This is a genomic window from Cupriavidus pinatubonensis (assembly GCF_019602855.1).
In the GTDB taxonomy this organism is placed as follows: Bacteria; Pseudomonadota; Gammaproteobacteria; order Burkholderiales; family Burkholderiaceae; genus Cupriavidus; species Cupriavidus pinatubonensis.
Window position 1 is genome coordinate 1,078,904 of record NZ_CP080766.1, and the last position, 112,819, is coordinate 1,191,722.

Here is a 112,819-nt window from a genome sequence, read left to right on the forward strand (position 1 = left end):
CGGTCCTTCAAGGCCGCAGTGGTGATCTGCCGTGAAGGCGGACGTCCCGAAGGCGAGCAGGCACGCACCTTTCGTCTCAACGCAACGCCCTGGGACAATGTGGGCGAAGCACGGCGCGCCGTGCTTCGCTACGCCGAGGACATCATCAACGGACTGGTCGCGGGCGAATCCGTGGTTTTGCTCTAGCACCATATGCTCGTATCCGGGCGGACCATCATCTGTAGCTTGCTAGGGGTTCAGGCATGAGCAGCGTCGACGCGTCATCCAGTTTCCTGTGCACGCTGCCCGGCGTAGACAAGGGGATTGCCTACCATGTTGCCGTCCTCTTTGTCGATGCGGCCCACCCGAAGGGCGTCAGGTTCACCAGCTTTGTCGGCGGCGGCAGGCGTTCATTCGAGGTACTGACCGAGGTAGCTTCGCTTCAGGGTGCGATTGCCTCAAGCTGTGAGGGACTGTGTCGCCTTGCGATCGGGCAGGCGATCCGGGACCACCTCTACGAGAAAACCAGAGAAGGCGACTATTTGCTGGATCCGGATGCCGCACCCTGGGAGGGCGAACTCAGACCGGTCGGAGTGGGAGCCACGCCACGCCGACCACGACAGCACTTCCCAGGCTGAGTCCATGCTCTGCCGTAGCTATTGCGGCACGGCGTGGAGAGGGCGAGTGCGAGTTGCCCAAGAGATCATGTTGACCGACGAGGAGCGAACCAGGTTGACGAAGCTGGTTCGGTCGAAGCTCACGAGCGTGAGGCGGGCGCAGCGTGTGCGTATCGTGCTGCTGGCCGGTATCGAACGCGACTTGCCGCGCGGTGCGCCGCCGTTGAAGGTGGACACGGCGCGGCTGGTGGAGCTGACCACGCAAGGCAAGCCCGTTGCGGCCACGCACTGGAGCACGCGCAAGCTCGCCGCCGAGTTGGGCGTGAGCGCCAACACCGTCATGCGCCCATTGGCACGCCCATCCACCCAAGCCGCTCGGCATGGTGTTGTCGGTATTTGCGCTGGTATTGGTGTCGATGGCCAGCCACGAGTTCATCTGGAAGGGTGCGCTTCTGAACGGCGTGGAGCCCGTGCGGATCAGCACGGGCTCCCTTCGTCTACGGCATCAATCTTCAGATGCCGGTTTGGCCGGCCTTTATCGCAGGCTAAGGAGACCGCCACATGGAACTGCTATCCAACCTGGGCTTAGGCTTCGCGACTGCCCTGTCCTTCCAGAACCTGGCTTATGCCTTCCTCGGCTGCGTGCTCGGCACGCTGATCGGCGTGCTGCCGGGTATTGGGCCGCTGGCCACCATCGCCATGCTGTTGCCGGTGACCTACACGCTGCCGCCGGTGGCCGCACTGATCATGCTGGCCGGTATCTACTACGGCGCGCAGTACGGCGGCTCGACCACCGCGATTCTGGTGAACCTGCCGGGCGAATCGTCCTCGGTGGTGACCACCATCGACGGCTACCAGATGGCGCGGCGCGGCCGCGCCGGAGTGGCGCTGGCCACCGCCGGCCTGGGCTCCTTCTTCGCCGGCTGCGTGTCCACGCTGATTCTGGCCGCCTTCGCCGGGCCGCTGTCGGAACTAGCATTCAAGTTCGGTCCCGCCGAGTACTTCTCGCTGATGTGCCTAGGCCTGATCGGCGCCGTGGTGCTGGCCTCGGGGTCCTTGATCAAAGCCATTGCCATGATCGTGCTGGGCCTGCTGCTGGGCCTGGTCGGCACCGACGTGAACTCGGGCGCCGCGCGCTTCTCCTTCGATGTGCCTGAGCTGACCGACGGCCTGAACTTCGTCTCGGTGGCCATGGGCGTGTTCGGCTTTGCTGAAATCATCGCCAACCTGGAGCAAAAGGAACATCGCGAGACCTTCACTGACCACATCACGAGCCTGTGGCCGAGCAAGGCGGACTTCAAGCGCATGGCCCCGGCCGTGCTGCGCGGCACGATATTGGGTTCGGCGCTGGGCATCCTGCCGGGCGGCGGTGCTGCACTGGCGTCGTTCGCGGCCTATTCGCTGGAAAAGAAGACCTCCAAGTACTCGCATGAGTTCGGCAAGGGCGCCATCGAGGGCGTGGCGGGTCCGGAGTCGGCCAACAACGCGGCGGCGCAGACCTCCTTCATTCCGCTCCTGACGCTGGGCATCCCGCCCAATGCGGTGATGGCGCTGATGGTGGGTGCGATGACCATTCACAACATCCAGCCCGGCCCGCAGGTGATGACCAGCAACCCGGCGCTGTTCTGGGGCCTGATCGCGTCTATGTGGATCGGCAACCTGATGCTGATCATCCTGAACCTGCCGCTAATCGGGGTGTGGGTGAAGCTGCTCAAGGTGCCCTACCGTTACCTGTTCCCGGCCATCCTGGTGTTCTGCTGCATCGGCGTGTACTCGGTGGGCAATACCACATTCGACGTGTTTCAGACCGCCGTCTTCGGTGCGATCGGCTACCTCTTCATCAAGATCAAGTGCGAACCGGCGCCGCTGCTGCTGGGGTTCGTGCTGGGGCCGATGATGGAGGAAAACTTCCGCCGTGCCCTGTTGCTCTCGCGTGGTAACTTCAGCGTGTTCGTGACCCGTCCGCTGTCGCTGGGCCTGCTGATTGCCGCGGCAGCACTAGTGCTGATCGTGGCGATGCCGACGATTAAGAACAAGCGCGAGGAAGCGTTCCAGGAAGAATAAGCAAAACAAGAGCGCCGGCCGCAGGGCGGCCGCGCAACGCCAGTTCATAGGGGCAGCCGGCACCCTTTTTTACGGTTGACATCGACAACGCCCCGCAGACGCCGACGGAAATCGAATGGCTGACGGATAATGGCACAAGGTGCTTGCCGGTTGAGGTGCACGAGAGCGAGGCGGACCCACTCGAGCATTATTGAGCGGGGCGTCAGCCCCCCCCCCCCGCAGAGGATCCAGTGACCGGCGGCGAGCGGTCATTCAAGCGAAGGTCCGCGGTCCGTGGTCGGCCATAGCAGTCCTACGATTTCCGTGATCGCTTTAACCGCCTGGATAATCAGTGCTTGTGCAGGTCGGTGTACGGCAGCAGCGCGAGGAAACGCGCGCGCTTGATGGCCGTATTGAGCTGACGCTGATAGTGCGCCTTGGTGCCGGTCAGGCGAGCCGGCGTGATCTTGCCGTTGTCGCCGATGAAGTCCTTCAGGGTGTCCAGATCCTTGTAGTCGATCTGTTCTACACCAGCCACGGTGAAGCGGCAATAGCGCTTGCGCTTGAAAAGAGAGCTTTCCTTTTTGAAAGGCTTCTTCTTTTTGTCGCTACGTTTGATGAATGCCATGATTCGATCCCTTGCGGATACAGTGGGGATAGCGTATTTGCATGGAGCCTCCTGCCAGAGTCAACAGTATCGGCAGCAGCCCTCGTCGTCGAAATTTTCTGTGCTCAGGGGTCGCTACCCCCGCGGTCACAATTCTGGGTGCTCGCAGGGTTGCGGATCCAGGGCCTCTGCGCACCAAGAGCGAGCCGACGCCCTTACCGATGCCACACGCCATCTCATACGGCGCTCACGATCCTCGGCGGATAGCGGCATCGGAGGGCGCACGGGACACCGTCCATCCCCCCAGCCGGCGTTGCGAAGCCGCCGGGATGATCGCCCGGCCCACCTATCCTTGTTACGTGACTACTGATGCCACGAAAGGAGCGAGCCGTGACGACCATCTGGACGCTAGCCGCAGATGGCACCCATGCGCGGATCTTCCAGATGCACGGGATGGAAAGGAATATGGAAGAGATCCAGGACGTTGTCAATCCGGTTGGTCGGGCCAAGGATGGCGAACTGCGCGACGACGCGCAGGAGCGCTTTGCCGGCAAGGGCGAGCCCATGCCGCGGCGATGGAGGGATACCATCGTTCAACGTACGACCGGAGCTGGTCATTGAGCACGGCCGTGGAAGCCCAGTATTCACATTCCGCGCGCGGCGTGCCGGTTGATGCTGGAAGTGGCCGACGTAAGCGTGGAGCGGCTGCAGGTCATCAGCGAGGCTGATGTTCAGGCGGAAAGCGCTATTTGTCGGCCTTTGCCTCCGATGAGGTTCAACTTGCACGGTTGCGATCCAGACGATGCATCCATGCGCTCCCGTTACATCCACTTGTGGACTCATCAACGGCGCCGATTCATGGAAGGCCAACCCGTGGGTGTGGGTGGTGGAGTTCCGAAGGGTTCAGCGTTGATCCTCGACCCACGCTTTCGCCCATGCGATGCCTGCCGCGACGGCAAGGTCGAACGTTGGGTAGTAGCCCAAAGGCTCAGACGCCTCCAGAACGAGATGGTCCTTTTGCACGGTGCCAAAGGCTTCGAACGAACCATCGCCCATTTGCTTCGCAAAGCCACGAACTGTGTAGTCCTGGTAGCTCTCAATGCCCATGGTGGTACCTCCCTGTTTTGGAGGATCGTAGCATGACCAAAGAACACGCTATCCTCTTCAGTGGTGCCATGGTGCGCGCCATCCTGGACGGCGGGAAGTCATCGACTCAGCGCCTGGGACGCCTGCAAAACAGCCGAGAGTCATGTTCATCAGCGCAGGAGAAACGATACCGCCTTGCGGTGTACCAGCCTGCGTTGAGTGAAGAACACGGTTATGAAGGTAGCCTGCCTTCAACCATTTTTGCAGTATCGCATTGTCCGTAGGGATGTTGGCGACAAGCCAGTCGTGCGAAATTTCGTCAAAACAGCTGCGGATATCAGCCTCAAGCATAGCGCATGCTCGCACTAGGACTCCGCAAAACAGGAAGCAGATCAGGAACAAGGCCGGGCCCCAAAATAAAAAAAAAGCCCGCGCGGCGTAAACCGGGCGGGCTTTCGAATCTGGTTGCGGGGGCAGGACTTGAACCTGCGACCTTCGGGTTATGAGCCCGACGAGCTGCCAACTGCTCCACCCCGCGGGCCGCACTATACGCGGATTGGCAAAACATTGATACAGCTAAATGCAGAAAGCCCCGCCGGCGTGATCCGGGCGGGGCTTGGCTGAGCCTTGGTGAAATCGCACGCTGTATTGGGGGGCGGCAACGCCGTGGCCTCGTTTTGTCCGGGCTTCGTGGAACGCATTGTCTACCTGCTGGTGGAGAAAGTCGTGCGCGGCCAGTACTGCCGCAGCGCGGCCGGCGGCGACCCGATGCCTGGATACGTGAGCGAGCCAGGCATCCGAGAGCGCGCCAAAGCGGGGGCTGATAATGCGGCAAGGCGGCGATCTTCATCTCACAGCGACGGAGGGATACCATCGTTCAACGTACGACTGGAGCTGGTCATTGAGCAAGGCGGTCCGGATTTGTAGGAGGTTGTGCGCATGCCGGGGCCGCCAGGCCATCTGCTGCGCTTGACGAACCGCTTGCTGACCACCTGGTTGACGGCTGACTCGACGAACCCTGATGCAATGGGCTCCCCATGTCGATAGCTGTCACCGTTCACGATGCAGCTCCCAGTTGTTGTCCAGGTAGACGATGAACGCTTCGAGTTTGCCGAGCACCGGCACTCTGCCTGCGCCATCGTGTCGTATGGACGGGAGGATCAGATCGAGCGCGGCTCAATAGATCGCCGGTTCCCCCGAGGGCCGATTCTTGAACCGGCGATGCACCCAATAGTACTGCTCGGGAATTCGCAGGATTTGCGCTTCGAGAAACGCGTTCATCTGTGCCGCGTCTGCCGTTACGCAGGCCGACGGAAAGCCTGGTAGCGGCTTGAACACCCGGAGTTGGTAGCCGCGATAGTCGGGCAAAACCTCGGTTGTAAAAGGCACGACCTGGGCACCTGTGAGCCTGGCGAGGCGGGACACGGAGATCAGTGTGCAGGCCGCGACGCCGAAGAACGGAACGAATACGGAGTCTTTCAGGCCGAAGTCCATGTCGGCGGCAAGCATGACCGGTACACCCTTGCGCAATGACTGAATGACCTGCCTTGCGCTTTCGTTACGCGGCACCATGATCGCGCCAAATCGCTCGCGCTGCGTTCTGGCAATGGTTTCGAGCGCCCGGTTCGACATTCTGGTGTAAAGCGACGTTACCGGGCTGCCGGCCATCGAATAGAACATGCAGCCGGCTTCGATGGCGACGAAGTGGAAGCCGAGAAAAATCGTCGGAGTACGCGAGCACGACGACAGGTCTATCTCGGATTCCAATCGCAGCAGGCCATTGAGGCGATCGCGGTCGCCGAACCATTGCACGCCTCGCTCGACGTAGCTGCGCATGACGTGGCGAAAATGCAGCCGTGCCAGGTCGCGCCGTGCAGCATCGGACAGATCGGGGAAACACAGCGACAGGTTGGTATGGACAATGTTCCGCCTGCGACTCGGGATGCTGTAAAGCAGCGCGCCAAGTGCTGCGCCAATGTGGGCGGACCATCGATACGGCAGCGCGGCGAAGGCCTTGAGCAGCAGGGTGAGCAGTGCCGCGATGAGGCTGTCGATCATGTGGGGGGGATAGCGGAAGTCGCTGGCACATTGGCCCGACGACTAGCATTGATGTACCTGCACTGTAGCACGCCGGCCCGATTCCCTGCGGCGGGACATAGGCGAAGCCGGCACCAAACTCAAGCAGGATACTCATGATGTGATTGACCAGTGCTACCTCCAGGTCCTGCTCACTCGACCACTGCCCAATTCCAGCTGTCAACGGCGTGCGCTTCGGCACTTGGGGATTGAGCTAACCTCCCCAGGATTCATTTGCAACATTGAGTCTCCAAACTCAGTTCTTCAATAAGGGCCGGCCGGGATACGCCCCCTCGAGCAGGCTACCATTTGCCGTCGTGATCGAGCATTCCCAAGTATTCGCATGCTGGCATCGATGCCAAGCTCTCAAATGAACAAGGGCCCCCGAAGGAGCCCTTGTCAGTAACTTTTCTGTTTCGAGGTCAGTTACAACCCAAGGCGGCTGTTAGGCGGCCAATGCGAACTTTTCGTCGTTAGCATTTACTTCGATTTAGTTTTAACGTCTTCTCTGACGAGTTGCCTCACGACCCTATCTCCCCCTGTCGAAACCAGGTCAGGCCCATCAGAAGTGCACTGCCCGTGCAATGTGCTTCTGGTGGACCTGGGCGGAATCGAACCGCCGTCCAGAAGGCCTTCAAGAAGAAGGTTCACAACCATTATCGGGAACCTTGCAGCCCCCGACGGTCCAGATTCTACGCGTCCTGCCGGCAGCGTCAAGGCAGTTTGCGTGGGGCTTTACAAGGACCCGACCCGGTAAAACTCCACGCTCTGCCCCGCATTGACTGCCCGCTTGAGCCACGACGGCATCTCGCCCTGCCCGTCCCAGGTCAGCCCGTCCGCGTTGCGGTAGCAGAACTACCAGCGGGGGTAGGGGCCTTCCAGTCGATGACCCCATTCAGCGCTTTCCCGTAATGCCTTTCCCCAAGTGCTACTGATTGCAGTTGTACCCATACTGGGGACTCGCCTTTTCGCGTGGCGATCACTTTTACCCATGGAATCTGCCGCCATGCTTGCAATTGTTGCCTGGATCACCTGCTCCTTCGCGGTTGGCCTTTTCGCCAACGCCCTGGAACGCTCCGGCGCCACATGGATTATCTTCTCATTGATCCTGAGCCCGTCGCTTGGGCTGATGGTCGTCGCCGTGCTCGAGAAGATGTGGACCAGGTCAGCTCGCGTGGTGACTGCCATTGCACCTGCAGCGGTGTCAGTGCCCGTATAGTCGGCCGACAGGACCTTTTCGGGATCATCGCTGACCCTACACTCCGGAAAATGTAGGGTTCGTCAGAATCTGAAGATCCACCTAAAGCGGGCCTTCGGCGTGTGGTGCGGCCGCTGGAAGCCGCCCGCCCTTACATCAGCGTCTTCAACCGGTTGTTCGCCGCATGCCCGCCTTCGGTAACGGGATACTTGGCCACGACCTGTTCCAGCGTTTTGCGTGCGGCCGCCTTCTGGCCGGACTCGAGCTGATTATTGGCAACCGCGATCATGGCGTCCGGCACCTCAAGCGCGTGGCTCGCCTGATGCGTGAAGCGGGCCTGCGCGGCGTAAGCCGGCGCCGCTGGGTAAAGACCACGCGGCGAGCACCTGGCGCACGACCGGCTCCGGATCTGGTGCAGCGCCACTTCCAAGCTGACGCACCGAACCGTCTGTGGGTCGCCGATGCGACCTACATTCCAACCGCAGCGGGCTTCTTCTACCTCGCGGTGGTGTTGGATGTGTTCAGCCGCCGGATTGTTGGCTGGGCCATGGGCAGCCATCTGCGTACCGAGTTGATGCTGCAGGCGCTGGATATGGCGCTCGCACAGCGCAACAGCTTCTTCAAGACCGTCTCACATCCAGTGACCGTAAGCGTGCTATAGGCGACATCTCCCAAGGTATTCGCGAGCTGCTGCCAAGGGTCGGGTAGCGCCGACCGGCGCCCTCCCCCCGGACACCTGAAGTCAGCATCGACCACTGACCAGCGCATTCAAGATGGATGCGCGATTACCGGCCCGCACCTTCAAGCGCATGATCAGCATGCCGGCGGCCCAGGTCAGCGTCCTGCGCAACTCGTCGTTATTCAGCCGATTCGTTCAAGCTTCCAGCAATCAGCGGCCCTACACTGGCGTCTCGTTTCAACCGAAAGGAGAGCCACCATGAATACCGCCACCCAATCTACGTGCAACTGTGTTGTTTGCCCCGGTGCAGGCTGTGCCTGCGGCTGCCAGGGAACTGCGGAGCAAAGAGCGTGTGCCTGTGGCCCGCAATGCCCCTATGGACCGCGATGCGCCTGCGGGCCACAATGCCAGTGCGGCGCTGAATCCACCTGACATAGAAAAACGGCAGGAACAAAGTCGATGGGGTCTCGAGCAAAAAAGAACGCCGGCCACTCTAAGAATGGAGGCAGCTTGCGGACAGTCGAATACCACTTTTCGACCATTTGGCGCATCGATGCGCCAGTGCAGGAAGTATGGGCAGCAATCCAGGATTCGGCGCGCTGGCCCGAGTGGTGGATTAACGTCGAGCGAGTGGACCAGCTAGAGGCCGGTTCCGATCAGGGCGTGGGCGCCATACAACGCTATACGTGGAAAGGCTGGTTGCCCTATCGACTCGTGTTCGATATGCGGGTAACGCGCATCGATCCGTTGGTCGCGCTGGAGGGGGAAGCTAGTGGCGACGTCGAAGGCGCCGGTCGATGGAGCTTTTCGAGCGACGGACGCAACCTTACCGTGGTCCGCTATGACTGGTGCGTGCATACGAACCGCGGATGGATGAATGCATTGGCGCCGTTGTTGCGACCGGTTTTTCAGTGGAACCACGATGCAGTGATGCGCGAAGGTGGCGCGGCGCTAGCGCGGCGGCTAGACGCGCGCCTGCTCGGCATCGAGCATGGATGAAGCGTACCCGGCAACGGATTGAACGCTCTGCAACGTCTCCCCCTTTACCTCGGTTGTTTCTCTTGGCATCGAGGCAGGTGATGGGCATGAGATGGTGGAGCACACTGAAGTCGGGTTCCACCGGATGGCGATCCATCATTCGTCCCTGAGCGGCCAGAAGCAGACTATCGACCACGGTATCAAGCTAATATGTGGACGACGCAACTACATCAATACCGGCCATTTGGAACTCACTCGTCTCCCTCGACGTGGGAGAGGATTCGATGCGGTAGTCGTAAGTGCCGCCGATCAATCAAAGCGTTTTCAACGCCTCGCCAGACCTGAAACATTGACGCTTGAGAACTTACTAACAATCTCCCTCGCCCATGTGAACTTTTCCTTATGGGGCATAAAGTGTTTGCCATGCTTTTGCACGGCGTCTTCAATATCGAAGAGGAGGACCGCAGTGGATTGGGCAAGGCCGTATGCATTTTTGTTGATCTTCTGAGGTGCCCTGGTTGCCTGGCAGCCAGCACTACTGCTTCCTTCAACTCTGATCACATCGACCGCGGGAATCCCCAGCTATTCATTCAACAGCCTTGACCATGTCCTCGACCACCTTCTTGGCGTCGCCGAACACCATCATGGTCTTGTCCATGTAGAACAGCTCGTTGTCGAGGCCGGCGTAGCCGGCCGCCATCGAACGCTTGTTCACGATGATGGTCTTGGCCTTGTACGCCTCCAGGATCGGCATGCCGGCGATCGGTGATTTCGGATCGGTCTTGGCCGACGGGTTCACCACGTCGTTCGCGCCGAGCACCAGCACCACGTCGGCCTGGCCGAACTCGCTGTTGATGTCTTCCATCTCGAAGACCTGGTCGTAGGGCACCTCGGCCTCGGCCAGCAGCACGTTCATGTGGCCCGGCATGCGGCCCGCCACCGGGTGGATCGCGTACTTCACGGTCACGCCCTTCTCGGTCAGCTTTTCGGTCAGTTCCTTGAGTGCGTGCTGGGCGCGCGCCACTGCCAGGCCGTAACCCGGCACGATGATCACGGTCTCGGCATTGCCCATCAGGAACGAGGCGTCATCGGCGGAGCCCGACTTTACGTTGCGCTGCACTTGCGAACCGCCTGCTGCGCTCGCTCCCGCATCGCTGCCGAAGCCGCCGAGGATCACGTTGAAGAACGAACGGTTCATCGCCTTGCACATGATGTACGAGAGGATGGCACCGGACGAACCCACCAGCGAACCGGCAATGATCAGCATCGGGTTGTTCAGCGAGAAGCCGATACCGGCGGCCGCCCAGCCCGAGTACGAGTTCAGCATCGACACCACCACCGGCATGTCGGCGCCGCCGATCGGGATGATGATCAGCACGCCGAGCACGAAGGCGATGGCCAGCATGACGAGGAACGGCGTCCACTCCTGCGTCATGAAGAACGCAATGCCGAAGCCGACCATGGCGACGGCCAGCGCCAGGTTCAGCATGTGCTGGCCCGCGAACACAACGGGGGCACCCTGGAACAGGCGGAACTTGTAGCGACCTGCCAGCTTGCCGAAGGCGATCACGGAACCGGAGAACGTGATGGCACCGACGAAGCAGCCGATGAACAGTTCGATGCGGTTGCCCATCGGAATCTCATGCGAGCCCGCCGGCGCAATACCAAAGGCGGAAGGTTCCGCCACCGCGGCCACCGCAATGCACACCGCCGCGAGACCGATCAGCGAGTGCATCGCCGCGACCAGTTCGGGCATCTTGGTCATCTCGACCTTCTTTGCCACGTAGGCGCCGATGCCGCCGCCGACGACCAGGCCAGCCAGGATCAGCGCAAGGCCAGACCCGGCTGTCGTGCCGCTACCGGCAGCGAGGAACTCGTTCTTGAGCTTGAGGATCAGCGCCACCGTGGTGAGTGCCGCCACCGCCATGCCGATCATGCCGAAGGCATTGCCCTTGCGGGCCGAAGCCGGGTGCGAAAGCCCTTTGAGGGCCTGGATAAAGCAGACCGACGCGCCCAGGTAGAACAGCGTCACGGTATTCATGGACAGTCCGTTCATCGCGGCATCTCCACCAGTTCTCCGCCGGCGTGCGCGGGCGTCTTTGCGGGCTGCGCCTCGGCCTTCACCTTCGGCGCCTTCTTGCGGAACATCTCTAGCATGCGTTGCGTGACGAGGAAGCCGCCGAACACGTTGACCGCAGCCAGTGCCACCGCAAGCGTGCCCATCGCGCGGCCCACGCCGCCTTCAGTCAGGCCAGCGGCCAGCATCGCACCGACGATGATGATGGCCGAGATCGCATTGGTTACCGCCATCAGCGGCGTGTGCAGCGCGGGCGTGACCGTCCACACCACGTGGTAGCCCACGTAGATCGCCAGCACGAAGATGATCAGGTTGATCACCGTGTGGTTCACCATTTCCATGGTTGTCTCCTTAACCGGCCAGCGCCGCTTCTTCGCGCCGCGTCATCAGGCAAGCCGCGACGATGTCATCTTCGAGGTTCAGCGTGAACTGGCCCTCCTTGTCGATGACCAGCTTGAGAAAGTCCAGCACGTTGCGGGCATAGAGCGCCGAGGCGTCGGCCGCGACCATGCTGGCCAGGTTGGTGTGACCGACGAAGGTCACCCCATGGCGCTCGACCACTTCATCGGCCACGGTCAGCGGGCAGTTGCCGCCTTGCGCGGCCGCGAGATCCACCACCACCGAGCCCGGTTTCATCTCCCGCACGGTCGCTTCCTGCAGCAGCACGGGTGCCTGGCGACCGGGGATCAGCGCGGTGGTGATGATGATGTCGGCCTGCCTGGCGCGCTCGTGCACCAATTCGGCCTGGCGGCGCATCCAGTCCGGCGGCATCGGCCGGGCATAGCCGCCCACGCCCTGCGCGATTTCGCGCTCTTCATCGGTGATGAACGGCACGTCCAGGAACTTGCCGCCGAGCGATTCGATCTGCTCCTTCACCGCCGGGCGCACGTCGGACGCCTCGATCACCGCGCCCAGGCGTTTGGCCGTGGCGATCGCCTGCAAGCCCGCCACGCCGGCGCCGAGGATCAGCACGCGCGCCGCCTTGACGGTGCCCGCGGCGGTCATCAGCATCGGCATGAAGCGCTGGTAGTAGTGCGCGGCCACAAGCACGGCCTTGTAGCCGGCGATGTTCGCCTGCGAGGACAGCACGTCCATGCTCTGCGCACGCGTGGTGCGCGGTGCCGCTTCGAGCGCGAAGGCGGTGATGCCGGCGGCGGTCATGCGCGCGTTGTTCTCGGTATCGAACGGGTTGAGCATGCCCACCAGCACGGCGCCGGACTTCATCTGCGCCAGTTCGGCGCTCTCAGGTGCGCGCACCTTGAGCACGAGCGGCGCGCCGAGCGCGTCGGCGGCGGTGCCGATCGTCGCACCGGCCGCCTCATAGGCGCTATCGGGCTGGCTGGCACGCAAGCCCGCGCCTGCCTGCACCACGACCTTGTGGCCTTGTGCGACGTATTTCTTGACTGTCTCCGGCGTAGCGGCGACGCGTGATTCGCACGCATGCGTTTCTACGGGCACTCCGATATTCATTTGCGCTTAATTCTTGAAGTTGTTCATGGTCGTCGTGACTCCCTGACAGCGCGGCGCTTACTTAGCATCACGGCCTCACCCGCGCAACAGCGGACCTTTTCGCCGCCTCAGATTGTCAGGCCACCGTCGACTACAATGCATTCGCCATTGGTATAGCTCGAAGCATCCGACACAAGATAGAGCACCGTGCCGGCCATTTCGCGGGGCTCCGCGTGACGACGCAGCGGGATCTCGGCGAGCCATCGCTCATAGATTGCCGGGTCCTCGAACAGCGCACCCGAAAATTTTGTCCTTGTGAGGCCAGGAAGCAGCGCGTTCACCCTGATGCCGAGCGGCCCGCACTCCTTCGCGAACGCCTTCGTCATGTTGACGACCGCGGCCTTCGTGATTGAGTAGATGCCCTGCTTTTCGCCTGGCTGCAGCGCGTTCACCGACGCGGTATTGACGATCGCGCCGCCGCCTTGCGCCTTCATCATCCTGCCGGCTTCGACTGACATGAAGAAGTAGCCGCGCACGTTCACTTCGACCGTCTTCTCGTAGGCGCCAAGATCGGTGTCGAGGATGTGGCCAAAATAGGGATTCGCCGCCGCGTTGTTAACGAGGATGTCGAGACGGTCGTGCTTGCTGCGGATATGCTCGAACACCGCGGCAACATCCTCCATCCGCCCGACATGGCACGCCAACGCCTCCGCCTGGCCGCCCGCCTTGACAATCTCGTCGGCGACAGCCTGACAGTCATCAAGCTTTCGGCTCGACACGATCACGTACGCGCCCTGCTCAGCGAGCAGCTTCGCAATTTCCTCGCCTATGCCTCGGCTCGCGCCGGTCACGAGGGCGGTCTTTCCGGTCAAGTCGAACAGATTCGTTGCCATAAATTGTTCCTCCAATTGGTTCGAGATTCGATGAACTGCGTCGATACCGATCGCGGAGGTCGTGAGCGACCTGCATGTCAGCCTCGCGCATCGATCACGCGCACGGCCTCTTCGGCCAGCATGCCCGCCATTTCACCGACTTGCAGGGCAGCCGTGCTGGACGCATTGCCCTTCAGCGCGCGAGCCTTCACACCCTGCGCGATCGCAGCGAGCCTGAAAAAGCTGAACGCAATATAGAAATGCCAGTCGCGGATTGGTTCGATGCCGCGCAGCTCGCAATAGCGCGCGACAATTTGCGTTTCCTGCGGCACGCCGAGCTCAACGCGATCCCTACCCGCAAGTCCGGGGACGCGGCCGTCGGACGGCAGCCGCAGGCACATGCAGAAGTACGCGAGATCGGCGAGCGGATTGCCCAGCGTCGACAGTTCCCAGTCGAGGACCGCCTTCACGCGGTAGCTATCGCGCTCGAACATTACGTTATCCATCCGGTAGTCGCCATGCACAAGCGTCGGCGGACCAGCGTCTTCGGGGCACGCACTTGGCAGCCAGTCGATTAGGGTTTCCATCGCGTCGAGCCGCTCGGTCTCTGCCGCTCGGTACTGTTTCGTCCAGACGCCGATCTGGCGCTCGAAGTAATTGCCATGCCGTCCGAAGTCAGCAAGTCCGACGGCTTCAATGTCGATGTCATGGAGCACGGCCATTGTTCGCAAAACTGCGTCGTAGCAGGCGGCGCGATCCTGCTGCGGCAACTCAGGCAGGGACGGATTCCAGAAGATCCGCCCATCCTCGAAGCTCATCACATAGAACATGCTGCCAATTACGTCGCAGTCCACGCAAAGGTGATACGGGTGCGCGACAGGGACCTTGGTCCTGGACAGGGCGGTCAGGACTCGAAACTCACGATCGACAGCGTGGGCGGACTTCAGCAGTTCGCCAGGAGGCTGCCGCCTGAGCACATATCGACCGCTGCGCGCTTGCAGCAGAAAGGTAGGATTCGACTGGCCGCCGGCGAACTTCTCAGCGTGCACAGGTCCGTCGAAACCAGGCAGGTGGTCTTCGAGATAGCGCGCCAGAATTGCGGTATCGAGTGGATCGGAGATCTTCTTCATCGTTTCTTTCCATTTTCCATGCCGTAGCGCTGCCGCGAATGGTAGTCAGTATGACAAACGCGCACCTTTGGGCTGAGCAGTCATTGCCAAGAGTGGTGGATCAACGTGGTGCCAAAGGGCGACTCGGCAATGATCACCTGACGATCTCCGGTGGCTCGAAGCAGGTTGTCGTCGGTAGAACCCCGGCATAGCGCTCGATCTGGACAAGGCATGAATTCGCTGCGCTGCCCTGCGCGATTTCCGATGTGCCAACATCGCGCGTCAACACATTGGGGTTGCCATGCTTATCCAAAGGTGGACCATCTCCATCACCAAAGGCCAGGTCCAGCCAAGCGCCTGTGGCCATTTGCACCACCCCAGGAATCACGTCATCGGACACCACCACACCCGCGAGACAACTGCCTCGCGCATTGAATACGCGAACGATCATTCCGTGTTCAATGTTTCGGCTCGATGCATCGATTGGGTGAATGCGTATTGGCTCCCTGTCAGAGATCTTCAATTTCCTGCTGTGCGGCGCATGGTCATATTGGCTGTGCAGCTTGGATGCTGGCTGGTTCGAGAGTAGATGCAAAGGAAACTCGAGCACCTTAGGAGACCCCAGCCACTCCTCGGGCTCGATCCACACCGGATGCCCGGGCTGGGCCTTGATCCCGAAGTCGTGAATGGTCTGTGAAAAGATCTCAATTCGACCAGACGGCGTCTGCAAGGGCTCTCCCACCGGATCACGGATGAACTCCGAGAAAACGGTGTGGGATTCTCTCGTCGGAGCCTCAATCATTCCCTTCGCCCAGAATTCATCGAAGTGCGGGAAGCTCAGGCCCTGTTCGTCGCCCTGCTCTTTGATCCGTGCATAGAAAGATCGCAGCCAATCCTCCTCGCTCTTTCCTTCCGTGAACTTCTTCACAAATCCAAGTCGGGCGGCGAGCTCGGAAAAAACCTCATAATCATTACGCGCGTTGGCATGCGGTTTCACATGTGCTGCTGACGCGATAATGAAAGGGTCTGTACTGGTGCCAGCGATATCGTTTCGCTCGTAAGCGACTGTCGTAGGGAACACGATGTCCGCGTGCTTTGCGGTTGCTGTCCACCAGGGCTCATTGACGATGATGGTTTCTGGCACCGCCCATGCCTTTCGGAGTCGGTTCAGATCTTGATGGTGATGAAACGGGTTGCCCCCGGCCCAATAGATGAGCCGTATGTCGGGATAGGTCAGGGTCTCGCCGTTGTAACGGTAGGATTGCCCCTTGTTGAGTAGCATGTCCGAAATGCGCGCCACGGGAATAAACGAATCCACATGGTTCTTGCCCTGCGGCAGCGCGGGGATCTTCACCGTGATAGAGTCAAGCCCGATACCGTTGATGGCGGCATAGCCGAACCCAAATCCGCCGCCATCCAGGCCAATCTGGCCGATCATCGATGCAAGGGCCACTGTCATCCAATACGGTTGCTCGCCATTCTCGGCCCGCTGCAGCGACCATGACATGGTGATCATGGTCCGTTGCTGTGCCATATCACGCGCGAGATGCGTGATGCCCTGTGCGGAAATGCGGCATATGGACGATGCCCACTGCGGCGTCTTTGGCACACCGTCGGACTCGCCCAACAGGTAATGCCGGAAGCGGTCGTATCCGACCGTGTAGCGGTCCAGGAAGGCGCGGTTGACCAGGTTCTCGGCTTCCAGAACATAGGCCAGGCCAAGCATGAGGGCTACATCAGTCTGCGGACGTATGGGAATCCATTCGCATGGTGCGCTGGTGTCATCCTGGATCGGGCTGATAGATACCAGGCGCACTCCTGCCTGTGCGAGTTGCCCGAGTGTGTCGCGGTAGTGATGGCGTGTCACGCCACCGGAATTCATCTGAGCATTCTTTTCCGGCAATCCCCCAAACGCCACCAACAGTCGAGTACTTCGAACCATGGATTTCAGCGAGGTGTGCCTGTCCGCCAAGCTATGCATGGAGCCCACCACTCGGGGAATGATCACCTCCCCTGCGCCATAGCTATATGAATTGACCGACCGCGTATAGCCGCCCAGAAGGTTCAGAAAGCGGTGAATCTGGCTTTGCGCGTGATTGAATCGCCCGGCGCTCGCCCATCCATAAGAGCCACCGAAAATCGCCGAGTTACCGTACGATGAGCAGACTCGCTGTAACTGCCCGGCGGCCATATCAAGGGCGGTATTCCAATCCACCTCGACAAATGGCTCGCGCCCTCGGCCCTCACCACTTGCCCGATGCTGCTTGTCGAGAAACGACTTTCGTATGGCAGGTGAGGCAACCCTCAACTTGGTGTGAGATCCATCGAGCTGCTCCCAGATGGGGGCCGGAGCAGGGTCGCCAGGCCAGGATCGAATGTTGGACACACGGCCTTGGTCCACGGTGACGTTGTAGGTGCCCCAATGCGTGGAGACCCACCGATTTTCTTGAACGGGCAACATGGAAGACTCCTTACTGCAGGGCAGGTGAAAGCTGATTCATGCGGCAGCGTGCGCGCCTGACTTGGTGGGGTCGCCTGACGTCCCAAGGCCCAATTCTTCGTCGGCTACTGCTTCCAGCGAACGGTTGGTGGTGCGCGGGCCGAAGATAAGCACGGGGATGGCGAAGGCGATGTAGATGGCGGCGGCGGTCCACGTTACGTACTTCAGGCCACCCGCAGTGACCAGCGCCGCGCCCATCACGCCGGACACCACGCCGCCGACCCGCGCACCCGACATCACGATGCCATTGCCCAAGGCACGCAACTGCGTTGGCATTGTCTCGGGGATATATGTGTAGTAGGCGTTGAGTACGAAGCCACTGAAGATGGCGAGCGCCCCGCCGATAACGGCCACGGCCCAATAGCTGGTTGAGAGGCCCAGCACAACCAACGCGAGCGCGCAGAACACCGACATGCAGAGGATGGTGTTCTTGCGTTCCCACCGATCCAGCAGTCGCATGGCAATGAAAGGCATTACACCGTAGACCACGACCCAGATGAACATGATGAAATATGCGTCCTTCTGGGGGTATTTGAGACCATACACCAGCGCGTAGATGCTCCAGTTGATCCAAGTGTAGTACGCCAGGTACACCCCGAAATAGGACACAAACAGAACGATCAGGTTGCGCAAGACCCCCTTGTTCCGCAGCAGGTCCCGCAAGGTGGCATTCGCTGCGCCGCCTTGCGCTGCCAGCGGATTGGGGTCGTCGAGCGGCCCCTTGCGCGACGCGCGCGCTTCCAGGCTGGCGACAATCTGCGCTGCGTGCTCGAGCTTCCCGCGAGAGACGCACCAGCGCACTGACTCCGGCAGATAAAAATACACGAGGGGCGCAATCAGCAAGCCGATGCCGCCGGCCAAGAACAGGTACCGCCAGGTGTTCGGTCCGCCCGTAGGCAGGTAAAACATGGCCAATGCCGCCGCAATCACTGCCGAGGCTGTGTAGCCCATCGTCACGAGCGAGAGAAAACGTCCGCGTGCATGGCGTGGGAACATCTCGGCGACGTAGACGAGCAGCACCGACGTGGCCGCCTGCACGCCCAGTCCAGTCACGAAGCGGGAGGTCAGGATCATCTCGTACCCTGGGACGAACGCCGTCACGATCACGCCGAGCGAGTACATGACCGTGCCCCACACCAGCACTGGACGACGCCCCACCCTGTCGGAGAGCCAACCGCCGGCCAGCGCGCCAATCACCATCCCCACGTAGAGGGCGCTGCTGATAACCCCGATCTGCTCGGTACTCATGCCCGTGTGCGCCTTGATGGTCGGCGCAGCGTACGAAAAGATGGCGTTGTCGTAATACTCCAGCATCAAGTTGATTGCCAGCAATGCCGCCCAGGCGTAATGCGTGCTCATGGTTGGCAAGCGGTCGAACCGCGCCAACAGATGGGAGGAGCGGGAGTTACTGTCTGAGAATGACTTCGTTCCGTCGATGTGACTCACGGTGTGTCTCCGGTTGGCGCTGTCGCCGTTATTGGTCTTCGGTACTTCAGTGATGCGGCCACCTCCACGCGGAATGCGGACACAACCGCCCTCCTCCCATCAAACGATCCTGGTATCAACGCAGTTGTGTGCACCATGCGGCGCGAAACGGCTCACCTGGCATCAGCGAGGGATCATTGAGCGCGCTGATGTCGTAGGGGTAGTTGCAGCCCCCGGTCGGCAGCGGCCGGTAGAAGAGCTTGTCGCCGAAGAACCGGTAGACGAGTGTGTGGCGATCGGGGCAGTCCGCGCTGACGGGGGCGCCGCCGTGCAGCGCACCGGAGTGGAATACCAATGCGTCGCCCAATTCCAGGTCCCATGAAAGAACATCCCACGAGTTCGGATCTTTCGCCCGTTCCGCCTCGATATCCGGAAGATCCGGCCAGTCGGTGTTGAGCCACAACGGCTTAGTGGGCTTTCCCGGGTCTGTATAAGAGTTGCCGTTGTACTGAATGCCGAGATGCGAGCCGCGCACGACTTCGAGCGCGTTCTTGCGAGGTATCCGTTCAAAACAGGTCCAGATGTTGAGCATCTGCGGCCCGCTTACTGGTGTGTACGAGTTGTCCTGATGCCACGGCGATCGCCCGGCCTTCCCGCCCTTTTTTATGAAGATCTCCTCGCCTTTGAACCATACATGCTGGGAGTCCCATAGCGACGCCACGAATTCATCAAGCACCAGTGCCTTGATCGTCGCGATATGCACATCGCGGTTGGCAATGTTGCCGTAGTCGTTGAAATGCTCGTCCGGCGTGCCTTTGAAGATGTAGCCGTGCTGCGGACTCGGGTGTTCAATCCCATAATCGAAAGCCTCGCGCATCCGCTTGAGCCCTTCAGGAGAAAACAAGCCTCGTGCAACGAAGGCGCCGTCCCGTGCCAGGTCCAGCTTCATTTGTTCAGTCACCTGCATGTGAGCCTCCCCAGTCAATCGGCACCGCAGCCGGCCACCGCGACGGCGCGAACTTCGACAAGAAACGCCGGATTCGCCAGTTGGGTCACGCCTACCGCAGTCCAGGAGGGGTAGCGCTCAGGCAGGAACTCGTCCTTCGCCCTCACGAACGCTTGAATGTCCGGGCCATGCAGGTCGATGTGGAAAGTCACGATCTCGACGATGTCCGCCATCGTCGCACCCGCCTCCTCCAGCACGCACTTCAGGTTGTTGAAGGCCAGTCGAGCCTGCTCGGCCATGCCCTCGCCCGGCTTGCCAGTGGCCACATCAAGGCCCACCTGACCCGACACCCAGATCATGTCGCCGACACGGGTGGCGGACGAGAAATGCAGTTGGTCGTAATGCCGCTCCTTGAATGGCGCGGGGCTAATCATTTTTCGCTTCACGATGTTGGTACTCCGTAGTGATATCAGACCCCGGCAACCTGGCGGAAGACCGGCGAGCGGAACGCATCGCCCTGATTGAGCTTGGCCATTTCTTTCTGGAAGAGCGGGCCGTTGCGGGCGTACTTGGGGTTGCAGGTGGGCAACTCGCGAAAGGTGGCGTCGTCACCGAAGAAGCGCAGCACCAGTGTGTGGCGGGTCGGGCAGTCGGCATCGACCTGTGCACCGCCATGCAGAGAGCGCGGGTGCAGCAAGACGATGTCGCCAGGATTGATGTCAAAGGAGACGATGTCCCAGGAATTGGGATCCCGAGCAAGCTCGTTGTCGATGTGCGGGAGACGAGGATAGGTGCCATCGCCATAGAGCGGATCGGTCGGATCCTCGGCACTATCAAAGCTAGCGCCGTCGTACTGGATACCCAGATGTGAACCGCGCACGATCTCCAGCGAATTCTTCTTGGGCAGCTTCTGGAAACTGATCCAGGCATTGCCCCAATGGCGGCCGGCCCACGGCAGGTTCGCTGTGTCCTGGTGCCAGGGGCCTCGGCCGCTTTTTCCCCCTTCCTTGGCGAAGATCTCCTCAGCGAAGTACCAGACGTTTTTCGAGCCCCACAATTCCTGGAAGATCTGGCCGAAAGGCAATGCGGCCGCCAGGTCATCCAGCTCGGACTTGGCTTCGGGGTTAGCAATGTCGATGTGGGTGTGCAACGTGGTGCCGATGAGGCCGCCCTTGTAGACGTGCGGGCCGGGGTTAGCCATGTCCCACTTGAAGCCGTCGTAGCACCGGGCCAGTTGCGCTTCGTTGAGGCAGTTCCTGAAGATAGTGACACCGTCGTTGCGGAACTGCTCGCGCATCTCGGGGGTGGTCAGCATAGTGAAGCTCCTTGGTGGCTTGGACGGCACACACTCCCGTCTCTAAGATGATTCACTTTAGTCCTCGCCCGAGGTTAACACAACAGCCGTTTTGTAAATACATTCCCATATTTGCACAACATACGTTTTGTGATATCGATTGTCATTGAGCGGCGGGCTAATGGGAAGTACTGGGCGCGTGCGGGAAGCCGCGTTTGCAACATCGCGCACTGCCATGCTGACGAAGAGCCTCCGCAGGGAATACCCTCATTCTTCGTTAAACATAACGACTGTTATTCTAAATTAGCGTTCGCTTCCGGACTACCTGTCAGGGGACGTCGACAGGGATGCGGCCGTGCGGGAGTGCTGTGACGGCTACGCAACTGCCCGGATCAGAGGATCAACCGTGCATGAGTGCAAGCGCGAAGCTTTTCCCGCGGATCGAGAACCTGTCATTGACGACTGTCTCAACCAAGGAAGCGCTGGCGCTGTGCAAAGTGGCGGCGTTCAGTCCAGGTATCGAAGTTCGTGCAGTGGCGGCGGCCGGCTTCGGCAAGACCGTCGAGTAAAGGCAGTCTCGGTTCACATGACGCTATGTGCGCGCGACGGAGGCTCTTGCGCGCACCGGGCCCAATCCTATTTGAACGGAACATCGAGCATGAAGAAGAAATGGCTGATCGCGCTAACCACACTTGGCACCGTAGCAGGCGTAGCCCAAGCTCAGTCCAGCGTCACGTTGTACGGCGTGCTGGACACGAACGTCGAAGTCGCCACGAATATGAAGGCGCCGAGCGGTGGCTCGGGTACCCGCTACGCGCTGAATGGCGGCGGCCTGTCCAGTTCGCGCTGGGGGCTGCGTGGGAACGAAGACCTGGGCGGCGGTCTGAGCGGTATCTTTGTTCTGGAAAGCGGCTTCAGCGCGGACGACGGCAAATCTCTGCAAGGCGGTCGTCTGTTCGGCCGTCAGGCATTCGTCGGCCTGCAGAACGCAACCTTTGGCAAGGTCACCTTCGGCCGCCAGTACACGTCGATGCTGGATGCATTGGCCCCCTTTTCGCCCGCTGCGCTGGCAGTCTTGTATGAGCCAGTCATCGCCCTGTTTGGCGCCGCCTACCGGCAAGACAATACGGTCAAGTACACCGGAACATTTGGGCCGCTTATGGTAGGTGCCCACTGGTCATTCGGTATTGGGCCCACCTTCAGCAGCCCGGGCGGCGTCAACATCAGTGGCAGCGGGGAGGTTCCGGGCCAGATTCGCCGCGATAGCGGCTTCGGTGGCCAGACAACTTATCGTGCGGGCTCGTTCGGCGCCACGTTGTCCTATGATCAGGTCAATCCGAGCATTACCCGTAACGGTGCGCTCCTTGATATCGCCACCAGCAAAAAGGCTGCCGCCGCGGCCAGCTACGCCCTTGGCCCTATCCAAATCATGGGCGGCTATCGTTGGGGCAAAGCAGTCGCGTCCGGGCAGACGCTGGTGCGTGACGACTTGTATTGGGCAGGGGTTTCCTATGAGGCGGCACGTTCTCTCAGCTTGACGCTGGATTACTACTACCAAGCTTTCCACTCTTCGACAACGCCCGCATTGAAGCCGCCAGGCAACCCTTGGCAAGTCGCGTTCATCGTCGACTATAACTTGTCCAAGCGTACGGACCTATACTGGACCACGGTGTACGCCAAGAATTCCGGCCTGTGCCTGGATACCGCCTCCATTGGTTACGCTAATGGGTATCAGCCGGGAGGCACCAGGAACAATATGTTGGGGGCTGCTGTGGGCCTCCGCCATAAGTTCTGAAAATAACTGAAGCACGGATGCCATCTTACTCGGGCACGTATGTGCCCTTTTCTTACAAGCAGCAGAGGTCCCCTTATCGCAGATCCGTTGCTCGGCCACTGCGACTTGGCAATCGCGTAGGCTCCGCTACATTGCACCGATCGCTGCGGGAGTTCCAGTTTGCGAGGGACCCTTTTCCCATTGGAGGCTGGTTCATGGCAAAATTGACCGTCTGCCACAAGGCCGTGCTGATATCTCCTGTGCCATGCATCTGCAAACGCCTATCGACTCATTGTCGATGACATGTCTTGTCGCTCTAGAGTCGGCGCAGTCCTTTCCTCAGTGCCCCATTGACGTGCCGGCTTTCCCGCAATGCGCGCAATGACGGCGTATTGATGAAACGAATGGTCAGAAGGAATGAGTACGCACGCGCCCCGTTGTTTGTGGATTCCCGACAGATGCCAGAGAGAAAAATCAAGCCAAAACACGACGATAGTCGGACCGATCAAGTCACGACCCGTGGCCGCCCTGCCGGTGACCGTGAAGCGAAGCGCCAGGAACTGCTGAAAGCCGCAGCATTGGTGATAGCGCGGGAGGGGTATGCAAAAGGATCATTGCGCTCAGTGGCACAACAAGCGGGTCATACGACCGGCGCCGTGACGTACTATTTTGCAAATAAGGAAGAACTCGTCGTTGCTCTACTAGAAAGCGCATTTGATCGCTACGATGCCATGCTCGAATCCGTTCGGCAAAGCGGCGATATTCATTCGCTTCTGGGTTGCTGGCTGCGACTGAATCAGCGCAGCGAAAGTTTCTTGCCTGAACTCTCCGAGTTGCTTGCGCAAGGCCGGTATGAGCCCGTCTTTGCTGACGTCATTGCCAGACGCTACGCGCACTATCGACGAGTCTACGCGTCGATCCTCAAGACCGCACAGGAGCAAGGGACCGTTCGCCGCGATATTTCGGCTGACGTGCTGGCCGATCAACTGTGCGCCATGGGTGATGGCTGGATCCTAATGTACCCGGTCGAGCCAAAGCGATTCACACCCAAGCGTATCCAAGCGTTGATCGAAGCCTTAGGTGCCCTGATCGCCCCCCCTTTCGCTCACCAGCCTCCCGCGAATGGCAGCTAGTCAGCGAGGTACTTAGATCAGCACTATATCGGCGCAAGTAGTCGAACTGCCTGGGCTGTACGGTGACGGTCGTTCCAGCGCGAAGGAACTACGCCAGCCGTCGGCTTCCAAGGCGATGCAAACCTGTAAGGCCTTCTCGTCTGATAACCGGATCGAAGAATTGCCAGCGCGCTGGGGGTTATGTTTGATGGGTACGCAGCATTGTCCGCATCAAGTAGCGCTGCGCGCACCGGGGTATGTGGATGTGCAACGAGGGCAACGGCGCCCACAACGCCCGACCTGGATGCTCTGTGCGGAATGCATTCCGAGCTATGCAGGTTTCCGAGTCCGCATTCGTTCCAAGGCAAAGGCATAGATCGCCCAATGAAGGTTGCAGGCACGCACGCTCCTTCGCGGGCGGAGTGCTATCTGAACGTCCAAAACGGACTAGGGGCCAGCTTACCCACTCGGCGTGCCCTCCTACCCCAACCAGCCGCCCGCGTCACCAGCAATCGGCCAACAGGAGCCACGTGGGAGCGGCCCTCGCTCCGGCGAACGGCCGCGGGGATGCACCCGACTTGGCGCGGTACCGAAACGTCACGGCCTCGCAAGTCGTACGACGCACTTCTGCAAAGTGGCCGCGCTATACTTCGCAGCGATGCGTCCAGCGCACCCCCACCCCGCACCGCGAGAACCCACCCCATGACCGAAGCCACCGCCCTGACGCCCGGCGAACTCCAGGAGCTTGACGATCTGCTGGACGACCTGCGCCAGCGCACTGAGGAAATCCCGCAATGGGAGTTCTGCGACGGCTTTCTCACGGCCCTGGTCTGCACGCGCCGCCGCATCCCGGCTGCCGACTACCTGCCCATGCTACTGGGCGACGGCGCGGCGCTCGACGTGGCCGAGGGCAGCCCGCTGCCGTTGCTGCCCGCGTTCCATGAAGCGGCCCAGCAGACCCGCTTCATGGAGCTGTGGCAGCGTCGATGGAACGAGGTGGAGCATCAGCTCGACCAGCCCGTGGAGACGCTGGAGGACGAACGCACCTTCCATCCCGAAGCCATGGACATGCGCGGCGCCATCTTGAGCCTGCCCGAGGAAGAGCGCGCGGAGATTGACGGGCGGGAAATCCCGTCGTTTGGCCAGGTGTGGGCGCTGGGCTTCATGTTCGCGGTAGAGAACTGGCCCGAGGAATGGGCCTCCCCACGCGACAAGGAAGCCGCCCAGTGGCTGGACGACGCGCTCGACGCCATTGTCGCCCTGACCGAGGACGACACCGGCCAGCCCGAGGTCTGCATGTACAGCGAGGATGGCCCGCCCAGCACCAGCCAGGCGCGCGTGGAAACCTTCGGCGAGGCGATCTGGGCTGTCTACGACCTGCGCCAGATCTGGAAGAGCCTGGGCCCGCGCGTGGAGGCCGTGGTGAGGGGCGACCAGCCCGGTCGCAACGACCCGTGCCCTTGCGGCAGCGGCAAGAAGTTCAAGAAGTGCCACGGGAGATAAGGGATTCAGCCAGAATTGGCCGATTGTCTGCCCGAATTTCTCAGGCGAGTCGACATGAGGGTGGCTGGTCGCCGCCGCCCAAAGTCGAGCAGCCGGCGACTTGCTCGCAGGGGCCGTGTCCGGCCCAGAAGGAGACGTTGAACTGACCCGTCCAAATCGACGGCAATCGCGCCTCCGCAGACTCGCCCAAGCTCGCCCGCTTTGACGTCTCACCTGGCATACGCCGGGGGCCGCCTTAAATCCACTGGTCGTTCTCAACAGTACGCTCGCCCGTCGCGCCGTCGCCCGTGTTCACCACGCCTCGCGGCTCGATCAGCAGCAGCTTCACTTCTGCGCTTGCACAGGGCTTGTGCTCGACGCCCTTCGGTACCACCGCCATCTGACCGGCACGCAGCATGATCGAACCGTCGCCGGAAGGCCCCGCGCGAAAATCGATACGCAACTCGCCTTCGAGCACGATGAATGTTTCGTCGGTACCGGCATGTCGGTGCCACTGGAACTCGCCTTCGACCTTTACGACCTTAAACTGATAATCGTTCATTTCAGCGACAACGCGCGGTTGCCAGTGACCGTCGATCTGCGCGATCTTGCCGGCCAGGTCGATGGCCTGGCACTGGCCGCGCTCGGCCGGCGCGATGGTGTGGTTCGAGGATTGAGACATCGTTCTCTCCGTTCAAAGGTCAATGCGTCGAGGATACGCACGCGCCCTGCGGCCGTATTGAACGATCGTGGGAGTTTCAGCCGCGCTGGGAGCGGTTCGCGACCTGGAGCCAGCGCCCCGGCGTCAGCCCGAATGTCCCTGAAAAGTGGCGCGTCATGTGACTCTGATCAACAAAACCCGCGGCGGTAGCGGCGTGAGCGAGCGAGGTGCCAGTGAGCAGCATGCGGCGCACCGCATCGAGGCGCCGCATCAACCCTTGCCGACTCGACATTCCCGGCTGCATCGCTAAGAAAGACAGCGGCCGACCATCGGCCGGCAGCCAGTCCGAAGCTGGCGGGCCATGCCAGTGCGGCGGTCGGCCGCATCAATTTCGGAACCAAGTCATCCGGTGAAGCCGGCCCCGCTTGGGCTCTCGATCTTGTTATCGATCTTCCTCTCCAGTTTCAGGTACGCATCGGCCGCGACCAAGCCAAACACCACATGTGCCAGGAAGCTCAGCGCGCCTCGCGCTTCGACAAACCACGGGAAGACCTGGGTCATGCCATAGAAGTTGATCCAATACACGGCGACGCCGAACACAGCGCCGGCAAGCGATGCCATCCCCACACTCGAATCGAAGCTAAACGGTGCCATGATCACCGCCAGGATCAAGCCGAGCACGATGGACAGCGCGAAATGCACGACCAGCCCGACAAGCATGATGCCAGCGCCCGGCGCGGCTTGAGACACCACGCTTGGCCCCATGACGATTGCGCCGATCATCCGCGGCAGCCCCCAGGGGCTCTCGCCCATCAGCCACAGTACGACCATTTCGACCACCAGAAAGACCACTCCGGCGGCAAAGCCGGCCATCGCGGCGGCACGCCAGTCAGGCATTCGCCGCGTAAAGTGGTGCGAGTGCATATGAAGTTCCATAGTGCCCTCCTGTAGATGCGGCCTGATTGGGCCGCTTCCGAGAAACATTTTAGGAAATGTGCCACCAGGTGCAACCCGGCCCCGACTCGCTGAGGCAGCCAAGGTTGCAACGTAACATGGCTGTTCACGCGGAAGCAGGGACATGAGCCGGCTCATGCACATGGGAGCGGCCTCTGACACTCTTGGCTGTGGGACTTCGTCGCGATACTTTAGACAACCCGTGAGGAAGGCCGCGCCGGCCCTCGATGGTGTGATCCTCCGGTTTGCGTAGACGAGTTCGATCGCTCGTTGTATCTCGTCGCGCGCATCCACATCCGGCGGCGCGTTCACCTGTGCATCGACCGGTTGAATCCGCAGTCGACCAGCGACGGCCGCAGCTTGGCGGTGGGCAGTCGGCAGAGACCGGCCATGAAGCGACTTTCGCCCCATACGTCGGCGAGGCATTCAAATGGCAACTTCACTCTGTAAGGAGTCGTTCGCCGAAAAGCGGCGTCGCGTTACGGCACCCCCCGTCGAAACTGCTCGTAAGATGTCACCTCTCGCGACCGCCGGACTTCGGCAACCAGCCGCATTCGGGAATGCCTCGAGCGAGTCTCCAATGCTCTTCCCTCCCAAAACGTCGCCATGACCGTCGAACTCGAAGTGAAAAATGCGGGAGCTACGTTGACATACGTAGATTGAGCTATAAAGAAGATTGCAACGCCTCTACAAATACTCGCACAGCTATCGTCTGTTCACGACCTTTTAGCAACGCCAGCGAGAATTCGGCGCTATGGCTTAGAAACGCGGGATGTATCGCTCGCATCAGGTCTTGCTTGACCCACTGCAAGGCATAATGCTCCGGAAGGAACCCGATAAAGTTGCCTGACAAAACGAGGGTCGCGACCGCTTCCATGTGATGGACGGTGGCCGCTACTTTAAAGTTGCTAGCGTCGCTCAGCTCCCTGGATTCGCGCATATAACCCCGCGCAACGTAATCCAGCTTCTGCAAATCCTCTGTGTTGATGTCATTCGGAGCCGAATTGAAAAGAGGGTGGAGGTGGCTGCAGTAAAGACGTAGATTCTCTGTATAAAGTGGCAGGTACTTCAAACCTGGATGCATAATTCGGAAGGGTCCAATGCCAACATGTATTCTCCGCTCAAGCACCGCAGCCTCGATCTCGTCTGGGGATTTGATTTCCATTTTCAAAAAGAGATCACCCCCTTTTTTCTTGACGGCGCGGATCGCATCCGTAATTTTGGCCTGCACGTCGGTGATGGTGTTATCTACAACGCCAATTGCCAACTCGCCGCTAATCTCATGACGTATGGCCCCGATGTCCGCCCGGAATTCTTCCACTGAGTTCAGCAAGCTCTCGGCCGCCTGATAAACAGAATAGCCCTCTTCGGTCAGATGGAAGCCCCGCCGACCGCGCTCGCATAGCCTTAGGCCCAGTCGCTTTTCGAGATCCGTCATGTGGGAGCTTATGGTGGACAGATTCATATTGAGCGCAGATTCCGCTGCTGAAAGACCTTTCAAGTCAGCAACCGTTTTGAATATGCGCAACAACCGTAGATCGACGTCGGTCATTCTGATCATACTGATACTCCTCCATCCGCTGTCCGTGGGCTTGCACTAGTGGCTCCTACAGCTTACGTCGCATCGCCCCATGGACAGCCTAGCACGGCCGCCGACGTTGAATGGCAGATTGGAAAGGTTCGAGGAATCCAAAACTAAAGTTCGAGAAGTTCTGATTCAACATGTGTCACTCGCGTGCAAGACTAAATGGACGCCTATGGCGGATGGCCGGACCACAGCATCGGAGCGCCGGTTCCAATCGGACTAACTGCGAGGACCTTACTCATGGAAGAAAAAATGTTTGCGCCGGTCACCGGTACAGTGACGCCACGTTATGCCGGTTTGGCTACATTGATGCGGCTGCCGCACATCGAACTGATGAGCGAGAACATTCCAGATGTGGATATCGGGTTGATTGGGGTGCCATGGGATGGTGGCACCACCAATCGTCCGGGCGCCCGACATGGCCCTCGTCAGGTGCGTGATATCTCGACGATGGTGCGCAATGTCAACCGAAGCAGCGGTATCAAACCATTTGAGATCTGCAATTGCGCGGACCTAGGGGATACGCCTGTCAATCCGGTGGATTTGATCGATTCGATGAATCGCATCACCGCGTTCTACGACGCAGTGTGCAGGGCTAATATAGCGCCACTATCGGTGGGTGGAGATCACCTGGTAACGTTGCCGATCTTGCGGGCGCTTGCAACGGACGGGCCCGTTGGTATGGTTCACTTTGACGCGCATACAGATACGTGGAATCGCTATTTTGGCGATAACCTTTACACACATGGCACCCCCTTTCGGCGAGCGATCGAAGAGGGATTGCTGGATCCGAAACGGACCATACAAATCGGTATTCGCGGGGCGTTGTACAACGACAGTGAGAATGATTGGGGAGAACGTCAGGGCATTCGAGTCATCGACATGGATGAATTTCGGTCGATGGGTGTCGAAGCCGTGATCCAGGAAGCCTGGCGTGTAGTTGGAAACGGCCGCACGTATGTGACCTTCGATGTCGATGCACTGGATCCCGTATACGCCCCCGGCACTGGCACACCGGAAATCGGTGGGCTGACAACGATCGAGGCCCAGCACATGATTCGTGGACTACGGGGCCTGAATCTCATCGGAGGTGACGTGGTTGAAGTGTCGCCGCCGTTTGATCCAACTGGCAATACGGCATTGGTCGCTGCCACGTTGATGTTCGAGATTCTATGTGTTCTAGCTGCCAACATCAGCAAGCAAAAACGCCGCTAGCCTCCGAACATCTAGTCAGCGCCCAAAGAAATAGACTGCCAGCCGTCGACTGAGATCGACAGCTAGGTAAGCCTCTACGCAGGAGACAAAAATGGACACTTCGAAATTCGGCACAGAATCCTCGGCAATCTCACCTTCAGGGCCGAACCTAACCTCAGGTCAGATCTCCTCCCGGCTCATTGAACGCCGCTCGATTGACTTTATCCCAGAATCGGAAAGGCATGGCAGCCTGGCCAGTCAGTTTACTTTATGGCTTGGCGCCAATCTTCAGATCACCGCTGTGGTAACGGGTGCACTGGCAGTGGTGCTTGGCGGCGACGTGTTCTGGTCCCTCATCGGCCTCCTGATTGGCCAGATCCTAGGTGGTGCAGTCATGGCGCTCCATGGCGCGCAAGGACCTCAGCTCGGGCTCCCGCAGATGATCTCCAGTCGAGTCCAGTTTGGCGTCTACGGTGCGATTGTGCCCCTGGTGCTTGTCTGTATCATGTACGTGGGATTCTCTGCGGGGGGCATGGTTCTGTCCGGCCAAGCGCTCAGCCATCTGATGGGCATAAGCAACGCCAGCTCGATTCTACTGTTCTCGGGCCTGGTGATCATGCTCGCGACATTCGGCTATCGCACCATTCATTTCATGGGGCGAGTCTCCAGCGTGATTGGCGTTGTGGCGTTCCTGTACCTGTTCGCCAGCCTACTCAAAGGGCAGGACGTTGGCGCGTTGCTGCAGAATCGCAGCTTCGATGTGGGGCACTTCCTGCTGGCCGTTTCCCTTTCCGCCTCATGGCAGATTGCCTACGGGCCATATGTCGCCGACTACTCGCGCTATCTGCCTCGCTCGACCTCGGCTTTCAAGACATTCCTCGCAGTGGGCATTGGTTCGGTGCTGGGTTCGCAGATCTCCATGGTCTTCGGAGTCTTTGCCGCAGCGTTGGCGGGCAACCAGTTCGCCGGACATGAGGTGAGCTTCATCGTCGACTTGGGCGCGACTGGGGTAGCTGCCATTTTGCTCTACCTGACGATCGTCTTGGGCAAACTCACGATCACCACGTTGAATGCCTATGGGAGCGTCATGTCGGTCGCCGCCATCCTGACCGGACTTGGTGGGCAACGGACCATCTCCGGCCGTACGAAATTCTTCTTCGTCGTGGTCATGGTTGGGTTTTCGACCGGGCTCGCTTTGGCGGCCGGGGAGCATGATTTTCTCAAGAAGTTCTCAGCCTTCCTGTTGTTCCTGCTTGCGTTCCTGACTCCTTGGAGCGCCATCAACCTCGTCGACTACTACTTTGTCACCAAGGAGCGCTACGACGTGCCAGCGCTCTTCAACCCCAACGGCCGCTATGGTCGCTGGAATGCCAGGGGCATGACGGTCTATGTGTTGGGTGTAGCGGTGCAAATGCCCTTCATTGCTACCAGTTTCTACACCGGTGCATGGGTGGAGGCGCTCGGTGGTGTCGACATATCCTGGATTGTAGGTCTGGTTGTTCCAGCCGTGATTTACTACCACTTTGCCAGTAAAGCGAACGTGCCGCAGGCTCTGATCCTGCCAGCCGACCACGCCGAGTCGTAGTCCGGCCAATCCGGCCTGCACCCGCGCGGTATCGGGTCGGTGCGCCTAGGTTACCCCCATCATGTCCGGAATGCCCTCGAGAGCCCCGATTGCTACCGCGCTACTCTGACCAAGTACCGACAAGGGCTTCCTGGCAGTTTGGCATCGCGAATTCAAAAGACGCATTCCGCTGCGTTATGCCCTTTGCCGCGATTTCAATTGTCATGGGCATAGCGGATTCGTAGTCTTCGACTCGGCAAAGCAACGGGTATCACCACGGTAGTTGATGTGGCCACCAGCCGCTGCGGCCATCATTGAAGTTCGCAATCGCTCAACGCCTTTGGGTACCAACACGATTTTGCCTGTAACACTCTGCTCTCCAAGCAATTCATGCGCCTGTCTTGCCTCAGCCAGTGAAAACCTTGCGGCGATCAGCGTCTTGATTTTCTTCTGTTGAAGCAAATCCAACAAGGCGATCAGGTCGTGGCGAAACAATGCTGGCCGCATCCGCTTGAGCCACTGGAGCCTCGGCAGCGTCCAATCCGAAAGGCATGGGAACAAGCTCACACTGCGGCAGACAGACGAACTCGGAATACGCACCGGTGATGGATAGTGCGGCGACCAACTGACCTGAATCCACTTCGGCAACTCCGGCACCAACTCGATCCACCAGTCCAATCAGGTCCCACCCCGGTGTGAAAGGCAAACGAGGCGTTTCAGGATGAAAGCCTTCGCGCATCATCAGGTCGGTCTGGCGCACACCGGCTGCCAGCACCCTTACCCGCACCTCTCCGTTCTTTGGCCCGGGACACTCTTCATCTATTACCTGAAGCGAATCCGGACCGCCGTAATGCGTGACGATGACTCGCGTGTTTCTCATCTGACGAGCTGTCTCGGTTGCAGAACCGCCTGGCGGATTACCGACGAACATTTAGCACACGACCAGGTCCGTGTGTCCGAAACCTTTCGAGTAGTCGAGGACGGAAATGACCGTGGGCGTCACGCGAAATATCCTCACGTCGTTCCGGGTAGGCATCGATACTGGCAACGTGGATTGCTGCGGATACTTGAGGGGAAGCATGTGCAGGACCTCGTCCTCCTCGACCGGGTCGAGGACGAGCTTCGCGCGCGCTGCCATAGACAGCCCAGTGATCGCCATCAGATCAGAGGCGTCGTCATCAATGGTTAGGGATACCCGGTCATCCTGAGCCAGGTTAGCTGCTTTCTGGCTGTTCAGGCCACACAGAAAATAGAGCACAAGGCCTTTGCTGACGTAGCCCACAGTGGTCGCCTGTGGCCAGCCATCCGGCCGGATCGTGGCGATCGTCATGATCCGGTGTTGATCCAGTAACGTCAGGATCTTCTTCCTGATCTCGTCATCCATGATGACTCTCCCTTTCAGTCAGGAAAGAGGGTACCCCTCGCCAACCCATGGAAGACGCCTCAAGGCAGGCCGGGGCCACCAGTCCGATGGCACCCCGCATGCAACGGCATGCCTGCGGTCGCGTGACGCCGCAGCCACCGATCCTTAGTTCAGGATAGAAACAGCAGATCCCTTGCCTGTTGACTTGCATCAATCAAGTCCTGTATCGGTCCGGGGCTCATGAGGTGAGATTGAGCAGCTTCCGATTCCTGCGGCCGTTGCTAGGCAGCGAGACCAGGGATCGTCACTTCCAGGTCAGCGGCCGTGCCGGGTCGCATAGTCCACGCCGTGCTCTTCGAGGTACTCGCGTATCAGGCGGCGCACCACCTGCGACGGCGTCTGATCTTGCGCCGCACACAGCGCCTCAAAAGCCTTCTTTTTTTCCGGATCAATCAACAGGGTGAGCCGGGCGGTCTTGGATTCCATACGCTCTGTATGATCATCATATGTTAATATAATGATCATTGTATACAACTAGTAGTCATCATCCGAAGTTCGTTGGCACAAGCCGATTTGGACGATCCGGAGTCTCGCTCACGAGTACAGTCGTGGCAGTTCCGGCCTCACCAGAGTGGCAGGCAGACAGCCGCGGCGCGCCTGGCCGTCCTCAATCGCGGGTGCCAGGATCGTCTGACGTGAATTCACTTGAAGGTGCGGTGGAAACAAGAACAGTTGAAATGGCCAGCCGCGTCGGCCTGCAGGGCAGCGGCTCCGCGCGAGTTGCGCTTGCCGCCAGCCAATTCCACAGCGAGATCCTGCTGGTCTGTCACGATTGCAGCGCAGATGCCAAGGATGTCATGGCGGTGATGCGGCTTTCCGCACGGGCCGGTACCAAAGTAACGATCCAGGCAGCCGGCCCCGACGAGGTGGCTGCGGTGCAAGCACTTGCCGCGCTCCTGGCAGCGTGACACTTTCTTGCGCATGTTTGATGGAACCCGGCTGATGAATTCCTCCCGCGCCTCCTTCGAAGCCTATTTAAACTTTCTCGCCGAGGCGACAGGCGACGGGTCACCCGTGTTGCTGGAAACTGAGCATGCGCTGTCGCTGCACTTTGACGTCCATGCGACCCAAAGCCTGATGTCCAGGCGCGATCCCAATAAGCTCGTACTCGGGTACACCCGGACGATGATGAGCTTCCTGCTGTTGCAGCCAGCTCCCACCCGAATATCTATGATTGGCCTGGGCGGCGGCTCCCTGCCCAAATATTGTTACCACCATCTCCCCCACACCAAGGTGGTGGCCATCGAGATCGATCCGGCAGTCATCGCCCTGCGTGAGACGTTCCTGATTCCGCCGGATGACGAACGCTTCGAAGTCATCTGTGCGGATGGTGCCGAGTACGTGAAAGGCCAGGATGCCCGGCCTGATGTGATTCTTGTCGACGGGTTCCTGGCCTATGGCATGCCGTCCCAACTTGGCACGGCGGACTTTTATGCCGCCTGTCATACGCGGCTCGCCGACAACGGCGTCCTGGTCGCCAACTTTCTCGAGAGCGACCAGGACATCCCGTTCTACTTGGAAGAGGTGCGCTCGGTGTTCGGAGAATCGTTCTCCATTTCCCTGTCCGAGGATAGCTGCAACTACACGCTGTTCGCCTGGAAGGGAACGTGGAAGCTGCCATCGCTGGACACGCTGCTCGCGCGAGCGCGCATTCTGGAAACCGCACACCCGCTGAAGCTACGCACGGCGGCGCGCCGGCTTAAGCAGGGCAAGCGGCTCGCGTCGGACCGCAAGTTCTGGCAAAGGCTGACGGGCTGACCAGGCCACACATCGACGCTGCCAGCCAAGACAATTACCGCACGCGACCATGCCCATCTCGTACCTGCGCCAGTTGACCGGTAAGGAACGCAGTCCTGAGGCCAACCGGGAACTGGCTTGCTATTTGTCCTTTGTCGCGGGCGCTGCCAACGCCGGGGGCTTTCTAGCCGTGCGGCAGTACACGTCGCATATGTCAGGCATCATTTCGGCCATGGCCGATAACCTGGCGCTAGGCAGCATGGGGCTTTTGCTGGACAGCCTCGGTGCTCTGCTGTCTTTCCTTGTCGGCGCCGCCTGTTCGGCCGTGCTCATCAACTGGGGCCGGCGGGAAAACTTGCAGAGCGAATACGCGCTCCCGTTGATGGTGGAAGCCGGACTCCTGCTCTGCTTCGGGCTGCTCGGCGGCAATCTGGAACATCACGAATGGTTATTCGTGCCGGCAACCGTGATGGTGCTTTGCTTCATCATGGGATTGCAGAACGCCATGGTAACGAAGGTTTCCAACGCGGAGATTCGCACGACGCACGTGACCGGCATGGTGACCGATATCGGCATCGAGCTTGGGAAACTCCTCTACTGGAACCTGTCGAGAACCCATGCCACCAAGCCGATGGTTCTGGCCAACCGTCACAAGCTGCGAGTGCTGACTCACCTGGTTGGGCTCTTCTTCCTCGGCGGTGTGGCGGGTGCGTTGGGTTTCAAACATATCGGGTTCAGTGCCACGCTGCCATTGGCCGCCCTGCTCCTTGCGCTTGCGGCGGTTCCGGTGCTTGACGACATGCGACTGCGCGTCTGGCGCCGGGATTTCTTGCCACACCTCGCCGAGCGCGGTCGTCGATGGGCCCGCGCGGTCAAGGCGGATGACCACGCGATCTGGCTCGCCACGCATGACGCGCGCACGCCCTGGTACGCGAAAGCACTGGGTCGGGTGGTTGCCGCATACGCGTTGTCTCCCATTGGTCTCATTCCGGATTTCATCCCGGTGCTCGGTTATCTGGACAAAGTCGTGCTGGTCCCGCTGGGTATCTTGCTGGTGGCCCGTCTGATTCCGGGCGAGGTCATGGAACAACACCGGGTGGCAGCCCGGCGAGCCGAGTGCCGGCCCAACAACTGGATAACGGCGGGGATCATCGTGGGAATCTGGATTTTCGCGTTGTCCGGGTTCGCACTCTGGTTCCCGCGGCTTGCAGGCTGGTCTTTGCACTCATGAACGAGACTCAGCGCCCCTGGTCGCGCTAATCCAGTAGCACTGCTTGGCCGGAACCGGCCATAGAAAGACGCTCGCCCGAAGTGTTGTCGAGACCCCGCGGGCGCTGACGCACCCGCAGCATGGCCAAGTGGCGGTTGGTGGACGCCGCGATGCTGCTCGACCGCGTCAGGCTGACAACCGACTGGGCAGCAATGCGCAAACTCTTCATCATCAACAATCTGTGCTTCACGTTCGTGCCGTCCATAGCGGTCGCCCGAACTTGGGCGGCCGTTCAACGCCCCTGAACTGGCTTAGAGCGGAAACCGAGGACTGCGGAGCGCTTCATGTTTGGTTTGATCCGGGCGCAGCCGTGACGACAGCCTTCCGACCCGGATCATGACAGCTCCCTTAGAAAATGAGGCGGCCCCCCCACTGCGACGGCGGTCATCCCGCGTTGTCCCGGTGTCGGAAAGTAGCCGGTCGCAAAGCCCGTATTCGACGAATCGAAGTTCACGCCGGCATTGCGGGCGTACGCCGTCGTCAGGTAGACGTCCGTGCGCTTCGAGAACGCGTAGTCCGCCACGAATGCGACTTCCCACGGATTTGCCGGATTGCCTTCAGTAGCAGTTGCACCGAGTCGTAGAGACTTGATGTTCCAGTAGTAGTAGCCAAGTTGGAAATTCAGCGCAGTGGTAGCCTGATAGCTGCCGCCCGCCCACCAGAAGTCGTCGCGCGACAGCGTTGCTCCGTTCGCGAACTCAGTGAAACCCCAGCGGTAGCCTCCCATCACGCTGGCTGGCCCAATGCTATAACGGAGAGCGGCTGCCGCCTTCCTTTGCACACCGTGAACTCAATCCAACGGTAACGCGATCCCTTTCTCGGCGAATACCTCCCGTACGACGGACAGTCCGTTCAACGCTGCCGGAAATCCTGCATAGACCGCCATCTGCATTACCGCTTCCACGACCTCCGCCGGCTTGCAACCGACATGCAATGCGGCATGGACATGCACACGAAGCTGCGGTAACGCATTGCCTAGCGCGCAAAGCGCCGCGACGGTAGCCAACTCCCTTTCCCGCAAGCCGAGCCCACCCCGGGAGTAGATGTCGCCAAACGGAAACTCGACCACATACCGTGCAAAGACCGGAAACGATTTTGCCAGCGTTTCGACGACCTCGATGCCCGTCTCACCATCGACGGCAGCCAGCATCCGCAAACCTTGCTTGTAACGTTCGGCGCTCATAGTTTTTCTCCAGAAGTGTTGGTACGACGACTGTATGGCACGCTTCGAACGTGCGGAATGATCAATATCGTGATACCTTTTTGATATGTCAGAACGCCTCGATTCCCGATCTCTTTCCCTGTTCCTTGCGGTTGCGGAGGCACTTAGCTTCCGCCAGGCAGCGGAGCGGCTCCATCTTTCTCAGCCGCCGCTGAGTCGGGCGATTCGGGAACTCGAAGAGCGATTGGGGACGCGCCTGTTTGACAGAAACACGAAGGGCGTCACACTTACCGCGGCGGGAGAGAAGCTCGTGCCTTACGCGCGCAAGGTCGCCAAAATACTTCGCGAGGCCGAAATCTCGATCGCGGACGAAGGGGAGCCGGCCAACCTCAGGGTCGGCGTCACAAGCGCCGTGGAGCCGGCCTGGCTTCTCGGTCTGGCTCAACGCGTGCAAGCCACTCACCCTGAAATGGTCGTTTCGATGTTCTCCGATACATCGCCACGACTCATACGTCAGCTTCGCGCGGGCAAACTGGACGCCGCCTTCATCGCGCTGCCGACGGAAGCGCAGGGGCTGGACGTCCAGGAACTCGACCGACTGCCAATGATCGTCGCGATCCCTTCAACGCATCCTCTGGCGAAGCGCAGGATCGTTGGCCTCGCGGACCTGGAGCGTGAAAAGGTCTTCTGGTTCGAGCGCGCACGGCAGCCGGCTTTCTATGATCACTGCCAAGCGGTTTTTTCGCGCCATGGGTTCACTCCGTCAAAACTGAGGGAGCCAGCGGACCACCACGTCCTGCTGGGCGAGGTCGCGAATGGGCGAGGTATCGCGCTGTTGCCAAAATCGTTCACCGCATTGAGGCGGGCAGGCGTCGTCTACAGGACGCTGGCCGAAGGCGAGCAACTATCGGTTGGCATCGGGCTCGCTTCGCACACGGACCGGCCAGGCGTGCGGGACATACTGGCAACAGCTGCTGAAGTGAACCGACATACCTGAGATTCCGAACTTGGCGTGGATCACGACTGGCGAGTTTTGTAGAACGACGGTCTTCTGCAAGCAGATCTAATCGGACCCGTGTTTCTCCAGTCCCCTCCTGACAAGGAGGGGTGAGGACTCGCCGGCGCCATTCGGCCGTGTGCGGCCGCTCGACGGCATGGCCGAGTTACCCACCACGTCGCCCGCCCACCGGCTACACTGCACTTTCTGAGTGCGGAGGAATCTCAGATACTCAGAAGAGTCATCGTAATGAATCCTTTGTCCGTCGCACTCCTCATGCTGTCGCTCAAGAAGGGGGAGCGCGCCCGCCATTGAGCCGCTCGCCATGCATGAACGCCGTTCTACCGCCCAAAATCTCAGTCAGTGCAAAGTCAGGAGAACACCATGATCAAGGTCAACGTGATGTATCCGTACACCGAAGGCGCGCGCTTCGACCACGCCTACTATTGCGACCGGCACATGCCGATGGTGAAGGCGAGGCTGGGTAGTGCCTGCGCCTACTACACGGTTGAAAAGGGTCTGGCCGGCAGTGCATCAGGTGCACCTCCCGCCTTCGTGGCGATGTGCGCGTTCATCTGTGATTCAGCCGAAAACTTCCAGGCCGCCATGCAGGAGCACGGCGCCGAGATCCTGGGCGACATCGCCAACTACACTGACATCGCACCGGTGCTGCAGATCAGCGAGGTCGTCGTCGAACGGTCGGATCGTTGAACGCACCGGATCGGAACTGACGACACCCGGACACTTGGTATCGGCCATAAGCGGTCCTTTGCAGGCATCGGCTTTTGCCTTCGGAGATCCCTTCAAGAAGCGTTGTCCGAGCACATCCGATAGTCGCCTCCACATCGGCTTCCGCCCGTTCGCCACGGCACCTAGCGCCCAAGGTCTTTTGCCGACTCGCCGGCAATTCCCCAGTTTTCCTTTGGTACATCGTGGATCCAGACGCGTACATTTTCCTTTGGCGCTCCCGTCGCCTCCACCAAGGCAGAGGTGACTTTCTGTATAACGGCACGCTTCTGTTCCACCGTGCGGCCTTCAATCATGTAGATCTGCGCAAACGGCATCGTATTCCTCCAAAAAAATTCCATTAGTGAACAGGTTCCACTTACGCTCCATGCTCGCGGACCATCTTGAGCGCCGTGCTCGATCACTCGGGCACGCGACACCTCTCGCCGGCGCCATGCCGATGACAGGCAATAGTCAGCCGACATCGTGGCTCGCTTGGATCTCGCGGCAACGGACACTCATTTCACGAATCGCATTGATACGCTACCCAGCTTCTGGAAGCGAACGCACACGCTGTCGCCCGCCGCGACGGCAATGGCCTCTGTCACGCCGCCGGTCATGATGAACGTGCCGGCCGGGATTTCCTGGCCGCGCGCGCCGAGGTGGTTTGCCATCATCGCCACTGCTGCCGCCGGATGACCCAACACCGCCGCCCCAGCCGCCATGGCGACGGCACGGCCATTCTTCTCCAGCACCACGCCGAGCGTGCGCAGGTCGAGGTCCTCCGGGGCGCGCGCGCGTCCACCCACCACAAAGCGCGCCGCCGAGGTGTTGTCGGCAATGACGCTCTTCAGGTCGAACTTGAAGTCGCGGTAGCGGCTGTCGATGATTTCCACCGCCGGCAAGACAAAGTCGATCGCCGCCAGCACGCTGCCCACGTGGCAGCCCGGGCCCCGCAGCGGGGCCTTGGTGACGATGCAAATCTCCGCCTCTACCTTGGGGTGGATCAACTCCGACATGCGGATCTCGCCGCCGTCCGGCCGCGCCATGTCTTCACTGACGAAGCCAAAGACCGGCGTCTCCACCCCCATCTGCTTCATCTTGGCGAACGACGTGAGCCCGGCCTTCAGCCCCACCGTCCTGAGGCCGCGCGACTCCTTGCGCTGGCGAATCTCTTCCTGGATGTCATAGGCGTCGGCCCAGTCGAGATCAGGGTATTCGTCGGTGATCTTCGTGATGTCACGCACGGCAAGTTGTGCGCTCTCGACATGCGCGGCGAGCGCTACGATGGTTTCCCGGTTCAGTGTCATGGTCTGGTTTCCCGATGGGTATGAGTCAGATGAAGCGCACCGAAGTCCCGCCTAGCCCGCCCACGCTGCAATACAGGCTGTCGCCCGGCTTGACGGGCACCAGCGGCGACTGCGAGCCCGACAGGATCACGTCGCCTGCCTTCAGCGCGATGCCGAAGCGGCCCAGCGTATTCGCCAGCCACGCCACCGCATTGACGGGCGAGCCCTGCACCGAGGCGCCGCACGAGGTGCTCACGATCTCGCCGTTCTTCTCCAGCACCATGCCTGCCAGCGCGAGATCGAGGTCGCGCGGGCTGCGGCGCGTGCCGCCGAGTGTGAAGACGCCGCATGAGGCGTTGTCGGCCACGGTGTCCTGGATGCGAATCTTCCAGTCTCGGATGCGGGAATCGACGATCTCGAAGCACGGCATCACGCAATCGGTAGCACGCAGTACATCGGCTGCGGTCACGCCCGGCCCGCAGAGGTCTCGGGACAGCACGAAAGCCACCTCTGCCTCCGCCTTTGGCGCGATCATCTTGCCCGTGTCTACCGGCTCGCCCTCGTTGAAGACCATGCCGGACAGCAGATGACCGAAGTCGGGCTGGTCCACCCCGAGCATGTCCATCACCACCCGGCTGGTCACGCCGATCTTCTTGCCGATTACGGTCTCGCCCGCTTCGAGGCGGCGACCGATCATGCGCAACTGGATCTGGTAGGCGTCTTCGATGGTGATGTCAGGCTCGCGGTCGGTGAGTGGTTCCAGCGGCTTGCGCGTCAGGAGCGATTCGTAGAGCGCGTCGCCGTAATGTTGGATCTTTGTAGCGTCCATGAGTGTTCCTCGATACGTGAAATTCGGGTCAAGCGACTGCAGCGGCGTCGGCTTCGGCCAGAAAGTTGCTCACCAGCGTCGCGAAGCGCGCGCTGTGCTCTATCTGTGTCCAGTGGCCGCAACGGCCGAATACATGGAGTTGGCTGTTGGGAATCCAGTCCGCCAGCGTCAGCGAATTGGACAGCGGGATGACCTTGTCTTCCCGGCCGTGGACCACCAGCGTCTCGTGCGGCAGCGCGCGAATATCCGCCTCGGCGCTCGTCATCGCGTCGACCCACCGCTGGCGCGGCGCGGGAAACATGGCGCCATAGGATTCCTGCACGCCAGGTGCCACGCTGGCTTCGTACCGCAGCCGGGCCAGTTCGTCGGTCACACGGCCACGGTCGTAGGCGAACAGGTCCAGCAGCCCCCGCATTGCCGTCAGTGACGGCTCATAGCCCCACACTGCCTCCAGCCCCGGCGTGATGCGGAATGGCACCCCGACCGATCCCATCAGCACAAGCCGCCGCACCCGCCCCGGTGCACGGATGGCAAGCGCCAGCGCCAGCGCCCCGCCAAACGAGTTGCCGACGAGATCGACCTGCGGCAGTTCCAGTGCATCGAGCAGGTCCAGGGCCTGCTGCACCCAGACGTCCATGCCGTAGACCTGTCCAGCCGGACGGTCGCTCTGGCCGAAGCCAAGCATGTCCGGCGCGATGACGCGGCGTTCACGGGCCAGCGCCGGCAGCACCGGGCGCCAGTTGGCCCACGCGCTGACCCCTGGGCCGGATCCGTGCAGCAGCAGCACGGGCGAACCCCGGCCAACGTCACAGATGTGCGTTGTCACCGCACCTGTTCTCACGTAGCAGGCCTCGGGTACCTGATAATCGCTCTCGCTCATAGCTTCACCATCACATTGCGCAGTTCGGTGTAGAACTCCAGGGAATGCACGCCGCCCTCACGGCCGATACCCGACGCCTTGGCCCCGCCGAATGCCGTGCGGAGATCGCGCAGGAACCAGCTATTGATCCAGCACAGCCCGACGTCGATGGCACGCGCCATGCGGTGAGCCGTGCCAAGGTCCTGCGTCCAGACCGTGGTGGCCAGCCCATAGTCTGTGGCATTGGCCAGGGCGATGGCCTCCTCCTCGGTGTCGAACGGAGCGATGTGGCAGCAGGGGCCGAAGATTTCTTCCCGGATTACGCGCGCGCTTTCGGGCAGGCCGGTCCAGATCGTCGGCTGCACCCAATGGCCTTCGGCAAGCTCCGGCGGCATGGACGGTGCGCCGCCCCCGGTCACCACTGTCGCGCCCTCGCTGCGCGCCACGTCGTAGTAGGACATCACCTTGGCCTTGTGCTCGGCCGAGATCAGCGGGCCAAGGCCCACGCCCGGGGCGTCGGACGGCCCGATGCGCAGCGATTCGGCTTTCTCCTTGAGCGCCTGTACGAACCTGTCGAAAATCGTCCGCTGGACATACACACGCTCGGTCCCCAGGCAGACCTGCCCGCAATTCTCAAACGCGCTGCGCGCGATGCCGGCCACGGCCTTGTCGAAGTCGGCATCGGCAAAAACGATGCCCGCGTTCTTGCCGCCAAGCTCGAAGCTGACCGGCCGCACGCCCTTTGCCGCCGCAGCCATGATGGCCTCCCCGGTGCGCGTCTCGCCGGTGAACGTAATGCCGTTGACGCCGGGATGGCGTGTCAGGAACTCGCCCGCCGAGCCCGGCCCAAAGCCGTGCAGCACGTTGTAGACGCCTTTTGGCACGCCGACCTTCTCCATCACCTCGCCCAGCAGCGTGGCCGTGGCCGGCGTCTCCTCGGAAGGCTTGACGATCACCGTGTTGCCGCAGGCCAGCGCGGGACCCACCTTCCACGTCATCAGCAGCAGCGGCAGGTTCCACGGGCAGACCACCGCCACCACGCCCAGGGGGGCGCGCAGCGCGTAACTGATCGCCGTGCCACCGTCCGGCGTGGTCATCTCGAAGCTTTCGGTGGGTACGTTCTTGACGATGTCGGCGAAGACCTTGAAGTTGGCGGCGCCGCGCGGGATGTCGATATGCGCGGCGAGGCTGCGCGGCTTGCCGGTGTCAGCCAGTTCGGCATCCAGAAAATCGTCGAAGCGGCGATTGATCTCGTCGGCCACGGCATGCAGCAGTTCAACGCGCCGGGCCACCGGCATGCGCCCCCAGTCGCCATGCAGCGCGGCGCGCGCGGCGGCAACGGCGGCGTCCACCTCGGCCTGCCCCGCCTCGTGCACGAGCCCGATCACCCGGTTATCCACCGGCGCGCGGTTCTCGAAGGTCTTGTTGGTGGCGATGAACTCGCCATTGATGAAATTGCGGAATTGCTTCACGGTCGGATTCCCGAGGCAGACAGTCCCTGTCCTGGTTGAGAAAAAATTTCATTGCAGGCCGATGGCGTACAGGCCGGCGCGTGCACAAGCTTCGTCCTGTGCGGTCGAGCCGCCGGACACACCGATGCCGCCGATCACCTCGCCCTCTTCGCGCATCGGCAGACCGCCGCCGAAGATCACCAGTCCCGGGCGAGTCGCCAGGCCAAGACGCAACGGCTCGTCACCGGCAAGCAACTCGCCCCACTGCGCCGTGGGAAAGCCGAAGCCGGCCGACGTGCGCGCCTTGTCGATGGCAATGTCAATCGAGTGCAGGAAGGCGCCCGTCATGCGCGCAAAGGCCACCAGCGCGCCACCACCATCCACCACGGCCACGTTGATGCGCAGGCCCTGCTCCGCTGCCGCCGCCACCGCGGCCGCCACCGCGGCCTGTGCTGCCGGCAGCGTGATATGGGGACGAGGTTCGCTCACACGGAGCGCGTTGGAAGCGGTCAGGGACATGGCGGTCTGCGGAAAGTGGTCATGAGGATGGCGGCCGACACGGAGCGATCAGGTGTACACGTCGGTGAAGGACGGCACCGCTTCGCCGGTGTGATAGAAGATGCCGGTCCACAGCATGTCTTCGCTCCATGTCGTGACTGGACGGTCCGGCTGCGCAAGGTAGCCCAGCCCGGCGAATGTCTCGTTGCGGTTGCCGCTCGGGTCGAAGAAGTAGATCGTCTCTCCGCGCGTGATGCCGTGGCGCGTGGGCGCTACGTCGATCTTCGTTTTGTTCTTCGCCATGACGTCAGCGGCCTTGAGCACGTCGTGCCATGAGTCGAGGAAGAACGCGATGTGGTGCAGGCCGCTGCGCGGGCCGCCGACGAAGGCGATGTCGTGCGGCGTGGAGCTGCGGGCGAGCCACGTCGCCGCCTGCACCGACCCATCCGGACCCACCAGCACCTGCTCCGTCAGGAAGAAGCCAAGCACTTCCCGCATGAAGCGCGTGTTGTCCGCCACGGTGTTGATGCCCGCCTCGGGGTTCAGCTCGCACATCAGCAGCGCATGGTCCAGCCAATGCGCGCCCGCTCCCTTGATGTTGTCCGGCCACGGGTCCGGGTTGCGGCTGCCCACCTCCGTGCCAACCAACTCCTTCATGGCGTAGAGCCGCATGTCGTGGCCGCTTGGCAGCAGGAACTGCAGCATCCGTCCCGTGGACGGCAGCGTTGCCTCGGGCAGCATCGTGGTCCGGATGCCCCAGGCTTCGATCCTGGCCTGCAGTTCGTCGAGATCGGCGTCATTCTCGACCTTGTAGGCAAGGTGGTTCAGGCCGGCCTGGTCCGACGGTGTGAGGATGAGCGAGTACTTGTCCCACTCGTCCCAGCACTTCAGGTAGACGTTGCCGGCCTTGTCCTGCATCGTCACCTTCATGCCGAGCACGTTTTCGTAGTGCCGCAGCGCGGCTGCCATGTCCATCACTTTCAGGCTTGCATGCCCGATTCGTAGAACGCCCATGTCTGTCTCCTCGTTAAGAGTCTCACTGCGGTTTGTGGTCGGGCTGCGCCCCCGCAGACGCGGCGAAGCCCTTGAAGAACGGTTTCTCGATTCGGCCCAGCACAGCAAGCCGGACGGCGGTCAGCGGCGCCTCGCGACAGGCCAGCGTGATGCCTTGCGCTTCCTCTTCAGCGCTGACGTGCGCCCGACTGAGCGGCCCCAGGCGGGCTGTGCGGCCTTCGATGACGCGCACCTTGCATACCCCGCAGCCGCCGTTGATGCAGCCCACCGGGATGCCCTTCCGCCCAAGGCGCAACATGCCGGCCAACAGGCTTTCGCTCGTCGCGCAGACGTAGTGCTCCTGGGTCTGCTCCACGCAGACGTCAACCTTTGGTCTTTCATACGGCATTGCACGGCCCTCCTTCTCACACGCGCCGGAACAGCGGGCTGCGCTGCGCATCGGCATCTGCTGCCGAGAGGAATTTCTCGGTGTAGATGTCCTCCTCGAAAAGCCGGCCCTGCATCAACGCGCCGATCGTGGCTTCCACCATCGGTGGGGGCCCGCAGAGGTACGCCTTGTGACCGGCGAACTGCCCGTCGAACAGCGTCCGTGCGGCCTCGTGCGCATAGCCCCGCGCACCACGCCAGGCGCTGTCTTCTGGCTCGCCAGACAGCACGGGCACATACTGGAAGTTGGGGTGCCGCGCAGCCAGGTCGACGAACTCGTCGTGGCCGTACAGCTCTTCCAGGCTGCGCTGCCCGCTGATCAACGTGATGGGAAGCGCGCAGCCGCCCGCAAGCAGGTCAAGAATCATCGAGCGAGGGCTGGAAAGACCCGATCCCCCTGCGACGAACAGCATCGGCATGTCCGCCGACTGCCGCACGAAGAAGCGGCCATAGGGTCCAGTCACGCGCAGCGCGTCCCCGACCTGCACCTGCTCATGCAGCACGCCGGTTCCCGCCCCGCCGGGCACGCGGCGCACCTGCAACGCGATCTCGCCGGTTTCCGCGACTTCGGCGGGGGCGTTGGCGATCGAGAACGCACGCTGCTGCCCCAGCCCGGGAATCTCGACCATCACGTACTGGCCGGCCTGGAAGTCGATCGGCTGGTCCAGCTTCAGGCGCAGCCCCTTGATCGTGGGCGTGAGCGTTTCGATGCGAGTCACCGTCGCCGCGAAATCGCGCACCGGGATGACGCGGGCGTCCGGCTCTTCATCGATGTCTGCTTCGATGCAGACATCGGTGAGCGCCGTCGCGCAGCAGGCGAGCGTCTTGCCCTCCTCCCGTTCGAAGTCCATCAGCGCGAACGGGTTGGCCGCGCCGTGGTCCACTTCTCCGCTGGTCACCTGTACCTTGCACGTGCCGCACAGCCCGTGCCCGCAGGCGTGCGGTATGTACACGCCAGAACGCAGCGCTGCGTCGAGCAGCGTCTGGCCCTCGGCCACGTCGAGCGTGGCGCCAAGGGGTTCAATGGTGATTTGATTGCACATGGCTTTAGCTGCAGGAACCGTTGATGCCGGCAAGGCCCGGCGTGCGAAAGCGGATGACGTCCTTGTGGCCCAGCCCGTTCGCGGCGAGCGAGGCGGCCGGGTCCGGCGTCCACGGCTTGCCCGACCTGAACCACTGCACCGTGCTCCAGTCGATACGCTCGAAGTCAGGGTGCTCGGCGTAGACGCCGGGCAGCACCTGGCTGACGAGCGCGCCGAACGGCATCTCGGGCGGCAGCGGCACGCAGACCGGCGAGCAGAACATCAGGTGGTCTTCCCATCCGATGTACAGCAGCGGCGCGGGGAAGTTCTCACGCACGTCCTTCATGGGGAACTGGTAAGGCACCCCGGCGGCGGGATTGGCGACGACACTCATGCTTTCTCTCCTGTCCAGGCGGCAAAGTTCTTCTGGTCCTCCGATCCCTCGAAGTCGAAGTTGTCCCGACCGATGTTCATTTCGTAGTACTGCAGGACGGCCGTCAGCGGATCGAAGCCTTCCGCTGTCGGGTCCGCGCCCTCGGGGAAGCAGTGCCCCTGGTAAATCTGGTGCACCGGCAGCCAGCTCTGCACGTACTTCTCCGGCTCGTCCTCGAAGATGTGCTGGCAGTGGTCGGAGCAGAAGTGATACCTGTTGCCGAAGTAGCTGGTCTCGCGGTAGCAGATCTTCGTGGCATCACCCGGCTCGGTAAAGAACATCGGGACCTGGCAGGTGGTGCACAGCATCGGCAGCGTCTTGTTGTAGAAGCGGCGGCCTTCGTCCGCGCGCTCGCGCCAGTACTCGAAGCGCGGGCGATACAGTTTGTCGAAGCTCTCGGGATACTTCTGCGACAGCCACTGCATTTCGTCGTCGTGCGGGATCCACGTATGGAAAGGCGCCGCGGCCCCGTAGTTGTAGAAGGTGGCCCACGCCTGGTGGCTGATGTGGTCCTTGCCCTCGCAGGCGTCCTTCCAGCCGCGCGGCTCACGGATGCCGTAGCGCGCGAGGTCCTTGAACAGCGCACCGCCGCTGCCTTCGGCGTACATCTCCCACGCCTCTTTCCAGCTCATCACGCGCTTGGGCAGCATGTAGTCCTGCATCATCGCCACGATGGTCAGCAGGCGGTAGCCGCGCCAGAACCACTTGTCGATCCAGCGCTGCACGATGGGCACGTTGCCGGGATCCTGCTCGAGCATGAACTTGATGCACTCGATGCCCAGCGTCATGTGCCGCGACTCGTCGGACTGCGCCGAGAAGCCAAACGTGACGGTGCTCATATCGCCGTTGTGTGCCGCGCCAGACATGAAGGGCACGAACAGCAGGTTCGTCAGCACGTACTCGAACGAAAAGCTCACGGCGGTCAGGAACTCGAATGGGCCTGCGGTGCAGGCATCCTCGAAGAACGACTTCGGCACGGACAGGTACCAGACACGGTCGAACCAGTGGTGCGACCGGTGCAGGCCGTTGAAGTACTTGTTGTAGTGCGAGATTGCGTGCGTCTCGGTCTGGTAGTGGCGCAGTTCGTCGATGGACTGCATCTGCGCGGCCACGCGCGCGCCCTCGCCCGTGAACTGACGGCCAACATGCGCAAAGCCACGGTGTGCGCAGTATTCGAGCGGCGTCACGCCCTGGAGGAACAGTTTCAGTGCGTTGATGTAGCGGGCATCGCTGACGCCGAGCTGGCCGTTGTTCTGCGCGAAGGCCTCGATCACCGCATACAGCTTCTTTTCCTTCTCCCCCTGGTACTTCCAGTAGGCGTCCATCGTCAGGCGGAACGGGTCCTGCCACTTGTCCCAGTCGTGGATCTTGATGCCTTCGTAGGTGTCGTAGGGAAAGACCTTGTCCATCGGCTGGTACGTGGTCTCCCAGCCTAGGCCGCGGGTCATGGCGGCGTACCGTTCCTTCAGGCCAAGCTTCTTCTTGGCAACGCGGGTATCCATGGTGTGTCTCCTCTTGTCGGTATGTGCGGTGCTGTACGTCCAGCGGCGTTCAGTGGTTCCAGCTCAACGTGAGCTGGTCGTCGTCTTCGTCGATGTGGCCCGACAGCGTGACCAGATTTACGTGAAGCTGCTGCAGGTCGAAGGGCCGGCCGGTCTGTTCCTCGATGGTTTCGCGACGGATGGTGAGCCGGCCGGGGGCATCGATCTTGACGAGCCCCGTGGGATAGCTGACGACCGCCTCGGGGTTGTCAGTCACGATCGCTTCGACGACCGGACGCGATTCCTCATTGGCCTGGAAGGCGATAAAGACCTGGGACATGGGTGTTCCTCTGCAAGAAGTCGGACGTGTGACGGGAATCAGGGCGCGAGGCCGAGCTTCGCGGCGCGTGCATCGAGCGCCGCGCAGACTTCGCCGAGCGCGGCGGCACCGTTCTCACCGAGCGCCAGTTCGGCGACGGGCGCCAGGGCCTGCGCGGCGCGGCCGGCCCAGTGCCGGAACCACTGCGTCAGTAGTTCGCGGTTCGCAGCCGCCTCGGGCTCGGCTGTCGCGACCATCGCCTTCACGACGGCGTCGATCCAGCGCGTGGTCTCGTCGTGCCACTCGGGCATGAAGCTGGTCAGCATGGCCGCCGCCGTGCCGCCATGCAGCGTGACGTGGTCATCGACGTAATGGCCGTAGACCAGCGGGTACAGCAGGCCATCGAGCGCAAGGTTCTGCGCGACGAACAGCTCCACCGGGTCCTGCACGACGAAGGTGTCCTCCACGTAGCGGCGCAGGTCCTGCCAGCACGGATCGTCGAGCCAGGCGCGCTTGCCAGCATCCAGCACGTCGGGCTCGTCCAGCGCCAGCGCCAGGCGGGTAATCAATTGCGCGATGCCGAGGTGGTCCATCGCATGGAACATCGCCGGCGCAGTGAACGCTGTCCCGTAGCCATAGGCGCAGATCGCTGCGTTGTTCATGTTCGCGCCCCAGGCCACGTGGCGTAGCGGCAGCAGTACGTCGAGCAGCCGCGTGCGCAGCGCATCGCTCATCGAACCGGCCAGGCCGCGCGACTCCACGAACTGGAAGTTGGCCTCCACCGCCTCCTGCTGCCGCGCGCGGGTCATCGTCCACGTGGCGTAGTAGAACTGGCGCGGGTCCTTCAGGGCCTGCCAGTCGGCCAGACGGATACGGCTGCGGCTGGCGTCGAACAGTTCATGCGCCGGGTCCCACGTCGGCCGGTAGTGGAAGTTGGCCATGGGCTGCCCGCCATAGGTGGCCTCCTGATAGCGGGTTGCGGCCTTGCCTTCGCCGACAAGTCGTGCAACGTGTGCGAACGTCTGCCGCAACGGCGTGATCTCGCGGGTCTGCAGATCGATATTCATGCGGATGTCTCCTGGTGCTTTCTTGAAATGGGGCCTCGGCGGTCTGCGCCGCCTCAGTTTTCCAGCCTTGTCACCTGATGCCGGTCGCAGAAGGCCATGAAGGCCGGCTCCGGCAGCAGCAGGTCTACGCTCAACTCCGGCCAGCCGATGGCGAACTCGAAGCTCACCAGCCCGTCGTCATGGCGCTCGACGCGGCTCACGAACTTGCGCGTGACATCGACATCGGGCAGTGCATCGCCGGTTGTGGCGGAGGGGGAAATCATGGGCATGTCCTCGTGGTGGTCGGTGAATCTGCGCTCGCCACTGCGCGGTGACGCGGTGACAGCCGGTCTTTGCAGAAGCTGTGCCAGCCGATCGCCTGACTGATCAAAATCTCGATATTTACAGGGAAAACCCCTAGCGGAACCGCGGTGCGCGCGATGGAAAGGCCACCTTTCCTCAGCCGCCGATGAGCGGCGAGTAGGCGACGAGTAGGCCGCTTACCGGGGAAATTTGATGATTTGATTGAATCGATTCGGAGCCATCTTCATTAAATGATCGATTACCCCCTGGTGATCACGCTAACCGTCTCATGCGCCAAATTCTCGAGATTCTTATCAATTGATGAAACCGGTGGCCGCGCGAAGATGGCGCGGATCTCATCAAAAACTGAAATCCACAGGCCTGGTCCCTTTTTGCGGCGCACAGGTCGGGGCCCCGAAATCCGGTGGAGTACCCCGCCATCCCTCACGTTCCAAGGGTTTTGCAATGCAGCATCACTGCACCGCCATGCCCGCTGGCATTGCATTTGCGAAAGGGACAGCGACCCCGGGATCGCGGCCTTTCGCAACCGGGGCAGCAAAGCAAGAAAGACATGACATTCACCAAGGAGATATCCCATGGCGCTTTTGGAACGCGCAGCGTGGTACGACATTGCCCGCACAACGAACTGGACGCCGACGTACGTCGCCGAGTCCGACCTTTTCCCGGAGGTCATGGCAGGGGCGCAGGGCGTGCCCATGGAAATCTGGGAAACCTATGACGAGCCCTATAAGACGTCGTATCCGGAGTACGTCCGCATTCAGCGCGAGAAGGACGCCGGCGCCTATTCCGTGAAGGCCGCGCTCGAGCGCAGCCGCATGTTCGAGGACGCCGATCCCGGCTGGCTGTCGATCCTGAAGGCGCATTACGGCGCCATCGCGCTCGGCGAATACGCGGCGATGAGCGCGGAGGCGCGCATGGCCCGCTTCGGCCGCGCGCCAGGGATGCGCAACATGGCGACGTTCGGCATGCTCGACGAGAACCGTCACGGGCAATTGCAGCTCTACTTTCCGCACGACTACTGCCCGAAGGACCGGCAATTTGACTGGGCGCACAAGGCCTATCACACCAACGAATGGGGCGCGATCGCCGCCCGCAGCACCTTCGACGACCTGTTCATGTCGCGAAGCGCGATCGAGATCGCCGTGATGCTTACGTTTGCCTTCGAAACGGGTTTCACCAACATGCAGTTCCTCGGGCTGGCGGCCGATGCGGCGGAAGCCGGCGATTTCACCTTCGCCAGCCTCATCTCGAGCATCCAGACGGACGAGTCGCGACACGCGCAGATCGGCGGCCCGGCACTGCAGATCCTGATCGCCAACGGGCGCAAGGAGCAGGCGCAGCAGCTCGTGGACGTCGCCATTGCACGCGCATGGCGCCTGTTCTCCCTGCTGACTGGCACGTCGATGGACTACGCCACGCCGCTGCAGCATCGCAAGGAGTCATTCAAGGAGTTCATGACGGAATGGATCGTCGGCCAGTTCGAGCGCACGCTGATCGACCTCGGTCTCGACCTGCCCTGGTACTGGGACCAGATGATCAATGAGTTCGACTACCAGCACCATGCCTATCAGATGGGCATCTGGTTCTGGCGGCCGACCGTCTGGTGGAACCCGGCCGCCGGCATGACGCCGGACTGCCGTGACTGGCTCGAGGAAAAGTATCCCGGCTGGAACGACACGTTCGGCAAGGCCTGGGACGTCATCATCGACAACCTGCTTGCGGGCAGGAAGGAATTGACCGTCCCCGAGACCCTGCCCATCGTCTGCAACATGAGCCAGTTGCCAATCTGCGCGGTGCCCGGCAACGGCTGGAACGTCAGGGACTATCCGCTCGAGTACAACGGCCGCACGTACCACTTCAACTCCGAGATCGACCGCTGGGTCTTCCAGCAGGACCCGGTGCGCTACCGCGACCACCTGACCCTGGTCGACCGTTTCCTCGCCGGGCACATCCAGCCGCCCGACCTGGGGGGCGCACTCCGGTACATGAACCTCGCCCCCGGCGAGATTGGCGACGACGCACACCAGTACGCGTGGGTAGAGGCCTACCGCCGCCAGCGCGAACAGAACAAGGCCGCCTGACGCGGCCATCAGATGGAGGATGACATGGCACTGTTTCCAGTGATTTCGAATTTTCAGTACGACTTCGTGCTGCAGCTCGTCTCCGTCGATACGGAGAACTCGATGGACGAGGTAGCGGCGGCGGCCGCGCACCATTCAGTCGGCCGTCGCGTGGCGCCCCAGCCCGGCAAGGTCGTCCGGGTGCGGCGTCAGGGGGGCGACCAGTTCTACCCCCGCGACGCCCGGATTGGCGACACCGATATCAAGCCGATGGAGTCGCTCGAATTCATCTTTTGCGATGCATGAGGTCACCATGAATTTCCAGAAAGTCTCCACGCTCGACGAGTTGTGGGAAGGCGACATGGCCGAAGTGGAGGTGGACGGCCACGTCATCGTGCTCGTCCGCCCCGAAGGCGGCGCGCCACGCGCATTCCAGGGCATCTGTCCGCACCAGGACATTCCGCTCGCAGAGGGAAAGTTCGACGGGCGCGTGCTGATGTGCCGGGCCCACCAGTGGACCTTCGATGCCAACACAGGCAAGGGCATCAACCCCGGTGGGTGCCGGCTTGCCGAGTATGCCGTCAAGGTGGATGGCGACGACATCCTCATCGCTGTCGAGGGCGTCGAACCACTGTTCGCCAACTGCTGATATTGCACAGGAATCGATCATGAGCAAAGACCACAACACCGCCGAGGCCTACCGAAACAACCGCGTCGGCCCCGTACTGCGCGCGAGCAGCATCACGTCCGGCGTCATCGAGGCCGCGCAGGAAGACAACCCAGGGAAGGAAATCCGCGTCGACGACAAGCTCGCATACGTGCGCATCGACACCGACGGCGAACTGATCCTGCGCCGGGCCACGCTGGAGGATGCGCTGGGCCGCCCGTTCAGGATGTCCGAGCTGGAGGTCAACCTCAGCTCGTTCGCGGGCCGCATCGAGACCACGGACGACTACGTCCGCTTCTATTACGAAAAGACGCTGTAACCGGAGACGAGCATGACCACGCAACCCGACGTCCTCAAGCCGCTGAAGACCTGGAGCCACCTGGCCGCGCGCCGGCGCAAGCCGAGCGAGTACGAGATCGTCTCGACGAACCTGCACTACACGACCGACAACCCCGACGCGCCGTTCGAGCTCGATCCGAACTTCGAGATGGCGCAGTGGTTCAAGCGTCACCGCAACGCCTCGCCGCTGAAACACGCCGACTGGAACGCCTTCCGCGATCCCGACGAACTCGTCTACCGCACCTACAACATGCTGCAGGACGGCCAGGAAACCTATGTGTCCGGCCTGCTGGACCAGTTTTCTGAACGCGGCCACGACTCCATGCTGGAGCACTCCTGGGCCGGCACGCTGGCGCGGCTGTACACCCCGGCACGCTATCTGTTCCACGCACTGCAAATGGGATCCGCCTACCTGACGCAGATGGCCCCCGCATCCACGATCTCGAACTGCGCCGCCTACCAGACCGCCGACTCGCTGCGGTGGCTGACCCACACCGCATATCGCACGCGAGAGCTGTCTCAGACCTTCGGCGACGTGGGCTTTGGCACCGACGAGCGCAGGTACTGGGAGCAGGACCCGGCCTGGCAGGGCTGGCGCAAGCTGGTCGAACACGCGCTCGTGGCATGGGACTGGGCAGAGTGCTTCGTCGCCTTCAGCCTGGTATTGCGGCCGGCGATGGAGGAAGCCGTCCTGCGCGGGCTTGGCGAGGCGGCGCGCCACAACGGCGACACCCTGCTCGGCCTGCTGACTGACGCGCAGCTTGCCGACGTCCAGCGGCACCGGCACTGGGCCGGCGCGCTCGTCCGCATGGCCCTGGAGACGCCGGGCAATCGTGACGTGCTGGCCGGCTCGATTGCCCGGTGGGCGCCGCTCGCGGACGATGCAATCAGTGCCTACTGCGCGGCGTTGCCCGACGCGCCGAACGCGAAGGCGCGGGCCTGCGCGGCCGTGCGCGACTTCTGGGACAGCATCGGCCTGGCAGGTCTGTAACGCAGGACATGCCGGGCGATACGACTCAACAGCCACCATCGGAACCCTATGAAATACCAGATATCGATCGAAGGCGGCGCGGTGTTCACCGTCGCCGCGGAGGAAGACACGCTGCTGCGCGGCGCCCTGCGCGCCGGCATGGCCCTGCCGCACGAGTGCAGCGTGGGCGGCTGCGGCGCGTGCCGCTTCGACCTTGTGGACGGGCTCATGGAATCCGTCTGGCCTGAGGCGCCCGGCCTGTCCGAGCGTGACCGCAAGCGTGGCAAGTACCTTGCGTGCCAGTCGCGGCCGCTAAGCGACTGCACGATACGTGTGCGCTGCGACGAATCGTATCGCCCGGCGGTCCGGGCGCATCGCCGCGCAGCGGAACTCCTGGCACGCCGCGCGCTGACCCCTGACATGAGCGAATTCACGTTCCGGGTTCCAGGCGCGACCGAGTTCCGGCCCGGCCAGTACGCGCTGCTCTACCCGCCCCGTGCACCGGGCGCCCGCGCCTATTCGATGGCCAACCTGCCCAACGAGGAAGGCATCTGGAAGTTCGTGATCCGCCGCGTGCCGGGCGGGGCTGGCAGCAACGCGCTGTTCGACCAGGTCGGAATCGGGGACAGCGTCGTGCTCGACGGGCCGTACGGCCACGCCTACCTTCGTGAGGACAGTGCCCGCGACATTGTCTGCATCGCCGGTGGCTCGGGCCTGGCGCCAATGCTGTCGGTCGCACGCGGAGCACTCGCCGGTAGCGGTTCGCGGCGCGTCCACTTCTTTTATGGCGCCCGGGGGCAGGCTGACCTCGGTGCCCTCGACGCCCTGGAAAAACTTGCCGAAGACAAGCGGGTTACGCTGTCGGTGGCACTGTCCGCACCGGAGAGCACCTGGAAGGGGCCAACGGGGTTCGTGCACGAGGAAGTCGAGCGTAACCTGACAGCTTCCCTCGGCAGCTACGACTTCTATTTTGCCGGGCCGCCACTCATGATCGAAGCCATGCAGGCGCTCCTGATGCACAAGCACCAGGTACCGTTCGGGCAGATCCGCTTCGACCGCTTTGTCTAGGCCGGCGACATCTGCCTTGGGACGCACAGCGCACAGCCGCGACACCGGATAGCCTGATCGCAAATGCCGCGTGCGATTACCAATCGCCATATCTGGAAGTTGGCGATAAGCTCCTTCTACCGAGCACTACATGGCCTGCGGGGGCCGGTGGATATCGGTCCCCGGACTGGACCGCGCGAGGCGCGACACCGCGCTCGCGCGTCCGCAACCGCGCCAGTCGCGATTGAGGAAATCATGGCGAAGAGGCATCCCGGAAAACCCAAGTCCGGCTCACCGGCGCAAGGCCATCCCGGCCGGAATCAGAAGCGCGAGTCCCCCGAGGCAATCCGGGTGCCGGCGATCCACGACCTCGCCAAGCGCCTGCGCTTCGCGCCGCAACAGGGTCGCATCTGGTTGGACGACCAACGCATGATGCTAATGCACATCAGCTCTCTTGGCGCCTTGCGGCAAGAACTGATCGAAAGCCTTGGCAAGGAAACAGCGCGCGGACTGATCACCCGTATCGGCTACCAGGCCGGCACGCGGGACGCAGCGATGGCGCGCAAGGTCCGCGCCGGCCTGAACACCTATGACGACTTCCTGGCCGGTCCACAACTGGTCTCGCTGGAGGGTATGGTGCATTGCGAACCGGTGGCGCTGGACATCGATGTCCAGCGTGGCCACTACTTCGGCGATTTTTATCTGGTGGACAGCTCCGAGGCGGAAGCCCACATCGCCGGCTATGGTATCGGCAATGAATCCGTGTGCTGGATGCTGATCGGTTATGCATGCGGCTATACCAGTGCCTTCATGGGCCGTCCCATCCTGTGGAGGGAAACCGAATGCCGGGGGATGGGGCATGTGAAATGCCGCGTGGTAGGCAAGCCGGTGGAGGAATGGGAAGACGCCCAGGACGACCTGCGCTTCCTGAGGATCGGCGATTTCGTCAAATGGGCACCGGTGGACGAGGCGCCCCTGCCCGCCACGAGCCGCATCGCGGCGCGGCTGTCCAGCGCCCCGGAGAACAGCTTCGGCGTGGTCGGCATCTCCGCCGGCTTCAACACCGTCTGCCACATGGTCAACAAGGTGGCGCCCACCGACGCCACCGTGCTGTTCCTGGGGGAAAGCGGTGTTGGCAAGGAAGTCTTTGCGAACAACCTGCATCGCCTGAGCAAGCGCGCCGACGGCCCTTACGTCGCGGTGAACTGTGCGTCCATTCCGGAACACCTGATGGAATCCGAGTTATTCGGCGTCGAGCGCGGCGGCTTTACGGGCGCCACCACATCCCGCGCCGGCCGCTTCGAGCGGGCCGATGGTGGCACGCTGTTTCTCGACGAGGTCGGCACACTGAGCTTCACGGCACAGGGAAAGCTGCTGCGCGCGCTACAGCAGGGTGAGATCGAGCGTGTGGGCGATACACGCACCCGGAAAGTCAACGTCAGGGTGGTTGCCGCCACGAACGTGAACCTGCGTGAAGCTGTCAAGGCTGGCCACTTCCGCGAGGATCTGTTCTTCCGGCTGAACGTCTTTCCGATCCAGGTGCCGCCGCTGCGAGAGCGCCGCGACGACATCCCGCTGATGATGAACTGGTTCCTCCAGCGCATGGCACGCAAGCATGACAAGCACATCACCGGCTTCCGCGAACGCGCCGTGGACGCGATGTTCGCCTATGACTGGCCCGGCAACGTCCGAGAGCTGGAGAACATGATCGAGCGCGCGGTCATTCTGGCCGAGGACGGTGGCGCGCTCGACCTGTGCCACCTGTTCACCAGCGGCGAGGAAGTTGATACCACCGCTTTCATGCTGAAGCGCAGCGGCAGCATCGGACGCGTCAGCGAAGCCAGCGAAGCGGAATCGCCGCCGAGCGCTGCCGAAGGGCGACCTGGTCTGGCCGAAACGGAGGTGGCCATGCTGCGTGCAGCCGTTGCCGAAGCCAACGGCAATCTGTCGCGCGCAGCCCGGGTGTTGGGAATCAGCCGTCCGACGCTGGCGTACAGGCTGCAGAAATACGGCATTACGCCTGAAGCGCAATGACGAAATGCCCCCCGGCGCGGCCGCATAGCGCTGCGCCAGGGGGCTCGCTGCGCTAGAAGCGCTTGCGGTATGCCAGAACCGCGTTGAGCTGCGAATGCCGCACGGTGAGCGGTACCGCAGTATTCGGCTGGCTGGCGTTCCCCACGGTCTTTGGTAACACCACCGACAAGGCAAAATCGATCGCGTCGTCCTTGCCGAATGCGTAAGTCGCGCCGCCACTCAGGGTGGTCGTGGGAATGGCCGGCACAACGGCTAGCAGCATGCCGTTCGGTATGGCTTCTTGCGCATAGTGGAACCCGCCGCGCACCGTCCAGGCCGAATCGAAACGGTACGCCACGCCAAGGCCGAACACGTTGGTATCGCGGTAGTTCTGCGGTAGCGACAGGTCGAGGTTCGCGCCCCCACGCGTGAAGGTGACGTTGATGTCACGCATCACGCTCGACCAGAACACTCGCTGGTAGTCCGCCGAAGCCGACAGTCGCTCGTTGAACTGGTGGCTGATGCCCACCGTGAACTGCGCCGGCATCTGGAAGTCCCGCACCCTGACTTCGCCGCTCAGCGGAATGTTGCCCGCGACGGTGCTGACAGCCGCAAGCGTGGCCTGCCCGCGAAGATCGCCCACCCGCGTTTTCGCGTTGTAGGCCAGTCCTACGCGGGTATCGGGCGTGATGTCGTAGGTCAGCCCCAGTTTTCCGCCGATGCCCCAGGCATCGGCCCCGCCACCGACGGGCGCGCTGTTCGAGAAGCCCAGGTACCCCCCGGAAAGGCCGGGCACGGAAAGCAGCGTGGGCACCAGCGAACCAGACACCCGCCGCTGGCTGGCAAGCGTGCCGATCTGCGTGACGTCGAGCAGCGTGCCGAGATTGAGCGACGTCCAGACCGCATCCAGCGAGGCGCCGAGCGTCAGCTTGTCCGTCGGCCGATAGGCCACCGCAAACGGAATGCGCAGCACCAGCAACCGGGAGAACTGGTCCAGGCCCGTCTGCACGCCATTGGACGTGCGCGACAGGAAACTGCTGCCCCCGTATTGCGTACCGAGGCCGCCCTCCGCAAAGATTCCGGCGCCTAGCGCGATGTTGTCATGACGGTAGACGAACGCGGCCTCGGGCGCAAAGTAAGGCCCGTTGTTGTTGCCGTGGTTGCCGGACCGGGCCGTCTCGCCCGTTGCCGTATTGGTGGCCTTGATGTCGGTGGTCACCATGTCGAGCCCAAGATGCAGGTGATTCCCCTCGGCCATCAGGCCAAGTGTTGCCGGATTCGCCATCATCGCCGCTGGCCCGATGTCGAAGGCCGCTCCGGTCCCGCCCATAGCGCGGGAAACTGGACCAAAGCCCTCCAGGTTGAACACGTCCGTTGCTCCCGCTGGTGTTCCGCACGCCGCAGCGCATAGCGCCACGGCCACGCGAACGTAGTTGCCTCTCACGAGTGTCTCCTTGTCATTTTCGGGGGATAGCGAAGCGCGCGGCATCGCCGGGGAAACGGACGAGCCTGCGCATTCGCAGAGTGATGCCTGCGGCCGGCCTGGCGTTGCAGCGCGGTCGCGTCAGTCGTATTGCAGAAGCCGTACCAGCTCGGCAGGCCACTCCGCTAAATCTCGATATTTACAGGGAAAACCATGAGGGTTTTCCGTCTCGACATGACCCTCCGCATGGACCTCCAGCTCCGTGCGACGCCCTCTTGTCTCAATTTGACGATATGATCTACGCATCAGAATATCCCGGTTTCATCAAATGATCGAATCCGGTGTGCGCGTGGGACGGTCCTTGCATCGCCCGGTAGGATCCACCAGAATATCGAGATTCCACCCACCACCTAACAACGGGGGACGCACGCCGTGGAAGCCAAGCTCAGTTACCCTCCGAATGCCGATCTGCGGCACCTCCTGCGCTTCGATCCCGAGAGCGGCGCCATCTGGCTGGGCGAACGCCGCATGCTGCTCCTGCATACTGCCGCACTGAGCGGCCTGAGGCAGGACCTGATCCATTCGGTGGGCCCCGTGCACGCGCGCAGACTGCTCACGCGCATGGGATATGCCTCTGGCCGGCGCGACGCTGAATTTGCACGCACGACGCGCGGTGCACTCTCGCTCGACGCCGCATTCCTGGTCGGGCCGCAACTGCACATGCTCGAAGGCGCTGCGTGTGTGACGCCGATCCAACTCGATTTCGACGCCGCCACAGGCCGCTTCTCCGGAGAATTCCGTTGGGACAACTCGTGGGAAGCCTATGCCCACCGGCACGCCTTCGGGCTCGCGGAAACGCCTGCCTGCTGGGTTCTGCTCGGATACGCCAGCGGCTACACGAGTGCCTTCATGGGCCGCCTCATCGTCTTCAAGGAAACATGCTGCGCGGCCTGCGGCGCCGACCACTGCCAGATCGTTGGCCGGCCTGTCGACGAATGGCCCGACGCCGCCGAACAGCGCCAGTACTTCGAGGACGATTCCCTTCTCGACACCATCGCCGCGCTCAACGAGCAGGTGCAGGCGCTGGTGACGACCATCGAGTCAGCAGGCGAGCCGGGGATCTCCGCCGGCATGCTTGTCGGCGCCTCGCCCGCATTCCAGGAAGCCCACGCGTTGTTGAACCGCGCCGCCGCCACGCAGGTGACTGTATTGCTGACCGGCGAGACGGGCGTGGGCAAGGAACGCTTCGCCCGCGCCTTGCACCAAGGATCGGCCCGCGCCGGCGGTCCCTTCATCGCCGTCAACTGCGCCGCGCTGCCCGCTGACCTGATCGAGGCCGAATTGTTTGGCGTCGAGCGGGGCGCCTACACCGGCGCGCACGTCAGCCGCAGCGGCCGCTTCGAGCGGGCAGACGGCGGCACGCTCTTCCTCGATGAAGTCGGCGACCTGCCACTGCCGTTACAGGCCAAGCTGCTACGCGTGCTGCAGGACGGCGAGATCGAGCGCCTCGGCGCGGAGACCGCGCGCAAGGTCAATGTGCGCCTCGTCACGGCAACGAATGTCGACCTTGAGGCAGCAGTGTCGCAGGGACGGTTCCGGCGCGACCTGTTGTACCGACTAAACGTCTATCCGATCTGCATTCCGCCACTGCGCGAGCGAACGGCCGATATCGAGCCACTGGCGAACCACCTGCTGGCGCGCTTCAGCGCGCTCCACCAGAAGCGCCTTTCCGGGATTAGCGAACGCGCTATGCAGGCGCTCGTGCACCACGATTGGCCCGGCAACGTGCGTGAACTCGAGAACCTGATCGAGCGCGGTGTCATCCTTTCGTCGCAAGGTGGAACCATCGAACTGGAACATCTCTTTCCGCACCGGCCACCGGGGATACAGGCAACGGTAAGCGCGAGAGGCCGGCTGGCGCCGGTGCGGCCGGACAGCGAGCAGGCCCTCTGCGTGCGCATTCTCGATAGCGGGCTCAGCTTGGAATCGCTGGAGAGCCAGCTTCTCGAGCTTGCCGTCGAGCGCGCCGGCGGCAACCTGTCAGGCGCGGCGCGGCACCTCGGCCTGACCCGCCCGCAACTGGCCTATCGCCTCAAGCGCCAAGAAGACAAAGACAGCGAAGCATGACAGCCGCCAAACGCCGCAGCGCCCGCGACAGCGTGCCAGACGACCCTCGGCCTCCCGAGCCCTTCGCGCCGCGCACCCTGTGCGAGCGCGCCTATCTTCAATTGCGGCAGGACATCGTGCAGGGACGCATCAGCCCCGGCGAGCGCCTGCGGGTCGAACACCTCAAGGATCGCTATCAAGTGGGTGCCGGCACGCTGCGAGAATCCCTGGCGCTGCTTGTGTCCGATGCCCTTGTGACCGTTGAAGGCCAGCGGGGATACCGGGTCACGGCGATCTCGCTGGACGACCTGCAGGATCTCACTGACACGCGGGTGCGGTTGGAAACTGAAGCGCTTCGTCTTTCCATTCGCTACGGCGACATGCAATGGGAAGCGCAGTTGCGGGCGTCGTTCGACAACCTCAGAGCCTCGGAGGCCCGTGGCCCGTCGGCGGACCCGGCCGGCTGGGAGCAGGCCAACCGGCGCTTTCATGAAGCCCTGATCGCCGCGCACCGCTCGCCGTGGAGTCAATATCTGCTGAAGCTCCTTTACCGTCACGGGGAACGCTACCGGCACGTTGCCATCCGCCTCGGGACGAACCAATCAGTCTCCCGGAAAGTGCATGAGGAACATGCGCTCATCTTCGAGGCCGCCGTGGCGCGCCAGGAAGCGCGCGCTGCGCTCGCACTGGAGGCACATATTCGCCTTACCTATGAGTTTCTGTCGAGCGCGCGAATTGAAATGTAAGCACCCGGCAGCGACTTATTGCCATCTGAAGATAGAAAAACGGGGGGTACCTGGTGGGCCGATTTCGATATTAGCGCCCGCCCCCCGACCGCTGCGAGAACTCGGTTCGACGGTTGATATCGTGCGGCGGACGACCTGCTCCGCTCAACGGTGAGTTGATCAAGCCGGGATATGCGCCAATGGAAGGTAACCCTGCGCTTTTGCCCATTCGGGATTCGACGGCAACATTGTGTTTCTACTCCCTGAGGGCCGCAATATCAGGATAGTGGGCCAGTGGTCGCCGGAGTCATCGGCAAGCACAAGTTCATTTACGAACGGTCGGCTTCGGCGTGAATTCGGGTTGGCGCATCAGCGCCCACGCCACCACACCGGCTGCCAAAGGCCTCTGCCGAGTCATACCGCCAGCTCAGCATTTCTGCCGAGAAAGGCTGGTGGCCTGTCCACACCACAGGCCACCAGATCACCAACTCCACGACCATACCGCCGACTCCTGGCCGCGGGCTTACCAGGCTTGGGGTGACAAAACACCTCTCACCCCGAGGAGAGCGGGTTGAAAAGTGATGTCTGATGGTAGTCAGCACGCCTCATCAGGTCTTCGGAGGCAAGCAACGAAAAGCGCGGTCGAATCTTCTACGCAGCGCATGACCCGCGACAGCATTCCTACCAGCCGTAGAGGAATGCGCGCGCCCATTCCTACGGGACAGAGGATGAGGGGCCGGTTCCGGAAGCCTATCCTGACGCAAACTACCCGAGGAGACTCCTGTGAATCGACGCCACTTCACGATAAGCGCTGCCGCCGGCCTTCTGGCGCCGTCGCTCTCTGCAACCGCGCAGCCGGCGGCCAATGCCGTTCTGGGACCAGCAGGCGCAATGGATATGGCTATCGTCAGCATCCGCAATGCCGATTCGGTGCAGGCAGCGCTCACCGCATGGGCACCGGTGGTCCAGAAAACTTTGCCTCACCTCCAGATGACTGCGCTGGTCTCGAAGGGCTCGCCGGACGGAAAACCCCAGGCGATCGGGGACGTCAGACGCATCTTCTCCACCATTCCTTCCGCCTACCCGGTGGGCGGTTGGAAGCATCTGAGTGGCAGCGATTGGTCACGTCATGTGCTTGAGCGTCAGCAGGTGCTGGTGGCTTCCGGCAACGAAGCGCTGGCAAAGTATTTTCCCGACCATGAGTTGCTGCGGTCATTAGGTACCAGGACGCTGGTCAACATTCCCGTGGTCGTATGCCGAAAGACGGTCGGTGCTTTCGCCTTCCTGTGCGCGCAAGAAGCCATAGCCCACGATGTGACCGCAGCCATCGACCGCCTGGCCGCTGTTGCTGCGCCTGTTTTCCTCTTTCCGGGCGTCGCAGACGCATGAGTCCCGAGGCAGCCGGCCAACTCGTAGCCGACCGTTTGCCAGAGGCAACGGAGGCCGCACGCTCGTTGACGCGCCAGACGCGTATCGCCATGCCGATGGCCATCTGCGCGCTTCTGATCTGGAGCACCTTGGCCGTGTCCGTGGTGAGCCTTTCGGAAATGTCGCTGCTGCTTACCACTGGAATCGGGTTGGCCGGCGGAGGCCTCATCGGCTTGCCATGGGTGCCATGGCGTTCGCTGCGCCCTCGGGCCGTTGCAGTGGGAGCGCTGGCCATGTTCGGCTACCACGCACTCTATTTCGTCAGTCTTCGCACTGCCGATCCCGTCGCTGCGAACCTGCTTCACTATCTCTGGCCGCTCCTCATCATTCTGTTCTCGCCAATCATGCTCAAGGGCGTGAGGATGGAGGTTCGCCACATCGTTGCAGGCGTCCTCGGCTTCGCGGCCGCCTGTGTTTGTCTCGCACCTGCCGTTTCCATACAGGGTTCGCAGATTGGAGGCTTGAGTGTCGCGCTAATGTCGGCCGCGATCTGGGCGTACTACTCGGTCTGGTCCGGCAGATTCCCTGAGATACCGACCGCGGCCGTATCCCTGTACTGCCTGCTGGCCGGGATCGGCTCACTTGTTGCGTACCTGGCCCTGGGTGCCCTCCCCGATCTCGACGCTTGGCAGCTAGGCGGAAGATTTGGCGCACCTACGCCTGGGCAATGGCTAATGCTGGGATATCTGGCCATAGGTCCCCTGGGCGGAGCCTTCTATCTGTGGGATCACGCCATGAAGAAGGGCAATCCGCACCAGATCGCACTGATCGCGTATGCGGTGCCGATCGCATCGACCACATTCGTCAGCCTCTTCCTTGGTCGCGGTCTCGAGATTGCGACTGCACTGGGTGCGGCTCTGGTGACGCTGGCAGTTGCCGTTGGCGGTCGCCCCTCGCGCGCGAAGCCTCCCTACACAGCAGAAACAGGAATTCAAGATGGATAAGCCAAAGATCGAGATCGGCGAGGAGATTGTGGCCGGCTTCGCAAAGTACAGACTTCCCGGCGTCACCGCCGCGCCAGGCCGTGATCGTGGTGTTGGCCCCCACAAACGCATGGTATTGCGTGGCGCCACGCTGATTGATGGCACCGGGGCCCCACCGTGGGGGCTGGTCGATATCGTCGTCGAAGGTGGCACCATCATCGATATCGTCAGTGTGGGTGCGCCAGGTTTGCCCATCAAGCCAGACCGCCGACCTGCTGAAGCCGAATTCGAGATCGACTGCGAAAGTAGATTCGTAACCCCCGGATTTGTCGACAGCCATGCGCACATCGGTGCGCCGTTTCACGCCTCCATGGGCGAGATGCCCGCCGCTGATTACGTCTACAAGCTTTGGCTTGCGCACGGCGTCACGACCGTCCGCGAGACGGGATGCTTCAACGGACTGGGCTGGACGCTGCAACAAAAGAAGGCGTCTGCTTCGCATGAAATTGCCGCACCAAACCTCTACGCCTATGCCTATTTCCCGGCCATCAACGATTATCTGAAAACGATCCATACGCCTGCGGCGGCCCGGGAATGGATGCGCCAGCTCGCAGGCAAGGGAGCCGATGGCGTCAAGTTTTTCGGCGCCCCACCGGCCATCATGGAGGCCGCCCTGGAAGAAGCCCGGAACGTTGGACTCCGAACCTGTTGCCACCACGCTACCCTGGCCGTCAGCCGCATGAATGCGCTCACCACTGCCAAGTGGGGACTGACCAGTTCCGAACACTCTTACGGACTACCCGAAGCGCTCTTCGACGACAAGACGGTGCAGACATTCCCGTCTGGCTATCACTACAACGACGAGTACCTTCGCTTCTCCACTGCGGGAACGACTTTCCTGCAGGCCGCCAGTCCCGGCAGTGCGAAGTGGAACGAAGTGCTTGACGGCTTCATCGAGGCTGGCCATACATTCGTGCCGACGATGAACGTCTACGACGCAAACCGGGACCTGATGAGGACGCGGCGCGCGGATTGGCATGAACGCTTCACCGCCCCCAATCTCATGCGCTACTTCGAGCCACATCGCGGCGGTCATGGCTCCTACTGGTATCGCTGGACCACGCAGAATGAGGTGGAATGGCGCGAGACATTCCGCCTGTGGATGCACTTCCTGTGGGACTTCAAGAATCGCGGCGGCCGGGTATGCGCAGGTAGCGATTCCGGATTCATGTACCAGGTCTATGGCTTCGGCTATGTGCGGGAACTGGAACTGCTCCAGGAAGCGGGGTTCAACCCGCTCGAAGTTTTGCGTGCCGCGACCGCCCATGGCGCGGAGCTTCTCGGCATCGAAGACCTGACCGGCTCCATCGAAGTCGGGAAGCGGGCGGACATCCTGGTTCATGACAGCAATCCTCTGGACGACTTCAAACTCCTCTATGGAACAGGGGCGCTCCGGCTCGACGAGGTCAAGCAACAAGGCAGATGGGAGCGGTGCCTGCGCTACACCATCAAGGATGGCGTGGTCTTCGACTGCGCCGACCTCTTGAGGGATGTCGAGGATATGGTCGAGGCCTACAAGATGTCCGAGGCAAAGCGGCAATGATTGAACAGTGCGAATTCACGGTGTTGTCAGGGTTCCTCGGTAGTGGCAAGACCACGCTTCTATCCACGTACCTCGCCTGCTCCGACGTAAGCCGTGTCGCCGTCATCGTCAACGATGTCGGCGAAGTGAATATCGACGGCGCCGTCCTCGCGCTGCAGGATGGGATTCCCATGGCAACCCTGAGCAACGGCTGCGTCTGCTGCAGCCTGACCAACGATTTGCCTTACACGATCGATGCATTGGTTCGCGAGCGACGCCTGTCTGGGCTGCCACCCTACACACGGATCATCCTCGAGTGCAGCGGCCTGTCCGATCCCGGCGGGGTGATGCGCAGTCTCAGCGCACTTGCGAGCCTTGGCATGCGTGTCCGGGTAGTGACCACCTACGCATGCGACCGGCATGTCGCACCCGAGGACTTTTCCTTGCTCGCGCAGCAGGTAAGCGCAGCGCATACGATCGTGCTGACGCGCACTGACCTTGTCAGTACCCAGCAAATCGTCGACGTGGCAACCGAAGCAAAGTCCCTGGGGCCGATGGGCAGGATCGTTGTGGAAACCGCGCCGGAGGTCCGGGCCCGCGCAGCGTTTGATGCGCCCGCGGCGCCGCCGACCAGCGACCCGGGCCATGCGCCGGGCTGGCAGTATGAATCGCGGCATCCGCGCATCAACGTGTTCTCATTGCAATGGGATTGCGACCTGCCCTGGGACCACGTCGCCGCGTGGCTGGAGAACCTGGCCTTCTACTTCGACAGCCGCCTGCTGCGAACCAAAGGCTTAGTCAGGTTGGACAGTGGCGATGTATTGCTCATCCAGGGCGTCGGGCAGCATTTCGACACACCCCGGAAGCTGAACCAGCTTGCTGTGGAAGGCTCCAGCCTTGTCGTGATCTGCGGGGATGCTTCGGTGAGCGAAATCGTCGAGCTCGCTCCCCAGATTCCTGGCATGACCGTGTCCGCGCGCACCGCCGGCAGCAAAGCCATCAGGCTGGCTCGGCCCGGACACGACTGATTGCCAACTCCACCGTCCATAAGGAAAGAAAGCCGGACTATGTCCGGCTTTTGTCATCTGCGTGTCGTCATTTCCCGGCAAGGCTTTCGACAGGCTGCCACTTTCCGGATACGACCTTGTAGATCGTAATCCCGCCTTCCTTCAGATCGCCGCGCGCATCATAGGCGATCTGCCTGGCTGTCACGCCTGGCGTGGCGCTTGCAGCGAGCGAAGCCAGATACTTCTGCGGGTCAGACGAGTTCGCCTGCACCATTGCCTTCATCATCGCCATGGCACCATCGTATGCATAGGGCGAGTAGGTCTGCACCGGGCCCGAGAAGCGCTTCTCGTAGCGCTGCTTGTATCCCGCACCGCCGGGCATCTGATCGAGCGGCAGACCCGCCAGCGAGCACAAGGTGCCATCTGCGGCGTTCCCGGCGAGCTTGATGAAGTTCTCCGTCTTCGACATCTCGCCCGACACGAGGACGGATTTCATGCCTAGTTCCCGCATCTGCCTGGCCAGCGGCGCAGATTGCGCTTCAGCGCCGCCATAGAACACCACATCGGGAGACTGGTGTTTCAGATTGGTCAGCACGGCCTTGAAGTCCACGGCCTTGTCGTTGGTAAACTCGCGTCGAACGATGGTCCCGCCGGCGGCTTTCGCAGCCTTCTCGAACTCGTCAGCCAGGCCCTGGCCATAGGCCGTTCGGTCATCGACAATCGCGATGCGCTTTGCCCCGAGCTTATTGACCACATACGCACCGACCTCGCTTCCCTGCTGCGTGTCGGACGTCATCATCCGGAAGGTCGTCTTGAACCCCTGCCGGGTGTACTCCGGGGCAGTCGCCATGGCGATCTGCGGGATGCCGGCGCGGCTATACACGCCGGATGCCGGAATGCTCGTCCCCGAATTGAAGTGTCCGAGCATTCCCTTGATACCGCCGTCTACCAACTTCTGGGCGACCACCGACCCCGCCTTCGGATCCGCCTGATCATCTTCCGAGACCAGTACGAACCTGACCTCCTGCCCGTTGATGCGCGGTCGGGTGGCATTGAAGTCCTCGAGTGCCAGGGTGACGCCATTCTGCATATCCTTTCCATACTGGGCCTGGTTGCCGGTCATCGGCGCCGCAAAGCCGAGCCTGACCTCCTGGACCTGCGCGATGGCCGAATCGGCGAAAGCCAGGCCAAGTGCCGCCAACGCGGCCATGCCAAGCAGGTGTCTCTTCATAGGTATCCTCACGATGTTGTTGTTACAGGCCTGGTTTGCTGCGATCGCGGAAGCCGAGCGTCACACCCGTGAAGCTCACTGCGGCCGCGGCAACGACATACAAGGCGGGCGCCATGGCACTACCTGTGGTGGCGATCAGCCATGTCAGGATCAACGAGGCGAACCCGCCAAAAGTCATGACCGCGACGTTGTAGGCAACCGAGAGCCCCGTCGACAGCACCCGCGTCGGGAAGATCTCGGAGAACGCGGCCAGGATGGGACCGGTGTAGCCGGCAATGAGAATGCCGAAAACCGACTGGAAGATGATCAGGCTGGTTTGCGTAGGAGCGGATACCACGAGCGCAAACATTGGGTACGCAAGCAGCAGGATGCCGCCGGAACTCAGCGCCAGAATCTTCTTGCGACCCATCCGGTCAGACAGTGCGCCCACAAACGGCGACAGCACCGTGATGATGAGGCCCCCCACCACACCGGCGATGAACGACATCGATTGCGGCATCTTCAGCGTCTTGACGGCGTACGTCGGCATGTAGAACAGCAGCACATAGATGCAAACCGTCCACAGGATGACCATGGAGAACGTCGTGAAGGTCTCGCGCGGAAAGTTCGAGAGCACCTCGCTGAACGGCTTCTTTACTTTGTCCGTCGTAGCCAGGAACGCGGGCGTCTCGTCGACATTGCTTCGGATGTAGAAGCCAATGGGCCCGATGAGGATGCCGAGCAGGAATGGAATGCGCCATCCCCATGCCTTGACCTCTTCCGGCGCGAGCCACAGGGTAAGCACGGTGCCGGCTGCAGCGCCAAGCACGACGGCAAAGCCGATGCTGCTCTGGATCCAGCTCGCGTAGTAGCCCTTCTGGTTTGCAGGCGCATGCTCTGTCAGGAATGCGGTCGCACTTCCCATTTCGCCACCGGCCGAAAACCCCTGCATCAGTCGCGCGATGATGATCAGGATCGGCGCCCCAATGCCGATCTGTTCATAAGTGGGCGCGATGCCGATCAATGCCGTTCCGCCAGCCATCAGCAGAATGGTCAAAGACAAGGCGGCCTTGCGTCCGACCCGATCCGAGTACATCCCGATCAGGATGCCGCCGACCGGGCGCACCACAAAACCCACGCCGAAGGTAGCCACAGACAGCAGCAACGAGGTCAGTTCGTTGCCAGTCGGAAAGAACAGTTGCCCGATAGTGATGGCAAAGAAGCCATACACCATGAAGTCAAACCATTCGAATCCGTTTCCCAGAATGGTGGCAGTAATTGCTCGCCGCCGCCGCTTGGCTTCATCCTGCGAAGCCTCCATTGTTGCTGCGATCTCCATCTCGCACTCCTTTGTCTTGGCCGGGTAAGTGTGTAATCCGATGCTTGTGTCGGCACACTCGTTCTTGCTCAACTCGAGCTACTGGCCATTCAATCCCAGGACCCGACGCATTCCTATCTATGTTTCGCAGGAAGGCGTCGCATGCCTTCCCGACGCTCAGTAGGACATCGCGTGATCGGTACGGGTAAATGCTGAGAAAAAGCGGCGAGAAGGTGATGCAACGCCGTGATTGAGGCGAAGCGCCTGGGCTCACGCATCGTCGAAATGCAGCGACAGCAGACTCGCCTTGAACCTCATCGCTTCGTCAGACACTGAAGTACGCTGATGTACGTATGGTACGAGAACACGTGCCACTTCCCGTATGGAACGTAGGTAGTCCCGCCAAGTTGCCAATCCTAAGATGGTGTCAACCCCTTGAAAGCAAGGGAAACCGGGCCGCATGCCGGCCACGCACTTCACAGTTGACGACGACAGGACAGGACATGGCATTGGAAAGCACACATCAGGATCTGGCTGCGGCGCGCGCGCAGCACGTGGCCCGCGGCGTAGTAACCGCGCATCCGATCTTCGTGGACCACGCTCAGGGCTCCCGCGTCTGGGATGTCAATGGCCGCAGCTATCTCGATTTCGTTGGCGGCATCGGCGTGCTGAATGTCGGCCACAACCACCCGCGAGTCGTAGCGGCTGTCAAGCAGCAGCTCGAGCGTGTGAGCCACGCGGCGTTCCAGGTTGCCGGCTATGACGTCTATATCGAGCTCGCTGCTCGGCTGAATCGCCTGGTGGGCGGTTCAGAGGCCTACAAGACGGTCTTCCTGACCACCGGCGCCGAAGCGGTGGAGAACGCCGTCAAGATTGCCCGCGCGTATCGCAATGCGCCGGGCATCATTGCTTTCCGCGGCGGCTTTCACGGCCGTACGCTGCTGGGCATGACCCTGACCGGCATGAGCACGCCGTACAAGCAGAACTTCGGACCGTTCGCTGGCGATGTCTATCACACGCCGTACCCCGACCCTTATCGCGGCTTCAGCGGCGACGATGCGCTGCGAGCGCTCGATGACCTGTTTGCGACACAGATCGCGCCGGACCGCTTGGCGGCGATCATTCTCGAACTTGTTCAGGGCGATGGCGGCTTCCTGGCAGCCGGTTCGGATTTCCTGAAGAAGCTGCGCGCGCTGACCACGAAGCACGGCATCGTCCTGATTGCCGATGAGATCCAGACGGGCTTCGGTCGCACTGGAGAACTTTTTGCGTTCCAGGAGGCGGGCATACAGCCCGATCTCGTCACCGTGGCGAAGAGCCTCGCTGGTGGCCTGCCGCTGTCCGGCGTCGTGGGCCGTGCCGAAATCATGGATGCGCCGCTTCCTGGCGGCCTCGGCGGCACGTACGCAGGCAACCCGCTGGCCTGTGCGGCTGCACTGGCGGTCCTCGACCTGTTCGAGGACGAAAAGCTGACGGAGCGCGCACGCGAACTGGGCACGACCTTGCGCGGCGGCCTCCTGGCGCTGGCCGACAAGTACCAGGAGATTGGTACCATTCGCGGCGTGGGCCCGATGCTGGCGCTGGAGTTCGTCAAGCACGGCGACCCGCACCAGCCGGATGCGGATTTCGCTCAACGCGTGGTCGATATCTGCCGCGATGAAGGTCTTCTGGTGATCAAGTGCGGCGTGCATCGCAACAACGTTCGTCTGCTTGCTCCGGTGAATACCGAGCTCGACGACGCACACGAGGCCATTGCCATCCTTGGCCGAGCCATCGCCAAGGTCCGCGGATAACCGAGAGCCAAAATGCCCCGAGACACGTTAGTCAGTCACCGACAATCGGTAGATATTGGCGGCAAGTTTTCCGGCAAGACGGTGCTGACGTTAGACGTCTATGGCACGCTGATCGACTGGGAGCGGGGCATCTGCGATGCATTGGGACCAATCCTGAGAGGCCACGGATTGTCGACGAGTGAAGACGAGATGCTGGAGCGGTACGCGACGCATGAGTCCGCGCTGGAAGCAGGCCCCTACCTGACATATCGGGAAATTCTTGAGGAGTCGCTGCTGCGCATTGCGGCAGATCTGGGATTCACTCCCTCCGAATACGAACTCGACAGCTTTTCGCATTCGGTCGGTGACTGGCCGGCCTTTGCCGATTCTCGGGCCTCACTCGTCGCGCTTCAGAAGCGCTTTCGGCTGGCCGTCATCACGAATGGTGACGACGAATTCTTCTCGCTTTCCAACAAGCACCTGAAGATCCAGTTCGACTATGTTGTCACGGCTCAGCAGGCACGCAGCTACAAGCCGTCGTTGAACAACTTCCATGTGGCGCTTGGCCGGATCGACGCACCGCGATCGCAGATCCTGCATGTCGCGCAAAGTCTGTATCACGACCATGTCCCGGCCCAGGCGCTGGGACTGCAGACTGTATGGATCAACCGACGACGCGGCAAGCCGGGTTTTGGCGCCGTTCCGAAGGCCGAAGCCGTACCTGACGCCGAATTCGACGACATGCGAGCCTTCGCTGACGCGATGCTGGAACGGTAGGCACGGCACAAGCCCCTCCGCCAAACCGCAGCGAGTTGCCTTTTGCTGCACTCGCGCTATGCTGGCAAGGATCGGGCGCGCTACATGGAGGGTTATGGACATCACGACAGCCCTTGAGTCGACAGTCCTGCGGGGAGCTCGGGTTGTGGCCGGGCACGCAGGACTGACAAACGAGATCCGGTGGGTCCATATGGTCGATCATCCGGATATCGCTGCATGGGTACAGCGCGGCCAACTGCTCCTGTCCACAGGCTACAACTGGCCTCAGGACAAACAAAAGGCCAACCAGCTCATCAGGGATCTGCACGACCGCGGACTTGCCGGCGTCGTGCTCGCAGTCCCGAATTTCCTGGAGCACTTTCCCTCATCGTCCACGCTCGCGGCAAATGACGTCGGTCTGCCCCTGCTCGAAATCGACTGGGACATACCGTTTAGCTCGATCACCGAAGAAATTCATTCGAGCATCATCCGCCATCAAGGCGAAATCATTGAACGCTCTGACGAAATCCACCGTTCACTGACGCACGCCGCGGTGGTGGCGAATACGCTCGGGGACCTGGCTCTTGCACTTGGCAAGCTTCTGAACCGCGCGGTGAATTTCGTTGACACAGATGGCCTGCTACTTGGGTCTAGCGACAAAACTCGGCCAGAGCAGGAGCTGGGCGAGCGCGAGCGCGCGTATTTCAGGTTCCTGAACAACCGGATCATTCTTCGCCAGATCCAGGACAGCATGAGTCCCCTTCTGCTGGATGCCATACCGGAAGTGGGCGTACCGAAGCGATTAGGCTGCCCGGTTCGTATCCGGGGTGCGATCGCGGCATTTATCTTCGTTGACGGCGGAGACATGCCGTTGGGCGAGCTTGACATCCGCGCTACCGAACATGCCTCAATCATCGCAGCGCTGCATCTCGTCCATATGCGGGCGCTCCATCTGCAAGAAGAACGGTTGGGCTATGCGCTGGTTGGTTCGTTGCTCGAAGGGAAGTTCGAAGAGACCCCTACCGCCTTGGAGCGGGCACGGCTGAGCGGCTGGGATCCTTCCGGCAATTATCGGGTATGCCTCGTGCTATTGGACGAGCCGCTGCCGCTTTCCAAAGAAGGCTTTCTTCGCCGTGAGCGCTGGGTGGAAAGGCTGCGCAGGTACCTGGAGAACTCCGGGCAACCACCGCTTATTCTTGTGTCACTCAATCAGATCACGTTCCTGATGGCGGCAGACGTCGAGCCTGGGCCATTGTGGAAGTCGCTCGGCAGCAGAGGCGCCGCGCTTGCGGTCAGCCGCGTGCATCGTGGAATCACGGGCATGGCACAGGGCGGACAGGATGTCCAGTCGCTGGTTCCATTGCTTCGACCAGGCAAAGTCCATCATTTTCAGGAAGTCATGTTTCCCAGGGCCCTGATGGGAGACGCCGATGCCAGGGCACTGTTCATTCAAAGCAAGATTGGCCCGCTGCTGAATGACAAGAAAGGCGAGGCGCTTCTCGAAACCCTGGAAGCGCTTTGCGCCGAGGGCTTTCAGCTTGCGAATACGGCCAGGCGGTTAGGCGTGCATATCAGTACGCTCCGTTACCGACTGGAGCGCATCGAATCCCTTCTGGGCTCAGCCCTGGAAGACCAGGCCAACCGCTTCGAGTTGCAGGTAGCTGTTGCGCTCCACAAGCTCACAAGCGAAGGCTAGACATTCCATCACCCTGACAGGAATTCATAGACCGATGACACCTTCCAAGGGAGAAGGAAAGACAAAAGAAGAGAGCCTGCGAAGTGCAGGCTCTCTGCTTCCGTGAGCAAGGGCCTTGTGGGCCCTTGTCAATCGGCATTCAGACGATTTCCAGATGCAGCGTCTGTACTTCGAGGAACTCGTCGATTCCGTGATGCGATCCTTCGCGACCCAGCCCCGACTCCTTTACGCCGCCGAACGGTGCGACGGCGGAGGAAATGACGCCCGTATTGGCGCCGACCATGCCATATTCCAGCGCTTCACTTACGCGGAACACACGATTGACGTCCGTCGAGAACAGATAGGCGGCCAGACCGTACGGCGTGTCATTGGCGCGTCGAATGATCTCCGTCTCGGACTCGAACGGGAAGAGGGCAGCAACCGGGCCGAACGTCTCTTCGCTGGCAATCAACATGCCATCTGTCGCGCCAGTTACGACTGTCGGCTCGAAGTACTGCTGGCCTCGCGACAATGACGCGCCGCCAACGATGACCTTCGCGCCATGCGCCACCGCATCTTCCACGTGGCGAACCACCTTCCTGAGCGCAGCATCGTTGATCAGCGGACCGATAGAGACGCCATCTTCCGTGCCGGCTCCCACCTTCAGCTTGCGGACTTCCTCGCTCAGACGCGCCGAGAAGCGATCGTAGATGCCTGCCTGTACATAGATACGATTGGCGCACACACAGGTCTGACCACTGTTGCGGAACTTGCTCGCCATCACGCCCGCGACTGCCTGCTCGAGGTCGGCGTCGTCAAAGACGATGACAGGAGCGTTGCCGCCAAGCTCCATGCTCACACGTTTGACCGTGTCTGCGCATTGGCGCAGCAGCAACTTGCCGACTTGCGTGGAGCCGGTGAATGTCAGCTTCCTGACGATCGGATTGGCGGTCAGTTCGCCGCCAATGCCTTGCGGCATCCCGGTGACGATGTTCAGCACGCCGGCCGGAATGCCTGCGCGCTCCCCAAGCTCCGCCAGAGCAAGCGCGGAGTACGGCGTCAGTTCGGACGGCTTCACGACAACGGTGCAACCGGCAGCCAGCGCCGGCGCGAGCTTGCGGGTAATCATGGCGTTGGGGAAGTTCCAGGGCGTGATCGCTGCACACACCCCGACCGGAACCTTTCTCGCGATGATCCGACGGCTCGCGTGTGTAGCGGGGATCGTTTCGCCATAGGCACGAATGCCCTCTTCGGCAAACCACTCCACGAACGACGCCCCATACAGGATTTCGCCACGCGCCTCGGCGAGTGGCTTGCCTTGTTCCAGCGTCATGATCAGCGCCAGGTCGTCGGCATGAGCCACCATGAGTTCGCGCCACTTGCGCAGGACCGCTGCGCGCTGATGCGTGGTCAGCGCACTCCATGCCGGCAGTGCGCGATTTGCCGCCTCGATCGCGGCGCGCGTATCCGCGGCGTCGCAGGCGGGAATGGTGCCGAGCGGTTCGTTGTTCGCTGGATTGATCACATCCAGCGTCTTCCCCGACTCCGCGGCCCGCCATTGGCCATCGACATATGCCTGCTGCCGCAGCAGACCAGGATCTTTCAGTGAGAACATAGACATTACCTGCGTGTACAAGCCGTGGCGGACATGTGCGGGCACGCGCTGGCCCATGCCGCGTCGGCAGTAGTAACGGGGGATGAGCGAAAGCTGGTGGTCAGCCAGCTTCCGGTACTTCGACAGAAGACCGTCAGGCTTTCAGCGCGGCCTTGTGAGCTTCTGCCAGCGCGGCCATGCTCTCGAAGCGGAAATCGAACTTCGGGGTGCCCGGAGGAGGCATCGTCGCACCCCAACCCCTGTCGGCATGGCGGCGATCGATCCATGCGGATGCCAGGCCGAAGTCGTTTGCCGGCGCGTGGTCATGGAACAGGCTTTGCGCCGTATGCAGGATGTCCTTCTTTTCCAGTCCGAAGTCTCGGCTCAGACGACCCAGCATGTAGTCGAAGTTCTTCGGGCTCGGCTTGTACGAGCCAATGTCCTGCGCCGTGTAGATGGCGTCGAACTCGACGCCGAGTCGCGCATTGCTGCTGCGGAACGACAGCCGGTCGACGTTGGACAGGATGACGAGTTTGTAGTGTTGCTTCAGATAACGCAGCGCTTCGACCGAGTCCGGGAACTCGGGCCAGTCGGGAACGGACGCACCAAAGATATTGCATTCCTCGTTGGTCACGCCGACGTTCCATTCATTCGCCAGGCGACGATAGACGATCGCCAGCAGCGCCGAGTAGGCCAGGCCCGGCGTCATCAGTTCCTGGTCGGCCTCATGCCTGGCGTAGTTCTCCAGGATCTCGTCGCGGCTCTTGCCGGCATAGCCAGCCTTTTCGAGCAGCGGTGCCAGGGCGTTGTAAATGCCCGTCTCCCAGTCGATGAGGGTGCCATAGCAGTCGAAGGTCAGTACCTTGAAGTCCGTCAGTTTCATCATTGCTCCTTTTCAATAGGTCTCTGCGACGGCGTTGTCGAAGGACTATCGCAGAATCTGCATCAGGGTATCCGCGTCCGCACTGGTGTGCTCCAGGGCCGGTGCGATACCAGGAATGTCGTCAGTGCAAGGGGTCTCCATTGCAGCGTGGCCGCTCAGTCGGCGGGCATAAGAGGAAGTACTTTCGCGGGATTCATCAGGTTGGCAGGGTCAAGCGCACGTTTGACGCGCCATGCAAGCTTCAATTCCACCTGGCTTCGTACGTGTAGCAGTGCGTCGCACTTGGCGGCCCCGATGCCATGCTCCGCGGAGATGGATCCGTTCAGCGCCATCGCGGCGTCATCGACAAGCTTCGTGATCGCTTCGCCGTGTCGGGTGAGGTAATCCTCGGGGGCCATGTCGGCGGGCCGTAGAGGATTGAAGTGGACATTGCCGTCACCAACGTGCCCATAGATCACCATGCGGGTCGCAGGCGCGACGGCCATCACCTTGGCCGAGGTCTCGCGGATGAATCTTGGAATACTGGACAGCGGCACCGAAATATCGCATCGCACGCTGCCGCGTGTACGGGTCTGCGCATCCGATATCTCCTCGCGGACAAGCCAGAAATCGGTAGCCTGCTTTTCGTTGGACGCGATGACGGCATCGTCGATCATGCCCTTGTCGGCCAACTCGCCCAACGCTGAATAGAAAGCGGCTTCACCCATCTCCTGGGACGAGGTCGACGACATCTCCACGAGGACATACCAGGGATGAGTGGTCGGAAGCGGCGATGTCTGACGGCCCAGATACCCGAGGACCAACGTCATTGCGTCCGACGAGATCAGTTCGAATGCCGTGACGTCCGTGCCAAGACGCTGACGCAACAGACCGAATGCTTCAAGCGCGTGGTCGGCGCTCCCTGAACCGAGCATCGCGACGCATTTGGCGCGAGGAATCGGGTACATCTTCAGAACGGCTGCGGTGATGATTCCGAGTGTGCCCTCGGCGCCGATGAAGAGGTGCTTCAAGTCATAGCCAGCGTTGTCCTTCCTCAGCGCTCTCAGGCCGTTCCAGATCTCGCCATTCGGCAGCACAACCTCCAGGCCCAGGACGAGGTCGCGCATGTTGCCGTACCGAAGCACTGCCGTACCGCCGGCATTGGTAGAAAGATTGCCGCCGATCTGACAACTGCCTTCCGAGCCAATGCGAAGCGGAAACAGCGCCCCAGCCTTCTCGGCGGCGGCGCGAGCCGCGTGGAGCGTGACGCCGGCCTCGACCACCATCGTCGCGTTCAGTGAATCGACGGAGCGCACCTGATTGAGCCGGGTCAGCGACAGCAGTACCGCCGTCCCGCTGGCATCCGGCACGCTGCCCCCCAGGAGCGAGGTGTTGCCGCCCTGCGGCACCACTGGAATGTCATTCCGGTTGCAGTACGCCACGACAGCGCTTACCTCCGCGGTCGACGCCGGCCTGACGACCGCCAGAGCCTGACCACGGAAAACACCTCGATAGTCGGTGGCGAAGGACTGGACGTCCTCGCCGACCAATACATTGGCCGGGCCGACGATGGAGATGAGATGGTTCACGTGGTGGTTCGACATGCGGGCTCCGACGGTGAGAGGGTTCTCGTGGCGCCGGAAGGATCTGCATTGAGTCGTCCGACACAGTCCGAAGCATATGGGCCGTCATGCCGTCCGCATACCTATGTGTCATAGGAGAAATCGCAGGAATTTTCACACTGCCGGGCATGAGTGGGCGGCGGATTGTCCTGTCAGCCCCTTTCGCAGGGCCCCCCGACTTCCAGGGATTTTGACGCAGCGATGGCCTGTTCGAAGTCGAAGGCCGAGTGACGGATCGCAAGCCTCAGGACGTTGCGCCACCGAGCGGCCAACGGCCCATACCGGCGAACGAACTTGCGTATCCCTATCGGGAATGCCCCGGGGGTGGCGAATCACTGCAGGCCCTTGTGGGACTTTGCATCGGCGCAGGCTGGAGCGGCGAGGTCCGCAAGCGGCTGCCATCCGGTGAAACCTGTGCACACCTGCGCGAAATACTGGGGGAAAACACCGATCACAGCAGGCGTGGACGATGCAGAACGTTCGGCACGTGTCATGCCGAACGTGCGGTGATGTGACCGCTGAAGCGCAGGCGTCAGACCACGTAGGCCTGTCCGCTTCCTGGCTCAGTCGTCGAGATCCCACATCTGGTGAAGGTCGAGCCTGAGCCGGCTGTCGGCTTCCAGCGCATCGACCCGTGCAAGCCGTTCAGCCAGCAGCGCCTCCGCAAGGCTTCGGCGTACCGCAAGCAATTCGGCCAGGCCAGATTCGCCTGCGCGATAGGCGCGCGTGGCGCGATCCGACGCGATCCGCTGCAGGCGCGCGGCCTCTGCCTGAGCCTGCGCTGTCGAGCGTTTGCCAAGCAGATTCCGGTACTGCACGTCGAATTCCGTGCCGAGCCTGCGCTCTGCTGCCATTCGGCTGCGCGCCGCGGCCTCGGCGTCTGCTGCCGCTGCCGTGGCGACCGCGCGGCGATGTTCGCCGCCAAGCGGCATGGCCACGCTGACGCCAAGGATGCGCTCGGCGCCGCCACGCTCAATGGAAACAAACATGCCCACCGTCGGATCGGGCTTGCGCTCCAGATCCGCGCGGGTAGCCTGCCGTAGCGCCTGCGCTTCCTGCGCCATCGCGAGCCGGTACTCATGGCTGCCGCGCACGTAGTCCATACGTAAAGCCTCGGGCGGGTCATGAGGCGCAACTGACAGCGCTGTATCTGCCAGCGGGCCGGGTTCTCCCAGCCCCGGAAACCGCCCACGCAGTTCGGCCAGTGCGGCCTGCTCCGCGGCCGCGGCCGTCGCTAGCGCGGCCTGCGTACGTGCGTGATCCGACGCAGCCAGCTCTCCGTCGAGCCTCGCGGCGTCACCCATTTGGATGCGGCGCGCCGTCATGGCCACAAGTTCGCCGGCCGCCCTGGCGTTATCCTGCGCGGCAAGGCGAGCCTGCCCGGCACGCATCACGGCAAACCACAGGGCAAGGATCTGGCGCGACGATTCGTGCCGCGCGTCCATCACGGCAAGGTTCGCGGCTTCGCCAGTCGCATCGGCCAACCGCGCATCGGCATCGGCCTTGCCCCATAGACGCAGCGGTCTTTCCACTGCTATCTGCCCTTCGGCAAAACGCTGGGACGGCTCTCGAACGCTGCGGCCCTGCCCAATCGCCCGTACCACCGTTTCAGCGGTGCCCGCGCGGATGCCGACGGCGCGCGCAAGCGCGGCATCGCGCCTGGCTTGTGCAGTCATCACGTCGGGAGAACCGGCAATCGCTTCCCGCACCGCCGCTTCGTCCGGCAGATAGCCGCCTGCGCTGCCCGCGTGCGCAGCAGCACTCCAGACCGTCATCGCGACGGCCGCTGCAAGGCGCTTGACATACAGGTCGCGTTTCATCGCGGCTCTCCCTGCGGGATGGACGGCCGCGGTCCCGACACGCCGAATCGTTCGAACAATAGTGGCAGCAGGAGCAGCGTCAGTGCCGTCGAGGACACTAGGCCACCCGAGACAACGATCGCCAGTGGGCGCTGGATCTCCGATCCGGGGCCGCTTGCCAGCAACAGCGGGATCATCCCCAGCGCAGTGATGCAGGCGGTCATCAGAACGGGGCGCAGGCGGTCACGTACGCCGGTCCGGACAGCCTGCGCAATGTCGATTCCCGATTCCAGCAACGTGTTGAAGTGCGACACCAGCACGACCCCATTGAGCACTGCGATGCCGAGCAGCGCGATGAATCCGACCGACGCCGGAACCGACAGGTACTCTCCCGACAGCCGCAATGCGGTAATACCTCCGACCAGTGCGAACGGAATATTGGCGATCACCAGTACGGCCTGGCGCACTGAGCGAAACGTCAGCATCAGCAGGAGAAAGATCGCTGCCAGCGCCATTGGCACCACCAGTGCCAGGCGTGCCGCGGCGCGACGCTGGTTCTCGAACTGCCCGCCCCAGATGATGCGCAGCCCCTTGGGGAGTGCCTTGAGATTGGCGACAGCCGACTGCGCTTCCTGCACGAAGCCGGCCAGGTCGCGGCCTTCCACGTTGGCCTGGATCACCGCGAACCTGGCGCCATCCTCATGATTGATGCGCACCGGGCCGTCCACGCGCTCGATGCTCGCCAGCGACGTCAGCGGCCAAGCGCGGCCGTCGGGCGCTGTGACCAGCAGGCTGGCAAAGGACTCGGGCGCCTGGCGCAATGCCGCGCCGCCACGCAGGATCAGCGGCGTGCGGACGATCCCTTCAGGCACCACGCCGATGCGGTCCCCTTCCACCAGCGCGCGCAATTGCGCCTGCAGGGCATCGCCGGTGAAGCCGGCCCGGCCCGCGGCGGCACGGTCGAGGGACAGTTTCAGGTATTGCACACCGCTGTTGCTGGGGGCGATCACCTCGGCCGCCCCCCTGATGCCGCGCACGGTCGTCGCGATGACCTGCGCCGCCGCGTCGATGGCCGCAAGATCACTGCCGAACAGCTTGATGGCAACGTCGCCGCGCGTGCCGGTCAGCATCTCGGAGACACGCATCTCGATAGGTTGGGTGAATCCATAGATCACGCCGGGAAAGCGTTCCATCACGCGCCGGATCGCTATCGCAATATCCTCTTTGCTGCCGCGCCACTGGTCCTTCGGCTTGAGGACCAGGAAGGTGTCGGTCTCGTTCAGGCCCATCGGATCGAGGCCCAGGTCGTCGGAGCCGGATCGCGCCACGATGGATCGGATCTCCGGGACCTCCTTCAGCAGGGCCTGCTGTACACGCTGGTCCAGATCCAGCGATGCCGCGAGGGATACTGATGGCGCCTTCTGGAGCTGCACGATCAGATCGCCCTCGTCCATCGTCGGCATGAAGGTCTTTCCCACAGACAGGTACAGCACCGCGGCACCGGCCAGCGCCACGCCTGCGGCCCCAAACACGGTGCGGCGGTGCGTCATGCTCCAGTCCTGCATCCTTGCAAAACCCGCCGCCACCTTGCGCATCAGCCAGGGCGGTTCATCGGCATGCGAGAGCAGCAGCCACGATGCCAGTGCAGGGACCACCGTGAAAGCGATCACCACCGAGGACCCCAGCGCCAGCACGATGGTAAGCGCCACCGGCGCAAACAGCTTTCCCTCAAGACCTTCCAACGACAACAGCGGCAGGAACACGATGGCGATGATCGATACGCCGGCCAGCATTGGCACGGCCACGGTCGACACCGCGTGCCGAATGGCCGCGCCACGCAGCGTCTCATCGGTCTTGTGCGCTTCGGCGCGTGCCAGGGCAGTCTCGATGTTCTCGACGACGACCACGGCGGCATCCACCAGCATGCCCAGCGCGATTGCCAGGCCGCCAAGGCTCATCAGGTTCGCAGTGAGCCCGGCGTAGCGCATCAGCAGAAAGGTGGCGAGCATCGATAGCGGCAGCGTGGCCGCCACGACCAGCGCGGCGCGTATACCGCCGAGAAACAGGTACAGCGTGACGACTACCAGCAAGCCCGCCTCCGCGAGCGCACGGATCACGGTGTTTGCAGCCCGTGTCACCAATTCGCCGCGGTTGTAGAAGACGCCGGTCGACATGCCTTTCGGCAGGCTTGGCGCCAACTCGTCCAGCCGCGCCTGTACTGCCCGCACCAGCTTGCGCGCATCCGTGCCACGCAGCCCCAGCACGAGCCCCTCCACCGCCTCGCCCTGCCCGTCCTTGCTGACGGCGCCGTTGCGCGTCGCCTCGCCAAGCCGCACCGTGGCCACATCACCGACCGTCACGGCCGGCGCCGCGGAAACGTCGTGCGGGGCAGACACCACGATGGCACGCAGGTCATCGAGCCCCCGTACGCCCCCTTCCACACGCACCACCCAGTGCTCGTCGCCGCGATCGAGGCGACCGGCACCGTCGTTGCGGTTGTTCGTGTCCAGCGCCTGGCGCAGCTGGTCCAGTGTCACGCCGCGCGCTCGCAGGCGGGACGGATCGGGAATTACCTCGTAGCTTCGGACCTCGCCGCCAAGTGCGTTGACGTCGGCGACGCCCGGCACGGTACGCAAGGCCGGCCGGATGATCCAATCGAGCACGCGGCGCCGCTCCGCAAGCGAATAGCCATCACCCTCCACGGTGAACATGAACATCTCGCCCAGCGGCGTGGTAATGGGCGCCAGGCCGCCCTGGGCGGTCGAAGGCAGGTCCCGCGCGAGGCCGGCGATCCGCTCCGATACCTGCTGGCGCGCCCAGTAGACATCCACCCCTTCCGCAAAATCCACCGTCACGTCGCTGATGCCGTACTTGGATACCGAGCGCACGATGGTCTTGTGCGGGATGCCGAGCAGTTCCTGCTCGATCGGCGTCGATACGCGCTGCTCGACCTCCTCCGGCGTCATGCCGGGCACTTTGAGCACCACCTTGACCTGAGTCGGAGAAATATCAGGGAAGGCGTCAATCGGCAGGTTTGCATAAGCCCAGGCGCCCGCGGCGGCCAGCACACAGGCGGCGATCAGGACAAGAACGCGCTGGCGCAGGGAAAATTCGATCACTCGGGCAAGCATTACCGGTCTCCCGCCAGCAGGCCTTTGAGCGCGCCGATGCCCGCAACCGCTACACGCGTCCCCGCCGGAAGATTGCCGCGGACCACCGCGCTGGCTTCATCCATGCCCTCCAGCGTCACGGGCTGGAAGCGGAAGCCCTTGTCCGTAGCGATGAACACGCCCGGCACTCCCTGCCAGTAGGCCACCGCTGCCGCCGGTATGCGCACCCGGCCGGCAGTACCCTTCCCGTCCTTGCTTCGCAGTTTCAGCGTGACATTGACGCTCTCGCCGACGCGCAGGTCACCACGGCGGTCCAGCGAAGCGCGCACGCGAATTCCCGCCGTTCCATCGGCGGCGGGCGCAACGCCAACCACCGTGCCAGCCGCGTCGCGTTGCGGCACCTCCACCCGCTCACCTGGCGCCGGCACTGGCACATCGCGGCCCAGCAGAAGATCGAGTTCCAGCGCATCAGGGTCGACGACGCGGAACAACGGCGTCGCGGCTTCCACGCGCGCGCCGGGCACGGCGTTCACTTCCGACACGATGCCGCCGTGGGCGGCCACGAGCTGGGCCTCGTCGCCCGCAGCGGAAAACACCACGCCCGACGATGCCATCTCCGCCCGTCGCGCCTTTGCCATGGCGGCAGCCTCGGCGGCCCGCGCCTGGGTTGCCTGCCAGCGGCTGGCAGCGATAATGCCGTCGTCATAGAGCGACTGGTCACGCACCAGGGCCTGTTGCGCGAGGCGGCCCTGCGAATTCGCTTCGGCCAGAGCGCGCCTTGCGTCGAATAGTTGCGGGCTCAGGAAGCCGGCCAGCGGCTGGCCTGGACGCACGGTCTGCCCGATGGCTACCAGCACACGCGGCACGATGCCCGCATACGGCGCCGCCACGACATACTGCGCGCCGGGCTTGAATACGACCCTGGCGTGCGTGCCCACGTCAATGGTTTCGGCGGCGGAGACGGCGCTGGTGCGCACGCCAAGGGCGCGCGCATGCTCCGCTGAAAGCGGCACCGCTTGTGCCGCGGTCTGCGCGACAGCGATGTTCGAAAGCGACAAGCAGGTCAATGCGATCCACGCACGGACCCTACGAAGGTGTCTGAATGACATTCCTGACTCCAACATGCAGGAGAGATTCGCGATCCACGAACGAACCGCGTGAACGAACACCGGCAAGGCGCCGGACAACGGGAATCAGGAGAACTGCGGTGGCGCTTGCGCGGGCGGCGGGCGACTGAAGCGGTAACGCCAGCGTGGCGCTGGGGCGCGATAGAAGGGAACGCGTCGCGAGACATCGCTCGCAAGTGCCGCCAGCAATACGAGCGTCAGGATCGACAACCCGGGAAGTACTGCCGGCTGGATCAGCGCGCCCAACACCAGGCGTCCGATCCCGGATTCGACATCCACTTCTAACGAATCGCCACTAGCCAGCGACGAATCGGCACGAGCAGCGTCATCACGCATTTGCGACGCCGCTGCAGGGAAATGGGAATCAGTTTCGGCAGGTAGGCCAGCGTGCACGTGCAGGCCAGTCTGTATCGGAGTTCCGAAATGGCCGTGCAGGAGCGGGGTCAGCAGCTGCGTCAGTATGAAGAGTACCAACACGGCGCCCCGGAGCGAGGCTCTCGGTATTGCACGTGACATGCACGCATTGTAATTCAACAAGTGCCGAGCGCCCGGCCGGCTTGTGCACCCATGATTGCCGCCCCCCCAAAAGCCGGCCTTCGCGGTTGCTAAATTTCTACCAATTCGACCCGTCCTTGCTCGGGCTGTCGGCATGATGCCTCAGAAAGCTCCGGAGGTGCTCGACGAAGTAAGAGACCTTGGCAGACTGGTTCAGGCGTTCCAGATAGACAGCGTAGATGTCCGCGGGAGGCGTGGCATAGTCAGTGAGGACCTGGACCAACCGCCCGCTGCGCAAGAACTTGGCGACATCCCACTCGGCGCGCATCAGGATGCCGTGTCCTTCCAGCGCCCAGTTGAGGGCCACTTCTCCGTCGTTGGTGCTGAGTTTGCCGTGAACCTTGATGGTCTCGGTCTGCTTCCCACGGGTCAGCCGCCAGTTGCCATAGGCGGTCTCGTTTTGCCGCAGCACGATGCATGCATGCTGCGTCAGGTCGTGCGGCAAAAGCGGTTCGCCCGCAGAGCGCAGATAAGCCGGTGACGCGCAAAGCAGACGCCGGTTCGGCGCAATCCGCTTGGCGATGAGCCGGGAATCAGGCAGGTCGCCGAAGCGGATCGATACATCGATCGCTTCATCGGGCAAGCTGATCGGGCGATCCGTCAGCTGGAGCTGGACTTCGACGTCCGGATAGGTCTTCGAGAACCCCGAAATGGCCGGACCGATATAAGAGCGCCCGAAACCCAGCGGCGCATTGACACGCAACAGGCCTTTCGGCGCCTCGCGACTGCTCGATACCAGCCTCTCCATTTCATCGATATCGCCGAGGATGCGCATCGCGTTCGCGAAATAGACCTCCCCTTCGTTAGTGAGACTGATCCGTCGCGTCGTGCGGTTCAGCAGCCGCACTCCCAGACGCGCTTCCAGTTGTGACAGCCGCCGCGATACAGCGGGCGGCGTCAGATTCAGCTCACGCGCTGTGGCGGCAAGGCTCCCCTGCTTCACGAGCAGGCAGAAAAAGGCGAGCTGCGAGTCCGAATCCATTAGTAAAAATTTTGCAAGGATGTCTTAACTTTACATCGATTCATCGCCGCACTGAAGCGAATAACCTTCGATCACCCCAAGCAAGCGCGCTACCAGCAGCGAACGCCAAAAAAGAGTGGAAAAAGTCGCGGGCGAATAATGCAGCGAGCCGAGAAGTGGCATTTCCGCACCGATCGGGATTCATCAACAAGGAGACACCCAGTGCAAGCGGATATCGAGAAGCGGACCTTGCGCCGCATTAGTTGGCGCATCGTGCCGTTCATCATGCTGTTGTATTTCATCGCCTACATCGACCGGGTCAATATCGGCTTCGCTGCCCTGACGATGAAAACGGACCTCGGCTTCACCGCCTCGATTCTCGGCTTCGGCGCAGGCATCTTCTTCTGGGGCTATTTCCTGTTCGAGGTGCCGTCCAACATCGTGCTTCACAAGGTAGGCGCGCGCCTGTGGATCGCCCGGGTAATGCTCACCTGGGGACTGATCTCGGCCTGCATGGCTTTCGTCCAGGGTCCGACCAGCTTCTACATCGTTCGCTTCCTGCTTGGCGCAGCAGAGGCCGGCTTCTTCCCCGGCATCATCCTGTATCTGAGCTACTGGTTCCCCGCGCGTCACCGGGCCGGCGTGACGGCGTTCTTTATGGCCGCTGCGCCGATCTCCACCGCGCTGGGCTCACCGCTCTCGGCCGCGCTGCTGGAAATGCACGGCGTGATGGGCCTCGCAGGCTGGCAATGGATGTTCATCGTGGAAGCGATTCCGGCTGTCATCCTCGGCGTCGTGGTCTTTTTCTATATGACCGATCGCCCCGAGCAGGCAACCTGGCTAAACGAGGACGAGCGTGCCTGGCTGGTCAGGGAAATGAGCCAGGAGGCCGCCAGCAAGCGGCATCACGGTGACCACAGCGTCCTGCGCGGCCTTGCCGACCCCCGGGTGCTGGCCCTGGCGCTGATTTACTTTGGCACGTCGGCAGGTCTCTACACGCTGGGCATCTGGGCGCCGCAGATCATCAAGCAGCTGGGCGTTTCGTCCATCACCGTCGGCTTTCTCAACGCCATTCCCCCGATCGTTTCGGTCATCGCCATGGTCTTGTGGTCCCGCCATTCCGACCGCACCAGCGAACGCACGTGGCACGTAATTCTGGCCTGTGTCGCCGCCGCAGTGGGCCTGGTGGTCGCGGCAAGCGCCAACAGCATCGTTGGACTGATTGCTGCGCTCACGCTTGTCAACGTAGGGATCAGTTGTGCCAAGCCGCCCCTGTGGACGATGCCGACGGCGTTCCTGTCGGGCGCTGCCGCCGCGACTGGCATTGCCACCATCAATTCGATCGGGAACCTCGGCGGCTTTGCCGGCCCCGCCATGATTGGCTGGATCAAGGACCAGACAGGCAGCTTCGCGGGCGGACTCTACTTCGTCGCAGGCCTGCTCGTGCTTTCCGCAGTGCTGACCCTCGTGCTGGCCACCTCGCAGAAGTCGAAGGTGACCGCCTCCAACGCGACAGCGCACTAACCACGTTGCGCCTCTCATAACCCCCGCATATCGAAAAGGAGTACCACATGGACACGGAAGCTGCAGTCCAGTCGCTGACAGACACCATGGCGAAGTTCACGGCTTACATCGGCAAGCGTCTGCCCACCGATGTCAAGAAGAAGCTCGCCGAACTGCGCACGATGGAAACCAATCCGCTGGCGAAGTCGATCTACGATTCGATGGCCGGCAACCAGGAAGCTGCGGACAAACTTGATCGGCCGAGCTGCCAGGACACCGGTGTCATCCAGTATTTCGTCGAGGCCGGCGCCAATTTCCCGCTGCTGGGCGAACTCGAAGAGATCCTGAAGGAGGCCACCGCCGAGGCCACCCGCATGGGGCCGCTGCGCCATAACGCCGTCGAGACCTTCGATGAGAAGAACACCGGCACCAATACGGGCACCCAGATCCCGTGGCTGGACTGGCGCATCGTCCCAGGCCTGGATAGCTGCACCATCGACGTCTACATGGCCGGCGGCGGCTGCACGCTGCCCGGCGCGGCCAAGGTCCTGATGCCGGGCCAGGGTTACGAGGGCGTGGCGGAATTCGTGATGGACGTCATCACCGAACGCGGCGTCAATGCGTGCCCGCCGCTGCTCGTCGGCGTCGGTGTGTCGACATCGGTCGAGACTGCCGCGCGGCTGTCCAAGCTCGCGATCATGCGGCCGGTCGATTCCAGGAGCGCAAATCCGCGTGCGGCGCTGATGGAAGACCTGCTGGAGCAAGGCCTCAACGAGGTCGGAATCGGGCCGCAGGGCCTGACAGGGAATAACAGCGTCATGGGCGTCAACATCGAATCGTCGGCGCGTCATCCATCGACGATCGGCGTGGCGGTCAACACGGGCTGCTGGGCGCATCGCCGCGGCAAGATCCGCATCAACGCCGACATGTCTTACGAAATCATTTCCCACGAAGGAGTCGTCCTGTGAAAAAAGTCCTCACTACCCCCATCAAGGACGAAGATCTTGCGGATCTCAAGGTTGGCGACGTCGTCTATCTGACCGGCCGCCTGGTGACCTGCCGCGACGTGGCACATCGCCGCCTGATCGAACAGGGGCGCGAACTTCCGGTCAACCTGGAGGGAGGTGCCATCTTTCACGCCGGCCCGATCGTCCGCAAGAAGGAAGACGGCGGCTTCGAAATGGTCTCGATTGGCCCGACGACCAGCATGCGAATGGAGAAGTTCGAGCGCGAGTTCATCAAGCAGACTGGCGTGAAGCTGATCGTCGGCAAAGGCGGCATGGGTCCGGAAACCGCAGCCGGCTGCCAGGCAAACGTGGCAGTGCACGCGATATTTCCCGGCGGCTGCGCCGTGCTGGCGGCGACGCAGGTGGAGGAAATCGAAGGCGCGGAATGGCAGGACCTTGGCATGCCCGAGACCCTCTGGATCAACCGGGTCAAGGAATTCGGACCGTTGATCATCTCGATCGATACCAAGGGCAATAACCTGATCCAGCAGAACAAGGCCGAGTTCAACTCGCGCAAGGCCCCGATCCTGGAGCGGATCAGCAAGGAACTGAGTTTCATCCGGTAATCGGCCCCGGCTCGACAACATCTGCGATGACCTGACAGCCGGGTGTCAGGCCAGAGTTGTACCTGCCGGCGATCGGCGCCGGGGCATTGCAGCAGGTCAGCGGGGCGTGACACCGCGTCCGCAGGCTTTGCGCGCCGCGCAACGCAGACTTGCTCTGCGTTGTGATTCAAATTGCGCTTTTACGCTCCTAAGCTTGGGGCACTGCTACCTGATACCCCAAGCCATGAAAACCACAACCTCCCACGCGCCGCATACTGCCGATCACGCGGCCGCGCCAATGTCTGGCGCGCTGGTCGGCTTGTTCGCCCTGTGCGCAGGCGTCCTCGTCGCCAATCTCTATTACGCACAGCCGATCATCGAACTGATTGCACCGGCCGTTGGCCTGTCCGCGCAAAGCGCCAGCGTGATCGTATCGCTGACCCAGATCGGCTATGCGGTCGGCCTTTTCTTTCTGGTGCCCCTTGCCGACCTGCATGAGAACCGGCGTTTGCTGACGATCAGCGGTGTCGCGGCCACAATCAGCCTGGCAGGCGCCGCCACCGCGTCGCAACCGGGCGTGTTCCTGCTGGTGTCGCTGCTGCTGGGCCTCAGTTCGGTGAGCGTGCAGATTCTGATTCCGCTGGCCGCGCACCTTGCCCCTGAGGCGCTGCGCGGACGGACTGTCGGCACCATCATGGGCGGCCTGCTTTCCGGCATCCTGCTGTCCAGGCCGCTGTCGAGCCTGCTTGCGCAGTACTTCGGCTGGCGTGCCGTGTTCTACATCGCCGCCGCGACGACGCTGATCACGGTCGGCATCATTACCACGACGCTGCCTCGGCGCACGCCGCAGCATCGGGCCACCTATGCCCAACTGCTCGTATCGTTGTGGCATCTGTTCACGCGCTTTGCAGTGCTGCGTCAGCGCTCGCTGTACCAGGCCCTCCTCTTTGCGGCCTTCAGCCTGTTCTGGACCGCTGCACCGCTCGAACTCGCCAGCCATTACGGGCTGTCGCAGTCGCAGATCGGCGTGTTTGCCCTGGTCGGCGCACTGGGCGCAGTCGCAGCCCCTGTTGCGGGCCGGCTGGCAGACGCGGGGCACACGCGCATTGCCTCATTCCTTGCGATGATCGCGGCAGCCATCAGCTTTATTCCGGGCATTGCCGGTGGCGCTGGCGGCCTGTATTGGCTGGCACTCACCGGCATCGTGCTCGACTTCGCCGTGCAGATGAACATGGTGCTGGGCCAGCGTGCCATCTATGCGCTCGATGCCGCCAGCCGCGGACGGCTGAACGCACTGTATATGACTGCCATCTTCGCCGGCGGCGCGGTGGGATCCGCGCTGGCCAGCACGCTGTACACGCATCTCGGTTGGGCCGGCGTGGTCGCGGCAGGCAGCGGTCTTGCGACGGTCTCGCTGGTGGCGCTGGCGATCGCTTCGCGGCGCTGAGACCACGCCGCCGCGGCACGGGCGAGCGATCAGTCCCGACGCCGGGTCGGCCCTGGCAGCGCTGCGAGGAAATCCATGAACGCCGCGATTCTGCGCGAACCGCGCTGGTTCGGCAGATACAGGGCGGAGATTGCGGAACTGGCCTGATCCGGGTTGACTGACCATGCATCGAACAATGGCATCAGTCGTTGGCTTTCGATATCTTCATCGATCAGCCAGTCCGGCAGAAGGCCGATTCCGGCGCCCGCGAGCGCGATATCGCGCAAGACGTCGATGTTGTTGCTGCGAAAATGTCCGCTGACGGGAACTTTGGTCTCGCTGTCGCCCTGGCGAAATGTCCAGACCTGGTCGCGCGTGCCGTAGCTGAACCGAAGGCAACGATGGTTGACCAGATCAACGGGATCATCGGGACAGCCCCGGCTTTCCAGATAGGCCGGACTGGCGACCACCCGGCGACGAAAGCGCCCGATCTCACGCGCGACGACATTGTCATACGACGCAGGGCTGCCGAGCCGCACGGACAGATCGACGCGCTCGCCCACGAGGTCGACGATATCGTCGGTCAGCGTCACGTCGACCTCGAGCTGTGGATACTTCGCCAGCCAGCCGCCGAGATACGGCGCGATGCACCGCCGCCCGAAGGCCACCGGCAATGACACGCGCAACTGCCCGACCGGCTCCTCGCCTCGATCCGCGATCAGCGCATCAGCCTCTTCCACGGCATCCAGGATCCTTCGAGCCCGCTGATAGTAGGTGGCGCCGGCCTCCGTCACCGTGATCTGCCGCGTCGAGCGGTTCAGCAGCACGGCGCCGAGCGACGCCTCCAGTCCATCAAGCGCACGCGTCACGGACGACGTCGCCAGGTCCAGCCTTCGCGCAGCGGCCGAGAATCCCTTTGCGTCCACGGTCTCCACGAACATCTTCAGTGCAAGCAGTTTGTCCATCCTCGCCGTGATCCTTGTTGATTGAATTGGCTTGTCCGTACCCAAGGCACGGACAGATTATGCCGAGAGATTCGCGTCAAGGATCGCCGACGGGCTCGCTTTGTATCGGGCTGGTCACTTCACAGGCCCGATCACGCCCCCATCGGCCCGCAAGGGTTAACACCGAGATTCGCGCCCCTTGGTCTTCTGCGCGTTCCGCCCTATTATTTATCAACCGATCACTGATCGATCGATCATTAAAGGAGACAGCGATGGCACTGACCAGGCTGGCACATTTTTCCATCCGCACCACCGACCTGGAGCGGACTTGCGCGTTCTACGAACGCATCCTGGGTTTCCGACGCGGATACCGGCCCCCGTTCGACTTTCCGGGTGCGTGGCTCTACATGGGCGATGACGAGCGCGACTATGGAACCGTGCACATCATCGGCGTCGACCCTGACAACCCGCAGGGCCTGTCCGCCTACCTTGGTGACAAAGCCCTGCCCGCATCGGGAACCGGCACGCTGGACCACATCGCCTTCCTTGCCACGGGTGTCCGGCAGATGTGGGCGACTCTGCGCGCGGAGGGCATCGCCTGGCGCGACCGCACCGTTCCAAGCCTTGGCCTGCACCAGGTGTTTATCGAGGACCCGTCTGGCGTGACGATTGAATTGAACTATCCGGCCGCCGAGGTGGAAGGCCTGGAACTGCCGAAAGCGGCGCAAGCATGAACCGGAGTCATGGCATGAACAACGTACTGCAACAACGACCCAGGGCAATCATCGTAGGCGGCTCCCTCGGCGGACTCTTTGCGGCCAATATGCTTCAACGCAATGGCTGGGACGTCACGATCTTCGAGCGCACGCCCGAGACATTGACCGGCCGCGGCGCTGGCATCGTCACGCATCCGGAACTGTTCGAAGCGCTCGCTGCTGCCGGCGTGGCGATCGACGACAGCATCGGGGTTCGTATCCGTACCCGCGTCACGCTCTCGCGCGACGGCTCGACTGTATCCGATCGCGAGATGCCGCAGACATTGACGGCCTGGGGCAAGATGTATGACGTACTGGGCCACGCATTTTCCGGCGAGTATCGGACCGGTGCCACGGTGACGGACGTCGATTCGCGCAGCGACCATGCAGTGGTCAAGCTGGAGGACGGCTCGACGCACCGCGCCGACCTGGTCATTGCTGCAGACGGCTTTCGCTCCGGCGTGCGCGAACGGCTGGTGCCATCCGCGGCCCTGGAATACGCCGGATATATCGCCTGGCGTGGTCTTGTTGATGAAGCCAAAATTTCGCGCGAAACGCATGCGGCAATCTTCGACAAGTTCGCCTTCTGCCTGCCGCCGCATGAGCAGATCCTCGGCTACCCCGTGGCCGGCGACGGCAACAGCACGACGCCGGGCCAACGCCGCTACAACTTTGTGTGGTATCGCGCCACGCGCGAGCACGACGAACTGCCCGACCTGCTGACCGATGCCACCGGCAAGGTCTGGAACAACGGCATTCCGCCGGCGCTGATCCGCGCGGACGTGCTCGCCGACATGGAAAGCGCCGCCGCCGACCGGCTTGCTCCGCAGTTCGCGGAAATCGTGAGCAGCACTGCGCAGCCGCTGTTCCAGCCGATCTTCGACCTGACCGTGCCCCGCATGGCCTTCGGCCGGATCGCGCTGCTCGGCGATGCCGCCTTCGTGGCGCGCCCGCATTGCGGCATGGGTGTCACCAAAGCCGCCGGCGACGCCATGGCCCTCGTCCGTGCGCTTGCCGGACATGAGTCTGTTGAAACGGCGCTCGAAGCGTACAGCGCGGAACGCGTCCAGGTGGGACAGGCAGTCGTCGAGCATGCCCGCCATCTCGGCGCATACATGCAGGCGCAACTCAAAAGCGAGCAGGACCGCGAGATGGCCGAACGCTATCGCACCCCCGAGGCGGTGATGCGTGAAACCGCAGTTTCGCGCCGCTTCTGACGGATCTGGAACCACAAACATTCGGAGACAAAGCATGCCTCAAACCGCCCCCGCCGCTTACTCAACCGATCTCGGCACGGCCGGGATCGATCCGCCTTTACCACACCCCGTGCTCAGCGAGCCCGCCTTCGAGCGCCTGCACCGCATGCGACGCCGATTCTCCTGGTCGCTCACGGCAGCCATGCTGGCCGTCTACTTCGGCTTCATTCTTACGCTGGCGTTCCGGCCGGACCTGCTTGCCGTGCCGTTGACTCCCGGCCAGCCGATGAGCATCGGCATACCGGTCGGCTTCGGCATGTTTGCCTTCACCTTTGCCCTGGTGGCCATTTACGTGCATCGCAGCAACACCGTCTACGACAAGATGATCGCGGACATCCGCAAGGGACTTCAGCCATGAAACGCCTATTGATCACCGCTGCCGCGCTGGCAGCAACCACCCCGGCCTTCGCGGCGACGCCTCCGGTCGGCCAGGGCCTCAACCTGATTGCCATCGGCATGTTCGTGGTATTTGTCGCGGCGACGCTCGGCGTGACGCGCTGGGCAGCACGGCGCAACCACAGCGTTGCCGACCACTACGCGGCGGGCGGCAAGATCACTGCGATGCAAAATGGCTGGGCCATCGCCGGCGACTATATGTCGGCAGCATCGCTGCTCGGTATCTCGGCGCTGGTCTTCACCAGCGGCTACGACGGGCTGATCTACTCGATTGGCTTTCTGGCCAGCTGGCCGATCATCCTGTTCCTGATCGCCGAGCCGCTGCGCAACCTCGGGCGCTACACGCTGGCCGATGTCCTGTCCTATCGCCTCAGGCAGCGGCCAATTCGTGGTTTCTCGGCATCGAGTTCGATCGTCATCGTGCTCCTGTACCTGGTCTCGCAGATGGTCGGCGCCGGCAAGCTCGTGGAATTGCTGTTCGGCTTCAACTACACCTCGGCGGTCGTGCTGGTCGGCGTGCTCATGGTCGTCTATGTGTTCTTTGGCGGCATGCTCGCGACCACCTGGATCCAGATCATCAAGGCGGTCATGCTGCTGGCCGGTTGCGCATTCATGGCTTACATGGTGCTCAGCCGTTTCGGCTTCAGCCTGAACAGCCTGTTCGACCACGCCATTGCCGCGCACGGCAAGCACGAGGCGATCATGCGTCCCGGCGGTCTGGTGTCCGATCCGGTCTCCGCCGTTTCACTGGGGCTGGCGCTGATCTTCGGTACGGCTGGACTGCCGCACATCCTGATGCGCTTTTTCACCGTCGGCGATGTCAAGGCCGCACGCAAGAGCGTGCTTTATGCGACCGGCATCGTCGGCACGGGCTATGCCATGATCATCGTGATCGGATTTGGCACGATCGCGCTGGTTGCGCAGGATCCGCTGTACCACAATGGCGCGGGCGCAGTGATTGGCGGCGTGAACATGGTGGCCGTGCATCTGGCTCACGCAGTCGGCGGCAATGTGTTCCTCGGCTTTATCTGCGCCGTGGCGTTCTCGACCATCCTGGCTGTCGTGGCAGGCCTGACGCTCGCCGGATCTTCGGCGATCTCGCATGACCTCTATGCAACGGTCATCCGCAAGGGGCAAGCGTCCGACAAGGATGAGCTGCGAGTGTCCCGCATGACCACGCTGGTGCTTGGTGTCCTGTCGATCCTGCTCGGCATTCTGTTCGAGAAGCAGACCATTGCGTTCATCGTCAGCCTGACCTTCTCCATCGCGGCCAGCTCCAATTTCCCCGTGCTGCTTCTGTCGATCTACTGGCGCGGGCTCACCACGCGCGGCGCCGTGGTCGGCGGCATGCTGGGCCTCGTGACCGCAGTCGTCCTGACGATCCTCAGCCCAACGGTCTGGGTACAGGTGCTGGGACATGCGTCCGCAATCTACCCGTACGAATATCCGGCGCTGTTTTCGATGCTGGTGGCATTCCTCGGCATCTACGTGTTCTCCGTGACCGACCGATCGCCTCGCGGCGCGTGGGAACGCGATGCCTACCAGAACCAGCGCGTAGATGGCGAACTGGGGCTCGGCAGTAAAACCGCCGGCTGACCGTTCCCCCATGATGAGAAGCGACCCGCGCAGGCTTCAGCGGGCCCGTCTTCTCATTTATCGCCCGATTGGTAGAATCCTGACATTATCCGCATCACCACTGCGAGAAGAAGCGTCATGGAGACCAGCACTGCATCGGCCGGGGAAGATACGCCCGTCAAAGCGTCCAGGCGGCTGCTGCCCGAGGAACGCGAACAGCAGATTGTGGAAAAGGCGATCGAGCACTTCACCCGGAACGGCTTTGGCGGAAGTACCCGCGAACTGGCACGGCAGATCGGGGTGACGCAGCCGTTGCTCTACCGCTACTTCCAAAGCAAGGATGCATTGATCGAGCGCGTCTACAACGAAGTCTTCCAATGGCGCCCAGGCTGGGAAGGGCAGATCGCAGACCGCTCGTTGCCGCTGACGGAACGGCTTCACGCCTTCTACCTCGACTATTCGTCGGTGATCCTTCGCGAAGAGTGGATTCGCCTGTTCATCTTTGCCGGCCTCACGCACGAAGGCATCAATAAAAAATATCTGAGCAAGTTGCGCAGCAAGGTGTTCCTTCCGGTGCTGGCCGAGGTCAGAGCGGAGTTCGGCATTCCCGCTCCGCGCAATGCGGCAGAAACCGAAGCCGAGATCGAAATGATCTGGAGCCTGCACGCGGCCATTTTCTACATCGGCGTGCGCAAGTGGATCTATGGCCTGAAGGTGCCGGCCGACATGGACGCCCTGATCCGGCGTCAGGTCGATATGTTCCTGAACGGAGCCGCGGCGGCCATACGTGCGATGCGTGCAGGCACGCCCTGAGCCGCCACAGTTTGTTGTGTGACTGGCTACCCCTGGTCAAGAGAGGAGCCGGCCAACCCGCCGCGTGACGCGCCGTGCTTTGGCTTGCTGCCCGCCCGCACGGGCAACCAGGCAGCATCAGCCAGCCGCATGCGGCTGCCATCCGCCACCGAGCGCCTTGAATGCCGCAACCGCGGCCCGCGCCGATTCGGTCCGGGCCTGAGCCCTTGCATCGGAGGTTTGCAGGAGCCGCTCGTCGGCATGCAGGACCTCGATCAGGCGGACGACGCCTTTCTGGTAGGCGGCAAACGATGCATCGCGCGCCTGGGACAGCGACGCCTCCCCGCGTGCCAGGGTCTGTGCCTGGTTCTCGCGCTTGACCAGCGCGGAGAAGGCGTTCTCGACATCTTCCGTGGCGTGCAGCACGGCCTGGCGATACGCGGCGAGCGATTCCGCCTCCTGTCCCTGCGCCTGTTCAATCTGCGCGTTGATGCGGCCGAAATCGAACAGGCGCCAGCGCAAGCCCGCTACGCCTGCTGCCTGGCTCGCGCCAGCGGAAAAGAGATTGCCGCTGGCCACGGTGGTGGCGCTGCCCAGCAACGCCCCCAATGAAAATTTCGGGTAGTACTCCGCAATGGCGACCCCGATGCGTGCATTGGCGGCTGCCAGCCGCCGCTCCGCGACGACCAGATCGGGCCGGCGCCGCAGCAGGTCTGCGGGCGACCCCGAGCCAGTGATCTCCGGGGCCGCGGGTATGTCTTGCACACCCTGCAGTTCCGCGCGATATGTGCCGGGCGGCACGCCGAGCATGACGTCGAGCGCGTTCAGCGCCGCATCCAGTCCGGCCTCGAGTACCGGTATGGTGGCCTGAACCTCGGCCAGCGCGCCTTCGGCCTGCCGCACTTCCAGTTCTGCTGCGAGGCCCTTGCCATACAGCAGGCCAACAGTCGACACCAGCTTCTGTTGCGTCTCCGCCTGCCGCGTGGCAATGGCAAGGCGGGCCTGCAGGCCGCGGACCGTGATGTACAGGTCCGCGGTCTGCGCGGCCACCGCAAGCCGCGTGGCCATGGCGCCCGCTTCCGATGCGCGATAGTCAGCGAGCGCAGCCTCGCGCCCGCGCCGCAAGCCGCCGAACACGTCCAGTTCCCAGGACGCGCCCAAATTCGCTTCGTAATTGTTGCCATACCGGTCAAAGCCCTGCGTCGCGCTTTGCAGCCTCCCCAGCGGTGTTTCGATCGACTGGTAGCTTCGGGCCGCCTGTGCGCTGACGCCGGCCGAAGGCAGCAACGCCGCGGTGGCGGCACCGAGCCCGGCGCGAGCCTGGGCGACGCGTGCCGTCGCCTGGGCCAGATCCAGGTTCTGGTCGAGTGCGACCGACACCAGGCGGGTCAGTTGCGGATCGCCAAACCCCTCCCACCAGTTCACGAGTTCCGCCGTGGATGCGGCCCGGCGCTGCTCGACCTGCGGCTGGCCCAGGTATCGCTCCGACAACGGGACATCTGGCGCGTGATAGTCGGGGCCGACCGCGCAGCCCGCCACGACGGCGGCACTCAGTAAAGGGGCGAGGAGACGGGCAGAACACATGGCAGCGGACCTTGAAAGGATGTTGTGACGATTTTATAAATTGGTCACATGTTGTCAACTCCCAATTCGCGCGGTACCCTCGCACCATGACTGAGACCACGACCACCACGCCGGCCCAGCGCGGGCCGTCCGACCACGCCATCCGCACCCAGATCGTGGAGGCGGCCACCAAGCATTTCAGCCTCTATGGCTACGAGAAAACCACGGTGTCCGACCTCGCCAAGGCGATCGGCTTCTCCAAGGCGTACATCTACAAGTTCTACGATTCGAAGCAGGCGATCGGTGAAGTGATCTGCGCGAACTGCCTGACCGCGATCGTCAAGGCAGTGGACGAAGCGGTGGCGGGTGTGCCGTCGGCCGCTGACCGGCTGCGGCGTATGTTCCGCGCGCTCGTGGAAGAAAGCGTCCGCCTGTTCTTCCAGGATCGCAAGCTCTACGCCATCGCCGCGGCCGCCGCTGCGGAGAGGTGGCCGCCGGTGAAAGCCTACGAAGTCCACGTCAGGCAGCTGGTCCTGCAGATCGTCCGCGAAGGACGGGAATCGGGCGAGTTCGAGCGCAAGACACCGCTTGACGAAGCCACCAGCGCGATTTACCTGACCATGCGCCCGTTCTTCGATCCGCTGCTGTTGCAGCACAACCTCGATCTTGCGGAAGAGGCGCCGGCCCTGCTTTCGAGCCTCGTCCTGCGCAGCCTGGCGCCTTGAGCGCCGCTTTCTGTTTGTGACCATTGACTAAATTGGTCACAAGAACAATACTGAGGTCCTGCCTTCCAGGAGAGACCTCATGCTTTCGCGTCGCCTTGCCTCTTCCGCCGCAAGCTGCCTTTTGCCCCTCGCGCTAGCCGCGTGCGGCGAAAAGGCCGCGCCCGACCCGCGTACCCAGCCTCCGCTAGTCCGGGTCGAAACTGTCCGGACCACATCGGTCGGTTCCCGCTCATTCACGGGAACCGTTGCCGCCCGCGTTCAGGGCGATCTCGGTTTTCGCGTTTCCGGGAAAGTGCTGGAGCGGCTGGTGGATGCGGGGCAGACAGTCCGCCGCGGGCAGCCGCTCATGCGGATCGATCCCAATGACCTGAAGCTCGCGGCCCACGCGCAGCAGGAAGCCGTCGCGGCGGCCCGTGCACGGGCCAGGCAAACCGCGGAAGACGAGGCGCGCTACCGCGATCTGGTCGGCTCGGGCGCCGTATCGGCCTCTGCCTATGACCAGGTGAAAGCCGCGGCGGACTCGGCCCGGGCCCAACTCAACGCGGCAGAGGCCCAGGCCGACGTGGCCCGGAACGCGACCAGCTATGCGGTACTGGTCGCCGATGCCGACGGCGTGGTCGTCGAAACGCTGGCGGATGCAGGCCAGGTTGTCAGCGCCGGCCAGATCGTGGTGCGTGTGGCGCACGCCGGTCGCCGCGAGGCCATCGTGCAGCTGCCCGAAACCCTGCGCCCGGCCGTGGGTTCCGTCGGCCAGGCAACGCTCTACGGCAATGACAGCCTGACCGTGCCGGCCAGGCTCAGGCAGCTTTCGGACGCGGCGGACAGGCAGACCCGGACCTATGAAGCGAGATATGTGCTGGAGGGCCCGCTGGCCGACGCCCCGCTCGGCGCCACCGTGACCGTCCGGCTCCCCGAAAGCCATGCTGCGACAGCGCAATCGGACCTGCAGGTACCGATCGGCGCGCTGCACGATGCCGGCAAGGGCCCTGGGGTGTGGGTGATCGATCCAAAGCTCAATCGTGTGAGCTGGCGTCCGGTGACGGTTCGCGGCCTCGGTGACGACGCCGCGCGCGTCGCCGGTGAGCTCCGCACCGGCGACCGTATTGTGGCGCTAGGCGCCCATCTGCTGCGCGAAGGCGAGCAGGTCCGCGTCGCCGCCAGCGAAACCGTGGCCGCCCGTGAGGCGGGCCGTGGAGCGCAGCAATGAGCGGCTTCAACCTATCGGCGCTCGCCGTCCGCGAACGGTCCGTCACGCTGTTCCTGATCATCCTGGTATCGGTAGCGGGCGTCATCGCCTTCTTCAAGCTTGGCCGGGCAGAGGATCCCGCCTTCACGGTCAAGACCATGACCGTCGTCACCGCATGGCCGGGCGCAACCGCGCAGGAAATGCAGGACCAGGTTGTGGAAAGGCTGGAAAAGCGCATGCAGGAACTGCGCTGGTACGACCGCACCGAAACCTATACCCGTCCGGGCCTGGCCTTTACCACGGTGACACTGCTCGACAGCACGCCGCCTGCCGAGGTGGAGGGAGAGTTTTACCAGGCGCGCAAGAAGCTGCGCGATGAATCGGCCTATCTGCCCCCCGGCGTCATCGGGCCGATCGTGAATGACGAGTATTCAGACGTGACATTCGCGCTCTTTGCGCTGAAGGCCAGGGGCGAGCCCCAACGTCTGCTGGCCCGCGACGCCGAAAAGCTGCGACAGCGCCTGCTGCATGTAGCGGGCGTCAAGAAGGTGAACATCATCGGCGAACAGCCGGAGCGCATCTTCGTGGCCTTTTCCCATGACCGGCTCGCGACGCTCGGCATCTCGGCGCAGGACATCTTCACCGCGCTCAATAGCCAGAACGTCCTCACGCCGGCCGGATCGATCGATACCGCAGGCCCGCAGGTCTTTATTCGTCTCGATGGCGCGTTCGACAAGCTGCAGAAGATTCGCGACACACCGGTAGTGGCACAGGGCCGAACGCTGAAACTGTCGGATATCGCCACGGTCGAGCGCGGCTACGAAGACCCCGCGACCTTCCTGATCCGCAACAACGGCGAACCCGCGCTGCTGCTCGGCGTCGTGATGCGCGAAGGCTGGAATGGCCTGGACCTCGGCAAGGCTCTCGAAGCCGAGGCCGCGACCATCAATGCCGGCCTGCCACTAGGCATGAGCCTGACCAAGGTGACCGACCAGTCCGTCAACATCAGTGCGTCGGTCGACGAGTTCATGGTCAAGTTCTTCGTCGCACTGCTGGTTGTCATGGTGGTGAGCTTCCTGAGCATGGGCTGGCGCGTCGGGATTGTCGTGGCGGCGGCCGTGCCGCTGACGCTGGCCGCCGTGTTCGTCGTCATGGCGGCCACAGGCAAGAATTTCGACCGCATCACGCTTGGCGCGCTGATCCTTGCGCTGGGCCTGCTGGTCGACGACGCGATCATCGCCATCGAGATGATGGTAGTGAAAATGGAAGAGGGCTACAGCCGTGTGGCCGCCTCCGCCTACGCCTGGAGCCACACCGCCGCGCCGATGCTGTCGGGCACGCTGGTGACCGCGATCGGCTTCATGCCCAACGGCTTTGCTCGCTCCACGGCTGGCGAATACACGAGCAATATGTTCTGGATCGTCGGCATTGCGCTGATCGCGTCGTGGATCGTCGCCGTCGCCTTCACGCCTTACCTTGGTGTCAAGCTGCTTCCGGAAATCCGCAAGGCCGAGGGCCATGGCGCTGTCTATGACACGCCGAACTACAACCGTTTCCGTGGTTTGCTGGGCCGTGTGATCGGACGCAAATGGATCGTCGCCGGCATCGTGGTGGGCAGCTTCGTGGTCGCGGTGCTTGGGATGAGTCTGGTGAACAAGCAATTCTTCCCGACGTCGGACCGCCCCGAGGTGCTCGTCGAAGTGCAGATGCCATATGGCGCCTCCATCGGCCAGACCAGCGCGGCTGCGGCCAAGGTCGAAGCATGGCTCGCGCGGCAGTCCGAGGCAAAGATCGTCACGGCCTACGTCGGGCAGGGGGCGCCCCGCTTTTACCTGGCGCTTTCCCCCGAGCTGCCGGATCCCTCGTTCGCGAAGATCATCGTGCTGACCGGCAGACAGGAGCAGCGCGAGGCCCTGAAGCTGCGGCTGCGCAAGGCGATCAACGACGGACTCGCACCGGAGGCGCGAGTCCGTGTGACTCAGCTGGTGTTCGGCCCATATTCGCCCTTCCCGGTGGCGTTCCGTGTCTCGGGCCCCGATCCCGACAAGCTTCGCGCCATCGCCGCTGACATGGGCAAGGTCATGGAGGCCAGCCCGCTGATGCGCACCGTCAATACCGACTGGGGCACGCGCACGCCCGCGCTGCACTTTACGCTGCAGCAGGACCGGCTGCAGGCCGTCGGCCTGACCTCCAGCGCGGTCGCGCAGCAGTTGCAGTTCCTGCTCAGCGGCTTGCCCGTCACCGAAGTCCGCGAGGACATCCGCTCGGTGCAGGTGCTGGCGCGCGCGGCGGGGGACATACGACTGGACCCGCAGAAGATCGCCGGCTTCACGCTGATCGGCGCTGCGGGGCAGCGCATCCCGCTTTCGCAGGTAGGCACCGTAGACGTGCGCATGGAAGATCCGATTCTGCGCCGGCGCGACCGTACACCGACCATCACGGTGCGCGGCGATATTGCCGAGGGGCTGCAGCCGCCCGACGTGTCGACCGCCATCTACAAGCAACTCGCGCCCATCATCGCCAGGCTGCCTGCCGGCTACAGCATCGAGCAAGCGGGAGCCATCGAGGAATCGGCAAAGGCCACCAAGGCGCTGCTGCCGCTGTTCCCCATCATGCTGGCCTTGACCCTGGTGATCATCATCCTGCAGGTGCGCTCGATCTCGGCGATGGTCATGGTGCTGGCCACGAGCCCGCTGGGGCTCATCGGCGTGGTGCCGACCCTGCTGCTGTTCCGGCAGCCGTTCGGCATCAATGCCCTGGTCGGACTGATTGCACTGTCAGGCATCCTGATGCGCAATACGCTGATCCTGATCGGGCAGATCCACCAGAACAAGGCAGAAGGGCTCGCACCGTTCGACGCCGTCGTCGAAGCCACGGTGCAGCGTGCGCGTCCCGTGATCCTGACTGCGCTGGCGGCGATGCTGGCCTTTATTCCGCTGACACACTCGGTGTTCTGGGGAACACTGGCCTACACGCTGATCGGTGGCACGTTCGCCGGCACGGTGCTGACGCTGGTGTTCCTCCCGGCGATGTACGCGATCTGGTATCGGATCCGGGTACCTGTCGACAAGACCGGGCGCATCCCGGAAACTCGCATCCCCATGCCACCCGCTGGCGACACGCGCGGCCGGAACGCCGACACGCCCGCTGCCACTACGTGAGCCGGCGCGACGTCCCGACTCCGGCGAGCCACGTCGGGACGTCATCACGGGAGCACAGGCGCTCAACATGCGTTGCTCAAGAATTGCTGATGCCTGCCCTCGTCTGCAGCCCTGTGAGTGGCCATAGCACGTATGGGCAGGCATCGAACACGCCTCGCGAGAGGTGTCAAAGTTCGAACACCCTGTTCAGCAAAGCGGCATCACAATGCGCTGGACTCCCCGGTGAGAATGCGGTCTTCATGAGGCTTAGCCCTGAGGTACCAGGCGAGGGACAGCAGGGCAACCCAACCCGCACCGATATAAAGCGCTACGCGCGTGTCTTCGACATAGCCCAGCACACAGATGACAAACAACATGAAGGCAATTGCAAGCGCCGGACCGACGGGCCACATTGGCACTTTGAACTTGAGCGCGCGAACCTCTTCGGCCGACAGGCGACGCCGCATGGCAACCTGAGACAGAAGGATCATGAGCCAGACCCATACGGTCGCAAAGGTCGCGATCGACGCAATGATCACGAACACCTGCTCGGGAATCAGGTAGTTCAGCACAACGCCGCCGAGCAATGCGGCAGCCATCGCCAGCACCGTCACCCAAGGCACACCTTGACGCGAGGTGATCGCAAAAAGACGGGGTGCCTGGCCCTGCTCTGCCATGCCGAACATCATCCGTCCGGCACCAAAGATGTTGCTATTGATTGCCGAGATGGCGGCGGAAATAACGATCAGGTTGAGAATCGCTGCGGCAGACTTGATGCCCAGTTCCGAGAATATCTGTACAAACGGGCTGCCCTGACCGCCGATGCCGGTCCACGGAAAGATTGCCATCAGGACGACCATCGTCAGTACGTAGAACAGCAGAATCCGTGCAGGTACGGCATTGATCGCCCTTGGTATGACCTTCTCCGGCTCCTTTGCTTCGCCGCCGGTGATGCCGATGATCTCGATGCCACCATACGCAAACATCACCACCGCCAGCGAGGCGATCAGCCCTCCTGCGCCATGCGGGAGGAAACCGCCGTGCGCCCACAGATTGGTCAGGCCCGGAGAGTGTTCGCCATTCATCTTGACGCCTAGAAACAGGATCAGGGTGCCGCCAATGATCATCGCGCCGATGGCAAGGATCTTCACCAACGCAAGCCAGAACTCCAGTTCCCCGAACACCTTCACGTTGCACAGGTTCAACCCACAGATCAGCATGACGATGCCGAGCACCCATATCCATTGCGGGACTTCCGGGAACCAGAATCCCATGTAGATGCCGAATGCGGTCACGTCTGCGAGGCAAACGATGATCATTTCGAGGATATAGGTCCATCCGGTGAGAAAGCCTGCGAGCGGCCCAAGGTACTCGCTTGCATACCGTCCGAAGGAACCGGATACCGGCTCGCGAACCGCCATTTCGCCGAGCGCGCGCATGACCATGTAGACGGCCGCTCCGCCCAGGATATAGGCCAGAATGACGGCCGGGCCAGCGAGTTGGATGGCCGATGCGGAGCCATAGAACAGGCCCGTGCCAATAGCCGAGCCAAGCGCAAGAAAGCGGATGTGCCGCGCGCCCAGGTTACGTTGCAGGTGTTTCAAGCTGTCTCCAGAAAGATATCGAGATGGGGACCGGCAGTCCCATGGCGCGCAGGTCTTCGCCCGCTCATCGCCGGTGTAAGCGTTTTGCGTTCTTCTTAGAGGCTTGGCAGCATGCCCGCAGGCAGCAGGGCCGTGAGGTGGCGTTCGGCGATCAGTGCGCTGGCCCCTTCAATGTCCGGAGCGAAGTAGCGGTCCTTGTCGTAGAACGGCACTGACTGTCGCAGAAGCCCACGCGCGCGCTCCAGCGCGTCAGAAGACTTTGCCCCCTCGCGGAAATCGAGTCCCTGGCAGGCAGCGAGCCATTCGATGGCAATGATGCCCTTCACGTTGCTGGCCATCTCCCAAAGACGCTTTCCGGCGTTGGGAGCCATGGACACGTGGTCTTCCTGATTCGCGGAGGTCGGCAGGCTGTCAACGCTGGCAGGATGTGCGAGCGCCTTGTTGTCCGACGCCAGGGCAGCCGCCGTGACCTGCGGGATCATGAAGCCGGAGTTGACGCCGCCATTGGCAACGAGGAACGCCGGCAACTGCGACATGTGCTTGTCCATCATCAGTGAAATGCGCCGCTCGCTCAACGCGCCAATCTCAGCCAGTGCCAGCGCGAGGTTGTCCGCTGCCATGGCCACCGGCTCCGCGTGGAAGTTGCCGCCCGAGATGATGTCCCCTTCCTGCGCAAACACCAGGGGATTGTCGGAAACCGAGTTCGCCTCGATGGCAAGCACGTCCGCCGCATTGCGGATCTGCGTCAGGCAGGCGCCCATGACTTGGGGCTGACAGCGCAGGGAATAGGGATCCTGGACCTTTTCGCAGCTTGCATGGGACTGACCGACCTCGCTGGTCGGCCCCAGCAGGTGACGATAGACCGCCGCCGAATCGATCTGCCCTCGCTGGCCGCGCGCGGCGTGGATACGTGGATCGAACGGCGCGCGCGAGCCAAGCGATGCCTCGACGGTCAGCGCCCCGCAGACACTCGCCGCGGCAAACAGGTCTTCTGCCTGGAACAATCCCTGCAGAGCGTACGCAGTGGAGACCTGCGTGCCATTGAGCAACGCAAGCCCTTCCTTGGCTGCAAGCGTGAGCGGTTGCAGATCGGCAAGGGCAAGCGCTTCACGTGCGGGCAGCCATTCGCCGCGATAGCGTGCCTGGCCTTCGCCGAGCAGCAGCAGCGACATGTGGGCAAGGGGCGCCAGATCGCCCGACGCGCCGACCGACCCCTTCAGCGGGATGCGAGGGTACACCTCGGCGTTCACCAGAGTGATCAGCGCGTCGATGACTTTGCGACGGATGCCGGACAGTCCCCGCGCCAGGCTGTTGATCTTGAGCACCATGATCAGGCGCACCAGGGCGTCGTCGATCGGCTCGCCTACGCCGGCCGCATGCGAGAGCACCAGCGAGCGCTGTAGGCTCTCCAGGTCCTCGCGCGCAATGCGCGTCTGTGCCAGCAGGCCGAAGCCGGTGTTGATGCCATAGGCAGTGCGGCCCTCGGAGATGACGCTCTCGACGCACGCCACGCTTTGATCGATGGCCGCGAAGGCACGCTCGTCGAGCATGATCCTGACGGGATACTGATGTACGGCACGCAGTTGCGCGAGCGTCAGCTCACCCGGTTGCAGATGGAGGGCGGTGGCCGGCTGGTTTGCTTGATATGACATGTTCAGGTTCACTTGGAGGTGCCGAGCATCGGCAGGTTCAGACCGGCTTCGCGTGCGCAGTCGATGGCGATCTGGTAGCCAGCATCGGCATGGCGCATCACGCCGGTGGCAGGATCGTTGTTCAGCACGCGGGCAATGCGCGCGGCGGCTTCATCGGTGCCGTCGCAGACGATCACCACGCCCGAATGCTGCGAGAAGCCCATGCCGACACCACCACCGTGGTGCAGGCTCACCCAGGTCGCGCCGCTCGCGGTGTTGAGCAGCGCATTGAGCAGCGGCCAGTCGGAGACGGCGTCCGAGCCGTCCTGCATGGATTCCGTCTCGCGGTTCGGGCTCGCGACCGAACCGGAGTCGAGGTGATCACGACCGATCACGATCGGTGCCGACAGCTCGCCGCTGCGCACCATCTCGTTGAATGCGAGACCCAGCTTCGCACGCAGGCCCAGCCCGACCCAGCAGATCCGCGCCGGCAGGCCCTGGAAGCTGATGCGCTCGCGCGCCATGTCGAGCCAGCGGTGCAGGTGCTCGTCGTCGGGAATCAGTTCCTTGACCTTGGCGTCGGTCTTGTAGATGTCCTGCGGGTCGCCCGACAGCGCAGCCCAGCGGAACGGGCCGATGCCGCGGCAGAATAGCGGGCGGATATAGGCCGGCACGAAACCCGGGAAATCGAAGGCGTTGTCGACGCCCTCTTCCTTGGCCATCTGGCGGATGTTGTTGCCGTAGTCGAAGGTCGGCACGCCCCTCTTCTGGAAGTCCAGCATGGCCTTCACGTGGGCGGCCATCGACGCCTTGGCGGCCTTCACCACCACGGCCGGCTCGCGCTGCGCGCGCTCGCGGTATTCGTCCCAGCCCCAGCCCGCCGGCAGGTAGCCGTTGAGCGGGTCATGCGCGCTGGTCTGGTCGGTGACCATGTCCGGACGCACGCCACGGCGCACGAGTTCGGGCAGCACTTCGGCGGCGTTGGCGCACAGCGCGATCGAGATCGCCTTGCCTTGCGAGGTATAGCGGTCGATGCGAGCCAGCGCGTCGTCCAGGTCCGTGGCCTGTTCGTCGACATAGCGCGTCTTCAGCCGGAAATCGATGCGGCTCTGCTGGCATTCGATATTCAGCGAGCACGCGCCGGCCAGCGTCGCGGCCAGCGGCTGCGCCCCGCCCATGCCACCGAGGCCCGCGGTCAGCACCCAGCGGCCCTTGAGGCTGCCACCGTAATGCTGGCGGCCCGCCTCGACGAAGGTTTCATACGTGCCCTGCACGATGCCCTGGCTGCCGATGTAGATCCACGAACCGGCGGTCATCTGGCCGTACATGGCCAGGCCCTTGGCGTCGAGTTCGTTGAAGTGTTCCCAATTAGCCCAGTGCGGCACCAGGTTGGAATTGGCGATCAGCACGCGCGGCGCGTCGCGGTGCGTGCGGAAAACGCCAACCGGCTTGCCCGACTGCACCAGCAGCGTCTCGTCATCTTCCAGGCGGGTCAGCACCTCGACGATGCGGTCATAGCATTCCCAGTTGCGCGCGGCGCGGCCGATGCCGCCGTAGACCACCAGTTCCTTCGGGTTCTCCGCGACCTCGGGATCGAGGTTGTTCATCAGCATGCGCAGCGGCGCTTCGGTCAGCCAGCTCTTGGCGGTCAGCTTGTTGCCACGCGGGGCACGGATTTCGATATCGCGGAAACGGGGGTTCTCACTCACGGCACAACTCCTTCGGAATTTCGGAACAACTGGCCCACGGCACGGCCAGAAAACGTCATCTGATAGGGGTGTATAGTGTTGTATATACAAGCATAGATGTATTGGGGTATTCCCGAGGACGAGCAAAGATCTCTGCTGGAAGTGACTGCGCCCGGACTTGACCGTGCGTGAGGGTCGGGTGGGAACCGCCCAGGCACCCACTACAACGGGGGAGTCGGTGAGCCCCCGCCTTCTGTTCGCTGGATGTAAGCCTGGTAAAGACGGGAGATGTAATGCGGTCGCGAAATACCGTCTGATCTCACCCAACGGTTCGAGCGACGACTTTTGTACGACCCCAGTCTCGAGCGGCACCGAAGCGGGGAATCACGGAACTCGGGGATTCCGTCGTCACCGTAGAATTCAACCACGAAGCCAAATTCAGTGGCCGCCCAGCGCTTCTCATATGCTGCAACGAAATAACAGTGCCATACGCACCACATTAAGATGTGTCAGGCGTTCCGAACCGCATCGATTCGCTTAGCAAGATCGGCTTAAGAACAAAAAAGCCTCGAAACCGGTATAGATACCGGGCTCGAGGCCAATTCTTCAATCACTTTTTGGATTTAATCTATCGCGGGTTTTGAGCCTTTATTGTCCGTGCACAAACACGGAATGCCCGACCCGCTACCGTCCTTACAGATACTTAAACAAATTCATCCCTTGAATTTGCATGAACGATTGCTGCGCGCCCTGCAATGCAGTCTGTCTCTGGTAGTACTCGGTAATCGCTGAAGCGTAATCCAGATCCTGAAGGCCGGACAGCGTCTCCGTGTAGTTCAGACCACGGTTCGTGCCAATGGTGTCCAGCGCGTCCAGTTCCTGCATGCGCGAACCCACGGACGCGCGCACCGTCAGCACGTTATCCAGCGAATTCGAGAACTGGCGGATGCCGGTGGCAATGACGTTGTTCAGGTTGGCACTGTCGGCGTCGGAATGCACCGGCGCGTCCAGCGCGTCGATCACCGACTTCAGGTTCGCGAACATGTCGGTGCCCGCCTGGCTGGCCGGCTGAATGCTGATGGTGTCGCCCGTCTTAGGCGCTCCCTTGACCGTGAAGGTGACACCCGCGACGGCGATCTGTCCTGGGTCGGTGTAGGCGAGCGGCGTACCGCCAACGGGGTTTCCGCTCGGATCGGTGATGGTGTACTGCATCGAGCCGCTGCTGTCGTCGAACGTCAGCGTGAGCGGGGTACCGTACAGCGGATTGGTCGGATCGGTGGTCGATACCTGACCGTAGGTAGCACTGCCCGTGTTCGCACTGTTGCCCTTGAGCACATAGCCAGCCGAGCCCTGCACGCTCTGGAATACCTCGCGGCCGTTGCTGCCTGCCGGCATCTGGCGCGCTACGTCGACCTGGTACTGCTGTTGCTCGGTATTGCCGATGTACTGGACGCTGCCTCCACCCTGCACGAACGGCGGCGAGCCCGACAGCGTGCCGCCGAACAGGTACTGGCCGTTGCCGTCGTCGGCGTTGGCCAGGCCCAGCAACTGCTCGTACTGTCCCTTGAGCGCGGTGGCCAGCGAGGCGCGGTCCACATCGCTCAGCGTGCCATTTCCGGCCTGTACCAGCAGCGTCTGGATGTTCTGCGTCACCGTGGTCACGGTCGACAGCGTGTTTTCCTCCATGCCCAGCGAAATATTCGCCTGGTTGCGCGAGGTGGTGTACTGGTCGTTGATCGCGCTTGCCTGCGTGACGCCAAGTGCGCGCGTGGCGGCCACCGGGTCGTCGGACGGCGTGAGCACCTTGCGGCCGGTGCCGAGCTGTTGCTGGATATGCAGCAGCGACGACTGCTGCATGTTCATCGAGGCCAGGCCTTGCTGGTAGAGCGTGGAGGTTGCGACGCGCATTGTCTGTTCCTTCTCGGATTCCTGTTCGGTTCGGCTTACCGGCCGATGCCGATGATGGTGTCGAACAGCGTCGAGGCCGCCTGAATCACCCGTGCGTTGGCCTGATACATCTGCTGGAAGCGCAGCATGGACACCGTTTCCTCGTCCATGTTCACCCCCGATACCGACTGCTGCGCAGCGGTGATCTGAGCGGTGATGCTGTCCTGCGATGTCGAGGCGATCTGCACGGACTTGGCTCGCGTGCCGACATCGTTGACAAGCTGGGCATAGGCATCGTTGAAACTGGACACGCCGCCGATGGTCTTGGCGCTCTGCAGCTTGGCCAGCGCGAGCGCGTTGCCGTTGTTCTTCACCGCGCCCGCATTCGAACCGAGCGTGAACGAATCGCCCGCCTTGGGCGTGCCGCCAAACGTGAAGGTCAGGCCACCAAACGTGTAGTCGGTGTTCGCACCGTTCGCCGCCGTGCTGTCCGGGGTGATCGCCGCACCGGACGCGTCCGTAAAGGTGTAGCCGGTACCGTCGTAGGTGGCGATGATCTTGCCGGTCATCGGGGTAAAGCCCGGTGCCACGCTACCGAGTGCGGCGGTGCCACTGCCCTGGTTCGTGCTGCCGGCATCGACCCCTGCTGGCGCTGCCGCGGCAATCTTGGCCGGATCGGAGATCGCCATGTCGAAGCTGGCCGCGGCGTTGCGCGTCGGCTGGATCAGGAACGAGTCATGAGCGCTCGGGGTGCCGTTCAGCTGCACGGAAAAACCATCGAACTGGATCGGGTCAGTCGGAGCGAAGGTTTCGACGTGCTTGTCCGACATGCGGGTCAGCTTGTAGTTGGTACCGTCGAACTCCAGCGTGTAATCGCTCGTGGTCAGGGCCGATGCGTCGGTGACCGTGGCCTGCGCGATGGCACTGCTCGTGTTGTTGGCGTTGGACAGCGTGGTCGCGCTGCCCAGCTTGAACATGTCGGTGCCGATATCGCCGTTCATGTCCATGCCCAGCTTGTGCTGGTCATTGAAGGCCTGGCCGATCGCAAGCGACAGGCGGCCAATGGAGTTCTGCGCGCTATCCAGCGTTTCGCTGCGGAACTGCAGCAGGCCGCCCAGCGAGCCGCCGGTGATGGCGCCGCTCTCGCTTTCACGCAGGCCACCGCCAGGCACCGTGTAGGCGACCACGGTACGGCCAGGATCGGCCGCCGACGCGACGGCCTTCAGGTCATAGGACTCGTTGCCCATGACCAGCGGCTGGCCGTTGCCGATGAACACGTTGTAGGTACCGCCGTCCTGCACCACGACCTTGGCGCCGACCAGCTTGGTCAGTTCGGATACGGCCTGGTCACGCTGGTCCAGCAGGTCGTTGGGCGGCTGGCCGCCCGACAGTGCCTTCAGCTTCGCGATCTCGCCATTGAGGTTAGAGATCTGCTTGGAGTAGCTGTTGATCTGATCGACGGCAGTGCCGATCTGCTCATTCACGCCGGACTGCAACTGCTTGAAGTAGTTGCTGGCCGAGCGCACCTGCCCCACCAGCGCCTGGCCTGCCGAAAGCATGCCTTGGCGAGCTGCCGGGTCAGCCGGCGTATCGGCCACGGCCTGCACCGCCGAAAAGAACTTCTGCATCAGGGGCGCCAGGCCACCCTTCTGGTCGGCCAGCAGGTTGTCGATCTGGCCGATCTGGTCGGAGTAGGTCGACAGCGCCGAACCGGCCGACTGCGCACCGCGCAGCTGGCCGGTCAGGAACTGGTCGTACACGCGAGCCACGGTGGTCGTGTTCGACCCCATGCCAAAGAAGCCCTGGCTGGTGTACTGCCCGCCAGCGGAAGCCACGATGGTGTTCTGCCGCGAATAGCCTTCGGTGGCCGCGTTGGCGAAGTTGTGGCTGGTCGTCGTCAGCGCGTTCTGCGCGGTGTTCAGGCCGGAAAGACCAATGCTGAAGAGAGACATGTTGCTCTGACCCCGGATGCTGTTGATGCCTCCGGCGTACTGGGTCGGAGGCAGGGAATGTGAGAGTTATCGGCAATTTACGCGGGAGACTTTAGGGTCATCCGCGCTGGACGAGCGGTGTCGCAACTGCGTGCGCCAACCTTCAACTCCGGCCCCTCTCCCGAGAGCGAGAGAGGGAGGGACTCGTCGACGAGCGCTTACGCCGACACCTTCTTCATGATCTGCACCAGCTTCTGCCCGTAGGCAGGATCGGTGGCATAACCCGCGCGTTGCAGGCCATGCGCTGCTTCGTCGGCAGAGCCTGCCGACACCACGGCCGCGTAACGCGGATTGGTGGTCAGCAGCCGTGCGTAGTCGGCACACGCCTCGTCATACGAGCCATAGGCGCGGAAGCGCGCGCGCACCTTCTGCGGCTGGCCATCGACATACTCGGTCGTGGTGACTTCAGCCACGCGGCCCTTCCAGTTCGCGCCGGCCTTGATGCCGAACACATTGAACGTGGTGCTGCCGTCGGGATGCGTAATTTCGCGGCGGCCCCAGCCCGATTCCAATGCCGCCTGACCGACGATCAGCCGCGCCGGCACGCCGCTGACGCGCGAAGCTGCTTCGGCGGGTGCGGACATGCGCGATACAAACGCGCTCACGTGCGCCGGTGCATCGTCGGGCAACGGCCCGAGATTGCTACCGCCCTGCCCTTGTCCCTGCCAGGCATAGTCCTGCTCGCGGTATTGCCGCAGGCCCGCCGTCGGGTTCCAGCTCGCGCCCGGCACCACGGTGCCGATGGCCGGTGCGTCGCCATCCTGAGCAGTCGCCGCGCCGGCGCCGCGGCCGTCCAGCAGCCGTGCCATCTCGGCATCGGCTGCCGCGGTGCCGGTGGCACCCGGCGCGGCGTTGGCACTGATCATGCCCGGTGGAACCTGCGCACCCGTGGCGCGCGCAAGCTGACGCACCATCACTTCGGCCAGGCCGATGCCGCGCGAAGACATCTGCTGTGCAAGCTGCTGGTCCAGCATCGACATGTAGAGCTTGCCTTGCTCGCTGTCGAACACACCGTCCTGCGGCGTGGCATCGCGCATGCTCTTGAGCACCATCTGCGTGAAGACGGCCTCAAACTGCTTCGCGGCGGCACGCAGCGTGCCTGTGTCAGCGCCGCTGCGCGCGCTTTGCTTGAGCGCCTCGAAGCCTTGCGTGTCGAGGGCAAAGCGCTGCGATACATCCGCCTGCGCGGAGAGAGCGCTGTCCATCAGATAATCTCCAGCTCGGCGCGCAGCGCCCCGGCCGCGCGCATCGCTTCCAGGATGGTCTGCAGGTCCGCCGGCGTTGCGCCCAGTGCATTCAGACCCTTGACCACGGCGGCCAGCGAAGCGCCGGCCTTCACTATCTGCAGCGAGCCACCCTGCTGCTTCATGTCGATCTGCGACACGGGGGCAACCACGGTCTGCCCGCCGCTGAATGGCGCGGGCTGGCTGATCACCGGCTGGGTGTTGATTACCACCGAAAGATTGCCGTGTGCCACTGCGCAGTCTTCCACAGTCACGGCCTGGTTCATGACGATGGAACCCGTGCGCGCGTTCAGGATCACCTTGGCCGCCGCCTTGGCCGGCGTCACGTCCAGGTTCTCGATGCGCGCCAGGAAACCCACGCGTGCCGACGGCGATTGCGGCGCACGTACCTGCACCACACGGCCATCGAGTGCCGCTGCCACGCCGCCGCCCATCGAGCGGTTGATGGCTTCCACCACGCGCTCGGCCGTGCCGAAATCCGTGTCCTTGAGTTCCAGGTTGAGGACCCCACCGTCAGGCTGAAAGGCCGCCACCGCACGCTCGACAATCGCGCCATTGGCAATACGGCCCACGGCCAGCTGGTTGACCTGCACCTTGCTGCCATTGGCCGATGCACCAGCGCCGCCCACCAGCATATTGCCCTGTGCAATCGCGTACACCTGTCCGTCAGCGCCCTTCAGAGGCGTCATCAGCAGGGTGCCGCCGCGCAGGCTCTTGGCATTGCCCATCGACGACACCACGATGTCCAGCTGGCTCCCCGGTTGCGCAAACGCCGGCAGCGTGGCGGTGACCATCACTGCCGCCACGTTCTTGAGCTGCATGTTCTTCCCGGCCGGCAGCGTGATGCCGAGCTGCGAGAGCATGTTGGTCAGGCTCTGCGTGGTGAACGGCGTCTGCATGGTCTGGTCGCCGGTATTGTCCAGGCCGACCACGAGGCCGTAGCCCACCAGCGGGTTGTCACGCACGCCCTGGAACGTCGCCAGGTTCTTCAGGCGCTCCGCGCGAGCGAAATTGGCGGCGAAGCCGAACGCCACCACCACCGCCAGCGCGGTGACGCTGGCCTTGAGCAGGCTCGACAGGAAACGGGCAAGCATCGGAGCGGACATGGGCGAATCAGAGCAATCAGAACGGTGAGACATTGAGGAAGAAGCGCTGCAGCCAACCCATGTTCTGCGCTTCGTCGATATAGCCCTTGGCCGTGTATTCGATGCGGGCATCGGCAACCTGGGTGGACAGCACCCCGTTGTCGCCGGTGATGGTGCGTGGGTTGACCACGCCCGAGAAACGGATGAATTCGGCGCCCTGGTTGATCGCGAGCTGTTTTTCGCCCGAGACCACGAGGTTGCCGTTGGCCAGCACTTCCAGCACCGTCACGGTGATGGTGCCGTTGAAGGTATTGGCCGCGCTGGCGCCGCCGCTTGCCTTCAGTGCATTTGCGCCATTGATGCTGGCGTTCGAGCTGCTGCTGAACAAACCGGCCAGTGCCTTGGGCACCGCGTCAAATGCCATGGAGGTGCTGCCGGTGCGGCTGGCATTGGTGCCCGAATTCTTGGTAGCGTTGACGTTTTCGGTAATGACGATCGTCAGGATGTCGCCGACGTTGCGCGGACGGCGATCCTCGAACAGCGGGTTGCCGGCGTATGAGGACGCGAAGATCGAACCCGTTGCCGGGCCCATCGGGCGCGGCTCGGCGCGCGCGGTGGTCGGCAGTTGCACGAGCGGCTCGCGCGGCATCAGGGCGCA

Annotated in this window: 106 protein-coding genes, 1 tRNA gene, 1 other RNA gene and 5 pseudogenes (2 of these 113 cut by a window edge); 48 read left to right on the forward strand and 65 right to left on the reverse strand. The window is 62.5% G+C overall.

Features of this window, described 5'->3' with window-relative positions; translation table 11 throughout:
• Both K2O51_RS04900 and K2O51_RS04905 read left to right on the forward strand, forming a co-directional pair.
• Positions 1–186 carry the 3' portion of a hypothetical protein gene (locus K2O51_RS04900; RefSeq protein WP_011301839.1) on the forward strand. The gene continues 99 nt to the left of window position 1, outside the view, so 186 of the gene's 285 nt are visible here — the last part of the coding sequence; its start codon lies off the left edge, out of view; it ends in the stop codon at positions 184–186.
• Positions 187–242: 56 nt separating this feature from the next.
• Positions 243–617 carry a hypothetical protein gene (locus tag K2O51_RS04905; RefSeq protein WP_011301838.1) on the forward strand — a complete coding sequence of 125 codons (375 nt, stop codon included), beginning with the start codon at positions 243–245 and terminating at the stop codon, positions 615–617.
• Between the two features lie 18 nt (positions 618–635).
• Here the strand turns inward: K2O51_RS04905 and K2O51_RS04910 are convergent, their stop codons facing one another.
• Positions 636–938, reverse strand: coding sequence for a hypothetical protein (locus K2O51_RS04910; RefSeq protein ID WP_041680358.1), 303 nt, complete (start codon positions 936–938; stop codon positions 636–638).
• A 26-nt stretch (positions 939–964) separates the two neighbouring features.
• Between K2O51_RS04910 and K2O51_RS04915 the strand changes: the two are divergent.
• Positions 965–1,145, forward strand: a pseudogene (locus tag K2O51_RS04915) (tripartite tricarboxylate transporter TctB family protein); the annotation flags it as partial.
• Between the two features lie 12 nt (positions 1,146–1,157).
• Positions 1,158–2,660: a tripartite tricarboxylate transporter permease gene (locus tag K2O51_RS04920; RefSeq protein WP_011301836.1), complete on the forward strand. Its 1,503-nt coding sequence runs from the start codon at positions 1,158–1,160 to the stop codon at positions 2,658–2,660.
• Between the two features lie 328 nt (positions 2,661–2,988).
• Here the strand turns inward: K2O51_RS04920 and rpsR are convergent, their stop codons facing one another.
• Positions 2,989–3,267 (reverse strand): 30S ribosomal protein S18, encoded by a 279-nt coding sequence (gene rpsR / locus K2O51_RS04925; protein WP_011301835.1) that lies wholly within the window; start codon positions 3,265–3,267, stop codon positions 2,989–2,991.
• A 369-nt stretch (positions 3,268–3,636) separates the two neighbouring features.
• Here rpsR and K2O51_RS04930 point away from each other — a divergent pair, with 369 nt between their 5' ends.
• Positions 3,637–3,867, forward strand: coding sequence for a host attachment protein (locus K2O51_RS04930; protein ID WP_166487121.1), 231 nt, complete (start codon positions 3,637–3,639; stop codon positions 3,865–3,867).
• A gap of 282 nt (positions 3,868–4,149) precedes the next feature.
• Here K2O51_RS04930 and K2O51_RS04935 read toward each other — a convergent pair whose 3' ends face one another.
• The 7 genes and pseudogenes from K2O51_RS04935 to K2O51_RS04960 all read right to left on the reverse strand — a co-directional run.
• On the reverse strand, positions 4,150–4,353 hold the full coding sequence (locus K2O51_RS04935; protein ID WP_011301833.1) for a hypothetical protein: 204 nt from the start codon (positions 4,351–4,353) through the stop codon (positions 4,150–4,152).
• Between the two features lie 57 nt (positions 4,354–4,410).
• On the reverse strand, positions 4,411–4,683 hold the full coding sequence (locus K2O51_RS04940) for a reverse transcriptase domain-containing protein (protein ID WP_084791985.1): 273 nt from the start codon (positions 4,681–4,683) through the stop codon (positions 4,411–4,413).
• Between the two features lie 111 nt (positions 4,684–4,794).
• A tRNA-Met gene (locus tag K2O51_RS04945) sits at positions 4,795–4,870 on the reverse strand.
• A gap of 308 nt (positions 4,871–5,178) precedes the next feature.
• Positions 5,179–5,448, reverse strand: a pseudogene (locus K2O51_RS35095) (ISKra4-like element ISBte1 family transposase); the annotation flags it as partial.
• A 60-nt stretch (positions 5,449–5,508) separates the two neighbouring features.
• Positions 5,509–6,390, reverse strand: a complete 882-nt coding sequence (locus tag K2O51_RS04950; RefSeq protein ID WP_220630566.1) for a lipid A biosynthesis lauroyl acyltransferase — start codon at positions 6,388–6,390, stop codon at positions 5,509–5,511.
• Positions 6,391–6,779: 389 nt separating this feature from the next.
• Positions 6,780–7,139, reverse strand: a transfer-messenger RNA (tmRNA) gene (gene ssrA / locus K2O51_RS04955).
• 4 nt (positions 7,140–7,143) lie between these two features.
• Positions 7,144–7,260: pseudogene (locus K2O51_RS04960) on the reverse strand (H-NS family nucleoid-associated regulatory protein); the annotation flags it as partial.
• 139 nt (positions 7,261–7,399) lie between these two features.
• On the opposite strand from K2O51_RS04960, the gene K2O51_RS04965 reads away from it, so the two are divergent.
• The 3 genes and pseudogenes from K2O51_RS04965 to K2O51_RS04975 all read left to right on the forward strand — a co-directional run bounded on the left by K2O51_RS04965 (position 7,400) and on the right by K2O51_RS04975 (position 9,284).
• Positions 7,400–7,627, forward strand: coding sequence for a hypothetical protein (locus tag K2O51_RS04965; protein WP_245001843.1), 228 nt, complete (start codon positions 7,400–7,402; stop codon positions 7,625–7,627).
• Positions 7,628–7,910: 283 nt separating this feature from the next.
• Positions 7,911–8,216, forward strand: a pseudogene (locus K2O51_RS04970) (DDE-type integrase/transposase/recombinase); the annotation flags it as partial.
• A 579-nt stretch (positions 8,217–8,795) separates the two neighbouring features.
• Complete coding sequence (locus tag K2O51_RS04975; RefSeq protein ID WP_041680356.1) at positions 8,796–9,284, forward strand: SRPBCC family protein; 489 nt, start codon at positions 8,796–8,798, stop codon at positions 9,282–9,284.
• 565 nt (positions 9,285–9,849) lie between these two features.
• Here K2O51_RS04975 and K2O51_RS04980 read toward each other — a convergent pair.
• The 10 genes from K2O51_RS04980 to K2O51_RS05025 form a co-directional block, all read right to left on the reverse strand.
• Positions 9,850–11,319, reverse strand: a complete 1,470-nt coding sequence (locus K2O51_RS04980; protein WP_220630567.1) for an NAD(P)(+) transhydrogenase (Re/Si-specific) subunit beta — start codon at positions 11,317–11,319, stop codon at positions 9,850–9,852.
• On the reverse strand, positions 11,316–11,681 hold the full coding sequence (locus K2O51_RS04985) for an NAD(P) transhydrogenase subunit alpha part 2 (RefSeq protein ID WP_011301401.1): 366 nt from the start codon (positions 11,679–11,681) through the stop codon (positions 11,316–11,318). Before K2O51_RS04985 ends, K2O51_RS04980 begins: the two co-directional genes overlap by 4 nt.
• 10 nt (positions 11,682–11,691) lie before the next feature.
• Positions 11,692–12,810, reverse strand: a complete 1,119-nt coding sequence (locus tag K2O51_RS04990; protein WP_220630568.1) for a Re/Si-specific NAD(P)(+) transhydrogenase subunit alpha — start codon at positions 12,808–12,810, stop codon at positions 11,692–11,694.
• 107 nt (positions 12,811–12,917) lie between these two features.
• Positions 12,918–13,682 carry an SDR family oxidoreductase gene (locus K2O51_RS04995; RefSeq protein ID WP_140949147.1) on the reverse strand — a complete coding sequence of 255 codons (765 nt, stop codon included), beginning with the start codon at positions 13,680–13,682 and terminating at the stop codon, positions 12,918–12,920.
• Positions 13,683–13,759: 77 nt separating this feature from the next.
• A complete protein-coding gene (locus tag K2O51_RS05000) occupies positions 13,760–14,791 on the reverse strand; it encodes a phosphotransferase (RefSeq protein WP_140949146.1) in 1,032 nt (343 codons plus the stop codon).
• Between the two features lie 133 nt (positions 14,792–14,924).
• A complete protein-coding gene (locus tag K2O51_RS05005) occupies positions 14,925–17,231 on the reverse strand; it encodes a molybdopterin-dependent oxidoreductase (protein WP_140949145.1) in 2,307 nt (768 codons plus the stop codon).
• A gap of 36 nt (positions 17,232–17,267) precedes the next feature.
• Positions 17,268–18,716 (reverse strand): MFS transporter, encoded by a 1,449-nt coding sequence (locus K2O51_RS05010; RefSeq protein WP_220630569.1) that lies wholly within the window; start codon positions 18,714–18,716, stop codon positions 17,268–17,270.
• A gap of 115 nt (positions 18,717–18,831) precedes the next feature.
• Positions 18,832–19,644, reverse strand: a complete 813-nt coding sequence (locus K2O51_RS05015) for a phytanoyl-CoA dioxygenase family protein (RefSeq protein ID WP_235679935.1) — start codon at positions 19,642–19,644, stop codon at positions 18,832–18,834.
• A 32-nt stretch (positions 19,645–19,676) separates the two neighbouring features.
• Complete coding sequence (locus tag K2O51_RS05020) at positions 19,677–20,075, reverse strand: RidA family protein (RefSeq protein ID WP_220630570.1); 399 nt, start codon at positions 20,073–20,075, stop codon at positions 19,677–19,679.
• 35 nt (positions 20,076–20,110) lie between these two features.
• Entirely contained in the window at positions 20,111–20,956 is an 846-nt protein-coding gene (locus K2O51_RS05025; protein ID WP_425332978.1) for a phytanoyl-CoA dioxygenase family protein, read from the reverse strand.
• Positions 20,957–21,345: 389 nt separating this feature from the next.
• On the opposite strand from K2O51_RS05025, the gene K2O51_RS05030 reads away from it, so the two are divergent.
• The 4 genes from K2O51_RS05030 to K2O51_RS05045 all read left to right on the forward strand — a co-directional run bounded on the left by K2O51_RS05030 (position 21,346) and on the right by K2O51_RS05045 (position 25,324).
• Positions 21,346–21,504: a hypothetical protein gene (locus K2O51_RS05030; RefSeq protein WP_166487120.1), complete on the forward strand. Its 159-nt coding sequence runs from the start codon at positions 21,346–21,348 to the stop codon at positions 21,502–21,504.
• An 89-nt stretch (positions 21,505–21,593) separates the two neighbouring features.
• Positions 21,594–22,730 carry a porin gene (locus K2O51_RS05035; RefSeq protein ID WP_011301819.1) on the forward strand — a complete coding sequence of 379 codons (1,137 nt, stop codon included), beginning with the start codon at positions 21,594–21,596 and terminating at the stop codon, positions 22,728–22,730.
• Positions 22,731–23,104: 374 nt separating this feature from the next.
• Positions 23,105–23,842, forward strand: a complete 738-nt coding sequence (locus K2O51_RS05040) for a TetR/AcrR family transcriptional regulator (RefSeq protein ID WP_011301818.1) — start codon at positions 23,105–23,107, stop codon at positions 23,840–23,842.
• 681 nt (positions 23,843–24,523) lie between these two features.
• Complete coding sequence (locus K2O51_RS05045; RefSeq protein ID WP_220630571.1) at positions 24,524–25,324, forward strand: YecA/YgfB family protein; 801 nt, start codon at positions 24,524–24,526, stop codon at positions 25,322–25,324.
• 235 nt (positions 25,325–25,559) lie between these two features.
• Here K2O51_RS05045 and K2O51_RS05050 read toward each other — a convergent pair whose 3' ends face one another.
• The 4 genes from K2O51_RS05050 to K2O51_RS05065 all read right to left on the reverse strand — a co-directional run bounded on the left by K2O51_RS05050 (position 25,560) and on the right by K2O51_RS05065 (position 28,479).
• Positions 25,560–25,985, reverse strand: a complete 426-nt coding sequence (locus K2O51_RS05050) for a cupin domain-containing protein (protein ID WP_220630572.1) — start codon at positions 25,983–25,985, stop codon at positions 25,560–25,562.
• A gap of 76 nt (positions 25,986–26,061) precedes the next feature.
• Positions 26,062–26,256, reverse strand: coding sequence for a helix-turn-helix domain-containing protein (locus K2O51_RS05055; RefSeq protein ID WP_342394090.1), 195 nt, complete (start codon positions 26,254–26,256; stop codon positions 26,062–26,064).
• A gap of 110 nt (positions 26,257–26,366) precedes the next feature.
• Positions 26,367–26,900 carry a hypothetical protein gene (locus K2O51_RS05060; protein ID WP_220630573.1) on the reverse strand — a complete coding sequence of 178 codons (534 nt, stop codon included), beginning with the start codon at positions 26,898–26,900 and terminating at the stop codon, positions 26,367–26,369.
• A 682-nt stretch (positions 26,901–27,582) separates the two neighbouring features.
• A complete protein-coding gene (locus tag K2O51_RS05065; RefSeq protein WP_011301814.1) occupies positions 27,583–28,479 on the reverse strand; it encodes a LysR family transcriptional regulator in 897 nt (298 codons plus the stop codon).
• Positions 28,480–28,743: 264 nt separating this feature from the next.
• Here K2O51_RS05065 and speB point away from each other — a divergent pair, with 264 nt between their 5' ends.
• Positions 28,744–29,718 (forward strand): agmatinase, encoded by a 975-nt coding sequence (gene speB, locus K2O51_RS05070; RefSeq protein WP_011301813.1) that lies wholly within the window; start codon positions 28,744–28,746, stop codon positions 29,716–29,718.
• A gap of 91 nt (positions 29,719–29,809) precedes the next feature.
• Positions 29,810–31,282: a purine-cytosine permease family protein gene (locus K2O51_RS05075; protein WP_011301812.1), complete on the forward strand. Its 1,473-nt coding sequence runs from the start codon at positions 29,810–29,812 to the stop codon at positions 31,280–31,282.
• Between the two features lie 201 nt (positions 31,283–31,483).
• Here K2O51_RS05075 and K2O51_RS35100 read toward each other — a convergent pair whose 3' ends face one another.
• From K2O51_RS35100 to K2O51_RS05090, 4 genes are all read right to left on the reverse strand, one after another.
• Positions 31,484–31,768, reverse strand: a complete 285-nt coding sequence (locus K2O51_RS35100; RefSeq protein ID WP_245001844.1) for a zinc-binding dehydrogenase — start codon at positions 31,766–31,768, stop codon at positions 31,484–31,486.
• Positions 31,668–32,192 (reverse strand): alcohol dehydrogenase catalytic domain-containing protein, encoded by a 525-nt coding sequence (locus K2O51_RS35105; protein WP_245001845.1) that lies wholly within the window; start codon positions 32,190–32,192, stop codon positions 31,668–31,670. The genes K2O51_RS35100 and K2O51_RS35105 overlap by 101 nt, the downstream gene beginning before the upstream one ends.
• On the reverse strand, positions 32,193–32,645 hold the full coding sequence (locus K2O51_RS05085) for a pyridoxamine 5'-phosphate oxidase family protein (protein WP_011301810.1): 453 nt from the start codon (positions 32,643–32,645) through the stop codon (positions 32,193–32,195).
• 294 nt (positions 32,646–32,939) lie between these two features.
• Positions 32,940–33,110 carry a ribbon-helix-helix protein, CopG family gene (locus K2O51_RS05090; protein ID WP_041680353.1) on the reverse strand — a complete coding sequence of 57 codons (171 nt, stop codon included), beginning with the start codon at positions 33,108–33,110 and terminating at the stop codon, positions 32,940–32,942.
• A gap of 209 nt (positions 33,111–33,319) precedes the next feature.
• Here K2O51_RS05090 and K2O51_RS05095 point away from each other — a divergent pair, with 209 nt between their 5' ends.
• Genes K2O51_RS05095 through K2O51_RS05105 form a run of 3 tightly spaced genes read left to right on the forward strand, consistent with a single transcriptional unit; the run spans position 33,320 to position 35,652 of the window.
• The gene (locus tag K2O51_RS05095; RefSeq protein ID WP_342394091.1) at positions 33,320–33,592 is read left to right on the forward strand and encodes an HPr family phosphocarrier protein; all 273 of its coding nucleotides are present in this window, start codon (positions 33,320–33,322) and stop codon (positions 33,590–33,592) included.
• A 34-nt stretch (positions 33,593–33,626) separates the two neighbouring features.
• Complete coding sequence (locus K2O51_RS05100) at positions 33,627–34,442, forward strand: fused MFS/spermidine synthase (RefSeq protein ID WP_041680351.1); 816 nt, start codon at positions 33,627–33,629, stop codon at positions 34,440–34,442.
• Positions 34,443–34,491: 49 nt separating this feature from the next.
• Complete coding sequence (locus tag K2O51_RS05105) at positions 34,492–35,652, forward strand: DUF1275 domain-containing transporter (protein ID WP_011301806.1); 1,161 nt, start codon at positions 34,492–34,494, stop codon at positions 35,650–35,652.
• Positions 35,653–35,677: 25 nt separating this feature from the next.
• On the opposite strand, the gene K2O51_RS05110 is transcribed toward K2O51_RS05105, so the two are convergent.
• The 3 genes from K2O51_RS05110 to K2O51_RS05120 form a co-directional block, all read right to left on the reverse strand.
• Positions 35,678–35,896 (reverse strand): hypothetical protein, encoded by a 219-nt coding sequence (locus K2O51_RS05110; protein ID WP_041680350.1) that lies wholly within the window; start codon positions 35,894–35,896, stop codon positions 35,678–35,680.
• Between the two features lie 129 nt (positions 35,897–36,025).
• On the reverse strand, positions 36,026–36,418 hold the full coding sequence (locus tag K2O51_RS05115) for a porin (RefSeq protein WP_011301805.1): 393 nt from the start codon (positions 36,416–36,418) through the stop codon (positions 36,026–36,028).
• A gap of 63 nt (positions 36,419–36,481) precedes the next feature.
• Positions 36,482–36,874: a carboxymuconolactone decarboxylase family protein gene (locus K2O51_RS05120; RefSeq protein WP_011301804.1), complete on the reverse strand. Its 393-nt coding sequence runs from the start codon at positions 36,872–36,874 to the stop codon at positions 36,482–36,484.
• A gap of 85 nt (positions 36,875–36,959) precedes the next feature.
• On the opposite strand from K2O51_RS05120, the gene K2O51_RS05125 reads away from it, so the two are divergent.
• Together K2O51_RS05125 and K2O51_RS05130 are read left to right on the forward strand one after the other, a co-directional pair.
• Positions 36,960–37,850 carry a LysR family transcriptional regulator gene (locus K2O51_RS05125; protein ID WP_220630574.1) on the forward strand — a complete coding sequence of 297 codons (891 nt, stop codon included), beginning with the start codon at positions 36,960–36,962 and terminating at the stop codon, positions 37,848–37,850.
• A gap of 384 nt (positions 37,851–38,234) precedes the next feature.
• Positions 38,235–38,561 carry an EthD family reductase gene (locus K2O51_RS05130; RefSeq protein ID WP_011301802.1) on the forward strand — a complete coding sequence of 109 codons (327 nt, stop codon included), beginning with the start codon at positions 38,235–38,237 and terminating at the stop codon, positions 38,559–38,561.
• A 161-nt stretch (positions 38,562–38,722) separates the two neighbouring features.
• On the opposite strand, the gene K2O51_RS05135 is transcribed toward K2O51_RS05130, so the two are convergent.
• The 14 genes from K2O51_RS05135 to K2O51_RS05200 form a co-directional block, all read right to left on the reverse strand.
• Positions 38,723–38,914 (reverse strand): 2-hydroxymuconate tautomerase, encoded by a 192-nt coding sequence (locus K2O51_RS05135; RefSeq protein ID WP_011301801.1) that lies wholly within the window; start codon positions 38,912–38,914, stop codon positions 38,723–38,725.
• Between the two features lie 180 nt (positions 38,915–39,094).
• Positions 39,095–39,886, reverse strand: coding sequence for a 2-oxo-3-hexenedioate decarboxylase (gene dmpH / locus K2O51_RS05140; protein ID WP_220630575.1), 792 nt, complete (start codon positions 39,884–39,886; stop codon positions 39,095–39,097).
• 25 nt (positions 39,887–39,911) lie between these two features.
• Positions 39,912–40,694 (reverse strand): 2-oxopent-4-enoate hydratase, encoded by a 783-nt coding sequence (dmpE, locus tag K2O51_RS05145; RefSeq protein WP_140949127.1) that lies wholly within the window; start codon positions 40,692–40,694, stop codon positions 39,912–39,914.
• Positions 40,695–40,722: 28 nt separating this feature from the next.
• Positions 40,723–41,574 carry an alpha/beta fold hydrolase gene (locus K2O51_RS05150; protein WP_220630576.1) on the reverse strand — a complete coding sequence of 284 codons (852 nt, stop codon included), beginning with the start codon at positions 41,572–41,574 and terminating at the stop codon, positions 40,723–40,725.
• The gene (locus tag K2O51_RS05155) at positions 41,571–43,025 is read right to left on the reverse strand and encodes a 2-hydroxymuconic semialdehyde dehydrogenase (RefSeq protein WP_140951235.1); all 1,455 of its coding nucleotides are present in this window, start codon (positions 43,023–43,025) and stop codon (positions 41,571–41,573) included. The genes K2O51_RS05150 and K2O51_RS05155 overlap by 4 nt, the downstream gene beginning before the upstream one ends.
• A gap of 48 nt (positions 43,026–43,073) precedes the next feature.
• Positions 43,074–43,523: a GlcG/HbpS family heme-binding protein gene (locus K2O51_RS05160; protein ID WP_220630577.1), complete on the reverse strand. Its 450-nt coding sequence runs from the start codon at positions 43,521–43,523 to the stop codon at positions 43,074–43,076.
• A gap of 48 nt (positions 43,524–43,571) precedes the next feature.
• Positions 43,572–44,516 carry a catechol 2,3-dioxygenase gene (locus K2O51_RS05165; protein ID WP_220630578.1) on the reverse strand — a complete coding sequence of 315 codons (945 nt, stop codon included), beginning with the start codon at positions 44,514–44,516 and terminating at the stop codon, positions 43,572–43,574.
• Between the two features lie 22 nt (positions 44,517–44,538).
• The gene (locus tag K2O51_RS05170) at positions 44,539–44,904 is read right to left on the reverse strand and encodes a 2Fe-2S iron-sulfur cluster-binding protein (protein ID WP_220630661.1); all 366 of its coding nucleotides are present in this window, start codon (positions 44,902–44,904) and stop codon (positions 44,539–44,541) included.
• 16 nt (positions 44,905–44,920) lie between these two features.
• Positions 44,921–45,985, reverse strand: coding sequence for an NADH:ubiquinone reductase (Na(+)-transporting) subunit F (locus K2O51_RS05175; RefSeq protein ID WP_220630579.1), 1,065 nt, complete (start codon positions 45,983–45,985; stop codon positions 44,921–44,923).
• A 4-nt stretch (positions 45,986–45,989) separates the two neighbouring features.
• Positions 45,990–46,358, reverse strand: a complete 369-nt coding sequence (locus K2O51_RS05180; RefSeq protein ID WP_220630580.1) for a phenol hydroxylase subunit P4 — start codon at positions 46,356–46,358, stop codon at positions 45,990–45,992.
• A complete protein-coding gene (locus K2O51_RS05185; protein WP_220630581.1) occupies positions 46,355–47,899 on the reverse strand; it encodes an aromatic/alkene/methane monooxygenase hydroxylase/oxygenase subunit alpha in 1,545 nt (514 codons plus the stop codon). The genes K2O51_RS05180 and K2O51_RS05185 overlap by 4 nt, the downstream gene beginning before the upstream one ends.
• 49 nt (positions 47,900–47,948) lie before the next feature.
• Positions 47,949–48,218, reverse strand: a complete 270-nt coding sequence (locus K2O51_RS05190) for an MmoB/DmpM family protein (protein WP_011301790.1) — start codon at positions 48,216–48,218, stop codon at positions 47,949–47,951.
• A 38-nt stretch (positions 48,219–48,256) separates the two neighbouring features.
• Complete coding sequence (locus K2O51_RS05195; protein ID WP_011301789.1) at positions 48,257–49,264, reverse strand: aromatic/alkene monooxygenase hydroxylase subunit beta; 1,008 nt, start codon at positions 49,262–49,264, stop codon at positions 48,257–48,259.
• Between the two features lie 53 nt (positions 49,265–49,317).
• The gene (locus K2O51_RS05200) at positions 49,318–49,527 is read right to left on the reverse strand and encodes a phenol hydroxylase subunit (RefSeq protein WP_011301788.1); all 210 of its coding nucleotides are present in this window, start codon (positions 49,525–49,527) and stop codon (positions 49,318–49,320) included.
• A gap of 615 nt (positions 49,528–50,142) precedes the next feature.
• Here K2O51_RS05200 and K2O51_RS05205 point away from each other — a divergent pair.
• The 7 genes from K2O51_RS05205 (at position 50,143) to K2O51_RS05235 (ending at position 56,684) form a co-directional block, all read left to right on the forward strand.
• A complete protein-coding gene (locus tag K2O51_RS05205; protein WP_140951219.1) occupies positions 50,143–51,648 on the forward strand; it encodes a ferritin family protein in 1,506 nt (501 codons plus the stop codon).
• Positions 51,649–51,672: 24 nt separating this feature from the next.
• Positions 51,673–51,933 (forward strand): toluene-4-monooxygenase system B family protein, encoded by a 261-nt coding sequence (locus K2O51_RS05210; RefSeq protein WP_220630582.1) that lies wholly within the window; start codon positions 51,673–51,675, stop codon positions 51,931–51,933.
• A gap of 7 nt (positions 51,934–51,940) precedes the next feature.
• Positions 51,941–52,276 (forward strand): monooxygenase system ferredoxin subunit, encoded by a 336-nt coding sequence (locus tag K2O51_RS05215; protein ID WP_041680674.1) that lies wholly within the window; start codon positions 51,941–51,943, stop codon positions 52,274–52,276.
• A 19-nt stretch (positions 52,277–52,295) separates the two neighbouring features.
• On the forward strand, positions 52,296–52,613 hold the full coding sequence (locus tag K2O51_RS05220; RefSeq protein WP_011301784.1) for an MmoB/DmpM family protein: 318 nt from the start codon (positions 52,296–52,298) through the stop codon (positions 52,611–52,613).
• A 12-nt stretch (positions 52,614–52,625) separates the two neighbouring features.
• Positions 52,626–53,624, forward strand: coding sequence for an aromatic/alkene monooxygenase hydroxylase subunit beta (locus K2O51_RS05225; RefSeq protein ID WP_011301783.1), 999 nt, complete (start codon positions 52,626–52,628; stop codon positions 53,622–53,624).
• A 48-nt stretch (positions 53,625–53,672) separates the two neighbouring features.
• Entirely contained in the window at positions 53,673–54,671 is a 999-nt protein-coding gene (locus tag K2O51_RS05230; protein WP_011301782.1) for a 2Fe-2S iron-sulfur cluster-binding protein, read from the forward strand.
• 234 nt (positions 54,672–54,905) lie between these two features.
• Entirely contained in the window at positions 54,906–56,684 is a 1,779-nt protein-coding gene (locus K2O51_RS05235; protein ID WP_011301781.1) for a sigma-54-dependent Fis family transcriptional regulator, read from the forward strand.
• A 52-nt stretch (positions 56,685–56,736) separates the two neighbouring features.
• On the opposite strand, the gene K2O51_RS05240 is transcribed toward K2O51_RS05235, so the two are convergent.
• Positions 56,737–58,107, reverse strand: coding sequence for an OmpP1/FadL family transporter (locus K2O51_RS05240; protein ID WP_011301780.1), 1,371 nt, complete (start codon positions 58,105–58,107; stop codon positions 56,737–56,739).
• A gap of 411 nt (positions 58,108–58,518) precedes the next feature.
• On the opposite strand from K2O51_RS05240, the gene K2O51_RS05245 reads away from it, so the two are divergent.
• The 6 genes from K2O51_RS05245 (at position 58,519) to K2O51_RS05270 (ending at position 65,878) form a co-directional block, all read left to right on the forward strand.
• The gene (locus K2O51_RS05245; RefSeq protein ID WP_011301779.1) at positions 58,519–60,213 is read left to right on the forward strand and encodes a sigma-54-dependent Fis family transcriptional regulator; all 1,695 of its coding nucleotides are present in this window, start codon (positions 58,519–58,521) and stop codon (positions 60,211–60,213) included.
• Positions 60,210–60,938 carry a GntR family transcriptional regulator gene (locus K2O51_RS05250; protein ID WP_011301778.1) on the forward strand — a complete coding sequence of 243 codons (729 nt, stop codon included), beginning with the start codon at positions 60,210–60,212 and terminating at the stop codon, positions 60,936–60,938. Before K2O51_RS05245 ends, K2O51_RS05250 begins: the two co-directional genes overlap by 4 nt.
• Positions 60,939–61,700: 762 nt before the next feature.
• Entirely contained in the window at positions 61,701–62,306 is a 606-nt protein-coding gene (locus K2O51_RS05255) for a hypothetical protein (protein ID WP_011301777.1), read from the forward strand.
• A gap of 89 nt (positions 62,307–62,395) precedes the next feature.
• Entirely contained in the window at positions 62,396–63,289 is an 894-nt protein-coding gene (locus K2O51_RS05260; RefSeq protein WP_011301776.1) for a DMT family transporter, read from the forward strand.
• Entirely contained in the window at positions 63,282–64,871 is a 1,590-nt protein-coding gene (locus K2O51_RS05265) for an amidohydrolase family protein (RefSeq protein ID WP_140951214.1), read from the forward strand. Before K2O51_RS05260 ends, K2O51_RS05265 begins: the two co-directional genes overlap by 8 nt.
• Entirely contained in the window at positions 64,868–65,878 is a 1,011-nt protein-coding gene (locus tag K2O51_RS05270) for a CobW family GTP-binding protein (RefSeq protein WP_181184481.1), read from the forward strand. Before K2O51_RS05265 ends, K2O51_RS05270 begins: the two co-directional genes overlap by 4 nt.
• A 67-nt stretch (positions 65,879–65,945) precedes the next feature.
• Here the strand turns inward: K2O51_RS05270 and K2O51_RS05275 are convergent, their stop codons facing one another.
• Both K2O51_RS05275 and K2O51_RS05280 read right to left on the reverse strand, forming a co-directional pair.
• Positions 65,946–67,088 (reverse strand): branched-chain amino acid ABC transporter substrate-binding protein, encoded by a 1,143-nt coding sequence (locus K2O51_RS05275; RefSeq protein ID WP_011301773.1) that lies wholly within the window; start codon positions 67,086–67,088, stop codon positions 65,946–65,948.
• 22 nt (positions 67,089–67,110) lie between these two features.
• The gene (locus K2O51_RS05280) at positions 67,111–68,406 is read right to left on the reverse strand and encodes an MFS transporter (RefSeq protein WP_011301772.1); all 1,296 of its coding nucleotides are present in this window, start codon (positions 68,404–68,406) and stop codon (positions 67,111–67,113) included.
• Positions 68,407–68,888: 482 nt separating this feature from the next.
• On the opposite strand from K2O51_RS05280, the gene gabT reads away from it, so the two are divergent.
• The 3 genes from gabT to K2O51_RS05295 all read left to right on the forward strand — a co-directional run bounded on the left by gabT (position 68,889) and on the right by K2O51_RS05295 (position 72,609).
• Positions 68,889–70,178, forward strand: a complete 1,290-nt coding sequence (gabT, locus tag K2O51_RS05285) for a 4-aminobutyrate--2-oxoglutarate transaminase (RefSeq protein WP_220630583.1) — start codon at positions 68,889–68,891, stop codon at positions 70,176–70,178.
• Positions 70,179–70,190: 12 nt separating this feature from the next.
• Entirely contained in the window at positions 70,191–70,934 is a 744-nt protein-coding gene (locus K2O51_RS05290) for a haloacid dehalogenase type II (RefSeq protein WP_140951208.1), read from the forward strand.
• A gap of 94 nt (positions 70,935–71,028) precedes the next feature.
• Complete coding sequence (locus K2O51_RS05295; protein ID WP_140951206.1) at positions 71,029–72,609, forward strand: PucR family transcriptional regulator; 1,581 nt, start codon at positions 71,029–71,031, stop codon at positions 72,607–72,609.
• A gap of 139 nt (positions 72,610–72,748) precedes the next feature.
• On the opposite strand, the gene K2O51_RS05300 is transcribed toward K2O51_RS05295, so the two are convergent.
• The 3 genes from K2O51_RS05300 to K2O51_RS05310 form a co-directional block, all read right to left on the reverse strand.
• Positions 72,749–74,203 carry an NAD-dependent succinate-semialdehyde dehydrogenase gene (locus tag K2O51_RS05300; RefSeq protein ID WP_220630584.1) on the reverse strand — a complete coding sequence of 485 codons (1,455 nt, stop codon included), beginning with the start codon at positions 74,201–74,203 and terminating at the stop codon, positions 72,749–72,751.
• Between the two features lie 133 nt (positions 74,204–74,336).
• Entirely contained in the window at positions 74,337–75,065 is a 729-nt protein-coding gene (locus K2O51_RS05305) for a haloacid dehalogenase type II (protein ID WP_220630662.1), read from the reverse strand.
• A 155-nt stretch (positions 75,066–75,220) separates the two neighbouring features.
• A complete protein-coding gene (locus tag K2O51_RS05310) occupies positions 75,221–76,648 on the reverse strand; it encodes an FAD-binding oxidoreductase (protein ID WP_220630585.1) in 1,428 nt (475 codons plus the stop codon).
• A gap of 224 nt (positions 76,649–76,872) precedes the next feature.
• On the opposite strand from K2O51_RS05310, the pseudogene K2O51_RS35110 reads away from it, so the two are divergent.
• Positions 76,873–77,103, forward strand: a pseudogene (locus tag K2O51_RS35110) (DUF2889 domain-containing protein); the annotation flags it as partial.
• Positions 77,104–77,229: 126 nt separating this feature from the next.
• Here the strand turns inward: K2O51_RS35110 and K2O51_RS05320 are convergent.
• From K2O51_RS05320 to K2O51_RS05340, 5 genes are all read right to left on the reverse strand, one after another.
• A complete protein-coding gene (locus K2O51_RS05320; protein ID WP_140951204.1) occupies positions 77,230–78,486 on the reverse strand; it encodes a TolC family protein in 1,257 nt (418 codons plus the stop codon).
• The gene (locus tag K2O51_RS05325) at positions 78,483–81,596 is read right to left on the reverse strand and encodes an efflux RND transporter permease subunit (protein ID WP_011301763.1); all 3,114 of its coding nucleotides are present in this window, start codon (positions 81,594–81,596) and stop codon (positions 78,483–78,485) included. The genes K2O51_RS05320 and K2O51_RS05325 overlap by 4 nt, the downstream gene beginning before the upstream one ends.
• Positions 81,596–82,684: an efflux RND transporter periplasmic adaptor subunit gene (locus tag K2O51_RS05330; RefSeq protein ID WP_220630586.1), complete on the reverse strand. Its 1,089-nt coding sequence runs from the start codon at positions 82,682–82,684 to the stop codon at positions 81,596–81,598. Before K2O51_RS05330 ends, K2O51_RS05325 begins: the two co-directional genes overlap by 1 nt.
• 84 nt (positions 82,685–82,768) lie before the next feature.
• Positions 82,769–83,038: a hypothetical protein gene (locus K2O51_RS35115; protein WP_245001846.1), complete on the reverse strand. Its 270-nt coding sequence runs from the start codon at positions 83,036–83,038 to the stop codon at positions 82,769–82,771.
• 277 nt (positions 83,039–83,315) lie between these two features.
• Positions 83,316–84,239, reverse strand: a complete 924-nt coding sequence (locus K2O51_RS05340) for a LysR family transcriptional regulator (RefSeq protein WP_011301761.1) — start codon at positions 84,237–84,239, stop codon at positions 83,316–83,318.
• 201 nt (positions 84,240–84,440) lie between these two features.
• On the opposite strand from K2O51_RS05340, the gene K2O51_RS05345 reads away from it, so the two are divergent.
• The 4 genes from K2O51_RS05345 (at position 84,441) to K2O51_RS05360 (ending at position 88,720) form a co-directional block, all read left to right on the forward strand.
• Positions 84,441–85,742, forward strand: a complete 1,302-nt coding sequence (locus tag K2O51_RS05345) for an MFS transporter (protein ID WP_220630587.1) — start codon at positions 84,441–84,443, stop codon at positions 85,740–85,742.
• A gap of 47 nt (positions 85,743–85,789) precedes the next feature.
• On the forward strand, positions 85,790–86,689 hold the full coding sequence (ttdA, locus tag K2O51_RS05350) for a L(+)-tartrate dehydratase subunit alpha (RefSeq protein ID WP_011301759.1): 900 nt from the start codon (positions 85,790–85,792) through the stop codon (positions 86,687–86,689).
• Positions 86,686–87,294: a L(+)-tartrate dehydratase subunit beta gene (gene ttdB, locus K2O51_RS05355; protein ID WP_011301758.1), complete on the forward strand. Its 609-nt coding sequence runs from the start codon at positions 86,686–86,688 to the stop codon at positions 87,292–87,294. Before ttdA ends, ttdB begins: the two co-directional genes overlap by 4 nt.
• 223 nt (positions 87,295–87,517) lie before the next feature.
• The gene (locus tag K2O51_RS05360; RefSeq protein WP_220630588.1) at positions 87,518–88,720 is read left to right on the forward strand and encodes an MFS transporter; all 1,203 of its coding nucleotides are present in this window, start codon (positions 87,518–87,520) and stop codon (positions 88,718–88,720) included.
• Positions 88,721–88,749: 29 nt separating this feature from the next.
• On the opposite strand, the gene K2O51_RS05365 is transcribed toward K2O51_RS05360, so the two are convergent.
• Positions 88,750–89,664, reverse strand: coding sequence for a LysR family transcriptional regulator (locus tag K2O51_RS05365; protein WP_011301756.1), 915 nt, complete (start codon positions 89,662–89,664; stop codon positions 88,750–88,752).
• A gap of 251 nt (positions 89,665–89,915) precedes the next feature.
• Here K2O51_RS05365 and K2O51_RS05370 point away from each other — a divergent pair, with 251 nt between their 5' ends.
• The 5 genes from K2O51_RS05370 to K2O51_RS05390 all read left to right on the forward strand — a co-directional run bounded on the left by K2O51_RS05370 (position 89,916) and on the right by K2O51_RS05390 (position 94,438).
• Positions 89,916–90,377: a VOC family protein gene (locus K2O51_RS05370; protein ID WP_011301755.1), complete on the forward strand. Its 462-nt coding sequence runs from the start codon at positions 89,916–89,918 to the stop codon at positions 90,375–90,377.
• 14 nt (positions 90,378–90,391) lie between these two features.
• Positions 90,392–91,615 carry an FAD binding domain-containing protein gene (locus tag K2O51_RS05375; protein ID WP_220630589.1) on the forward strand — a complete coding sequence of 408 codons (1,224 nt, stop codon included), beginning with the start codon at positions 90,392–90,394 and terminating at the stop codon, positions 91,613–91,615.
• 34 nt (positions 91,616–91,649) lie between these two features.
• Positions 91,650–92,012, forward strand: coding sequence for a DUF485 domain-containing protein (locus tag K2O51_RS05380; protein ID WP_011301753.1), 363 nt, complete (start codon positions 91,650–91,652; stop codon positions 92,010–92,012).
• Positions 92,009–93,646: a cation acetate symporter gene (locus K2O51_RS05385; RefSeq protein ID WP_011301752.1), complete on the forward strand. Its 1,638-nt coding sequence runs from the start codon at positions 92,009–92,011 to the stop codon at positions 93,644–93,646. The genes K2O51_RS05380 and K2O51_RS05385 overlap by 4 nt, the downstream gene beginning before the upstream one ends.
• A gap of 117 nt (positions 93,647–93,763) precedes the next feature.
• The gene (locus tag K2O51_RS05390) at positions 93,764–94,438 is read left to right on the forward strand and encodes a TetR/AcrR family transcriptional regulator (protein WP_011301751.1); all 675 of its coding nucleotides are present in this window, start codon (positions 93,764–93,766) and stop codon (positions 94,436–94,438) included.
• A gap of 117 nt (positions 94,439–94,555) precedes the next feature.
• On the opposite strand, the gene K2O51_RS05395 is transcribed toward K2O51_RS05390, so the two are convergent.
• Positions 94,556–96,001, reverse strand: coding sequence for an efflux transporter outer membrane subunit (locus tag K2O51_RS05395; protein ID WP_011301750.1), 1,446 nt, complete (start codon positions 95,999–96,001; stop codon positions 94,556–94,558).
• Between the two features lie 86 nt (positions 96,002–96,087).
• Here K2O51_RS05395 and K2O51_RS05400 point away from each other — a divergent pair, with 86 nt between their 5' ends.
• The 3 genes from K2O51_RS05400 to K2O51_RS05410 all read left to right on the forward strand — a co-directional run bounded on the left by K2O51_RS05400 (position 96,088) and on the right by K2O51_RS05410 (position 101,052).
• On the forward strand, positions 96,088–96,705 hold the full coding sequence (locus K2O51_RS05400) for a TetR/AcrR family transcriptional regulator (RefSeq protein WP_011301749.1): 618 nt from the start codon (positions 96,088–96,090) through the stop codon (positions 96,703–96,705).
• Between the two features lie 79 nt (positions 96,706–96,784).
• Positions 96,785–97,912 (forward strand): efflux RND transporter periplasmic adaptor subunit, encoded by a 1,128-nt coding sequence (locus K2O51_RS05405; RefSeq protein WP_220630590.1) that lies wholly within the window; start codon positions 96,785–96,787, stop codon positions 97,910–97,912.
• A complete protein-coding gene (locus tag K2O51_RS05410; RefSeq protein WP_220630591.1) occupies positions 97,909–101,052 on the forward strand; it encodes an efflux RND transporter permease subunit in 3,144 nt (1,047 codons plus the stop codon). The genes K2O51_RS05405 and K2O51_RS05410 overlap by 4 nt, the downstream gene beginning before the upstream one ends.
• Before the next feature lie 200 nt (positions 101,053–101,252).
• Here the strand turns inward: K2O51_RS05410 and K2O51_RS05415 are convergent, their stop codons facing one another.
• The 8 genes from K2O51_RS05415 to flgH all read right to left on the reverse strand — a co-directional run.
• Positions 101,253–102,635, reverse strand: a complete 1,383-nt coding sequence (locus K2O51_RS05415) for an amino acid permease (protein ID WP_220630592.1) — start codon at positions 102,633–102,635, stop codon at positions 101,253–101,255.
• A gap of 95 nt (positions 102,636–102,730) precedes the next feature.
• Complete coding sequence (gene hutH / locus K2O51_RS05420) at positions 102,731–104,287, reverse strand: histidine ammonia-lyase (protein ID WP_220630593.1); 1,557 nt, start codon at positions 104,285–104,287, stop codon at positions 102,731–102,733.
• Between the two features lie 8 nt (positions 104,288–104,295).
• The gene (hutU, locus tag K2O51_RS05425) at positions 104,296–105,975 is read right to left on the reverse strand and encodes a urocanate hydratase (RefSeq protein WP_220630594.1); all 1,680 of its coding nucleotides are present in this window, start codon (positions 105,973–105,975) and stop codon (positions 104,296–104,298) included.
• 672 nt (positions 105,976–106,647) lie between these two features.
• A complete protein-coding gene (gene flgL, locus K2O51_RS05430) occupies positions 106,648–107,862 on the reverse strand; it encodes a flagellar hook-associated protein FlgL (RefSeq protein ID WP_011301743.1) in 1,215 nt (404 codons plus the stop codon).
• Between the two features lie 35 nt (positions 107,863–107,897).
• Positions 107,898–109,793, reverse strand: a complete 1,896-nt coding sequence (gene flgK / locus K2O51_RS05435; RefSeq protein WP_011301742.1) for a flagellar hook-associated protein FlgK — start codon at positions 109,791–109,793, stop codon at positions 107,898–107,900.
• A gap of 197 nt (positions 109,794–109,990) precedes the next feature.
• The gene (flgJ, locus tag K2O51_RS05440) at positions 109,991–111,037 is read right to left on the reverse strand and encodes a flagellar assembly peptidoglycan hydrolase FlgJ (RefSeq protein WP_011301741.1); all 1,047 of its coding nucleotides are present in this window, start codon (positions 111,035–111,037) and stop codon (positions 109,991–109,993) included.
• Positions 111,037–112,182: a flagellar basal body P-ring protein FlgI gene (locus K2O51_RS05445; protein WP_235679950.1), complete on the reverse strand. Its 1,146-nt coding sequence runs from the start codon at positions 112,180–112,182 to the stop codon at positions 111,037–111,039. The genes flgJ and K2O51_RS05445 overlap by 1 nt, the downstream gene beginning before the upstream one ends.
• A 16-nt stretch (positions 112,183–112,198) precedes the next feature.
• A protein-coding gene (gene flgH / locus K2O51_RS05450) for a flagellar basal body L-ring protein FlgH (protein ID WP_011301739.1) crosses the window boundary here: on the reverse strand, positions 112,199–112,819 show its 3' portion. Its footprint extends 78 nt past the window's final position; only the last 621 of its 699 coding nucleotides appear in the window; its start codon lies beyond the right edge, outside the window; its stop codon occupies positions 112,199–112,201.

Bases quoted from the DNA above. Each gene is read 5' to 3' on its own strand.
- K2O51_RS05075 (WP_011301812.1), top strand. From the start codon at position 29,810: ATGGACACTTCGAAATTCGGCACAGAATCCTCGGCAATCTCACCTTCA.
- K2O51_RS05340 (WP_011301761.1), bottom strand. From the start codon at position 84,239: ATGGATTCGGACTCGCAGCTCGCCTTTTTCTGCCTGCTCGTGAAGCAG.
- K2O51_RS05250 (WP_011301778.1), top strand. From the start codon at position 60,210: ATGACAGCCGCCAAACGCCGCAGCGCCCGCGACAGCGTGCCAGACGAC.
- K2O51_RS05235 (WP_011301781.1), top strand. From the start codon at position 54,906: ATGGCGAAGAGGCATCCCGGAAAACCCAAGTCCGGCTCACCGGCGCAA.
- K2O51_RS05015 (WP_235679935.1), bottom strand. From the start codon at position 19,644: ATGAAGCTGGACCTGGCACGGGACGGCGCCTTCGTTGCACGAGGCTTG.
- K2O51_RS05205 (WP_140951219.1), top strand. From the start codon at position 50,143: ATGGCGCTTTTGGAACGCGCAGCGTGGTACGACATTGCCCGCACAACG.
- K2O51_RS05090 (WP_041680353.1), bottom strand. From the start codon at position 33,110: ATGGAATCCAAGACCGCCCGGCTCACCCTGTTGATTGATCCGGAAAAA.
- K2O51_RS04935 (WP_011301833.1), bottom strand. From the start codon at position 4,353: ATGGGCATTGAGAGCTACCAGGACTACACAGTTCGTGGCTTTGCGAAG.
- K2O51_RS05395 (WP_011301750.1), bottom strand. From the start codon at position 96,001: ATGTGTTCTGCCCGTCTCCTCGCCCCTTTACTGAGTGCCGCCGTCGTG.
- K2O51_RS05045 (WP_220630571.1), top strand. From the start codon at position 24,524: ATGACCGAAGCCACCGCCCTGACGCCCGGCGAACTCCAGGAGCTTGAC.
- K2O51_RS05100 (WP_041680351.1), top strand. From the start codon at position 33,627: ATGAATTCCTCCCGCGCCTCCTTCGAAGCCTATTTAAACTTTCTCGCC.
- K2O51_RS05410 (WP_220630591.1), top strand. From the start codon at position 97,909: ATGAGCGGCTTCAACCTATCGGCGCTCGCCGTCCGCGAACGGTCCGTC.
- K2O51_RS05280 (WP_011301772.1), bottom strand. From the start codon at position 68,406: ATGGAGATCGCAGCAACAATGGAGGCTTCGCAGGATGAAGCCAAGCGG.
- ttdA (WP_011301759.1), top strand. From the start codon at position 85,790: ATGGACACGGAAGCTGCAGTCCAGTCGCTGACAGACACCATGGCGAAG.
- speB (WP_011301813.1), top strand. From the start codon at position 28,744: ATGGAAGAAAAAATGTTTGCGCCGGTCACCGGTACAGTGACGCCACGT.
- K2O51_RS05260 (WP_011301776.1), top strand. From the start codon at position 62,396: ATGCCGATGGCCATCTGCGCGCTTCTGATCTGGAGCACCTTGGCCGTG.
- K2O51_RS05330 (WP_220630586.1), bottom strand. From the start codon at position 82,684: ATGTCATTCAGACACCTTCGTAGGGTCCGTGCGTGGATCGCATTGACC.
- K2O51_RS05000 (WP_140949146.1), bottom strand. From the start codon at position 14,791: ATGAAGAAGATCTCCGATCCACTCGATACCGCAATTCTGGCGCGCTAT.
- K2O51_RS05050 (WP_220630572.1), bottom strand. From the start codon at position 25,985: ATGTCTCAATCCTCGAACCACACCATCGCGCCGGCCGAGCGCGGCCAG.
- K2O51_RS05265 (WP_140951214.1), top strand. From the start codon at position 63,282: ATGGATAAGCCAAAGATCGAGATCGGCGAGGAGATTGTGGCCGGCTTC.
- K2O51_RS05035 (WP_011301819.1), top strand. From the start codon at position 21,594: ATGAAGAAGAAATGGCTGATCGCGCTAACCACACTTGGCACCGTAGCA.
- K2O51_RS05225 (WP_011301783.1), top strand. From the start codon at position 52,626: ATGACCACGCAACCCGACGTCCTCAAGCCGCTGAAGACCTGGAGCCAC.
- K2O51_RS05275 (WP_011301773.1), bottom strand. From the start codon at position 67,088: ATGAAGAGACACCTGCTTGGCATGGCCGCGTTGGCGGCACTTGGCCTG.
- K2O51_RS05305 (WP_220630662.1), bottom strand. From the start codon at position 75,065: ATGAAACTGACGGACTTCAAGGTACTGACCTTCGACTGCTATGGCACC.
- K2O51_RS05160 (WP_220630577.1), bottom strand. From the start codon at position 43,523: ATGTCCCTGACCGCTTCCAACGCGCTCCGTGTGAGCGAACCTCGTCCC.
- K2O51_RS04940 (WP_084791985.1), bottom strand. From the start codon at position 4,683: ATGCTTGAGGCTGATATCCGCAGCTGTTTTGACGAAATTTCGCACGAC.
- K2O51_RS04965 (WP_245001843.1), top strand. From the start codon at position 7,400: ATGGAATCTGCCGCCATGCTTGCAATTGTTGCCTGGATCACCTGCTCC.
- K2O51_RS35115 (WP_245001846.1), bottom strand. From the start codon at position 83,038: ATGCGTGATGACGCTGCTCGTGCCGATTCGTCGCTGGCTAGTGGCGAT.
- K2O51_RS04920 (WP_011301836.1), top strand. From the start codon at position 1,158: ATGGAACTGCTATCCAACCTGGGCTTAGGCTTCGCGACTGCCCTGTCC.
- K2O51_RS05360 (WP_220630588.1), top strand. From the start codon at position 87,518: ATGAAAACCACAACCTCCCACGCGCCGCATACTGCCGATCACGCGGCC.
- K2O51_RS05270 (WP_181184481.1), top strand. From the start codon at position 64,868: ATGATTGAACAGTGCGAATTCACGGTGTTGTCAGGGTTCCTCGGTAGT.
- K2O51_RS05220 (WP_011301784.1), top strand. From the start codon at position 52,296: ATGAGCAAAGACCACAACACCGCCGAGGCCTACCGAAACAACCGCGTC.
- K2O51_RS05445 (WP_235679950.1), bottom strand. From the start codon at position 112,182: ATGTCCGCTCCGATGCTTGCCCGTTTCCTGTCGAGCCTGCTCAAGGCC.
- K2O51_RS05325 (WP_011301763.1), bottom strand. From the start codon at position 81,596: ATGCTTGCCCGAGTGATCGAATTTTCCCTGCGCCAGCGCGTTCTTGTC.
- K2O51_RS05200 (WP_011301788.1), bottom strand. From the start codon at position 49,527: ATGATTTCCCCCTCCGCCACAACCGGCGATGCACTGCCCGATGTCGAT.
- K2O51_RS05055 (WP_342394090.1), bottom strand. From the start codon at position 26,256: ATGTCGAGTCGGCAAGGGTTGATGCGGCGCCTCGATGCGGTGCGCCGC.
- K2O51_RS05170 (WP_220630661.1), bottom strand. From the start codon at position 44,904: ATGCCGTATGAAAGACCAAAGGTTGACGTCTGCGTGGAGCAGACCCAG.
- K2O51_RS05210 (WP_220630582.1), top strand. From the start codon at position 51,673: ATGGCACTGTTTCCAGTGATTTCGAATTTTCAGTACGACTTCGTGCTG.
- K2O51_RS04985 (WP_011301401.1), bottom strand. From the start codon at position 11,681: ATGGAAATGGTGAACCACACGGTGATCAACCTGATCATCTTCGTGCTG.
- K2O51_RS05375 (WP_220630589.1), top strand. From the start codon at position 90,392: ATGAACAACGTACTGCAACAACGACCCAGGGCAATCATCGTAGGCGGC.
- K2O51_RS05060 (WP_220630573.1), bottom strand. From the start codon at position 26,900: ATGGAACTTCATATGCACTCGCACCACTTTACGCGGCGAATGCCTGAC.
- K2O51_RS05125 (WP_220630574.1), top strand. From the start codon at position 36,960: ATGTCAGAACGCCTCGATTCCCGATCTCTTTCCCTGTTCCTTGCGGTT.
- K2O51_RS05030 (WP_166487120.1), top strand. From the start codon at position 21,346: ATGAGTGCAAGCGCGAAGCTTTTCCCGCGGATCGAGAACCTGTCATTG.
- K2O51_RS05290 (WP_140951208.1), top strand. From the start codon at position 70,191: ATGCCCCGAGACACGTTAGTCAGTCACCGACAATCGGTAGATATTGGC.
- K2O51_RS05110 (WP_041680350.1), bottom strand. From the start codon at position 35,896: ATGGACGGCACGAACGTGAAGCACAGATTGTTGATGATGAAGAGTTTG.
- flgJ (WP_011301741.1), bottom strand. From the start codon at position 111,037: ATGGACAGCGCTCTCTCCGCGCAGGCGGATGTATCGCAGCGCTTTGCC.
- K2O51_RS35100 (WP_245001844.1), bottom strand. From the start codon at position 31,768: ATGCGGCCAGCATTGTTTCGCCACGACCTGATCGCCTTGTTGGATTTG.
- K2O51_RS05105 (WP_011301806.1), top strand. From the start codon at position 34,492: ATGCCCATCTCGTACCTGCGCCAGTTGACCGGTAAGGAACGCAGTCCT.
- K2O51_RS05380 (WP_011301753.1), top strand. From the start codon at position 91,650: ATGCCTCAAACCGCCCCCGCCGCTTACTCAACCGATCTCGGCACGGCC.
- K2O51_RS05385 (WP_011301752.1), top strand. From the start codon at position 92,009: ATGAAACGCCTATTGATCACCGCTGCCGCGCTGGCAGCAACCACCCCG.
- K2O51_RS05310 (WP_220630585.1), bottom strand. From the start codon at position 76,648: ATGTCGAACCACCACGTGAACCATCTCATCTCCATCGTCGGCCCGGCC.
- K2O51_RS05365 (WP_011301756.1), bottom strand. From the start codon at position 89,664: ATGGACAAACTGCTTGCACTGAAGATGTTCGTGGAGACCGTGGACGCA.
- flgK (WP_011301742.1), bottom strand. From the start codon at position 109,793: ATGTCTCTCTTCAGCATTGGTCTTTCCGGCCTGAACACCGCGCAGAAC.
- K2O51_RS05300 (WP_220630584.1), bottom strand. From the start codon at position 74,203: ATGTTCTCACTGAAAGATCCTGGTCTGCTGCGGCAGCAGGCATATGTC.
- K2O51_RS04990 (WP_220630568.1), bottom strand. From the start codon at position 12,810: ATGAATATCGGAGTGCCCGTAGAAACGCATGCGTGCGAATCACGCGTC.
- K2O51_RS05065 (WP_011301814.1), bottom strand. From the start codon at position 28,479: ATGATCAGAATGACCGACGTCGATCTACGGTTGTTGCGCATATTCAAA.
- dmpE (WP_140949127.1), bottom strand. From the start codon at position 40,694: ATGGACGCTACAAAGATCCAACATTACGGCGACGCGCTCTACGAATCG.
- K2O51_RS05130 (WP_011301802.1), top strand. From the start codon at position 38,235: ATGATCAAGGTCAACGTGATGTATCCGTACACCGAAGGCGCGCGCTTC.
- K2O51_RS05320 (WP_140951204.1), bottom strand. From the start codon at position 78,486: ATGAAACGCGACCTGTATGTCAAGCGCCTTGCAGCGGCCGTCGCGATG.
- flgL (WP_011301743.1), bottom strand. From the start codon at position 107,862: ATGCGCGTCGCAACCTCCACGCTCTACCAGCAAGGCCTGGCCTCGATG.
- dmpH (WP_220630575.1), bottom strand. From the start codon at position 39,886: ATGACACTGAACCGGGAAACCATCGTAGCGCTCGCCGCGCATGTCGAG.
- K2O51_RS05120 (WP_011301804.1), bottom strand. From the start codon at position 36,874: ATGAGCGCCGAACGTTACAAGCAAGGTTTGCGGATGCTGGCTGCCGTC.
- K2O51_RS05020 (WP_220630570.1), bottom strand. From the start codon at position 20,075: ATGATTAGCCCCGCGCCATTCAAGGAGCGGCATTACGACCAACTGCAT.
- K2O51_RS05390 (WP_011301751.1), top strand. From the start codon at position 93,764: ATGGAGACCAGCACTGCATCGGCCGGGGAAGATACGCCCGTCAAAGCG.
- K2O51_RS05195 (WP_011301789.1), bottom strand. From the start codon at position 49,264: ATGAATATCGATCTGCAGACCCGCGAGATCACGCCGTTGCGGCAGACG.
- K2O51_RS05150 (WP_220630576.1), bottom strand. From the start codon at position 41,574: ATGAGCGAGAGCGATTATCAGGTACCCGAGGCCTGCTACGTGAGAACA.
- K2O51_RS04905 (WP_011301838.1), top strand. From the start codon at position 243: ATGAGCAGCGTCGACGCGTCATCCAGTTTCCTGTGCACGCTGCCCGGC.
- K2O51_RS35105 (WP_245001845.1), bottom strand. From the start codon at position 32,192: ATGTTCGTCGGTAATCCGCCAGGCGGTTCTGCAACCGAGACAGCTCGT.
- K2O51_RS05215 (WP_041680674.1), top strand. From the start codon at position 51,941: ATGAATTTCCAGAAAGTCTCCACGCTCGACGAGTTGTGGGAAGGCGAC.
- K2O51_RS04995 (WP_140949147.1), bottom strand. From the start codon at position 13,682: ATGGCAACGAATCTGTTCGACTTGACCGGAAAGACCGCCCTCGTGACC.
- K2O51_RS05165 (WP_220630578.1), bottom strand. From the start codon at position 44,516: ATGGGCGTTCTACGAATCGGGCATGCAAGCCTGAAAGTGATGGACATG.
- K2O51_RS05180 (WP_220630580.1), bottom strand. From the start codon at position 46,358: ATGAGTGTCGTCGCCAATCCCGCCGCCGGGGTGCCTTACCAGTTCCCC.
- K2O51_RS05400 (WP_011301749.1), top strand. From the start codon at position 96,088: ATGACTGAGACCACGACCACCACGCCGGCCCAGCGCGGGCCGTCCGAC.
- K2O51_RS05185 (WP_220630581.1), bottom strand. From the start codon at position 47,899: ATGGATACCCGCGTTGCCAAGAAGAAGCTTGGCCTGAAGGAACGGTAC.
- K2O51_RS05135 (WP_011301801.1), bottom strand. From the start codon at position 38,914: ATGCCGTTTGCGCAGATCTACATGATTGAAGGCCGCACGGTGGAACAG.
- K2O51_RS05190 (WP_011301790.1), bottom strand. From the start codon at position 48,218: ATGTCCCAGGTCTTTATCGCCTTCCAGGCCAATGAGGAATCGCGTCCG.
- gabT (WP_220630583.1), top strand. From the start codon at position 68,889: ATGGCATTGGAAAGCACACATCAGGATCTGGCTGCGGCGCGCGCGCAG.
- K2O51_RS04980 (WP_220630567.1), bottom strand. From the start codon at position 11,319: ATGAACGGACTGTCCATGAATACCGTGACGCTGTTCTACCTGGGCGCG.
- K2O51_RS04950 (WP_220630566.1), bottom strand. From the start codon at position 6,390: ATGATCGACAGCCTCATCGCGGCACTGCTCACCCTGCTGCTCAAGGCC.
- K2O51_RS05370 (WP_011301755.1), top strand. From the start codon at position 89,916: ATGGCACTGACCAGGCTGGCACATTTTTCCATCCGCACCACCGACCTG.
- K2O51_RS05175 (WP_220630579.1), bottom strand. From the start codon at position 45,985: ATGTGCAATCAAATCACCATTGAACCCCTTGGCGCCACGCTCGACGTG.
- K2O51_RS04910 (WP_041680358.1), bottom strand. From the start codon at position 938: ATGACGGTGTTGGCGCTCACGCCCAACTCGGCGGCGAGCTTGCGCGTG.
- K2O51_RS05025 (WP_425332978.1), bottom strand. From the start codon at position 20,956: ATGCTGACCACCCCCGAGATGCGCGAGCAGTTCCGCAACGACGGTGTC.
- rpsR (WP_011301835.1), bottom strand. From the start codon at position 3,267: ATGGCATTCATCAAACGTAGCGACAAAAAGAAGAAGCCTTTCAAAAAG.
- hutH (WP_220630593.1), bottom strand. From the start codon at position 104,287: ATGTCATATCAAGCAAACCAGCCGGCCACCGCCCTCCATCTGCAACCG.
- K2O51_RS05005 (WP_140949145.1), bottom strand. From the start codon at position 17,231: ATGTTGCCCGTTCAAGAAAATCGGTGGGTCTCCACGCATTGGGGCACC.
- K2O51_RS05295 (WP_140951206.1), top strand. From the start codon at position 71,029: ATGGACATCACGACAGCCCTTGAGTCGACAGTCCTGCGGGGAGCTCGG.
- K2O51_RS05405 (WP_220630590.1), top strand. From the start codon at position 96,785: ATGCTTTCGCGTCGCCTTGCCTCTTCCGCCGCAAGCTGCCTTTTGCCC.
- K2O51_RS05230 (WP_011301782.1), top strand. From the start codon at position 53,673: ATGAAATACCAGATATCGATCGAAGGCGGCGCGGTGTTCACCGTCGCC.
- K2O51_RS05115 (WP_011301805.1), bottom strand. From the start codon at position 36,418: ATGGGAGGCTACCGCTGGGGTTTCACTGAGTTCGCGAACGGAGCAACG.
- K2O51_RS05085 (WP_011301810.1), bottom strand. From the start codon at position 32,645: ATGGATGACGAGATCAGGAAGAAGATCCTGACGTTACTGGATCAACAC.
- K2O51_RS05040 (WP_011301818.1), top strand. From the start codon at position 23,105: ATGAAACGAATGGTCAGAAGGAATGAGTACGCACGCGCCCCGTTGTTT.